Origin of the sequence: Streptomyces hilarionis, from assembly GCF_024539675.1 — a bacterium.
Lineage (GTDB): Bacteria > Actinomycetota > Actinomycetes > Streptomycetales > Streptomycetaceae > Streptomyces > Streptomyces hilarionis.
This window is the reverse complement of record NZ_JAHHIT010000037.1, coordinates 54710-161456: the sequence shown is the minus strand read 5'-3', so window position 1 is coordinate 161456 and position 106747 is coordinate 54710. Positions and strand designations below refer to the sequence as shown.

The following is a 106747-nucleotide window of genomic DNA, read 5'->3' as shown; positions in this document are numbered from 1 at the left end:
ACCTCATGATCGTCGAGGCGCGCGGAGCGAGCGAGCAGCGCTACTTCCGCTCCTTCACGGCCACCAGCCTCAGCGGCGCCTGGACCCCGCAGGCCGCCACCGAGAGCAACCCCTTCGCCGGCAAGGCCAACAGCGGCGCCACCTGGACCAACGACATCAGCCACGGCGACCTCGTGCGCAACAACCCCGACCAGACCATGACCATCGACCCCTGCAACCTCCAGTTCCTCTACCAGGGCAAGTCCCCCAACACGCCGGTGGACACCCCCTACGAGAAGCTGCCCTACCGGCCGGGCGTGCTGACCCTGCAACGCTGACCCGCCTCCTCCCCGGTGGGACGGACCGGTGCGGTCGGCCGACGCCGTGACGATCCGTGCACGGCGTCGGCGACCGCACCGGCCCGCCGGGACGCACCGCCCGCGGGCCGGGCACTCCCGGTCCTCGGGCCGGTGTCAGCGGGCGGTGCGGGCGGGGCCCTCCTGGGGGCGACCGCGCTGGACCGGCGGCGCGGTGCGGCCCTCCGCCGCGTCCGGCTCCGCCGTGCCGTCCGCCGTCGGACGCAGGCACTCGATCAGGTAGTCGCCCGTGTCCGGGTCGACCGTGACGCCGTGCGTCTCGCTGTGGAATCCGGGGAAGCGGCGGTCGAAGGACTCCAGGGCGCCGAGGTAGCGCAGCAGCGGGCCGTCGGGTCCGCCGACGCCCTCTCCGGGCATGAGCACGGGGATGCCGGGCGGGGTCACCGTGACCATGGCGGCGGCCACCTGGCCGGACGCGTCGGCCAGCCGCACCCGGTGGGTGCCGCCCCGCACCAGTCGCTCGTAGCACAGCCGCGGTGGGGCGACCGGCTCGGGCAGGTCGCGGAACGCGGTGTCCAGCAGGTCCACGAGGCGCGCGCCCCGCACCTGGTCGTGCATGTCCTGGCACAGCTCGCGCAGGGTCAGCCCGGCATAGCGGCGCGGGTGCGCGGCGACCAGCGCGGGCAGCACGCGTCCGAGGGGAGCGTCCCCGTCGTGGAGCGCCTTGAAGTCCATCAGCGCGTCGAGGAGCGTGCCCCACTTGCCCTTGGTGATGCCCATGGAGAACAGCACCAGAGTGGTGTAGCTGTCGGTCTTCTCCACCACGATGCCGCGGGTGGCCAGGTACGCGGTGAGCACCCGCGCCGGGATGCCCCACGGCGCGCTCCGGCCGGTCGCGTCGATGCCCGGGCAGGTCACGGTGACCTTGATCGGGTCGAGCATGCAGTAGCCGTCGGTGAGTCCGGGGAAGCCGTGCCAGTCGGCCCCGGGTTCCAGCCGCCAGCACGACGGCTCGGTGCGCAGCAGGTCGGCCGGCGCCTCCTCGAACGGCAGACGCGCGCCGGTGCCCGGATCGGTCACCGCCTCGGGCTGCCACACGCCGAAGAACCACGGCGGGCGGTCGCCGGCCTCCTCGACGCGGCGCCGGATCCGCACCATCTCCTGACGGAAGCGGACCGCCTCGGTCACGGCCTCGTCGAGGAGCCAGCGGCCCTGCGGCCCGTCCATCATCGCGGTGGCCACGTCCAGGGAGGCGATCATCGGGTACAGCGGGGACGTGGTGCCGTGCATCATCAACGCCTCGTTGAACCGGTCGTGTTCGACGGGGGCCCGGGGAGCGGGCCGCACGTGCACCATGGCGCTCTGCGACAGCGCGGCCAGCAGCTTGTGCGTGGACTGCGTCGCGAAGACCGTCGGCCGGTCCGGGCCGGGGAAGACGTCCGCGTCCACCGACATGCCGTACCGGCCCGCGTACAGCGGATGGAAACGGGCGTGGGCGAACCACGCCTCGTCGAAGTGCACCCGGGGCGTGCTCGCGGCCAGCGCCCTCGCCGCGGCCGCTGCGTCGTAACACAGGCCGTCGTAGGTGGAGTTGGTGAACACGGCGTACTGGGCGTGCGGTGAGAGGGCCTGCCCGGTCAGCGGGTTCGCCGCGATCCGGGCGGCGACCGAGCCGGGCGCCAGCTCCGCCGGGGGCAGCGGCCCCGCCAGCCCGTAGCCGTTGCGCGTCGGGACGAGGTAGACCGGCCGCGCGCCCGACACGACCAGCCCGTGCAGCACCGACTTGTGGCAGTTGCGGTCCACCAGCGCGATCTCGTCACGGGTGACGCTGAAGTGGCCGACCACGCGGTTGCACGTGGAGTCCCCGTGCAGCACGAAGTAGGTGAGGTCCGCGCCGAAGACCCGCGCGGCGTTGCGCTCCGCCTCCCCGATCGGGCCGCTGTGCTCGAACAGCGACCCGAGTTCGCCCACCGAGATCGACAGGTCGCTGCGCAGCAGCCGTTCCCCGAAGTAGTCGTGGAAGGCACGTCCCGCGGGCGACTTCAGCAGAGCGACGCCGCCGGAGTGGGCCGGGGTGTGCCACGAGTACTCGTGCGCGTCGTCGAAGCGTCGCAGGGCGCGGAAGAAGGGCGGCAGAACGGCTTCCCGGTAGCCGCGGGCGGCGGTGGTGATGCGGCCCGCGATGAAGCCCGGCGTGTCCTCCAGCGGCCAGACGTACCCCACGATCGACTCCGACACCCACAACGGCAGGTCCCTGACGCCGTCGTCGGCCAGGACCAGGAAGACCGGCAGATCACGAAAGCGCCGGCCCAGCGAGCGCAGCACGCCGGCCCCGCCGGGCTCCTCGCCGTCGGCCGCGCGGCCGGGCAGGTCCCAGGCGACCAGCGCGGCGGTCAGACCGGCCTCGGTCCGCAGCACCGCCTGCGCGTCGGCGGCGTCCACCGCCCACCGGACGTCGAACCCCCTGTCCTCGGCGGCGTCCCGGATGCGGACCAGCTGCTGGGCGACCGCGCCCTCGTCCCGGGGATGCTCCGGCACCGCGATCAGAAGCCTGTTGTCCGACATGCGCCCCCTCGTCCCGGCGGCAGCGCGCCGCCCCGGCCAGTCTCCGAGGGGAGGCGGCCGCATCCGCGGCCGCACGGCCGCAAACCACCCCGGGGACGGAACCGACGGCGATCGCGGCTGACGGGAAGCCGGCGAAAAGCCGATGAAAGGCCGGCGGAGCGCCGACCCGGAGCCGAGGAGAGCTGACGGAGATCAGTCGGCGGCGGGAGTGCGGATCGCCGCGATGTCGAATTGCAGACGCACCTTCTCGCTGACCATCGCACCGCCCTCGGCCAGCCGGGCGTTGTAGGTGAGACCCCATTCGGAACGGTCGATCGTGGTGGTGCCGTCGAAACCGGCGCGTTCATAGCCGAACGGGTCGGTGACATGCCCTATGTAGGTGAGTTCGAGAACCACCGGACGAGTGGCGTTCTTGATGGTGAGATCGCCGGTCATGCGGTAGACGTCCGGGCCGGCGAGTTCCACGGCGGTACTCGTGAAACGCATCTGCGGATAGTTCGCCGCGTCCAGGAAGTCACGGCCCGTCAGGTGGGCGTCGCGCTGCTCCACACCGGTGTCGACGCTCGCCGTCGCCAGAAGGATCTCGGCCCGCGACCGGGACGGGTCGCGCCCGTCGAACCAGAGGCGGCTGCGGTACTCGGTGAACGCCCCGCGCACCGTCGTGACCAGGGCGTGCCGTACGGAGAAGCCGATGCGGCTGTGCGCCGGGTCGATCATCCACTCCCCGGACAGCGCCGCCAGGGCCGGATCCGGTCGCCGTCCGGCCGGGTCGGCGGTGAGGTGCGGGGCGGCAGCGGGCGCCGAACGTCGGACGGACGTGCCGCGGGTGAACAGATTCATGGTTCACCTGGTTACTGCACCGCAGAAACCGCCGCAAGCCGCGCCGGCCGACGGCGGCGGACCGAATCCGTACCGAAAGGCCTATAGGCAGGCACCGCGCGATGCGTGGGTACAACATCCACACACGCCCGTCACCAAAAGGTCAAGGCGAAGCGGGGCGCGGAGAACCTCGCGAAATGACGGCCGGGAAGCTACTCCCGCACGGCGCAGGGGAAATGAATCACTGTCACGAGAGCGGTCCGCTCTTCCCTCGTCTCGTCGGCCGACGCAACGGGCCGGCCCTCCCGTGCGCCCGCCCGCACCTCTCCTACTCCTGCTTCTCGCCGGAAGCGAAGCGGGAGATGACCAGGGCGACGATGATGATCGCGCCGTTGAGGAACTGGTTCCACAGCGGTGGCACGCCGGCCAGCGTCATGACGTTGACGACGAGCTGGAGGGTCAGCACACCGGTGAGCGCGCCGAAGACGGACCCCTTGCCCCCGTTGAGGCTCACCCCGCCGATGACGGTGGCCGCGAACACCTGGAAGATCCAGCCGCTGCCCTGGGTCGCGGAGATGGACCCGTAGTGACCGCTGTAGAGGATGCCGGCGAAGGCGGCCAGCACACTGCCGACGACCAGGACGATGAACACGATCCGGTCCACGCGGATGCCGGCCGTGCGGGCCGCCTCCGCGTTGCCGCCGATCGCGTAGAGCGCCCGCCCGTGCCGCAGCCAGGCCAGCGCCGCGCTGCCGAGGGCGAACAGCACCCCGCAGATCCAGATCGCCGCGGGCGCGCCCCACCAGGAGGCCTTGCCCAGATAGGTGAAGGACGGGGGCAGTTCGACGAGGGACTGGCCCTCGGACAGGGCGACCTGCAACCCCCGCAGCATGGTGAGCATGCCGAGGGTGACGATGAAGCCGTTGAGCCGCAGCTTCAGGACGAGGAACCCGTTGACCGCGCCGATCACCGCCCCCACCAGCAGACAGAGCGGGATCGCCGTCCATGCGGGCAGCAGTCCCAGTCCGGTGAACCGGGCGCCGCTGGTGGGCAGCACGAGCCAGACGGCGATGACCGGGGCCACCCCGATGGTGGACTCCAGGGACAGGTCCATCCGGCCGCTGATCAGGATGAGCGCGGTGGCGAGCACCAGCAGGCTCAGCTCGGTGGACTGCTGTGCCACGCCGATGAGGTTGTCGGAGGTCAGGAAGGCCGGCGAGACGATGAACCCGATCAGCCCGAGGACCACGATGGCCGGGATCAGGGACAGTTCACGGAACAGGCCGGGATCGATCCCGCGCCGGGAGCCCTTCGCGGTCGTGGGCGCCACGCCGGCCGCGGGGTCGGTGACGTCGGTGGTGGCGGACATGACTACCTCTCGTCCTGTTCTGGGGGGCACGCGTCGGCGTCGTGCTCCGGGTCGGGCCCCGCGCCGTCGGCCGCGCCGATGCCCTCCATGGCGGCGACCACCTCGTCGTCGCGCCAGCCGGGAGCGAACTCGGCGACCACGCGGCCGTGGAACATCACGACGACCCGGTCGCACACCCTGAGGTCGTCGAGCTCGTCGGAGACGATCAGCGCGGCCCTGCCGCCGTCCGCGACCTCGCGGACGCGGCGCAGCAGGAACTCCTTGGACCTGACGTCGACCCCGTTGGTCGGGCGGACGGCGACCAGCACGCGCGGGTCGGTGGCCAGAGCGCGGGCGACGACGACCTTCTGCTGGTTGCCGCCGGAGAGCGCGGACACCGGCGTGGCCGGCCCCGGGGTCTTGATGTCGAGGTCGCGGATCATGCGCCGGGCGAAGAGCGCCGTCCGGGCGGGCAGCACGGTGCCGAAGGGGCCCAGCTGGTCGGTGACCGTGAGGGTCGCGTTCTCCGCCACGCTGCGGCTGCCGACCAGGCCCTGGAGGTGACGGTCCTCGGGGACCAGGCCGACGCCCGCGGCCAGTGCCGAGGGCACGCTGCCGGTGCGCACGGCCCGCCCGCCGACCAGGATCCGGCCCGCCTGCGCGCGGTGCAGCCCGGCGACCGCCTCCGCGACCCGCACGTTGCCGCTGGCCGCCGCTCCGGCCAGCCCGACGACCTCGCCCGAGCGCACCGACAGCGAGAGCCCGTCGCAGACGCCGGGGAGTGTGAGCCCGTCGACGGTCAGCAGTCCGGGGCCTTCGTCCGGCTCCGCCGGGCGGCGGGCGGCCGGGCCGGCAGCCGCGTCGGCGCCGGCGGCTGCGGTCGCCGGTGTGTCGCCCGTCATCGCCTCGACCAGGGCCCTGTGGCCGACCTCGGCCACGGGCGCGGTCAGGACGTGGGTGGCGTCCCGGTAGACGGTGACCGTGGTGCAGAGGTCGTACACCTCCCGCAGGTGGTGCGAGATGTAGAGGAAGGCGACGCCCTGGCGCCGCAGGTCGCGCAGCTTGTCGAAGAGACGGCCGATGCCCCGGGCGTCGAGCTTGGCGGTCGGTTCGTCGAGGACGATGAAGCGGGCCCCGAACGACAGGGCGCGCGCGATCTCCACGAACTGCCGTTGTTCCACGCTCAGATCCCTGGCGCGCGCGGTGGCGTCGACGTCCACGCCGTACTCGCCGAGGAGTTCCTCGGCGCGCCGCCGCAACCGCCCCCAGCGGATGGGCCGCAGCGGACCCGCGCTCTGCCGGTTCAGGAACAGGTTCTCCGCGACGGTCAGGTCCGCGATGATCGTGGAACGCTGGTAGACGCAGGCCACCCGGGCGCGCCAGGCCTCGATGTCACCGACAGGTGGGGCGGGTTCGCCGGAGAAGCGCAGAACGCCGGTGTCGGGGCGGCGCAGTCCGGTGAGCAGCGACACGAGCGTCGACTTGCCCGCTCCGTTGCGGCCCACCAGCGCGTGCGACTCGCCGGGCGCGACGGCGATCCGGGCGTCGCGCAGCGCGACCGTCGCGCCGAACCGCTTGCCGACCCCGACGGCCTCGGCGACCGGGGGCGGGCCGGCGGGGTGGGCCGGCGCGGTCGGGGTGTGCGCCATGAGGGTCTCCGTCCTTCCGTGGGTGCGGTCGCCGGCGCCGTTCCGGCGGGTCACCGGCTCACGTTGTTGCCCCACAGGGCCTGGTCCTCGACGTTGTCCTTGGTCACGAGCGGCGCGGGCAGCTGGTCCTCCAGGCCGTTGGGGATCTTGATGATCGTGGAGCCGTGGTCGGTGGGGCCCGCCGTGAACGTCTTGCCGGCGGCCGCGGCCTCGGCGTAGTGGAGCGCGTACTTGGCGTAGAGGTCGGCGGGCTGGGAGACGGTCGCGTCGATCCGGCCCTTGCGGATGGCGTCGAGCTCCTGGGGGATGCCGTCGTTGGAGACGATCACGATGTGCCCCTTCTGCCCCGCCGGCCGGAGCAGCTTCTTCTGCTCGAGCAGCGCCAGGGTCGGCTGGAGGAAGACCCCGCCGGCCTGCATGTAGACGCCGCCCAGATCGGGGTGCTGGGCGAGCAGGCTCTGGAGCTTGGCGGAGGCCACGTCGCCCTTCCAGTCGGTGGGCAGTTCGAACACCGTGATGCCGGGGAACTTCGCCTTCATGCAGGCGGCGAAGGCCTCCGAGCGGTCCCGCCCGTTGATGGAGTCCAGGGCGCCCTGGAGCTCGGCCACCTTGCCCTTGCCGCCGAGCTGCTTGCCGAGGTACTCGCAGGCCTTGGTGCCGTACGCCCGGTTGTCGGCCCGGACCACCATGTAGACGTCGCCCTTGTCGGGGCGGGTGTCCACGCTGACCACCGGGATCTTCTTCGCGGCGAGCGCGTCCAGGGTGGAGGCGACCGCGCCGGTGTCCTGGGGCGCCATGACGACGGCCTTGGCGCCCGTGTTCTGGAACACCTGCACGTTGGCCACGAGTTTGGTGACGTCGTTCTGCGAGTTGCTCAACGGCAGGGCGTTGACGCCGTCGGTCCTGATGTCCTTCTTCAGGTACTGCGCGTAGGAGTTCCAGAAGTCGGAGTCGGAACGCGGCAGGTCGATCCCGACGGCCGGTCCGTCGCCGCCCGCGCTGTCCGACCCGGCGCTGTCGCGGTTGCACGCGGTCAGGAGGGCGAGGGCGACGACGAGGGCGCCGGCTGCTGCGGCGGTGGAACGGGTGCGGGCGAGATTCATGGCCGGGGTTCTCTCCTTGCCAGGGCTGGGAGTCGCGCGAGGTGAGGGTCGGAGGGGGGCGGTTGCGCGTCGGTCCGGGGGGAGAGCACGAGCGCGGTCGAGGTCGAGGGAGAGGAGATGCACAGTCATCCGATGTATCTCGAACGCCGAGGACGTTACGACGGGGCCGCTCGCGCTGACAAGGGGTCGTTCTCCGTCAATTGGCGGATCTGACGGGGTGTTGTCAGCGCTGTCCGCTGCCCCTAAAGTCGCGGTTCTGCAAGTCCTCCGATGTATCAGTGCCGTCGAGCCTGAAAGGCGCCCCCTTGACCGCAACCCCGGCCCGGATCGTGGCGGTGGACACCCACGACATCCGCTTCCCGACCTCGCGGGAGCTGGACGGCTCCGACGCGATGAACCCGGATCCCGACTACTCCGCCGCCTACGTGGTGCTGCGGACCGACGCCGGCGACGGGCTGGAGGGCCATGGCTTCACTTTCACCATCGGGCGCGGCAACGACGTCCAGGTCGCCGCCATCGCGGCCCTGCGTCCGCATGTGCTGGGGCGGTCCGTGGACGAGCTGTGCGCCGATCCGGGCTCCCTCGACCGCGATCTGATCGGCGACAGCCAACTGCGCTGGCTCGGGCCCGAGAAGGGCGTGATGCACATGGCGATCGGCGCGGTCATGAACGCCGTCTGGGACCTCGCCGCCAAGCGCGCCGGGCAGCCCCTGTGGCGCCTGCTGGCCCACGCCGAGCCCGCATGGCTGGTCTCCCAGGTCGACTTCCGCTACATCGCCGACGTGCTCACCCCCGCGGACGCCCTCGCCCTGCTCCAGGGTGCGCGCACCGGGCTGGCCGAGCGCGAGCGCGTGCTGCTGGAGCGCGGATACCCCGCTTACACCACCTCCCCGGGCTGGCTCGGCTACTCCGACGAGAAGCTCACCCGGCTCGCCAAGCAGGCCGTGTCCGACGGCTTCACCCAGATCAAGCTGAAGGTCGGCGCGGACCGGGCCGACGATCTGCGGCGGCTGCGCACGGCGCGCGCCGCGGTCGGCGACGGCGTGCGCATAGCCGTCGACGCCAACCAGCGCTGGAACGTGGGCGAGGCGATCGACTGGACCCGCGCCCTGGCCGGGCTCGACCCCTACTGGATCGAGGAACCCACCAGTCCCGACGACATCCTCGGCCACGCCGCCATCCGCGAGGCCGTCGCCCCGGTGAAGGTCGCCACCGGCGAACACGTGCACAACCGTGTCGTCTTCAAGCAGTTGCTCCAGGCCGGCGCCATCGACGTCCTGCAGATCGACGCGGCCCGGGTCGGCGGCGTCAACGAGAACCTCGCGATCCTGCTGCTCGCCGCCCGGTTCGGGGTGCCGGTGTGTCCGCACGCCGGGGGAGTGGGGCTGTGCGAACTCGTCCAGCACCTCGCCATGTTCGACTACCTGGCCGTGTCCGGGACCACGCAGGACCGGGTCATCGAGTACGTGGACCACCTCCACGAGCACTTCACGGCCCCGGTGGAGATCCGCGACGGCCGCTACCGGGCGCCGCTCGCCCCGGGCTTCTCCGCGGCCATGCACCCGGCCTCGATCGACGGATACCGGTACCCGGACGGCGCGTTCTGGAGCGCCGACCTCACGCGCGGACCGTCGCGGGACAACTGACGCCCGACCCTCGCCCGGGGCCCTCGGTGTCCGCCCCGCCCGCCCGGAGCTTGCGCGACGTCTTGACGTGTACTCGACGCAATGGCTTCATGGGAGCGCTCCCACACGCAGGTACTCCCCCCACTGTCGCCTGAGTTCCCGGGCCTCACTCCTGGAGTCGCAGTGAGAACGACAAGAAGAACGACACGACGCACCTCCCCCCGCACGACCGGCCGCGCCGCGTCGAGCCGCTCACGGACGGGTCGCGCGGGCCGCTCCCCGGGCATGCTGCTGACGAGGCTCGCGGCCCTCCTCGGCCTGATCCTCGTCGGCGCGCTGTGCCCGGCCGTCGCACACGCCCAGGACCAGCCCCGCTCGTCCGGGGCGCTCGCGGCCGGACTCCACATCAGCAACGGCCGCCTCGTGGAGCGCAACGGGAACGACTTCGTGATGCGCGGCGTCAACCACGCGCACACCTGGTACCCGGGCCGGACGCAGCAGTCGCTCGCCGACATCAAGGCCATGGGCGCCAACGCCGTGCGCGTCGTCCTCGCCGACGGCCACCGCTGGAGCGCCAACAGCCCCTCCGACGTCGCGAACGTCATCGCCCAGTGCAAGGCCGACCGGCTCATCTGCGTCCTGGAGGTGCACGACACCACCGGTTACGGCGAGGACAGCGCGGCCGGCACGCTCGACCAGGCCGCCGACTACTGGATCGGCCTGAAGAACGTCCTGGCCGGCCAGGAGGACTACATCGTCGTCAACATCGGCAACGAGCCGTGGGGCAACACCGACCCGGCGGGCTGGACCGCGCCCACGATCGCCGCGATAAAGAAGCTGCGCGCCGCCGGACTCCAGCACACGATCATGGTGGACGCCCCCAACTGGGGCCAGGACTGGCAGGGCGTGATGAAGGCCAACGCCCGGTCCGTGTACGACGCCGACGCCACCGGGAACCTGATCTTCTCGATCCACATGTACAGCGTCTTCGACACGGCGGCGGAGGTCACCGACTACCTGAACACCTTCGTCACCGCGGGACTGCCCCTGCTGATCGGGGAGTTCGGCGGCCCCGCCGACCAGTACGGGGACCCCGACGAGGACACCATGATGGCCGCCGCCCAGCAGCTCAGGCTCGGATACCTGGCCTGGTCGTGGAGCGGCAACACCGACCCGGTCCTCGATCTGGCGCTCGACTTCGACCCCGCCCGGCTCAGTTCCTGGGGCAAGCGCGTCTTCAACGGCGTCAACGGCATCGCCCAGACGGCGAAGGAGGCCACCGTCTTCGGCGGCGGCGCCCCCGGCGACACCCAGGCCCCCACCGCTCCGGGAGCCCCGACCGCCTCGGCGGTGACGGCGACCTCGGCCACCCTGTCCTGGGCCGCGGCCACCGACGACGTCGGCGTCGCCGGATACGACGTCGTGCGGATCGACGGCGGCACCGAGACCGTCGTCGCCGCCCCGACCACCACCGGCGCCACCGTGACCGGACTGACGGCGAAGACGGCGTACACCTTCGCCGTCCGCGCCCGGGACGCCGCCGGCAACCGTTCCGCGCGCTCGGCCACCGTCGACGTCACCACGGCGGGCGCGCCCGCCGTGGCCTGTTCGGTCGGCTACCGGGTGGTCGGCGAGTGGCCGGGCGGCTTCCAGGGGGAGATCACCCTGCGCAACACCGGCTCCACCCCGATCAGCGGCTGGCGGCTCGGCTTCGCCTTCACGGACGGCCAGACCGTGGCCAGCATGTGGGGCGGGACCGCCGCCCAGAGCGGCGGCTCGGTGAACGTGACCCCCGCGGCCTACACCTCCACCGTCCCCGCCGGCGGTTCGGTCGCCGTCGGCTTCATCGGGACCAAGGGCGCGACCAACACCGCACCGGCCGCGTTCACCCTGAACGGCGGTGCGTGCGCCACACTCTGACGGGCCGTCCGGCCGCCACGCCGGGGCGCCGTGCCCACGGGCCGGTGTGAGGCGCTCGCCGCCTCCACCGGCTGCCGCCGCAGGCCGCGCGCCCCGTCCGCCTGCCGCCGCTCCCGAGGACGGCGCCGACGTGGGCCGGTCGGGGCCGGGCCGCCGTCACCGCGTGCGCGGACGCCGGTCCGGCCGCCGGGCACCCCGTAACCTGTGGCCATGTCCACGACGCCCCGCTGGCTCAACGCCGACGAACGACGGGCCTGGCTGGCCTACGTCGAGTTCTCCACGCTGCTCGCGGACCACCTCAACCGCCAGCTGCGCCGGGACGCCGGAATGACGCACGCCGACTACAGCCTGCTGGCCTACCTCTCGATGGCGCCCGACGGCGCCCTCGGGATGTCGGACCTGGCCGAACGTCTGAAGATCACCCGCAGCCGGCTCACGCACGCGGTGAACCGGCTGTGCGAGGCGGATCTCGTCGGCCGCCGGGAGGATCCCGCCGACGGCCGCGGCCAACTCGCCTTCCTCACCGACCGGGGCAGGGCGCTGCTGGAGGAGGTGGCCCCCGGCCACGTCGAGGCCGTGCGCCGGGCGGTGTTCGACGTCCTCACCCCCGAGCAGGTGCGTCAGTTCGCCGACATCGGCGAGGCGATCAGCCAGGCCCTGCACCGGGCCGAGAGCGCCGAGGCCGACCCCGCCGCGCTGCCCTGGCGCCGCCGGTAGCGGACGGCCGGCCCGGCCACGCACTGGTCCGTCCCGGCCCGGCCGGCGAGCTGCCGGCGGACCGCCGTCCAGGCCGCCGCCGGCACCAGGACGGGCACCGCGCCCTGCACCTTCCCCGGTGGCGGGGCCGAGGCGCGGGCCGCCCGCGATGGTGGGTTCCGCCCCTCGCCGCGCCCCTTCGCGGGGCGGTGCGGGGACCGGGGGGCGAGCCGTGAGGCGGAGCAGGTGCGCGGAGCCGGTTCCGGCCCGGAGTCCGGGGGTTCGGCGAAGGCCGGCCAAGGCGGAGGCCGGTGCGGAGATCCGGGCGGCCGAGGCCGGTCCGCGCCCGGCCCGGGCAAGGAATCGGCGGCGGATCGAGAAGAACCGGCCGCCGGTGCGTACCTGGGGGTACCGGGGGCCGCCCGCCCCTCCGACCGCGCCACCGATCCAAGGGACGTACCTCGTGAACGCAACCGCCGCCATCGGCGTCACCGGCCTCGGCGTGATGGGCCGCAACCTCGCGCGCAACTTCGCCCGCAACGGCTACACCGTCGCCGTCCACAACCGCAGCGCCGGTCGCACCCGCGCTCTGGTCGAGGAGTTCGGCCACGAGGGCGCCTTCGTCCCCGCCGAGTCGGCCGCCGACTTCGTGGCGGCGCTGGAGCGCCCCCGACGGCTGATGATCATGGTGCAGGCGGGCGAGGTCACCGACGCGGTCATCGAGGAGTTCGCCCCGCTCCTGGAGCCCGGCGACATGATCATCGACGGCGGCAACGCCCACTACGCCGACACCCGCCGCCGCGAGGAGGCGCTGCGCGAGCGCGGACTGCACTTCGTCGGCGCCGGCGTCTCCGGCGGCGAGGAGGGCGCGCTGAACGGCCCCGCCGTCATGGTCGGCGGCTCTCCCGAGTCGTACGACGTCCTCGGCCCGATGTTCGAGTCCATCAGCGCGAAGGTCGACGGCGAGCCCTGCGCCACCCACATCGGCACCGACGGCGCCGGGCACTTCGTCAAGATGGTGCACAACGGCATCGAGTACGCCGACATGCAGCTCATCGCGGAGGCCTACGACCTGCTGCGCCAGGTCGCCGGCTACACCCCGGCCGAGATCGCCGGCATCTTCCGCACCTGGAACGAGGGCCGGCTCGGCTCCTACCTCATCGAGATCACCGCCGAGGTGCTCGCGCACACCGACGCCGGCACGGGACGGCCCTTCGTGGACGTCGTCGTCGACGCCGCCGGTCAGAAGGGCACCGGCCGCTGGACCGTGCAGACCGCCCTGGACCTCGGCTCCCCGGTCACCGCCATCGCCCAGGCCACCTTCGCGCGCGCCGCCTCCGGCCAGCGCGAACTGCGCGCCGCCTACGCCGGGCTCCCCGGCGGCACCACGCCTGCGCTCAGCCGCACCGAGGCCTCGCGCTTCACCTCGCAGGTCGAGCACGCCCTGTACGCCTCGAAGGTCATCGCCTACGACCAGGGCTGGAAGATGATCCAGGACGCGGCGGCGGAGTTCGGCTGGAAGATCGACCTGGGCGCGGTCGCCCGGATCTGGCGCGGCGGCTGCATCATCCGCGCCTCGTTCCTCGACCGCATCCGCGCCGCGTACGCGGCCGACCCGAAGCTGGTCAGCCTGCTCGGCGAGATGGAGTTCGCCATGGAGATCACCGACGCGCAGGTGCCCTGGCGGGAGACGGTGGCCTCGGCCGCCCGCCGCGGCATCCCGGTGCCGGCCTTCTCCGCCGCGCTCGCCCACTACGACACCCTGCGCGCGGAGCGGCTGCCCGCCGCCCTGTTGCAGGGCCAGCGCGACTACTTCGGCGCCCACACCTACGGCCGCACCGACCGGCCCGGCGCCTTCCACACCCACTGGGCGGAGTCCGGCCGCCCGGAGACGTCCGCCTGACGGCAGCCGCCGACCGGGGGGCCCGGCGCGGGAGTCGCGAACGGGCGGGAGGGGAGCACTCGTGGAGTGCTCCCCTCCCGCCCGTCCGGCGTCGGCGGGGGACGGTCAGACGCTCGTCGCCGGGTACGTCGGGTACTCCACGCCCGAGACGTGCTGGACGACGCGGACGACCTGGCAGGAGTAGCCGAACTCGTTGTCGTACCAGAGGTAGAGGATCGCGTTGTCCCCGTCGACCTTGGTGGCGCCGGCGTCGATGATCGAGGCGTGGCGCGACCCGATGAAGTCCATCGAGACCGCGTCCGGCGCCGTGGTGAAGTCGATCTGACGCCGCAGCGGCGAGGTCAGCGACACGCCGCGCAGGTACTCGAGGACCTCCTCGCGGTCGGTCTCGCGGCCGAGCCGCAGGCTCAGGATCGCGATCGAGACGTCCGGCACCGGCACGCGGATCGAGCTGCCGGTGATCGGCGCCTGGAGCTCGGGCAGCGCCTTGGCGACCGCGGACGCCGCGCCGGTTTCGGTGATGACCATGTTCAGCGGCGCCGAACGGCCCCGCCGGTCCGCCTTGTGGTAGTTGTCCAGCAGGTTCTGGTCGTTGGTGAACGAGTGGACCGTTTCCACGTGGCCGCGCAGCACGCCGTACTCGTCGTTCATCGCCTTCAGCGGCGGGACGATCGCGTTGGTGGTGCAGGAGGCGCAGGACAGGATCTGCTCCTCCGGCTTGATGGTGTCGTGGTTGACGCCGTGGACGATGTTCGGCACGTCGCCCTTGCCGGGCGCGGTCAGCACGACCTTGTCGACGCCGGGCCGCAGGTGCTGCGAGAGTCCCTCGCGGTCGCGCCACTTGCCGGTGTTGTCGATCAGGATGGCGTTGTCGATGCCGTACGCCGTGTAGTCGATCTCGGACGGATCGTCGGCGTAGATGACCGTGATCTCGTTGCCGTTGGCGATGATGCGGTTGTTGGCCTCGTCGACCGTGATCGTGCCCTGGAACTGGCCGTGCACGGAGTCGCGGCGCAGCAGCGAGGCCCGCTTGACGAGGTCGTCGGCGGCCCGGGACCCGCCGCCGCGCACCACGATGGCGCGCAGTCGCAGGCCGTTGCCCGAGCCGGACTTCTCGATCAGCAGCCGGGCGACGAGCCGGCCGATGCGGCCGAAGCCGTACAGGACGACGTCGCGCGGCTCGCGACGGTCGATCTTGTTGGCGCCCGTGGCGCCGGCGACGGCCTCGGCGGTGAAGTCCAGCACCGACAGACCGCGGTCGTCGGCGCGGTGGCTCTCGGCGAGGATGCCGATGTCGATCTGGGCCGGACCGAGGTCCAGGGTGGTGAGGGCCTCCAGGAACGGCAGCGTCTCGGTGACCGAGAGCTCCTCGCCCGCGATCTGCCGGGCGAACCGGTGGGTCTTGAGGATGCTGACCACCGACTTGTTCACCAGGGAGCGGCTGTGCAGCAGGACGGTCACGTCCCGCTCGCGGTGCAGCTTCCCGATCATCGGGATCATCGACTCCGCGATCTCCTCGCGGTTCTTCCAGTCAGTGAACGAATCGTCGTTGAGCGTCACGGGCCTATCTTTCGAGCTAGGTGGCGCTCATATGCTAACCCTACGGATTTTCGATCATTCCAGCGGGCCCGCGCTCAGGTGTGCGACGGGTGTCCGGGGCGCGGGCCCCGGACCGGAGGCCGCCGTGTCAGCCGGCGGCCGAGCCGCCCGCCGAGGGCTGCCCGGGGACCTGTTCCGGGGACTGCTGCCGACGCGGGATGCCGAGAGCGCACAGGGCGCCGGCGAACACCACGGCGACGCCGATCCACACCGCGGGATGCAGTCCGTCCACGAACTGCTGCGGTCCCCGGGTGCTGCCGTGGGCCACGAACACCGTGCTCAGCACGGCGATGCCGAGGGCGCCGCCGATCTCGCGGACCGTGGTGTTCGCGCCCGAGGCCTTGCCCGCGTGACCGCGTGCGACCGAGCCGAGCACGACCGCCGCCGTCGGCGCGAACACGAAGCCCATGCCGACGCCGGCCACGATCATCGGTCCGACGAGCGCGGAGTACTCGGTGTCGACGCCGGCGACCAGGTTGATCCAGCCCAGGCCGACCCCCTGGAGGAACAGGCCGAGGGCCATCAGCCGGCCGCCCCCGACCCGGTCCGTCAGCAGGCCGGCGACGGGAGCGACGAACATCGGCATCAGCGTCCAGGCCAGGGTGCGCACGCCGGCCTCCAGCGGCGTGCGGGCCGGCACGATCTGCAGGTACTGGGCCAGCAGGAACAGGGAGCCGAAGACGCCGAAGTACATGGTGGCCGAGACGATGTTGGTGAGGGTGAACGACCGCACCCGGTAGAACGACAGCGGCAGCATCGGCTCCGGCGTCCGCGCCTCCCAGCCGACGAACGCGGCCAGCAGCGCCGCGCCCGCGGTGAACGCGCCGAGCACCTTCGCCGACGTCCAGCCGTCCGGCTCGCCGTGCACGATCGCCCACACCACCGCGCACAGACCGGCCGCGGCGAGCACCATGCCGACGAGGTCGAGCCGGACGCCGGGCAGCGAGCTCTCCCGCAGGGCGAACAGGACCAGCGGGATCGCGACCACGCACACCGGCACGTTGATCCAGAAGATCCAGCGCCAGTCCAGACCGTCGACGACCGCGCCGCCGACGACCGGGCCCATCGCCACGGCCAGACCGCTGATGCCGGACCACACGCCGAGCGCCATGCCGCGCAGCCGGTCCGGCACGGCCTGGGAGAGCAGGGTCAGCGACAGCGGCATCACGGCCGCCGCGCCGAATCCCTGCACGGTGCGGAAGGCGATCAGTTGGGCGCTGGTGTCGGCGAGGCCGCAGCCGACGGAGGCCAGGGTGAACACGGCGATGCCGGCGACGAAGACCCGCCGCCGTCCGAACCGGTCGCCGAGCGCGGCGCCGGTCATGAGCAGACAGGCGAAGCTCAGCACGTACGCGTTGACGAACCACTGCAGCTCCTGGGTGTCCGCCCGCAGGTCGACGGCCAGGGTGCGCAGGGCCGTGGAGACGACGAGGTTGTCGAGCGCGACCATGAACATCGGCACGCTCGCGGCGACGATCGCGAGCCACAGGGGTATGCGGCGGCGCTCGGGCGGCGGGGCGTCGGCGGCCGGTTCGTCGAGGACCGGGCTCTTCTCGGACAGCGTCATGGCTGATGCCTTCTCTCCGGCGGCATGGGATATTGGATACCTCTACTCTCCATATTGGAGAGTAGAGGTATCCAATATTCGTGGCAAGACGCGACACCGAACCGGAGCCGATCGCATGCGCATCTCCGAACTGAGCCGCCACAGCGGCGTCTCCGTGACGACGATCAAGTACTACCTGCGCGAGGGGCTCCTCCCGCCGGGCCGGCAGACCGCCGCCACCCAGGCCGAGTACGACGACCACCACCTGCACCGGCTGCGGCTGATCCGTGCGCTGACCGGCGTGCGCGGTCTGTCGGTCGGCGCCACCCGGGAGGTGCTCGACGCCCTCGAGGAGCACGCGGACGACACCCACCGTCTGCTGGGCGTGGCCCTGGGGTCCGTCCGCGTGGGCGGGAAACCCGCCGAGGACGCTCCGCAGGCGGCCGACGTCGCGGAACTCGTCGAGGAACTGGACTGGCGCGTGCACGAGGCCGCGCCCGCCCGCGCCGTCCTCGCCGAGACCCTGAGCTCCCTGCGCGCCCTCGGCGTCCCGCTGGACTGGCGCACCCTCCTGCCCTACGCGCGGCTCGCCGAACGCACCGCGGTCCTCGACCTCGACCAACTCGACGGACTGGACGACCCGTTGGAGACCGCCGAGCGCGCCCTGCTGCTGACCGTCCTCCTCGAGCCCGCGCTGATGGCCCTGCGGCGCATGGCTCAGGAGAACGAGTCGGCCCGCCGTCACCTGCCCTGACCGACGGAGGCGCGGGAAGGTCCCGCACACCCCGGTGCCCGGGCCGGGCCCCGGGGACGCCCCACAGGGCCGAGGGGCGGATGCCGGGCCCCCGCCCGGCGGCCGTCGGGCGGGGGGGGATTGAGCCCCGCACGGTCGGGTACGCGAGGCCGGACCGCCGCTACCAGGGAGGTTCCATGGAGACACCCGCGCACGACCGCTCGAACAATCCCGCCGCCCTTGCGCTGGACGCGCTGGCCCGGGACACCGGGAACACCGTCGCACTGGACACGCTCGCGCACTGCGACGTGCTCGTGCCGGTGCCGGAGGACGCCACCGACGAGGACGTCACCGACCCGACCACGGTCGCCCTGCCGGTGCTCGAACAGCCCGGGGGCGCGCCCGTGGTGCCGGTGTTCACCTCCGAGCCGGAGATGGCCGACCTCCTGCCGGAGATCGACCGCTATCGCCTGGTGCCGCTTGCGGCGCTCGCCGCCCAGTGGCCCACCGGAGAGCTGTCCCTCTCGATCGACGGGGGCGGCGACCACCCGTTGACGCTGACCTCCGAAGGGGTGCGCACCCTGCTCGTCCGCTGAGGAACAGCAGGCGGGACCCCTTCCCGCCGCGCTGCGTCACGCCGGTCGCGGGCCCGGCCCCGCGCCCCGGCGAGGCGTGCGCCGTCCCTACGGCCGTCGTCGCCGGGGACGGCGTGACGCGGTGGGCGCCGGGGACGCCGTGACGTGTGGGCCGCGGAGCCGGGCGCCCCGCGTCGAGCCCGCGCGCCGGCGCCATGGGACGAGCCGTGCGGCATCGCCGCGCCGCGCCCTCGGCGGCACGGGCTCCCGGTCCTGCGGCGACCGTCGGCGCGTACGCCGGGTCAGGGCTGGGCGAGCGTCCGCTCCAGCGCCTGCCGCTGGAGCGGCAGCACCTCGGTGTACAGGTCACGGCCCTTGGGGGTCAGGGCGACGTACACCCCGCGGCGGTCCTCCATGCAGACGGACCGCTCCACCAGGCCCTCCTTCTCCAGGCGGCCGATGAGCCGGGACAACGCGCTCTGGCTCAGGTGCACCCGACCGACGAGGTTCTGCACCCGGCACTGGTCGCCGTCCCGGGGCGCCTCGGAGGCGAGGATGTCGAGCACCTCGAAATCGCTCGCGCCGAGGCCGTGCGGATGGAGCGCCCGGTCGATCTCGCACATCGTGCGCGCGTGCACCGACAGGATGTCCCGCCACTGCTCCTCGAGGCCCGCCCCGGCCGTTTTCGCTGCCATACCCGCACGGTACACCGATCGGGCTATTCCTTGACGGTGCAACTAGTGCGGGTGCAAGCAGTCGCTGGTGACCGTGCTCAGGCGGTCGGGTCCTGGAGCAGTCCCACGAGGTTGCCGTCCGCGTCCTTCACGAAGGCGATCAGCCTGCCGCCGCCGACGTCCTGAGCGTCCTGCACCAGCTCCGCGCCCGCCGCCAGCAGCGCCGCGAGCCGCTCGCGCAGGTCCGTGACGTGCCAGTACGGGACCGGTCCGGTCATGCCCTTGGCGTGCCCGCTGGGGTCGAGGCCGACGTCCTGACCGGCGGCCTTGTAGCCGACGTAGTAGGGCTCGTCGGCGTACGGCTCGACCTCCAGCAGCGCGCTGAACAGGGCCTTCGCCCGGTCGAGGTCCTTGACGGGGTACATGATGGTCTGAAGGCCGGCGGTCATGGCGTTCTCCTCGTGTGCGGTGCGCGCGAACACGGTCCGTGTTCTCGCACCTCTCACGCTAGGCGGGGCCGGGGGCCGAGGGCTTCTCCGATCCTGACCGGTCCGCCGTCCGGACGAAGAAATCCACCGTCGTCCGGACGAAGGGCCCCCGCCGTCCGTCTGTCCCCCGTCCGGCGCCCCCCGCCTGTCGCGGCGGCGCCGGCCGCCGTGTCGTCAGGCCGACTCGCGCCTGACCAGTTCCGTCGGCAGGATGACCGCCGCGGGGTCCTCGCCCCCGATCTGGGCGAGCAGCACGCGGACCATCTCACTGCTGATGCGGTCCCAGGGCTGGCGGATGGTGGTCAGGGAGGGGCTGGCCGCGGTCGCCGCGGGGGAGTCGTCGAAACCGCCCACCGCGACGTCCTGCGGCACCCGCCGGCCCGCCCGGTGCAGCGCCGCGAGGACGCCCTGTGCCATCAGGTCGGACGCGACGAACACCGCGTCCAGCTCCGGCGCCCGCGCCAGCAGCAGCTCGGCGCCCGCCTCGCCGCTCGCCCGGCTGTAGTCGCCGGAGACCACCAACCGCTCGTCGTGGGCGACGCCGGCCTCGGCGAGCACCTCCCGGTACCCGGCCAGTCGCTCCACGCCGCCGGGGGTGTCGAGCGGCCCGGTGACCACGCCCACGTGCCGGCGGCCCTGGGCGAGCAGATGGCGCACCATGTCCCGGGCGCCGTCCCGGTCGTCGGCGGCCACGTAGCTCACCTTGGAGCCGATGCCGATCGGCTTGCCGCAGGCGACCAGCGGCACGCCCGCCTCGCGCAGCTCCGTCGCGATCGGGTCGCCGGAGTGGCTGGAGACCAGCAGCACCCCGTCGACGTGCCCGGCGGTGATGTACCGCGTGATGCGCCGCCGCTCGTCCTCGGTCCCCGCCAGCATCAGCAGCAGGGGGACGTCGTGCGCGGCCAGCGCCTGGGTGCAGCCGCGCAGCAGGACGTTGAAGTTGGGGTCCTCGAAGAACCGTTCCTGAGGCTCCGTCAGCAGGAAGCCCACGGAGTCGGAGCGGCCGGTGATCAGCGAGCGTGCGTGCCGGTTGACGACGTAACCCGTCCTGCGGATCGCGGCGTTGACCGCCTCGGCCGCGGTCGGGCTGACGTAGTGCCCGCCGTTGAGCACGCGCGAGACGGTGCCGCGCGAGACGCCCGCCTCCCGCGCCACGTCGTGGATGGTCGGCGGTTTGCGCCGGCCCCCGGCCCCCTTGTTCATAATCATGACTTTACGGCTCCGGAGAGCAGATCCAGACTCCAGAACCGCTGGACCACCAGGAAGAGCGCCACCAGCGGGACCACCGCGAGGAGCGCGCCGGTGATCACCAGCGTGTACAGCGCGGGGGTGTTGGCGCCCTGTTCCAGGAGCGTGAACAGCCCGAGGGTGATCGGGAACTTCTCGTCGTCGCTCAGCATGATGTACGGCAGCAGGAAGTTGTTCCACACGGCGACGAACTGGAACAGGAACACCGTGACCAGGCCCGGGATCATCATCGGCAGCGCGATCCGGGTGAAGATCCGCCACTCGCCCGCCCCGTCCATGCGGCCGGCCTCCACCACGTCCGCCGGAACGGCCGCGGCGGCGTAGATGCGCGCCAGGTACACGCCGTAGGGGGAAAGGATCTGCGGCAGCAGCACCGACAGGTACGAGTCCGTGAGGTCGGCCTTCGCCAGCAGCAGGTACTGCGGCACGGCGAGAATGATCGGCGGCATCAGCACGCCCGCCAGCAAGACGTTGAACATCGTCTCGCGGCCGCGGAAGCGGTAGGTGGCCAGGGCGTAGCCGCTGACCGCCGACACGCACGTCGACAGCAGGGCGCCCAGACCGGCGTAGAGGGCGGAGTTGCCCATCCACCGCCAGTAGACGCCGTCGCGGTAGGCGTCGAGATCCCTGAGGTTGTCGGTGAAGCCCGTGCCCGGCGCGAACGTGAACGTGGTGAACAGCTCGCGCCCGGACTTGGTGGACGCGATCACCACCCACGCCACGGGCAGCAGGCAGTACAGCGCCCCCAGCAGCAGCGTGAGCGTCGGGACGGGGGCGATCCGGCGGCGCAGCGGCGGACGCCCGCGGGTCGCGTCGGCGGTTCCGGCCGCCGAAGGGGCCTCGGGAACGGCGAGAGACGTCATCGCGCTGCCTCCTGCTTGTTGCGACGGTTCGCGCCCCGCAGGAAACCGAAGGACAGCACCAGCGTGGCGAGCGCGATGATCACGGCCTCGGCGGCCGCCTGGTAGACGTCGCCGGTGCCGAACGCGTCCCGGTACACCTTCATCAGCGGACTCCAGGTCGTGGACACGGAGTTGGTGAGCGGCTTCAGCGTGGTGGGTTCGCTGAACACCTGGAGGGTGGCGATGATCGAGAAGAAGAACGTGAGCACCAGCGAGGGCGCCACCATCGGGATCTTGATCCTGAGCGCCGTCTGCAGCGGGGTGGCCCCGTCCAGCTTCGCCGCCTCGTACACCTCGGCGGGGATGGCCTGGAGCGAGGTGTAGATGACGATCATGTTGAAGCCGGTGCCGCCCCAGATCGCGATGTTCGACAGGGCCAGGTAGAGCGGGCCGCCGTCCAGGAGATCCGGCTGCGGCAGGCCCAGCCTGTCGAGGACGAAGTAGAAGGGGCTGACGTCCGGCAGGTAGAGGAAGCCCCACAGCAGGGCCGCGACGACGCCCGGGACGGCGTACGGCAGGAAGATCGCGAGCCGGGTGAACGGGGCGAGCCGCACCCGGTCGGAGTCGAGCATCAGCGCGAACAGCAGCGCCAGGCCGAGCATCACCGGGACGACGATGCAGCCGTAGCCGAGGACGCGCAGGGCGCCGTCGAGCAGTTCGCCGTCGGTGAGGGCGTCGGTGTAGTTCTCGACGCCGGCCCAGACCTCCTTGCGGGCGCCCGAGCCCAGGCCGAGCCCCGAGACGTGCACCTTGTGGAGGCTGAGCCACACCGCGTATCCGATGGGCAGCGCGAAGAAGAGCGCGAAGAGGATCGTCGCCGGGAGGAGGAAGCCGTACGGGGCCCCCTCGACCCCGTACGACCTCCGGCGGTGTGCGGTGGTCACTCGGAGACCTCGAAGCCCTGCTTCTTCATGTCGGCGACGGTGGCCGACTGCATCTTCGCCAGCGCCGCGGAGAAGTCCGACCTGTCCTTGGCGGCGGCGCCGAAGGCGTCCTTGAAGGTCGTGTAGGCCACGTTCACGTTCGGGCCCCAGGCCGAGGGCGCCGTCGTCTTCGCGATCCTGGCGGCCAGGGTGTAGAAGTCCGGCTGGTCGGCGAAGTAGTCCGGCGGGGTGGTGAAGGCGCCGCTGAGCTGGGCGGAGGTGGAGGCGGGATAGATGCCGCCCTCCTTGGCCAGGGCGTTGAGCGCGTCGCCGTCGGTGTTCAGCCAGGCGGCGAACTTCGCGGCGGCCTCCTTGTGCCGGGAGTCCGTCGTGACGGCGGTGGAGGAGCCGCCCCAGCTGCCGGTGACGTTCTCACTGTTCGACCACTGGGGGAGCGGCGCCATGGCCCACTTGCCCTTGGTGTCGGGCGCGGCGGTGGTCAGGGTGCCGGGGGCCCAGACGGCGGAGACCCAGGCGATCTGCTTGCCGGTGTCGAGCGCCTTGTTCCAGGCCGGGGTGTACATGGGCTGGTTGTCGATCGCGCCCTCCTTGACGAGGCCGCCCCAGAAGTCGGCGACCTTCCTGGTGGCCGCGTCGTCGACGGCGACCCGCCACTTGTCCCCGGAGGTGGTCCACCACTTGGCGCCGGCCTGCTGGGCGAGGCCCGCGAAGAGGCCCGAGTCGTTGGCGGAGAACGTGGTCAGGTCCGTGCCGGGGGACTTCTTCTTCAGTGCGCGCGCGGTCTCGGCGAACTGCTCCCACGTGGTGGGGACGGTCAGTCCGTACTTCTTGAAGAGGTCCGCGCGGTAGTAGAACATCATCGGGCCGATGTCCTGCGGCACCGCGTAGACGGCGTCCGTGCCGAGCGTCGTCTGCTGCCAGACCCCGTCGGCGAACTTCGCCTTCGCGTCCCCGACGTTCTTCGCTATGTCGGCCAGCGCGTCGTTGCTGACCAGCGTCGGCAGCGCCTGGTACTCGGCCTGCACCAGGTCCGGGGCCTTGCCGGCCTTGTGCGCGGTGAGGATCTTGGTGATCAGGGTGTCGCCGGACGCCTGCTTCTTCACCGTGACGGTGATCCGGTCCTTGCTGCCCTGGCCCTTGTTCCACAGGTCGACGACCTTGTCCATGCCGGGCGTCCACGTCCAGTACGTGAGCGAGACGGGGCCGGCCGCGTCGGAGCCGTCGTCGGACGAGCCGCAGGCGGTGAGTGCGGTGGCGCCGAGGGTGACGGCGAGAACGGAGGCCGCGCCGTGGACAAGGAGCCGCCGACGCTTCGTGTTGGGCATGGATCTCTCCCCTGACCTGGGTTTCCACCCGATGCGGAAACCTGCCATGCGAATCGCACGACCGGGGGCCCGACCGTCGCCGGGGCCCGTCATGCTGTCTGTGAGCGTTCACAGTAGAGAAACATCCCGGACACTTGTCAATGGTTGTTGCTGTGCGGTTATGTTGGGCTCCGAACGCCGTCGCAGTGTGTGCACGTTCCCAAATGAGCGATTAAACGGGAGACATCCATGCCGGAGACCAGCCCCAAGGGCCTCGCCAGGCTCGCCTTCGGGGGGGACTACAACCCCGAGCAGTGGCCGGAAACCGTCTGGCAGGACGACGTCCGGCTGATGCGGGAGGCCGGCGTCACCATGGTCAGCGTCGGGATCTTCTCCTGGGCGCTGCTGGAGCCCGCGCCGGGCGTCCACGACTTCGGCTGGCTCGACCGCGTCCTCGGCCTGTTGCACGACAACGGCATCCGCGTGGACCTGGGCACGCCCACGGTCGCCCCTCCCGTGTGGTTCTACCGCGACCATCCCGACGCCCTGCCCGTCACCGCCGAGGGCGTGCGCCACGAGTTCGGCTCCCGCGGCGCGATATGCCACAGCAACGCGCACTACCGCGCGGCCGCGGCGGACATCACCACGCGCCTGGCCGAGCGGTACGCCGACCACCCGGCGCTGGCGATGTGGCACGTGCACAACGAGTACGGCGTCCCCGTCTCCGCCTGCTACTGCGACTCCTGCGCCGCCCACTTCCGCCGCTGGCTGGCGACGGTCTACGGCACGGTCGACGCGGTCAACGAGGCCTGGGGGACCGCCTTCTGGGGCCAGCGCTACGCCCGCCTCGAGGACGTCAACCCGCCGCGGGTCACCCCGACCGTCGGCAACCCGGGCCAGGCCCTGGACTACAAGCGGTTCGCCGACGCCACCATGCGCGAGAACTTCCGCGCCGAGCGCGACATCCTGCACCGCCTCGCGCCCGGCGTCCCGGTGACGACCAACTTCATGACCGCCCTCAGCCAGTGCGACTCCGTCGACTACTGGGCCTGGGGCCGCGAGGTCGACATCGTCACCAACGACCACTACCTGATCACCGACGGCCGCCGCACCCACGTGAACCTCGCGATGGCCGCCGACCTCACCCGCTCCGTCGGCGCCGGCGCGCCCTGGATCCTGCTGGAGCACTCCACCTCGGGCGTCAACTGGCAGCCGCGCAACCCCGCCAAGGCGCCCGGTCAGATGGCCCGCAACTCCCTGGCGCACGTGGCCCGCGGCTCCGAGGGCGCCATGTTCTTCCAGTGGCGGCAGTCCCGGCGCGGCGCCGAGAAGTTCCACTCGGCGATGGTCCCGCACGGCGGCGCCGACACGCGCGTGTGGCGCGAGGTCGTCGAACTCGGCGCCTCGCTCGACTCCCTCGCCGCCGTGCGCGGCACCCGCACCGAGGCCGACGTGGCCGTGCTGTGGGACTGGCAGTCCTGGTGGGCGCAGAACCTCGCCTGGCGCCCCAGCGAGGACGCCGACCCGCGCGAGCGCGCCGACGCCTTCTACGAGGCCCTCTACGACCGCCACCTCACGGTCGACTTCGCCCGCCCCGAGACCGACCTGTCCGCGTATCCGCTGGTCGTCGTGCCCGCTCTCTACCTCATGACGCAGAAGGCCGGAGCCGACCTCAAGGCGTACGTGGAGCGCGGCGGCACCCTGGTGGTGTCGTACTTCTCGGGCATCGTCGACGAGCACGACGCCGTCCACGAGGGGGCCTACCCGGGTGCGCTGCGCGACGTCCTCGGCCTGACCGTCGAGGAGTTCTCCCCACTGCTCCAGGGCGAGAGCGTGCGGCTGACCGGCCCCGACGGGCGGGACCTCGACGGCGACGTGTGGACCGAGTTCGTCGTGCCGCGCGGCGCCGAGACCGTCTGGCGCTACGCCGACGGCCTGGCCGCGGGCCGCCCCGCCGTCACCCGGCACCGCCTCGGCGAGGGCGTCGCGTGGTACGTCTCCACCCGCCTCGGCCAGGACGGCCTGGACGTCGTGCTCGGCCGGGCCGCCGAGGACGCGCGGATCGCCCCGCGCGCGGGCCTGCCCCGCGACGTCGAGGTCGTGCGCCGCTCCGGCGAGACCGGCAGCTACCTCTTCGCGATCAACCACACCGCCGTCGACGCCAAGGTGCCGCTGGAGACGTCCGGCGACGAACTGCTGACGGGCGAACGCGCCGCGGGCCGCCTGGCGGTCCCGGCCGGAGCCGTCCGGGTCGTGCGACTCGACGGCTGAGCCGACTCCCCCTTCGCCCGTGGAGCCGCGAGCCGCGGGCGGAGGGGGCCCCTCGCCCCCGAGGGAACCCACCCACCACGTCGAAGGGACGACGGACGACGATGTTCCATCCCAGACGCACCCTCAAGGCCCTGCTGCTGCCGCTCGCCGCCGGGCTCGCGCTCACCGCCCTGCCCGCGCAGAGCGCGCGGGCGGCCGCCACCCTCGCCAACGCGGGCTTCGAGACCGACGCGACCGGCACCGCGACGCCGGCCGGCTGGTCGACCTACTCGGCGGCCGGCCAGAACTCCGCCTCCTTCACCGAGCCCGGCGGCCACGGCGGAGGCTACCGCCTCTCGCACTGGTCGGCCTCCGCCTACAAGGTCGAGACGTACCAGTACCTGTCCGGGCTCGCCAACGGCCCCTACACACTGACCGCCTGGGTGCGCTCGGGCGGCGGTCAGAAGGCCGCGTACCTGGCCCTGAAGAACTGCGGCAGCGCCGAGCAGCGCACCGACCTGCCGGTGTCGTCCAGCAGTTGGGTGCGGATCGTCACGTCGATCAAGGTGACCAACAGTCAGTGCACCATCAGCGTCAACAGTGACGCGAACGCCGGCAACTGGATCAACGTCGACGACCTGACCTTCACCCCGGGCTCGACGGGTCTGTCCGTCAAGGGCGCGGACATCTCCTCCCTCGCCAAGAGCGAGGCCAAGGGCGGTGTCTACAGGACCGCTTCCGGATCCCGTGGCGACGCGGTCGCCATCCTGCGGGACGCCGGGATGAACTACGCGCGCCTGAAGGTGTGGGTCGACCCCGCCGACGGCTACAACGACAAGGCGCACGTGCTGGCCATGGCCAGGCGGATCAAGGCCGCGGGCATGAAGCTGCTGGTCGACTTCCACTACTCCGACACCTGGGCCGACCCGGGCAAGCAGACCAAGCCCGCCGCCTGGACCGGCCACTCCTACGGTCAACTGAAGACCGACGTCTATCACCACACCTACGACGTCCTCAACGCCCTCAAGTCCCAGGGCACCACGGCCGACATGGTCCAGGTCGGCAACGAGATCAACGGCGGCATGCTCTGGTCCGAGGGGTCCACGGACAACTGGCCCCAGCTCGCCGGACTCCTCAACTCCGGCTACGACGCCGTCAAGGCGGTCTCCTCCGGCACCCGGGTCGCCCTGCACCTGGCGAACGCCGGGGACGACGCCACCGTGCGCTGGTGGTTCGACAACGCCAGGACGCACGGCGTCGCCTACGACGTGATCGGCCTGTCGTACTACGGCTACTGGCACGGCTCGCCGGCCGCCGCCCAGACCACCCTCGACGACGTGGCCGCCCGCTACGCCAAGCCGGTCTACATCGCCGAGACGGCCTACCCCTTCCGTCTCGACAGCGACGACTTCCTCGTCGACCAGATCGACACCACGGGCGAGCTGGTCGCCGGCTATCCGGCTTCCGCCGCAGGACAGCTCGCCTGGATGAACACCGTCGCGAACCTCGTGGAGGCCGTCCCCGGCGGCCGCGGCCTCGGCGTCTTCTACTGGGAGGCGACCTGGACGGCCGTCGCGGGCAACGGCTGGGACCCGGCCGACGCCGCCTCCGGCAACGGCTGGGAGAACCAGGCGCTGTTCGGCTACGACGACAGGGCGCTGTCCTCCCTGGCGTGGTTCCGCCACCGCTGAGTCGCCGCACCGACGCGCGCAGGGGCCCGTCCGCACCACGCGGCCGGGCCCCTGTCCGTCCCGCGCGCCCCATGGCGAACAGCCGGGCGCGGCGCGGGTGTTGCATCCCGGCCAAGGCTCCCGGAGTGCGGGACACGGCGGCCCCGACTGCGCGAGAGTGGAAAGGCGCGGTACGACGGAGCCCCGAGCCGGGGCGGAGGGGGGCCGAGGATGCTGAGGACTCCGGTGAGCGAGAGGCGGCTGGACATCCTGGAGTGGCTGAAGGAGCCGGCCCGGCACTTCCCGCCGCAGCGCCACGGCGACCCCGTCGAGGACGGCGTCCCCGCCGACGTCATCGCCACGAAACTCGGCGTGCGCCGGCAGGTGGCGAACACCCACCTCGTCCTGCTCGCCCACCTCGGCCTGCTGCGCGCCAAGCGGATCAGGCGACGCACCTACTACCGACGCGACGAGATGCGCATCGCGGAAGTGGCCCGCATGTTCGACAAAGGCTGGTAGCCGGCCCCGGTCGGGAACGGCGCAGGGCGGCGGGGCCGTCCGGCGGGGAGCGGGAGCGGCGGACGTCCACGACCCCGCTCCGCCGGAGCCCGGCGGCCCTGGGAGGATGGCCGCCTCCTTCAGGAAGGGCGGACCCCATGGACCGTCGCGCGGCTCTCGTCCCTCTCCGGTACGTCTCGCTGCCCGGCCGCGGTCCCGAGGACGTCGTCGCCGATCCCGAGGGCCGGGTGCTGACCGCGGTGGCGGACGGACGGATCCTGCGGGTGGACGGTCTGGACGACCCGCGGACGGCCCGCGTCGAGCACCTCGCGCGGATCGACGGCCGCCCGCTGGGCCTCGAACTCCTCCCGGACGGCGACCTGCTGGTGTGCAGCGCCGACGGCGCCCTCCTGCGCGTCGGCCTCGGCGGCGGCCCGGGCGCGGTGCGGGTCCTGGCCGAGTCGGCGGCGGGGGAGCGGCTGCGCTTCTGCAGCAACGTCGTCGCCCTGCCCGACGGCACGCTCTACTTCACCGTCTCCAGCACGGTCCATCCCCTCGAGGACTGGATGGGCGACATCGTCGAGCACACCGGCACCGGACGCCTGCTGCGCCTCGAACCCGGCGCCCGCGAGGCCGAAGTCGTCCTGGAGGGACTGCAGTTCGCCAACGGCCTGGTACGCGGCGCCGACGACTCGTTCCTGATCGTCGCCGAGACCGGCGCCCGCCGCCTCACCCGCTTCCCTCTCGCCGGCCCCCGCGCCGGGCGGCCCGAGCCGCTGGTCGAGCGGCTGCCGGGGTTCCCGGACAACATGTGGCGCGGCGCGTCCGACGGCCCGGTCTGGGTGGCGATGGCCGGACCCCGCGTGCCCCCGCTCGACCTTCTGCACCGCGCCGGCCCCGCCGTGCGCCGCCGCGCCGCCCGCCTGGCCGTCCACGCCCCCTACCGCCCCTGGGGGGACACCGGGGTGCTCGCCGTCGACGACGACGGCCGCACGGTCGTCCCGTACTCCCCGCTGCGCTCGGGCGCGGGGGCGTCCGTCCCCACCCGTCGGCGCTCGGCGTTCCGCATGGTCACCAGCGTCTGCGAGACCGGCGGACTGCTGGTCCTGGGCAGCCTCGTCGAGCGCGGCCTCGCGGTCTGCGAGGCGCCCGTGCCCCGGTGAGACGGGGTTACGCTGGTGCCCGGCCGTGATCACCCCGAAGCGGTCGAGCGGTCCCGGACCGAGCGGGAGACGTACGACATGACAGCTCCGGAGACCGGAAGTCTCCGTACCGGCGCCCCGCGCGCGCCGCACGCGCCGGGGCAGCTCCCGGTGGTCGCGGTCGTGGCCCTCGGCGGGGGCCTCGGCGCCGCCGCCCGCTACGCGGCCGCGCTGTGGTGGCCCACGCGAAGCGGTGGGTTCCCCTGGGCCACGTTCTGGGTGAACGTCACCGGATGTGCGGTGATCGGCGTGTTCCTGGTGCTGGTCACCGAGGCGGTGAGCGCTCACCGGCTGGTGCGGCCCTTCTTCGGCACCGGCGTGCTCGGCGGCTTCACGACCTTCTCGACGTACGCCGTCGACATCCGGGCCCTGTTCGGCGCGGGCAGCGCCGCGACGGCCCTGGCCTACCTCGCCGCGACCCTGTCCGCGGCCCTCTTCGCGGTGTGGCTCGCCGCCACGGCGACCCGCCGCGCCCTCTCCTGGAGGCGGCGATGACCCGGCTGACCGGCAGTGCCCTGCGGCTGACCGTCCTGATCGGCGAGAACGACACCTGGCACCGCAAGCCCCTGTACACCGAGATCGTGCACCGCGCCCACGCCGCCGGGCTCGCCGGCGCCAGCGTCTTCCGCGGCATCGAGGGCTTCGGCGCGTCCTCGCGCATCCACACCTCCCGGCTGCTCTCGCTCAGCGAGGACCTGCCGGTGGCGGTGGTCGTCGTGGACACCGAGGACCGGGTGCGGGCCTTCCTGCCCCAGCTCGACGAACTGGTCACGGAGGGGATGGTCACCCTCGATCCGTGCGAGGTCATCAGGTACGTGGGACGCGGCGAGAACCCGGACGATTCGGGCACGAAGGGTAAGAACTGGTTGTGAACTGGCTGCTCGTCGTCGTGGGCGGGATGATCGGCGCCCCGCTGCGGTACCTGACCGACCGCGCGGTGCAGTCCCGGCACGACTCGGTCTTCCCCTGGGGCACCTTCGTCGTCAACGTCACCGGCTGCCTGATCCTCGGCACGCTCACCGGGGCCGCCGACATCGCCCCCGACCTGCGGTTGTTCCTGGGAACGGGGCTGTGCGGCGCGCTGACCACGTACTCCACGTTCTCCTACGAGACCCTGCGCCTGACCGAGACCGGGGCGGGGCTGTACGCCGTCGCCAACATCGCGGCGAGCGTGGTCGCGGGGCTGGGGGCCGCGTCCGCGGGGGTGGCGCTGGGTCAGTGGGCGTGGTCGTAGCAGAATCGGGCCTGCTTCCGGCCTGCCGCGGGCCTGGTAGGACTGTGCACGACACCGCACCGTCTACAACGCTGTCGACCGATTCGTCTTCTCAGAACTGGATTCCATGAGCGCCATCTCCGTCGGCCAAGCCGTCGTCCTCGGAGCCGTCGAGGGAGTGACCGAGTTCCTCCCCGTCTCCTCGACCGGCCATCTGAAGATCACCGAAGGCCTGATGCACATCCCGGTCGACGACGACGCCGTCGTCGGCTTCTCCGCCGTCATCCAGGTCGGCGCGATCGCCGCGGTGCTCGTGTACTTCCGCAAGGACATCGTGCGGATCGTCTCGGCCTGGTTCCGAGGGCTGCGCAACCGTGAGGAGCGCCACCACCACGACTACAAGTTCGCCTGGTGGGTGATCTACGCGACCATCCCGATCGTCGTCGTGGGACTCGCGGCCAAGCCGCTCATCGAGGGGCCGCTGGCCTCGCTGTGGGTGGTCGCGGGCTCGCTGCTCGTCGGCAGCGGCGTGATGTGGGCGGCCGACCAGATGGGCCGGCACAAGCGCGGCGAGGACGACACCTCGTTCAAGGACGCGATGCTGGTCGGCAGTTCTCAGATCCTCGCGCTGCTCTTCCCCGGCTTCTCCCGCTCCGGCGCCACGATGTCCACCGCGCTCATCCTCGACCTGGACCGGGTCGCCGCCACCCGGCTGTCGTTCTTCCTCGGCATCCCCGCCCTGACCGGCGCCGGCATCTACGAGCTGAAGGACGCCCTGGGCACCGGCGCGGGGGCGGCGCCCCTGGCCGTCGGCACGGCCGTGTCGTTCGTCGTCGCCTACGCCTCCATCGCCTGGCTGCTGAAGTTCGTGGCCAAGCACTCGTTCAACGCGTTCGTCGTCTACCGCATCGTCGTCGGTCTGGCGCTCTTCGGACTGCTGGCCACCGGGGTCCTCGACAGCTGACCCGTGGCTCCCTCAGGGGGCGGGAAGTCGCCATTCAGGCGCCCCGCCCCCTGAATTTTTGTTTTCGTCCGTCTTGACAGGGCCCTCGCGCCCCCCGGAGTATCACTCCCGTGAACCTGTCAGACAGCCAGACAGGTGGTCGGGCCCCGCGGCGCGTCAGCGCCATGGAAGCGGTCCTCACCCACCTCCGCGGCGCCATCGAGCGCGGCGAGTACGCCATCGGCGACAAGCTCCCCTCCGAGGCGGAGCTCTGCCGCACCCTCGAGGTGTCCCGGCCCGTGCTGCGGGAGGCCCTGCGGGCACTCCAGACCATGGGCCTGACCGTCGCGAGGACGGGCAAGGGCACCTTCGTGATCGCGAACACCGTCGAGGACCCCACCTTCGGCGACTACGCCGCGAGCGACCTGCTCGAGGTGCGCCGTCACGTCGAGATCCCGGTCGCCGGGTACGCGGCCCTGCGCCGCACCCCGGAGAACCTGGACCACCTCGCCCACCTGCTGGAGCGCATGGAGCGCGAGACGGACACCACCGCCTGGGTCGCGATGGACACGCTCTTCCACCTGGCTGTCGCCGAAGCCGCCCAGAACCCGGTCTTCCGCCGGGTCATCGAGGAGATCCGCGACGCACTGGCGCGTCAGTCGGCCTTCCTCAACGAGCTGGGCGGCCGGCGCGAGCAGTCCAACCGCGAGCACCGGGCGATCGTCGAGGCCCTGATCGACGGTTGCGAACCCGACGCGGTGGAGGCCATGAGCCACCACCTCGACCGCGTCGAGACCACCCTCACCGACATCGTGCGCGCCCCGCGCGCGGACACTCCCCTGGAAGGCGGACCCGAGGCGTGAGCGAACAGCACCTCAAAGACGAGACGCGCCCCTCGACCCCGCACGTCGACGCCGGAGACGCGGGCTACAGCAAGTCGCTGAAGTCCCGGCACGTCAACATGATCGCCATCGGCGGCGCCATCGGCACCGGCCTCTTCCTCGGCGCGGGCGGCCGTCTCGCCGACGCCGGACCCTCCCTCTTCATCGCCTACGCCGTGTGCGGCGTCTTCGCCTTCCTGGTGGTGCGCGCCCTCGGCGAACTCGTCCTGTACCGCCCGTCCTCCGGGGCCTTCGTGTCCTACGCCCGCGAGTTCATGGGCGAGAAGGGCGCGTACACGGCCGGCTGGATGTACTTCCTGAACTGGGCCACCACCGGCATCGCCGACATCACGGCGGTCGCCACCTACACCCACTACTGGGGCATGTTCTCCGACATACCCCAGTGGGTGATCGCCCTGATCGCCCTGGCGGTGGTCCTCACCGTGAACCTCATCTCGGTGAGGATCTTCGGCGAACTGGAGTTCTGGTTCGCCATCGTCAAGGTCAGCGCGCTGGTGATCTTCATGTGCATCGGGATCTTCCTGCTCGTCACCCAGCACCCGGTCGACGGCGCCACCCCCGGCCCCTCGCTGATCACCGACAACGGCGGCGTCTTCCCCAACGGCCTGCTGCCCATGCTGCTGATCGTCCAGGGCGTCGTCTTCGCCTACGCCTCCGTCGAGCTGGTGGGCGTCGCCGCCGGCGAGACCGAGAACCCCGAGAAGATCATGCCCAAGGCGATCAACTCGATCATGTGGCGCGTGGGCCTGTTCTACGTCGGCTCGGTGGTCCTGCTGTCGATGCTGCTGCCGTGGAACAAGTACACGTCCGGCGAGAGCCCCTTCGTGACGGTCCTGTCCAACATCGGCGTCCCGGCCGCGGGCGGCGTGATGAACCTCGTCGTCCTCACGGCCGCGATGTCCTCGCTCAACTCCGGCCTGTACTCCACCGGCCGCATCCTGCGCTCCATGGCGATGTCCGGCTCCGCCCCGAAGTTCACCTCGGTGATGAGCCGCAGCCAGGTCCCGTACGGCGGCATCCTGCTCACCAGCGGTATCTGTGTCCTCGGTGTCGGCCTGAACTTCGTGGTCCCGGCGGACGCCTTCGAGATCGTCCTGAACTTCGCGGCGATCGGCATCCTCTCCACCTGGGGCATGATCATGGTCTGTCACCTCCTCTTCTGGCAGAAGACCCAGAGGGGCGAGCTGACCCGCCCGCACTACCGTCTCCCGGGCTCCCCCTGGACCGAGCTCGTGACGCTCTTCTTCCTCGTCTCGGTCCTGGTCCTCATGTACGCCGACGGCGGCGCCGGACGCACCACCGTGCTGTGCCTGCCGCTGATCGTCGCCGCGCTGGTGGCGGGCTGGTACGCCGTCCGCCGCAACCTCGCGCGCACCTCGTCCAAGGCCGACGCGTGACCCCCGCACCGGCCCACGCCCACCCACAAGCGATCAGGCAGTGATGTTCAGCAGTTCCCTCGCCGAGGCCCCCACGATCCGCGAACCCCTCCACGCACCCGTCGCCCACCTCGTCCGCGGCGGGGTGACCGAGGGCATCCACTACGGCTCCGTCGTGGTCCTCGGCGCGAGCGGTGAGGTCGAGCTCCAGCTCGGCGACATCGAGGCCGCCATGTACCCGCGTTCGGCGCTCAAGCCCGTCCAGGCGGTCGCCATGGTCCGGGCCGGGCTGCCGCTCGACGGCGAGCTGCTCTCGCTCGCCGCCGCCAGCCACTCCGGCGAGGAACGCCATCTCGCCGGAACGCGCCGGATCCTCGAGCTGGCCGGCGTGGGCGAGGCCGACCTGCGCAACGTCGAGGACATGCCCTACGGCCGGGCGGTGCGCGACACATGGGTGCACGAGGGCCGCGGGCCCTCCCGCCTCGCCCAGAACTGCTCCGGCAAGCACGCGGCCATGCTGTACACCTGCGCGCTCAACGGCTGGTCCCTCGAGGACTACCTGGATCCGGCGCACCCCTTGCAGCAGGCGATCGCGGAGATCGTCGAGGACCTCACCGGGCAGCGGATCGCCCGGGTCACCGTCGACGGATGCGGCGCCCCGCTGTTCTCGGTCTCCCTGCACGGCCTCGCCCGGTCCGCCGCCCGCATCACCGCGGCGGCCTCCGGCACCCCCGAGGCACGGGTCGCCGACGCCATGCGCGACCACGCCGAGATGGCCTCCGGCTCCGGCCGCGACGTGGCCGACCTGATGCGCGCCGTGCCGGGACTGCTGACCAAGGACGGCTTCGAGGGCGTCCAGGTCGCCGCCCTCCCGGACGGCCGCGCCGTCGCCGTCAAGATCTCCGACGGCGCCGACCGGGCGCGGGTGCCGGTCACCGCCGCGGCCCTCGCCCGGGCCGGCGTGGACCCCGCCCGGCTCACCGGGTTCGCCGGCGAGCCGCTGCTCGGCGGCGGCGTGCCGGTCGGCTGCGTCCGCCCGGTCCGCGCGCTGGACCCGGTCACCGTGCGCGCCTGCGCCTGACGGCTCCGGTGGCCACCGAGTGTGCGCGGTGGCCATCGGCGGACCCCCGGCCCCGCCGGCCGGTCCCGGCCGGGCCGTGTGCCCGGCCCCCGAACCGCCGCCCCGGTCACCACCGGGCCGGCGCCCGACCGGCTCGGGCGGACGCCATCCCGTACCGCCCGAGCCGGCCGCCCATCGGCCGTTCGACCCCGGCCCCCGTAGGGCCGGCCGCCCACCGGCCGTTCGACTCCGGCCCCACCGGGCCGTTCCCACCGGCCGCCCGGCGCTCGCCCCTCCGCTTTCCCCCGCTCCCCTTCCTTCGTCCTCCACCATCGCCCCCGCCCGCCCTCAGAAAGAGGCCGCACCCTCATGACCGCCGCCGTCACCCGCAGCGAACACGACCTGCTCGGAGACCGGGACGTCCCCGCCGACGCGTACTGGGGCGTCCACACCCTGCGCGCCACCGAGAACTTCCCCATCACCGGGACGCCGATCTCCGCCTACCCGCACCTCATCGACGCGCTCGCCGCCGTCAAGGAGGCCGCCGCCCTCGCCAACGAGGAGCTCGGCCTGCTGGCCCCCGAGAAGGCCGCGGCCGTCGTCGCCGCCTGCCGGGAGATCCGCGCCGGGAAGCTGCACGACCAGTTCGTCGTGGACGTCGTCCAGGGCGGCGCCGGCACCTCGACCAACATGAACGCCAACGAGGTGATCGCCAACCGGGCGCTGGAGCTGCTCGGGCACCCCAAGGGGCACTACGCCCACCTGCATCCCAACGAGGACGTCAACCTCGGTCAGTCCACCAACGACGTCTACCCGACCGCCGTCAAGATAGCGACGGTGTTCGCGGTGCGCGGGCTGCTCAAGGCGATGGCCGTGTTGCAGGACTCCTTCGCCCGCAAGGCCGTCGAGTTCCGCGACGTGCTCAAGATGGGCCGTACACAGTTGCAGGACGCGGTCCCCATGACGCTCGGTCAAGAGTTCTCGGCCTATGCCGTCATGATTGACGAGGACCGCAACCGTCTTGACGAGGCGGTCCAGCTGATCCATGAGATCAACCTGGGCGCCACGGCCATCGGCACCGGTCTCAACGCCCCCGCGGGATACGCCGAGGCGGCCCGCCGCCACCTGGCCGCGATCACCGGCCTGCCGCTGGTCACCGCGGCCAACCTGGTCGAGGCCACCCAGGACTGCGGCGCGTTCGTCCAGATGTCCGGCGTGCTGAAGCGGGTCGCCGTCAAGCTCTCCAAGAGCTGCAACGACCTGCGGCTGCTGTCCTCGGGGCCGCGGGCCGGCCTCGGCGAGATCAACCTGCCGCCGGTCCAGGCCGGTTCGTCGATCATGCCCGGCAAGGTCAATCCGGTGATCCCGGAGGTCGTCAACCAGGTCGCGTTCGAGGTCATCGGCAACGACGTCACCATCACCATGGCCGCCGAGGCCGGACAGCTCCAGCTCAACGCCTTCGAGCCGATCATCCTGCACTCCCTGTCGGAGTCGATCACCCATCTGCGCGCCGCCTGCCTCACCCTGGCCGAGCGCTGCGTCGACGGCATCACCGCCAACACCGAGGCGCTGCGCGCGAGCGTCGAGAACTCCATCGGCCTGGTCACCGCCCTCAACCCGCACATCGGGTACACGGCGGCCACCGACATCGCCAAGGAGGCCCTCGCCACCGGACGCGGCGTCGCCGAACTCGTCCTGGAGAAGGGCCTGCTGCCCGCCGACCGGCTGGCCGGCCTGCTGCGCCCGGAGGTCCTCGCCGGCAGCGGCTCCCCCCTCGCGTGATCTGAACCCGGCCCGGGCCGTACCCGGGGAACGCCCACCGGCGGCGAACGCGTCAGGACCGGCACGGAGGCAGAATGGTGATCATGGCAACGACGTCGTCCCCCGTCTTCCAGCCGGTCCTGGAACGCATCGCCGAGGAGATGGAGCGCACCCCGGGGCGCGGCCGGCCCGCCGACTACATCCCCGCGCTCGCCGCCCGCGACCCGCGCAGTTTCGGCATGGCCGTCGCCGAGCTGGACGGCACGGTGTACGGCGTGGGGGACTGGCGGGAGCCCTTCTCCACCCAGTCGATCACCAAGGTCTTCACCCTCGCGCTCGACCTGGCCCGCGAGGGCGACGCACTCTGGGAGCACGTGGGCCGCGAACCCTCGGGCAACCCCTTCAACTCCCTGGTGCAGCTGGAGTACGAGCAGGGCATCCCGCGCAACCCCTTCATCAACGCGGGCGCCCTGGTCGTCACCGACCGGCTCCTCACCCGCACCGGCGACGCGGCCGGGGAACTCCTCGGCTTCCTGCGCGCCGAGAGCGGCAACCCCGCGCTGGACTTCGACGAGGACGTCGCCGCCTCGGAGGCCGCGCACGGCGACCGCAACGCCGCCCTCGCCCATTTCATGGCGTCCTACGGAAACGTCGACAACCACGTGCCGGTCCTGCTCGACCAGTACTTCCGCCAGTGCTCGCTGACCGCCTCCTGCGCCGATCTGGCCCTGGCGACCGGATTCCTCGCCCGCCACGGCATCCGCGCGGACGGCAGCCGCCTGCTCACCCGCAGCCAGGCCAAGCAGGTCAACGCGGTCATGCTGACCTGCGGCACCTACGACGCGGCCGGCGACTTCGCCTACCGGGTCGGCCTGCCCGGCAAGAGCGGCGTCGGCGGCGGCGTCATCGCGGTCGTGCCCGGCCACTGCACCCTGTGCGTGTGGAGCCCGGGCCTGGACGAACGCGGCAACTCGGTGGCGGGGGTGGCCGCCCTGGACCGGTTCACGACCCTCACGGGCCTGTCGGTGTTCTGACCCGGTTCCGGTCACGCCGGTTCCCCGCGCCCGGGAGCCCGGCCGGCGCCCGCACGCACGATCCGGTCACGAAGAGGCCGCCGCCCCGAGGGCGCACGGTCGTTCCCCGGCCACCCGGCGTCGCCACGATGACGGGGTGTCGGCCAAGACCCACCCCCTCGACCTCCGTCGCTGTCAGGCCCTCGGCCTGGCCGGCACGGCGAGTCTCGCCCTCGGCGGCAGGACGGCCGGAGCCCTGCCCGCCCGGGAACTCCTCGCCCCGGCCTCGATGCACGCCGTCCTCGGTCTGGTCGGCGTCTACTTCGGACTGGTGCTGCTGACCGCCGCCTGGGTCCTGCTGGGCCGGCTGGTGCGCGGCGGCCGGCCGCCGACGCCGCGCGCGCTCGTGCTGGTCCTCGTCGTGTGGGCCGCGCCGCTGCTGATCGCGCCGCCGCTGTTCAGCCGTGACGTGTACAGCTACCTGGCCCAGGGCGCCATGGTGGACGCGCACCTCGACGTGTACGCACACGGCCCCGCCCGGCTCGGCGGGCCGCTCGCCGAGGAGGTCGCCCCGCTGTGGCGGCACACCGCGGCGCCGTACGGACCGGTCTTCCTCGCGCTGGCCGCCGCCCTGTCCGCCCTGACCCGCGGCGCGCTCTCCGCCGGACTGCTCGGCATGCGGTGCGTGGCGCTGCTCGGGGTGGCGCTGATGACGGCCGCCCTGCCCCGGCTCGCCCGGCACAGCGGCGCCGACCCCGCCGCCGCGCTCTGGCTGGGCGTCCTCAACCCGCTCGTCCTGCTGCACCTGGTGGCCGGGGCCCACAACGACGCGATCATGCTGGGGCTGCTCGGCGTCGGCCTGGTCGCGGCCCTCGGCGGCCGTCCGGTGCTCGCGGCCGTCCTGGTCACCCTCGCGGCCCTGGTCAAGGCGCCGGCCGCGCTGGGCCTGGTCGCGGTGGTGGTCCTGCACCTGCGCACGGGCGGCCGTCCTGTCCGGGCCCTGGTGACCACCGGGGGCGCGGCGGCTCTCACCACGGTCGTGGCGACCGCCGTCGCGGGCACCGGGTACGGCTGGATCGCGGCCCTGGACACCCCGGTCTCCGCCCACAACTGGGCGCTCACCAGCCTGCTCGGCCGGGCGACCCGCGCGCTGCTGGAGGGCCTCGGCAGCGACCTGGCGCCGCTGGCCGTCCCCGTCTGGCACGGTCTCGGGCTCGCGATCACCGCCGTCGTCCTGGTGGCCCTCTGGTGGCGGCTGCGCCCGCGCCCGGTGTACGCGCTCGGGCTGAGCCTCGCCGCGGTGGCCGCGTTCGGCCCGGCGATCCGCCCCTGGTACGCGCTGTGGGGCCTGTTCCTCATAGCCGCCGCGGCTCCCGACGCCCCGGCACGGCACCGGACGGCCGTCGTGGCCGGGTTCCTCGCCCTCGCCGTGCTCCCCGACGGCGGCCCGGCCGACAAGGACCGTGTGCTGTTGGCCGTCTGCGGAGGCGCGCTCGCCGCGGTCGTCCTGTGGCAGGCCCGGCTCGCGGCACGGGCGCCCATCGCCCTGGGGGGCACGGCATGACGCCGAGGACCGCCTCCCTCCTGCGGCCGCCCGGCACCGACCGCGGCCGCGTGCTGCTCGTGCTCGCGTCGGCCCTCGCCGTCGCGGTCTTCACCGCGACCGTGCCGCTGCTGCGGGACTGGTTCGACCTGCGCGTCTACTACGGCACCGTCAACACCTGGATCCACGACGGCGGCCGGGTCTACGACTACCGGGTGCCGGGCACGCCGTACGGTTTCACCTACCCCCCGTTCGCCGCCGTCGTGATGGCGCCCATGGCCCTGGTCGGGCTGCGTACCGCGATCGTGACCGCCCTGCTGCTCGACCTGGCCGCGCTGGCCGTCGTCGTGCGGGTCCTGTGCGGGCCGGGGTGGCGGCGGCACGGCTGGTACGGCGCCGGCCTCGCCGCCTGCGCGCTGGCCCTGTTCGAACCGCTGCGCGACACCGTCAGCTTTGGTCAGGTCAACCTCTTGCTGCTGGCCCTCGTCCTGACCGACGTCCGGCCGCCGGCGTCGGACCCGCCTCCGTCCCGGTCCCGCTCCCGGTTGCCGTGGCCGGGCCGGTCCGGCCTGCCGTGGTGGGCGGGAGCCGGCATCGGGCTGGCGGCGGCGATCAAGCTCACGCCGGCGCTCTTCATCGGCCTGCTGTTCCTCGTCGGCCGGCGACGGGCGGCCGCGGTCGCCACCGCCGTGGCGTTCGGCGCGACGGCCTTCGCCGCGCTGGTCGCCCCGGACGCCTCGCGCTTCTACTGGACGCGGGCCCTGTGGGACACGAGCCGTGTCGGGCGGCTGGACTACGTCTCCAACCAGTCCCTCCAGGGCGTGCTCGCCCGGCTCGGGGTGGAGAGCCGGGGCGTCTGGGCGGTGCTGGTCGTGCTCGTGCTGTGCGGGTGGGCGTGGCGGACCCGGCGGGCGGCCGCCCGCGGCGACCTGCCGGCGGCCTTCGCCCTCACGGGGCTCACCGCGTGCCTGGTCAGTCCCGTCACCTGGGTCCACCACCTGGTCTGGCTGCTGCCGTCCTTCGCCGTGCTGATCCGGGCGGGACGCCCGAGGGTCGCGGGCGCCCTGTACGCGGTGCTGTGCACCAGCGTGGTGTGGCTGTGGTTCGACGACCCGTCCGGCGTCGGCGGCTTCCTCGGCGCCAACGCCTACACCTGGGTCACGCTGGGCCTGCTCGGGTGGCTGCCCGTCGGTCAGTTCCCGCCGGATCCGCGGCCCGCGAGCCGCGTCAGCAGCGCCATGGCGGCTCCGCCCAGTGCGGCGGCGCCCACGACGAGCGCCACCTCGGACCAGCCGCCGTCGCCGTCTTTGACGTCCGCCCGGAGCGTGGCCGCGGTCGCGGCGGTGGCGGCCGGCGCGGACCGCGTCGTCGACGGCGCGGGCCGGGGCGGCACGGCGGGGGAGGGGCCGGAGCGCGCGGCCGGTCCGCGCTCCGGCTCCGCGGGCGAGGAGGGCGCCGTCCCGGGGCCGGACCGCGGAAGCGGGTGCGGGCCCGCCCGCAGCGCGTCGAGCGAGCCCACCGGATCGACCCGCCCGGCCGCCGCGAATCCCCAGTCCAGCAGCTCGCGCGCCTCCTCGTAGACGGTGAACCCGCCGCCCGCCTGAGGGTTCATCACCGTGACCACGAGGGTGCGTCCGTCCCGGCGGGCCGCGGCGACCAGGGTGTTGCCGGCGTTGCTGGTGTAGCCGTTCTTGATCCCGATCAGCCCCGGGTAGGCCGCGACGCCGTTCGCCCCGGTGAGCAGCCGGTTGGTGTTGGCGATGCCGTAGGAGGCCTCTCCGTCCCCCGGGAACTGCGCCTCGGCGGTCGCGCAGTACCGCGCGAAGTCCGGGTTGCGCAGTCCTTCCCGTCCGAACACCGCCAGGTCGTAGGCGGACGACACCTGGCCGGGGGTGTCGTAGCCGTCGGGCGAGCGCACATGGGTGTCCAGGGCGCCGAGGGAGCGGGCCTTGGCCTGCATCCGGGCGGCGGTGGTGTCCCAGCCGCCGCTGAGGGAGGCGAGGACGTGCACGGCGTCGTTGCCGGAGTTGAGGAACACGCCCCGCCACAGGTCGGCGATCCGGTACGTGTGGCCCTCGGCGACCCCGACGAGGCTGCTGCCGGGCCCGATGCCCATGAGTTCCTCCGGGCTCACCCGGTGCTGGAGCTCACCGGGCAGCACCGGCAGCACCGTCAGGGCGAAGAGGGTCTTCAGCGTGCTGGCGGGCGGCAGGGCGCGGTGCGCGTGCGACGCGGCGAGCACCTCGCCGGTCCCGGCGTCGGACACCAGCCACGACAGGGCGGAGACGTCCGGGACCTCGGGGGCGTCGCGGTGCGGTCTGACCTGGATGCCGGAGCGGTACAGCAGCGACGGCCGAGGGATCGTCACGCCCGGTGCGCCGGCTTCGCCCGGGGCGCCCGGACGCGCCGGGTCCGGGTCGGCCTGGGCGGCGGCCGCGGCGGGGCCGAGGGCGAGGACGCCGGCCACACAGAACGCGCAGGCCGCCGATGCGGCCCGGGAAGAGAATCCGATCGTCATATGATCAACGTAGGAACCCGGTGCGGCTTCCCCGCGCTGCCCGTGCCGGACGGGCCCGCGCGAGCACCCGGATGCCGCACGCGGTGCGGCCCACCGCCCTCCGGTCGCCCCCTCCTGCCGTCGGCCCGGCCCGGTCGGCGTCCGGCGGTCGTCCGGTTCCCGCCCGTGGGCCGTACGACGGCGGTGCGGGGGCCGTCCGGTGGCCGTCCGGCGGCGGCCGGGCGGGTGTCTAGGCGGCGGGCAGCGTGGGCTGGACGCGGCGCAGGAAGGACGCGTTGTCCGGGGTCTCGCGCATCCGCTCCAGCAGGGTCTCCAGGTTCGCCCGGCCGTCCCGCGCCCCCAGCGCCCGGCGCAGTCCGCGCACGGCCGCCAACTCGGCCGGGGTGTGCAGGAGTTCCTCCCGGCGGGTGCCGGAGCCGTCGACGTCGACGGCCGGGAAGAGGCGGCGCGAGGCCGGTTCGCGGTCGAGGCGGAGCTCCATGTTGCCGGTGCTCTTCAGCTCCTCGAAGTAGAAGTCGTCGGCGCGCGAGCCCGTTTCGACCAGGGCGGTGGCGAGAATGGTGAGCGAGCCGCCCTCCTCGGCCGCGCGCGCCGCGCCGAAGAACCGCTTGGGGCCGATCAGCGCGCTCGCGTCGACTCCGCCGCTGAGGGTACGGCCCCCGGCGGCCGCCGCGTTGTTGTGGGCCCGGCACAGCCGGGTCAGGGAGTCGAGCAGGACGACGACGTCCTCGCCCGCCTCGACGAGCCGTTTGGCCCGTTCGACGACGAGTTCGGCCAGGGCGATGTGCTGGGCCGGCGCCCGGTCGAACGTCGAGGCGTACACCTCGCCGCGCACGGAACGCCGCATGTCGGTGACCTCCTCGGGCCGTTCGTCGAGCAGGACGACCATCAGCCGGGCTCCGGGGTGGTTGCCGGCGACGGCGGCCGCGAGCTGCTGGAGCAGCACGGTCTTGCCCGTCTTGGGCGGCGCGACGATCAGCCCGCGCTGACCCTTGCCGACGGGTGCGAGGAGGTCCACGACCCGTCCGGCGAGACCCGACGCGCGGTGTTCGAGCCGGAGCCGCTCGTGGGGGTGCACGGGCGTCAGGTCGCGGAAGTGGCGGCGGCCGTGCGGGGCGTCGGGGGCGCGGCCCTCGACGCGGGTGACCTCGGTCAGGGCGCGCTGGGGGCCGCGCACCCCTTCGACGAGGTCGCCCTTGCGCAGACCGTGACGCCGGATCAGCGCGGCCGGGACCTGGAGGTCGTCGGGCGTGGGCAGGCAGTCGACGGGGCGCAGACGCCCCTTGCCGCTCGTGTCGACGTCGAGGACGCCGAGGACGATCCGGGCCGGCGACTGCTGCACAGGGGGGTGTTCGAGAGTGGTGGTCATGGTGGGTCGGTCCTTTCACGGACGGGAGGCATGAGGCATGCGAAGAAGGGGGGAGCGGCCGCGGAGGGAGGGCGCACAGCGCGCCTCGGGGCGGCGGGAACGGCACCGCGGTACGGCGAACAGAGCCGTGGACGGTGGTGCGGGAAAGCCGCTGCACCGGCCGGAGACGGCGGGTGGCGAGGCGGCGATGCGAGAGAGACCGGCACGGACGCCCGGCGTGGGGCGTACATACGTGCCAGAGGCACTGTAACACATGCGGCGGCCACGACGGCGCGCCTCGCTCCCGAGGGACGCCGAGGTACGCCGAGGTACGCCGAGGTACGCCGAGGTACGCCGAGGATGGTCGGCGGGCGCGTGCGGGCGCACGGGGGACCTCGGGGGGACGCGCGCGGGACGTGTGGAGGGCGTCGCGTGGCGTGCGGAGAGGTTCCGGAGGAAGGGGTGGAGGAATCCGGCCTCTTCGAGGTTTACCGCAGATGTCCGCAGAGAGTAACGATCCGTGACGGCGGCGGACTTGACCGCCAAATCTGCCTTATCTTCACGGCATGTCCACGCCGCCTCAGCCTCCGCAGCAGCCGGAGCAGCCGTCCGGGGCGCCGGCCCAGCCGAGCGCGTATCCCTATCCGAATCCGCAGTCGCCGGCCGCCGGCGGGCCGATGGGTTTCCCGCCGGCGGCCCAGGCCACCCAGACCGGCCCGCAGAGCGTCTACGCGCAGCCCACGCTGGTCGGCCACCCCGTCCAGCCGCAGCCGGGCAATCCGTACGCCCAGCCGGGCCCGTATCCCGCCGTCGGTCCGCCGCCCACCGGGGGAGGCGGCGCCGGACGGGCGGTGCTGTGGGCCGCGGTCGGCGCGCTGGCGGCGTCGGCCGCGTGGGCGGCCGGCGTCTTCCTGACCGGGGCCGGCGCCGACGCGGACCTGCGCGGCTACACGGCGCCGGTGAACCTGTGCACCTCGACCGACTACTCCTCGTTCAAGGCGGAGTACACGGCCGAGGACAGCGCCCCGACCCACAACGGCATCAAGGACGGGGCCCTCGACGAGGGCCTGTGCAACATCAGCCTGAAGAAAACGGGTTCGAGCTACTCGGACGCCTACCTCTACACCCAGCTCGACCTGCACAAGAAGACCGACCCCGGACCCGAGTTCACCGCCGCCTGGAAGAACTACGGCGACAGTCACAAGGGTTACGACGTGGAGAGCGTCACCGGCATCGGCGACGAGGCGTACCTCGTCAGCGAGGACACCACGTCCGGCTCGACGAGCGGATCGCTGTACGCGACGCTCGCCGTCCGGGACGGCTGGGTCACCTACACGATGAGCTACAGCGCCTACTACACCTCGTACGACAAGGACACCGATCCGCCGACGCTCGCCGAGGTCTCGGGCTGGCTGAAGACGGACACCCGGGCGACCCTGCGCGACCTGCGCGGCTGACCTCCCGCGGGGGCGCGGCGCGTCCCCGCGGAACCGGACTGCCCGAGGCCAGGTCCTCCGGGGCCGCCCAACGTCAGGAGGCGGAGGCCGACCGGGCCTTCGCCTCCTCGACGATCTCGTCGAAACGGGCCCCCATCGCCGCCGCGAGCGCCTGCGCACCCGACAGGGGCCGCACCATGACGGTCAGTTCGTCGATGAGCCCGCTGTCGTCGAGGTGGATGAAGTCGCAGCCGGTCAACTGCCGCTCGCCCACCCGCGCGGTGAACACCAGCGCGTGGTCGCGGCCGTCGTTCCCGTCGAGCTCCCGCTCGTAGCGGAAGTCCTCGAACACCTGCGACACCGCGCGCAGGATCGAGGCGGTGATCGCCTTGCCCGGGTAGGGCTTGAACACGACCGGACTGGTGAAGACCACGTCGTCGGCCAGCAGCGCCTCGACGGCGTCGAGATCGCCGGCCTCGACCGCCTCACGGAACGCGCGCATCGGATCACCTCATCGCAGACAGTAAATTTGTTGACTAGGTGCGGATGACAATAATCATCCCCTGTTACCGTGTCCACATGTCCCTCAAGTACGCCGTGCTGGCCGCCCTGCTGGAGGGCGAGGCCTCGGGCTACGAGCTGTCCAAGGTGTTCGACGTCTCCCTCGCGAACTTCTGGGCCGCCACCCCGCAACAGCTCTACCGCGAACTCGAGCGCCTGGCGCGGGACGGTCTGATCGAGGCCCGGGTGGTGCAGCAGGAACGCCGTCCCAACAAACGGATGTTCACCCTCACCGAGGCGGGCCGGGAGGACCTGAGCGCCTTCGCCGTGACCTCGCCCCGCAGGCCCACCGCCGTGCGGGACGAGCTCCTCGTCAAGGTGCAGGCGATGGACGGCGCTGATCCCGGGGCCACGCGCGCGCTGATCGAGGAGCGGATGGACTGGTCGCGCGGCAAGCTCGCGCGCTACGAGCGGCTGCGCGAGCGTCTGCTCGACGGCCGCGGCGAGGACGAGTACCTGGCCGCGGCCGACCGGATCGGCCCCTATCTGACCCTGATGGGCGGCATCGCCTTCGAGGAGGGCAACCTGCGCTGGTGCGAGCAGGCCCTGACGCTCCTGCGGCGGCGCACCGCCGTAGGCTGACACCGATGTTCAGCCCCGAAGGCCCCACCCTGCGCGAACTCGCCGTCCAGGCCCTGTCGTCCGTCGAGCACGGCTACGACCTCCTGGCGCCGAAGTTCGACCACACGCCCTTCCGCACCCCCGACTCCGTCCTGGAGGCGGTCGCCTCGGCCCTGGAGGACTCCGGCCCCTACGACGACGGCCTCGACCTGTGCTGCGGCACGGGCGCCGGGGTGGAGGTGCTGGCCACGCTGTGCCGCGCCGGCGTGACCGGGGTCGACTTCAGCGCGGGCATGCTCGACGTGGCACGCGCGCGGACGCCCCCGCCGGGGCCGCGGGTGTCCTGGGTGCGGGCGGACGCCCGCGCCCTGCCGTTCACCGCGGCCTTCGACCTCGTCGTGAGCTTCGGGGCGTTCGGGCACTTCCTGCCCCGCGAACTGCCGGGCCTGTTCGCCCGGGTGCACGGTGCGCTGCGCCCAGGGGGGCGTTTCGCGTTCCCCGTCCTCGCGCCGCCCCGGCCCTCGTCCCCGGCCTTCTGGATGCTCCTGGGCTTCGATGCGGCCATGCGCGTGCGCAACGCCGTGTGGCGGCCTCCGTTCGTGATGTACTACCGGGCCTTCCGGCTGGGCGAGGTGCGGCGGGCGCTGGAGGCCGCGGGGTTCTCCGTGACCCTTCGCGCCCTGCCCGAGTTCGGCGCGAGGGGTGACGGGAGCCCGCGGGTGCGGCTGGTCGAGGCGGTGCGGGCGGCGGACGGCGAGGGCGCCGCCGGAGTCGGGTCCGGGGCCGGATCCGGGTCCGCGGCCGTCAGGCCGCCGGGAGCGTGAAGGCGTAGACCAGCGCCTCGCGCCGGGCGTCGACCACCAGATCGGTGATCTCCAGGGGGCGCGCGTACTGGTCGTGCACCTGCCGGGTCACCCGCATCGAGGGGGCGTCGTCAAGCGGGGTGATGAGGTCGCGGTGGTGCAGGGTCAGCCCGGCCCGGCGCATCCAGTCGTAGGCCCGTCGCAGCTCCGGGGCGGCGCCGGGGTCGGCGCGGTCGCGGTAGCGGGCCAGTTCCTCGACCTCGCTCAGCGCCACCGCCGAGAAGGACGTGACGGCCGTGCGCCGCCCCCGGCCGTCGGCGCGGGCCGACTCGTAGCGGTGCACCAGCGTCGGCCGGTGCGGGGCGAGCCCCAGCGCCTCGGCGTGCCCGGGCGGAGGCGCCTCCCAGCTGACGGCGGCCCGGGCCACCGCCGACGGGTCGTCCGCGGGCCGAGCGCCCACGGGGAAGGCGAGGAACGACGGGGCGCCGAGCGGCCCGTCCGGCAGGGCCGCGTAGCTGCCCCGCCGGTCGGTCTCGACGAGCCCGTCGCGGCGCAGGACTTCCAGGGCCTGTCGTACGGTCTCCCGGCTGACGCCGAAGTGTTTCGCCAACTGCCTTTCGCTGGGCAGCCGTTCGCCCGGTGCGAGCGTGCCGTCGCGCAGCTCGCCGAGCAGCCGCCGGGCGATCCGCCAGTAGAGCGGCCGGTCCCCGGGGTTCGGGTGGACGTGGTCGGTGGTGGGGATGGTGCTGCGGGCCATGCCGCGCGCCTCCTGTGGGTGACGTGCCGTGTCCGTGCGGACTCGGTGCGCCACCAGATCTAGCATTGGTCTAAACCACCAGGGAAGGGCGGACCGCCGGATCGGCCGAAACCGGTTCGCCCCGCACGCCCGCCCCGCCCTGCCGCGAACGCGCCGCGCCGGTGCTCACAGCGCGTCGTACACGGCCTCGACGAGCGCCGTCTTGCGCGGGTCGTCGGCGATGCGCGACCCCATCCGGTTCATCACGTACCCCAGCGACACCCCGGCCTCCGGGTCGGCGAGGCCGCAGGAGCCGCCGAAGCCGTCATGACCGAAAGCGCGCGGGTTGGGACCGTAGGAGCCGTTGGCCCCGCTCAGCCACAACCCCAGGCCGAGCTCGGTCTCGTGGTCGAACCCGGCGCCCAGGACCAGGTCCCGGCAGGCGCCCTGCCCCTCGCGCACCCGCTCGGCCGCCTCGGGGGACAGGACGCGCCGGCCGCCGTACGCGCCCCGGCCGGCGAAGACGCCGTAGAGCGCGGCCACGGCCCGCGCCGTGCCGTGACCGTTGGCGGCCGGAATCTCCGCGGCCCGCCACCGGGGCGAGTTGGCCTCGGCCGCGCCTGCCAGGGGGTTGGTCAGCGCGGCGAGGGCCGCGGGCGTCAACTGGCTGAAGGCCGCCGCCTGTTCGCTTGCGGGGGCGGCCGGCGGGTGCACCAGCTCCGCCGCCCGCCCGGCCTCCTTCTCCGCGAGCCCGATGGTGAAGTCGACGCCCAGCGGGCCGGTCACCTCCCGCTCCAGGAAGGCCCCCGGCAGCAGTCCCGACACGCGCCGCACGACCTCCCCCACCAGGAAGCCGAAGGTGAGGGCGTGATAGCCGGACCGGGTGCCCGGCTCCCACCAGGGCTCGGTGGCCGCGAGGCGCGCCGTGGTCAGCTCCCAGTCGTAGAGCTGCTCGAGGGAGTGCGGCTCGCGCAGTCCGGCCAGGCCCGAGCGATGGGACAGCAGGTGCCGCACCAGCACTCCTTCCTTGCCCGCCGCGGCGAACTCCGGCCAGTACGCGGCCACCGGGGCGTCCAGGTCCAGCAGCCCGCGGTCGGCGAGGACGTGCGCGCACAGCGCCGTCGGCCCCTTCGACGTGGACCACACGTTGACCAGCGTGTCCCGCTCCCACGCGCGCGTGCGCGCCGGGTCCGCCCAGCCGCCCCACAGGTCGGCCACCGTCACGCCGTCGACCGTCACGCTGACCGCGGCGCCGAGCTCGCCCCGGTCCCGGAAGTCCTCCTCGAAGGCGGCGCGCACCGCGGCGAACCGCGGGTCGCAGTGGCCGTGAACCTGGGGAACGTGCTCGGACATGGGCCCTCCGTGGTCCGCCGGGACGTTCGGACCGCGAGGGTGCGGCCCGGGACCCCGAACGTACCGACTGGTCGGACTGGAGGGAAGGAGGCGGACGCGGATCGCGCGTGGGGCGCCGGGCGGCGGCTCAGGCGTACGAGCGCAGCCAGCGCAGCTTGACGGCCTCCTGGTAGGGGCCGCCGCCCTCGTGGTCGTTGAACTCGTACACCTCGATCCGCTTGTCCTCGTGCCCCCAGGCGTGGAAGGCGGCGAACACGGTCGAGGGCGGGCAGGTCTGGTCCTCCAGCGCCGCCGAGAACAGGGCCGGGGCCGAGCCGCGCGAGGCGAAGTGGACGCCGTCGAAGTAGGACAGGGTGCGCAGCGCGTCCTCGCCGCGTCCCCGGTGCGTCTTGAGGAACAGGCCGATCTCCCGGTAGGGATGACGGTCCGTCAGTGTCGCCGCGCGGGGGAAGTCGCACAGGAACGGCACGTCGGGCGCGACCGCCGCCAGGTCGCCGACCAGTCCTCCCACGGCGATCGAGATGCCGCCGCCCTGGCTCGCGCCGACCGCCACGGTCCGCGAGGCGTCGGTCAGCGGGTGCGACCGGGCCGCCTCGACCGCGCGGACCGCGTCCGTGAACACCCGCCGGTAGTAGTAGTGACCGGGGTCGTCGATGCCCCGCGTCATGAACCCGGGGTAGGAGGGCGCGCCGCCCACCGGGTCCGCGGTGCCGCCCCCGCCGCCCCACGCGCTGCCCTGCCCCCGGGTGTCCATGATGAAGTGCGCGCGGCCCGTGGACGCCCACAGCAGGTGCTCGTGCGGCAGTCCCCGTCCGCCGCCGTATCCGACGAACTCCACGACCAGGGGAAGCGGCCCGTCGGCCCCGGCCGGCAGCGTCAGCCAGGCCTTCACCGGGTGACCGCCGAACCCGGCGAACGTCACGTCGTACACCCGCACCGTGCTCAGGCCCGTGTCGACCGGTTCGAAGCGGGCGTCCAGGTCGTGCTCACGGGCCTCCTGGAGGGTCTTGGACCAGAACGCGTCGAAGTCCTCCGGCGCGACGGAGGCGCTGCGGTACGCGTCCAGTTCGTCGCGGGACAGGTCGAACAGGGCCATCGAGGACCACCTTTTGTCAATTGCCCATACGAATGATCACACCGTACGGGGGGCGCGGGAGGCGTCGCCAGAGTGCGTCGCACGCCTCAGGCGGGCCTGCGCCGGGTCCACTGCGGCTCGGTGCGCGCCCAGGCGCTCTCCCACTCCGCCAGCCGGTGACGCATCGCCACCCGGCGGACGACGGCGTGCCCGAGCAGGACCGAGGCCGCCGTGCCGCCGGCGACGCAGACGCCCAGGGTGAGGGTGTGCTGCCACACCATCGTGTCGTTCGGCGGCGGCGCGACACTGCGGCCGTGACCGTCGAACCACACGTCCACCACGTCCCCGCGGTGCGTGCCCGCCGGCACCCGGGCGGTGGCGGTCCGGGCGTGCCCGCCCGGCGGCGTCCACCGCACGCTCACCGAGACCATCTGCTGTCTGCCGCCCTCCACGGAGGGCATGGTCTCCGGCGGCCGGCCGACGACCTGCGCGCTCACCTCGTGCCGGTCCGCCCGCTGCCGCACCGCGGCCGCCTGGGCGTCGTCATGGGCCCAACGGCCCGCGAGCGCCCCGGCCAGGGGCGCGACCACCAGCAGCAGCGCGGCGACGACCAGTGCCGTCCACGCCTCGACGACGTCCGACCGGCGCCGCAGCGGATTGTCCCGCCGACGCCAGCCACGCACCCCGCTTCGCATGTCGACCTCCTCGCCGTCACGCGTACGAGTGCCCACCGCAGGGGGGTACCCCGTTCGGAGTACATCGTTTCACGCATCGTGCCCGACGGCCCCTCGGTGCGTCCCCGGCGCGGCCCGGCGACCGCCCCCACGGCTGCCCGCCGGGCTCCCGGCCCGGCTCAGCCGAAGCGTTCGATCCTGATGCGGTCCACCGGCTGCCCCGCCGCGACCAGCAGCCGCGACGCGTGCTCGGCGAACCCGTTCGAGCCGCAGACGTACGCCTCCCAGCCGCCCGCCGGTCCGTCGGCGAACAGCGGCGCCAGGTGCCCGGCGTCGAGCCGGCCCACGGGCACGCCGCGGGGCGCGCTCCGGGTGTACACGCGGGTCGTCTCCGCGCCGAGCTCGCGGGCGTAGATCAGTTCCTCGGGGCCGCGGGCGGACACCACCATCCGCAGCGGCACGTCGAGCCCGCGCGCGCGGTGGTGGCGGACCATCGACATCAGCGGGACGATCCCGGACCCGGCGCCGATCAGCAGCGCGGGCCGGTCGCCGGGCCAGGCGAAGAAGCCGCTGAGCGGACCGCGCACCTCGATCTCGTCGCCCGGCGCGGCCGTCGTGTGGAACCAGCCCGAGACCTCGCCGCCGTCCACGTGGTCGAGCGTCAGCTCGATGTGTCCCGTGTCGTCGGGCGCGGAGGCGAGCGAGTAGTGGCGCTGGGCGGTGTAGCCGTCGGCGGCGGTGAGCCGGAGCATCAGGTGCTGGCCGGGCAGATGGCCGGCCCAGGCCGGAGCCCGGAACCGGAAGGTGGACGCCTGCGGCGTCTCCCGGCGGATCTCGGTCAGGGTCACCGTCTGCCATGCGGAGGCGGCCTCGCCGCCGACGGCGATCCGGCCCGGCACGGCGAACCGGGTCGCCGGCGTGAACGTCGCCGGCGGGGGAGCGGCGGCCCGGGGCGGGGCGGCGAAGGCCTCAGTCACCGGAGTACCTCTGTTCCTCCCACGGGTTGCCGCGCGGGTGGTAGCCGTTCTGCTCCCAGAACCCCGGCTCGTCGTGGTCGAGCAGACGCAGGCCCGCGATCCACTTGGCGCTCTTCCAGAAGTACAGGTGCGGCACCAGCAGCCGGGCCGGACCGCCGTGCTCGGCCGCGAGGGGCTCGCCGTCGTGCTCCCAGGCGATCCAGGCCCGCCCGCCGGTCAGGTCGGCCAGCGGCAGGTTCGTGGTGTACCCGGTGTGCGAGTACGCCACCACATGGGTCGCGGACGCCTCGGGCCGCACGGCGTCCAGGAAGACGTCCATGCCGACGCCCCCGAACCGCACCCCGAACCTCGACCAGCTCGTGACGCAGTGGATGTCTCCCTCGTACACGGACTCCGGGAGCGCGTGCGCCTGGTCCCAGGTCCAGGTGCGGGGCGATCGCACCAGGCCGTCGATGCGGAAGGTCCAGTCGGCGGGGGCCAGGTCGGGCGTGACCTCGGCGGACAGCACGGGCCAGTCGTCGCCGGCGTCGTACTGGCCGGGAGGCAGCCCCGGGTCGGCGACACGGGGGCGGCCGGTGAAGCCTCGGGTGACGTTCATGGGGTTCCAGCGGGAGGGCGGCGGTTGCTTACGCAGTCCACCGTACGTGCACATCAGGGGTGTTCCGCACGGGGCCGGCCCGTCGATCGTTAAGGCGCTGTGAACAGGGCCCGGGGCGGGGAATAGCGCCCGATCACGCGTCCTTGCACGTGTCGTCCCCGCACCGGCGGCCGACGGGTCCGTCGGGCCGACGGCTACCGGCGGCGACGGGGACGCAGACGCCGGCGAAGGAGAGTGGGAGCAATGCCGAAGGCGTACGTCTTCACGCGGTACGGCCGCCCGGAGACCGAGGCGCTCGTCGATGCGGAGCGGACCCGTCCCGGGCCGGGCCAGGTCCTGGTCGCGGTGCGCGCGGCGGGCGCGAGCCGCGTCGACCGGAACCCGCGCACGGGTCTCCGGCGCGAGAGCGGGCGTGACGCGCGGGCGTTCCCCGCGGCGCCGGGCGGCGGGGCCTCGGACGCCCTGGGCGGACTCGCCCGGGGCGAGGCCGTCCTGGGGATCGGGGCGGGCGCATGACCGCCGCCGGGTCCGCACCGGGCACGAACGGCCGGGCGCCCGGGGAGGCCGGGGCTCCGCACGTCCTCGACAACCCGGCGCTCGCTGCGCTGACCGGCCCGCACGCGCACTTCGCCGAACGCCGGGGCCGCATCCTGCGCTATCCCGTCGACGTGTCGCCCTGGCTGGCCCTGCCGGACGAGCCGGACGCCGACGACTGGGCGGACCTCGCGGCGCTGGCCGGTCCCGGAGCGGAGGTCCCGCTGCCCGGGTTCCGGGGCGAGATCCCGTCCGGCTGGGAGATCACCTTCCGGGCCGAGGGCGTGCAGCTGGTCGACGACGGGCTGCGGACGGCCCCCGACCCGGAGGCCGTCCGGCTCGGCCCCGCCGACGTGCCGGAGATCCTCGACCTGGTGGCGCGCACCCGGCCCGGTCCGTTCGAGGCGCGCACCATCGAGCTCGGGGACTATCTCGGGATCCGGCGGGACGGCGCCCTGGTCGCGCTCGCCGGCGAACGGCTGCGGCCGCCGGGCTGGACGGAGATCAGCGCGGTCTGCACCGACCCGGCCTTCCGCGGCGAGGGGCTGGCCACCCGGTTGGTCCTGGCCGTCGCCCACGGCATCAGGGAGCGCGGGGACACGCCCTTCCTGCACACCGCGGCCGCCAACGTCAACGCCATTCGCCTCTACGAGTCCCTGGGCTTCCGCCTGCGCCGGAGGACGGCGTTCCTGGCCGCCCGGACGCCCGAGCGGCTGGGGGAGGGGCGGACGGCGGTCCCGGTGGCCTGAGGTCCGGGCCCGCCCCGGGTCAGTCGGCCTCCGGGGCGGGGTCGGGCCAGGCGTTGTACCGCACCAGGTACCGCGCGAACCGCTCCAGGTCACCGGCCGGCCACGCGGCCAGACGTTCGTGGAACGCGGTGCGACGGCTCTCGGTGACCTGCGCGAGGATGCGCCGCCCGGCGTCGGTGAGATGGAGGACCTGGACGCGGTGGTCGCCGGGGTCCTGGCGCCGGGCGATCAATCCGGCGCGCTCCAGCGCGACGACCTGCCGGCTCACCGTGGACTTGTCCAGGGCGTAGTGCGCGGCGAGGTCGGTGGCCCGGCAGCCGTCGCTCTCCTCCAGGTGGCCGAGCAGCGTGTACGACACCAGCGACAGCTCGGGATGCAGGCGGCCCGCCGAGGCGCGCGCCCGCCGCGCGAAGGCCGTCATCTCCCGCTGGATCGTCTCCACGGCGTCGGCTGCTTCCACCGCTCCTCTCCTTCCGGATCCCCTCGAACGCTCGGTTGCATAATACAACTTGGGGGGACGTCGATGTCATGAACAGCCGGCGGGCGCTGGGGTAGGGTGGCCGACGGCCGTGGAGGGTCCCGGCCGTGCGAGGCCCGGGAGGTGAGACCCATTACCGCTGTGTCAGGTCGGGTGCTCTCCTCCCGTGACGGCGTGGACCGCCGTGCCCGGGCGACCGTGTGAGCGCCCTTCGGCTCCTCGAAAGGCTCTCGGCTCCATGCCTCCCCTCACCCCTCCCGTCTCCTCCTCGTCGTCCTCCGCGCAGCCCCCGTCCACCCGTGACGCCCTCGTCCGCGCCCTGCGCGACGCCGGGTGCGTGTTCGCGGAGGAAGAGGCGGAGCTGATCCTCGCCGCGGCCTCGACGCCGGACGAGGCCGACGCCATGGCGCGACGGCGTGCGGCGGGTCTGCCCCTCGAACACGTCGTCGGCTGGGCCGAGTTCCACGGTCTGCGCGTCGGCGTCGGGCCGGGCGTCTTCGTGCCCCGCCGCCGCACCGAGTTCCTCGTCGACCAGGCCCTCGCCGCCGTGCCGCACGCGTCGGTGGTGGTCGACCTGTGCTGTGGCTCCGGCGCGGTCGGCGCCGCCCTGGCCGCCTCGCTCGGCGCGGTCGAGCTGCACGCCTGCGACATCGACCCGGTGGCGGTCGCGTGCGCCCGCCGCAACCTCGCCGAGCACGGCGGACACGCCCACACGGGCGATCTGTTCGCCGCGCTGCCCGGCCGGCTGCGCGGCCGCGTCGACATCCTGGCCGCGAACGTGCCCTACGTCCCCACCGACGAGGTGCCCCTGCTGCCGTCGGAGGCCCGGGAGCACGAGCCGCTCACCGCCCTCGACGGCGGCTGTGACGGACTGGACGTGCTGCGCCGCGTCGCCGCCGAGGCGCCGCTCTGGCTCGCGCCGGGCGGTCGCCTCCTCGTGGAGACCAGCGAACGCCAGGCGCCCGCCGCCGTGGAGGCGTTCACCCGCAGCGGTCTGACGGTGCGGGTGGCGCGGGACGAGGAGCTGTCCGCCCACGTGATCCTGGGGGCCCGCGTCAGGTAGCGGCGCCGCTGCCCGAGGGGCCGGGCGAGCCGTCCCGGCCGCCGCGGTCCCACGGGCCGTGCCCGGGGAAGCCGCCGCCATGGCCGTGACCGTCCCGGTCGTGGCCGCCGCGGCCGCGCTCGCCGAAGGAGCCGGCAAGGACCCGCTCGGCGCTGTTCGTCTTCCCCTCACGGGTTCCGACGACGAACACGGTGTCGCCCTTCTTCGGCGCGGCGGCCGCGGAGCCCGAGGCGCCGTCACCGCGGACGCGCGTGTCCTTGCCCAGCGTCCACGTCCACGAGGCGCCGTCCTCGCTCTTGACGGTGAGGTGGGCGTCGTCCGCCTTCTCGACGGTGCCCCGCTGCCAGACGCGCACCACCCAGTCGCCGCTTCGGGGGTCCTTCACGGTCGCCTCGCCGTGGACCGCGTCGCCGCCCGGCCCGAACCAGGGGCCGCCCCGGCCGTGCCGTGCGCCCGGCCCCTCGGAGGAGGAGGCGGACGGCGCCGCGGACGGCGAGCCGCCGCCCGGGCCGTCGGACGTGGCGGCGTACGCGACCGTGCCGCCCAGCGCCAGGACGGCGACGGCCGTGGCCGCGACGAGCGCCCGCGCGCGGGACGAACGGCGCCGCCAGGACGTGCGCAGCGGGCCGCCCACGCGTTCCCCGGCGCCGTGGGCCGGCCCCCACGACGTCCCGGCCTCCGGGTGCGGCTGCGGACCGTACGGTCCCTGCGGTTCCCTCGGCTCCCGCGGCTCCTGCATGGCGGCTCACTCTCCTCGGCGACGAACGGATCCGCTCCTGACACGCCTGTCTGTGATTGTCCGGGGCGCCGGTTAAGGAAGCGGTAACGAGAACCTGTGAACCGCGACGCCCGGCGGTTCAGCCGCTCTCCCGCTCAGCTGTCGCGTCGTTCAGCTGTTCCGCGGTCAGTGCCCGTGCCACCAGCAGCGCGACGTCGTCCTGGTTGTCCGGATGGTGCAACGCCCGCAGCAGAAGGTCGCACAGCTCCTCCAGCGGCCGGGCGGGATCGTCGAGCAGCGCCAGGAGGGCCTCCAGGCGCTCGTCGAGGGAATGGGTGCGGGTCTCGACCAGCCCGTCGGTGTACAGCACCAGCTGGTCGCCCGGGGCGAAGTCGACGCCGGTCGTGGAGAACGCCACCCCGCCCACGCCCAGCGGCACGCCGGTCGGCAGCTCCAGCAGTTCCGGCGGACGGCCGGGCCGTACCCGCACCGGCGGCAGGTGCCCGGCGTTGGCGATCCGGCACCGCCCGGAAGCGGGGTCGTGGACGGCGTACACGCAGGTGGCGATGGAGTGGTCCAGGCCCTGGGTGATGCGGTCCAGGTGTTCCAGGAGCACCGCCGGGTCGAGGTCGAGCGAGGCCAGCGTGGTCGTCGCCGTGCGCAGCCGGCCCATCGTGGCGGCGGCGTCGATGCCGCTGCCCATGACGTCGCCGACGACGAGCGCCGTCTTGCCGTCGGGCAGCGGGATGACGTCGAACCAGTCGCCGCCGACCTCCGTGGTGGCGCCCGCGGGCTGGTAGCGGGAGGCGACCGCCAGGCCGCCGGTGACGGGCGGATGGCTCGGCAGCAGGCTGCGCTGGAGGGTGAGCGCGGTGGTGCGGGCGTTCTGGTACCAGCGGGCGTTGTCGATCTGCACGGCCGCGCGGGCCGCCAGTTCGCGGGCGAGCAGCAGGTCGTCGTGGCTGAAGGGCGACCGGTTGCGGGTGCGCTTGAGATCGAGGGCGCCCAGCACCTCGCCGCGGGCGATGAGCGGCACCGCGAGGTAGGAGTGCACGCCGGCCCGGGCGAGGAGGGCGGCCGCCTGCGGGGAGCGGGCGATGCGGGCGAGGTCGGGCGCGCGCACCCGCGCCAGCATGACGGGCCGGCCCGCGCGCACGCACTCGGTGACGAGCCGGTCGGGCGCGTAGTGGGCCACCTCTCCGGGCTGGTCGGCCGCCCGCAGCGCGTCCGGCTCGTCGTCGGCGCGCACCGCGAGGGCGCGGATGACGGCGGGTTCGGCGGGCCCCAGGGTGGTGCGCCGGCCGGCGACCACCGCGTCGAGCAGATCCACCGCGGCCACGTCCGCCAGCTCCGGCACGGCCACCTCGGCGAGTTCGCGGGCGGTGCGCTCCAGGTCCAGGGTGGTGCCGATGCGGGTCGAGGCGTCGGCGACCAGCGCGAGCCGGCGGCGCGCCGCCTCGGCCTCGACGGCCGCCCGGTGCCGGTCCGTGACGTCCCTGACCGAGACGGCGACGCCCAGCACCGTGCCGCGCGCGTCCTCCAGGCGGTAGAGGGAGACCGACCAGGCGTGGTCCCTGCGCGGATCGGCCGGGGTGCGGCCGGCCGAGAGGCGGTCGACGAGCGGTTCCCCGGTGCGCAGCACCTGACGCGCCGCGTCCTCCAGGGCCTCGGCGTCCACCAGCGGCAGCACCTCGCGGACCGTGCGTCCGAGATGGTCGGCGGCCGGCACGCCGTTGATGCGCTCCAGCGCCGGGTTGACGGACACGTACCGCAGGTCGGTGTCCAGCACGGCGAGACCGTTGGGGGACTGCGCGACCATCCGGGTGGCCAGGGCCACGTCGCGTTCCAGCCGGCGCACCGTCGTCTGGTCGGCCGCCAGCCCCAGGGCGTAGACCTCGCCGCGTTCGTCCGTGAGCCGGATGTTGCGGAACTCCACCAGCACGGTGGAGCCGTCCTTGCGCCGGATGGGGAACGCTCCGGCCCAGCTCCGGCCCGTGGCCATGACGTCGGCGAACAGCTTCACCACCAGGTCGACGTGGCGTTCGTGGACCATCACCCGCGCCGCGAACCGGCCCAGCGCCTCCTGCGCGGTGTAGCCGAACAGCTCCTCGGCCTGAGGACTCCACAGCGCGATGCGGCCTTCGGTGTCGAGCACCACCGAGGCCACGTTCAGCACGTCCAGCAGCCCGCTCGGCCCGGTGGGGCCGGGGCTGTCGGCTGCGGACGGTCCGCCTGCGCTCATGCCACGCACCGCCTCCGCGCTTCGATGCGGCACGCCTTTCCCCATGCCGTCTCCCCCTGTTCTCTCGCGCTCAACCCATTTCCGCCACGCGGCCGGACGCCCGTCTCCATGCTCCTCCAGTACGGCCCGGCGCGCCGGTCTCCTCAGGGTCCGCCACCGTCCACCTTGTTGGTCTGTACATGACCACCCGTGCGGGCCAGACTGTGCGCCGAGCGCGCCCCAACCCCCCGTCACGAGGAGTCCCATGCCCCTGCGCCCCGTCCGCCGCCGCGCCCGTCCGGCCGGCGTCGCCCGCATCGCCCGCGCCTCCCTCCTCGCGCTGGCCGTCGCGACCGTCACCGCCCTGTCCGCGGCCCCGCAGGCCGCAGCGGCGGACGCCTGGACCGAGATCGGCTCCGACCGTGCCGACCCGCTGACCGAGAGCCAGGGACTGACCTCGGTCGAGGTCCCGGCGGGCAGCGCCAACCGCTACACCGGCATCGGGACCATCCCCCTGTCCCTGTCGCTGCGGAGCTGGAACCACGTCGGCGACCCGGACGCCTCCTACGGCGGGTACTACGTCGAGCCGTACCAGAGCGACTCGGCCGGCTCGAAGATGTACCGGGTGCAGGCGCCCGGCGGCGCCTGGTCGGAGTACGTCCACGCGCTCGGCCCGGGCGAGGCCCTGAACAACTCCTGGGTCGCGATCACGCCGGACAGCCAGTGGATGCTGTCGGGCGAGTGGGGCACCATGACCCGGTTCCTCGTCTTCCCCACCCCCGGCGCGAACGCGAGCACCTCGCCCTCCGCCAACCTGCCGCAGGCCTCGACGGTCCGCCTCGACCACGCCGTGCGCGACGTCCAGGGCTGCGACTTCACCGGACCGACCACCCTGCTGTGCGCCTCGGACGACCCGGACGGCACCCTCTTCGGCATCACCAAGCCGCTGCTCCAGATCGACCTGTCCGCGCAGCCGAACGGCGGCTCGGACGTCACCGGCCATGTCACGGCCCTGCGCCAGTTGCCCCTGCGCAGCTCCTGCTCGGGGTCCTTCGAGGTGGAGGGCGTCGACTACGACCGCCGCAGCGGCACCCTGCGCGTGATCGTCGTCTCGCCCGGCTTCTGCGTGCTGACCGACAGCAAGACGTACCGCTTCACCCGCGGCTGAGCCCGGGTCCGGCGGGCCCGCGTGCCGCCGGCCCGCCGCCCGGGCCGGCCCGCCGCCGGCCCGTCGCTGGTCCGGCCGGCAAAGGGATGCTTTTCTGGGGATGTGGAGCGGTCTGCGGGGAACCCGCACAGCCGCGCCACCCCACGAGAGGAGCGATCACGATGGATCGCCAGCGATCGCACGAGGAGTCCGTCTCCGTCGAGATCAGCGGATGCAGCAAGGAGGACGCCCGGATCGTCTTCGACACGCTGAACGCGTGCTTCGAGTCCGACCGCGGCGTGGGCGAGGAGCCGCAGCAACTCCACGAGTCGCGCCCGATGGTGTGGCTCGGGACCTTCGAGGTCACCGAGGCGCGCGACTGCGCCGAGCCGGCCCGGCTCTCGTCCTCCGTCGAGGCGGACGCCCAGGGCAGCTACTGGGCGATCGAGCGGCTCCGCTCCACGCTCGACTCGGTGTTCTCGGTGCGCGACCTGTCCTCGGCCTCCGGGGACCAGGAGCGCGAGCTGCACGTGCTGCTCGAGAGCCGGTGAGGCCCGAACGGCCGATCCGGTGCGCCGGCCTCGGCCGGTGACCTGCGGCACATGGGCCAGGCCTCATTGTGCAACTAGTTGCACAACCCGTGCGCGGTCCTCTAGAACTGAGGGACTACCGCCGCGCACGGAGGCCTGCCATGAGCCGTTACCCCCATCTGCTGAGCCCGCTCGACCTGGGCTTCACCACGCTGCCCAACCGCGTCCTGATGGGCTCGATGCACGTCGGCCTGGAGGAGGCCGAGCGCGGTTTCGCGCGCATGGCCGCCTTCTACGCCGCCCGCGCGCGCGGAGGAGTGGGCCTCATCGTCACCGGCGGCATCGCCCCCAACGACGAGGGGCGGCCCGGCGAGGGCGGCGCCAAGCTCACCACCGAAGCGGAGGCCGAGCAGCACCGCCTCGTCACCGACGCGGTGCACCGCGAGGGCGGCCGCATCGCGCTCCAGATCCTGCACTTCGGCCGGTACGCCTACCACCCGGAGCTGGTCGCGCCGAGCCCCGTGCAGGCCCCGATCAGCCCCTTCGTGCCCCGTGAGCTCACCGACGCCGACGTCGAGCGCACCATCGACGACTACGTCCGCACCGCCCGTCTCGCCCGGCAGGCAGGCTACGACGGCGTCGAGATCATGGGCTCCGAGGGCTACCTCATCAACGAGTTCATCGCCGCCCGCACCAACCACCGCACGGACCGCTGGGGCGGCTCCTACGAGAACCGGATGCGGTTCCCGGTCGAGATCGTGCGGCGGGTGCGCGAGGCGGTCGGCGAGGACTTCATCGTCGTCTACCGGCTGTCCATGCTGGACCTGGTGCCCGGCGGCTCCACCCTCGACGAGGTCGTCACGCTCGCCAGGGCGGTGGAGGAGGCCGGTGCGACGATCATCAACACCGGCATCGGCTGGCACGAGGCGCGCATCCCCACCATCGCCACCTCGGTGCCGCGCGGCGCCTACACCTGGGTGACGAAGAAGCTCATGGGCGCCGTCTCCGTGCCCCTGGTCACCACCAACCGGATCAACACCCCCGAAGTGGCCGAGGAGTTGCTCGCCGAGGGCTGCGCGGACATGGTGTCCATGGCCCGCCCGATGCTCGCCGACCCCGACTTCGTCAACAAGGCCGCCGCGGGCACGCCCGAGGCCATCAACACCTGCATCGGCTGCAACCAGGCCTGCCTCGACCACACCTTCAGCGGGAAGATCACCTCCTGCCTGGTCAACCCGCGCGCCTGCCACGAGACCGAGCTCGTCCTCGCCCCCACCCGGCTGCGCAAGCGCGTCGCGGTCGTCGGCGCGGGCCCCGCCGGTCTGGCGTGCGCGGTCAGCGCGGCCGAACGGGGCCACCACGTCACCCTCTTCGACGCGGCGAGCGAGATCGGCGGCCAGCTCAACGTCGCCCGCAAGGTGCCGGGCAAGCAGGAGTTCGACGAGACGCTGCGCTACTTCCGCCACCAGCTCGACGCGCACGGCGTGGACGTCCGCCTCGACACGCACGTCGCCGCCGAGGACGTGGCCGACTACGACGAGGTCGTCGTCGCCACCGGCGTCAGCCCCCGCATCCCCGACATCCCGGGCGTCGACCACCCGAGCGTCGTCGGCTACCTCGACGTCCTGCGCGACGGGGCGCCCGTCGGCGACCGCGTCGCGATCCTCGGCGCGGGCGGCATCGGCTTCGACGTCGCCGAGTTCCTCACCGACGGCGGCGACAAGACGAGCGAGGACCCGGCGGCCTACTTCCGCCAGTGGGGCGTCGACATGGACTACCGGGCCCCCGGCGGCCTGGCCGCCCCCGAGCGCCCCGCCGCGCCGCGCACGGTCCACCTCCTCCAGCGCAAGACCGGCAAGGTCGGCGCGGGCCTCGGCAAGACCACCGGCTGGATCCACCGCACCGAACTGCGGCACCGGGGCGTCACCATGGTCCCGGGCGTGCGCTACGACCGCATCGACGACGCCGGGCTCCACGTGACCGTCGGCGAGCAGAGCACCGTCCTGGAGGTCGACACGATCGTGCTGTGCACCGGCCAGGACCCGCGCCGCGACCTGTACGAGGCCCTGGTCGCCGCCGGCGGCTCCGTGCACCTCATCGGCGGCGCGGACGTGGCCGCCGAACTGGACGCCAAGCGCGCCGTCCAGCAGGGCACGGAGCTGGCGGCGGCCCTCTAGGCGCCCGGACCCCGTCCCTAGGATGACTCCATGTCACTCCCGCACGCGATCCTCACCGCCCTGCTCGAGCGGCCCTCGTCGGGGCTGGATCTGACCCGCAGGTTCGACCGGTCGATCGGATACTTCTGGTCGGCCACGCACCAGCAGATCTATCGCGAACTGGGACGACTGGAGGCCGAGGGCCACATCCGCGCCCTGCCGGCCGAGCAGCCGGCCCGCGGGCAGAAGAAGGCCTACGAGGTCCTGCCCGCGGGCCGCGCCGAACTCGCGCGGTGGACGGCGGCCGCCCAGGACCCCAAGCCGCACCGCGACGCCATGCTGCTGCGGCTGCGCGCGGCGGCCGTCGTCGGCACCGCCGGTCTGGAGGCGGACCTGCGCCGCCATCTGGAGCTGCACCGGCGGCAGTTGGCCGAGTACGAGGAGATCGAGAAGCGCGACTTCCCGCCCGGTGAGGGCAGCGCGCAGGCCAGGCTTCAGCACCTGGTCCTGCGCGCCGGCATCGAGCTGGAGACCTTCTGGACGCAGTGGCTCGCCGAGGCCCTGGAGGGGCTGCCCGCCGCGCAGGACCCGCCGCGGGAACCGTGAGGGGCCTCAGGGGTGCGACCGGGCCCCGGCGGCGGTGGCGTGCCTCAGAGCCGGTACGGCTTCGAGCGGCGGCGCAGGAACCAGGCCGCCGCGATGGCGCCCGCCCCCACCAGCGCTCCGCCCACCGCCATGGTGACGGTGCCGTAGTCGCGAGTGGCGCCGCCGAGCCCGCCCATGACCCCCCGTGAGGGCGAGGCCGTCGCGGAGATCGTCGGGGTGGACGGGGCGGAGACGATCACGGACTGGGTGCCCGCGGTGTCGCCCCGCGAGCACATGACGACCACGGTGTAGGTGCCCGGGGAGACGCCCGACCACGCGGCGGACTGCCCGGAAGCCGTTCCCGACAGGGCCACCTGACGGCCCTGGGAGAAGCTCGCCTGACCGCTCGTGAGCAGGGCGGCCGTGCCCCAGCTGCCGTTGATCTGGGTGCAGCTGCCGGTCACCACCGACACGGTGGAGCCGGTCGTGCTGACGGAGATGCCCGAGGCCCGGGCGGCGGCCGGCCCGGAGGCGAGGGTGAGGGGCAGCGCGGCTGCGGCTGCCACGGTCAGCCCTGAGCGGACGAGGAGACGGGAAGTGCGCATGGGATGTCCTCCGGCGGCGGCACGGTTGGCGGTACATCCCTTGCGCCGCCGAGGATCGGGTACGCCCGTGCTGCCTCAGGGTCAGCCAATGCGCCGCCCGTCCGCCCCGCACCCGGGCCGCACCCGGCCAGGTGACGGATTCCCCCGGACGGCCCTGACGGCGGCCCGGCTCACCCGCGCCCGCCCGTCGTCACCGAGCGCGGCGCCGAGAACGCGCCCCAGGTGCCGTCCGGCAGCCGGGCCCGCAGCCGCACCCGGTGGCCGACCCCCGCCTCCCGCCCCACGTAGAAGCTGTACGTCGCCCTTCCCCGCGGCGGGGCGCCGCCCCAGACCAGCGAGGTGGCCACCCGCCCGTCGAGCTCGACCTGGTATTCCGTGACGACGCCGTCCACCTGCGGCGGCGTCCAGGACAGGTCGAGCTGGTAGGCGCCGTCGGCGAGCCGGGCGGCGGCACGGAAGTCGGCCGGCGCGGTGCCGCGCCCCGCGTCCGCGCCGGCCGCGGTCGTCAGACGCACGGGCGGACCGGCGGGCGAGAGGTTGCCGGCCGCGTCGCGGGCCCGGACGGTGAACGCGTAGCGGGTGTGCGGCCGCAGCCCCGTGACGACCGTCGCCGTCTGCCCCCCTCCGACGCTGTGGATCTTCGTGCCGCCCTGGTAGACGTCGTACGACACGACCCGGCGGTCGTCGGTGGCGGCGGACCAGGACAGCTGGACCGCCCGGCTCCCGGCGGCCCGGCCGGTGACCCGGCCCGGCGCGGTCGGGGCGGCGCCGTCCGCGAGGGCGGCGGCCGCGGTGGTGGCCCGCGCCTCCCGGCTGCGCGGGCCGAGCCGCCCCTCGGCGTCGCGGGCCCGCACGGTGAAGACGTACGCGGTGGACGGGGCGAGCCGGACGACGTCCAGCATGTGCGCGGAGCCGGGCGCCTCGCCGGCCTTTCGGCCGTCCCGGTACACCTCGTAGGCGCTGACCTCGCCGTCGGCGGCGACCGCGTTCCACATCACGTGCACGCTCGTCGCGCTCCCGGCCTGCGCGCTGACGCCCGTCGGCGCGCCGGGCGCCCGCCCCTCGTCCACGCCGCCCGTGGCGGCGCAGCCGCACGTCACGGCCGCCACCAGCGTGCTCCCCGCAAGGCCCAGCGCAACACGTCGCACGGCTTCGCCTCCCGGCCCGGCACGGCGGCAATGGTCCGGACCAATATGGCGTGGTCCCCGCGAGCGCGGCAAGAGGGCGGCGGTCTCGCGGGGCCGCCGACGGCGACCGCGTCGGGACGTTACGTATGCTGAAGCCCTTCGCGGCTGAACTCTCCCTGAGGGAACGGAAGTTCACGCCGGTGGCGCGGACCGCTGTCGTCGCTGATCCCGCGCCCGCGGAGTCGCCCGGGGGCCCGGGGCCGCACAGGCCGCCGGGCCCCCGGCCTCCTGCTCGGCCCCGGACGCCGCTCCTTGGCGCACGAGGCGCCCGCCGGGGCGGTCAGTCGACGAAGTAGGCCCCGGCGACGGCGTAGGTGTCCTCGTAGAGGTGGTACCGGGTGATCCGCCCGTCCCGGACCGTGGCGTGCAGGGCGAACGCGGTGTCGATCTCGCGGCCCGTCTTCCTCACCTCGGAGACCATGCGCCCGAGGAGCACCACGTCGTCGCCCTCGGCGACGATCTGCCGCAGGTCGAACTCCTTGGCCCGCACATGGGTCCCCAGCAGCTCGAAGAACGTCCGCATCCCGTCCGCCGAGTCGACCTCCGGCACCCAGGGGATGCCCGGCGGATGCGGGATCGAGAACGACACGGAATCGGCGAACAGGGCCGCCGCCTCCGCGGTCCTGCCCTCGGCGAGCAGGGGGAACAGTCGCTGCACGGTCTGCGTCGGTGACTCGGCTGTCATGTACGCCGACCCTACCGTCCGGCGGCGTGCCGGGCGCCGGCCTCCGCCCCCGTTCCCCCGTTAGCCCTGCCGGAGGCCGCGCACCGCGCGTCGTGCACCGTACGGCCCCGTCGGAGTGGCCGCGTGATCAGGTCGGCACCAGATTGTTCCGAGTGTCCGTCACCGTCCTCACGAGAGGGTCCCGCATCGTGCGCGTCAAGTCGCTGACACTGGCCGCGGCCGGCCTGGCCCTGCTGGCCCCGGCCACCCCGTCCGTGGCGGCGCGTCCGTCCCCGGCCGCCGCCGGATCCTCCTCGTCCCGGCAGGAGGGCTCGGTGCGCGCAGCCGACCTCCTGGCCCGCGTCCGGGACTGCGCCCCCGTCTCCCGCGGCCGGTACCGCACCGACGACGACATGCCCGCCACGGTCCCGGTCTGCGGCACCGACGAGGCGGTGTTCTGGACGGCCGACATGGACATCGACTGCGACGGCCGCCCGGGCCCCCACTGCAACAGCGGCACCGACCCGCTGTTCTCCGAGGCCACCGCCTTCCAGCAGTCCGACGGCCGCTATCTGAGCGCCGAGGAACTGCCCTACATCGTGGTCCCCGGCGTGAGCGCCGTGTGGGACCACCGCGCCCACGGGGTGGGCGGGGGATCGGTCGCGGCCGTCGTCTACGGGGACCGGGTCGAGTACGCCGTCGTCGGCGACGTCGGGCCGCGCGAGATCATCGGCGAGGCGTCCTACGCCACCGCCAGGGCCCTCGGCATCCGCGCCGACCCGCACGGCGGCGGCACGCCCTCGGGGGTCACGTACATCGTCTTCAGGAACGCCCGGGCGACGCCCATCGAGAGCCACGCCTCCGCGGTGGCCGTCGGGGAGCGGCTGGCGCGGGCGTTCGTCCAGGGAGGCGGGGCGGGCGCGACGACCACCCCCGCGCCCTCCGCTCCCGCGCCCTCGGCGCCCCCGGCGACGGACGCCGGCGCGGCGGCCCGCGAGGAGGCCGCCGAGGACGACTGGACGCCGAACACGGAGCCCGAGTCGGAGGAGCCCCTGGAAACCCCGGACGGCACGGACGGCGGCGCCGCAACGACCCCGCACCCGGGCGCCGGGAACGGCGAAGGCCCCGGGCAGGACGACGGGGACGGCTGAGGCCGACCGGGCCGGGCGCCGGGGCGTGTGACGACGGTTGCCGCGACGGGCCCGGACGGCGCGACGGTCGCGGCACACGGTCCCGGCCGGGCCCGCCGCCACGCCCGGAGCGCTGTCGCGCTTGCACCACCGCCCCGCCCGGACCGGCGTCACGCCGGTGCCACCGTCATCTCACCCCTCGTCCGCCGTCGTCCCCGCCCAGAGGTCGGGGCACGACCGCCCGCCGCCGCGGGTCCGGCGGAACACCTCGGACGAAACCCGCGTCCCGCCTGACCGCCTGACCGCCTGACCGCCTGACCGCCTGACCGCTCCGGTCGGCCGGTCACGGTCACCCGGGAGCGGCCGGCCGGGGCCCGGCCGCCGTGTCACACCTTGCGGTAGGTGTACGCCTCCTGGGCCGCCGCCTCCACGGCGTCGAGGTCGGCGCCCGCCGCCGAGGTGACCACCGCGGCCACCGCGCCCTCCACGAACGGGGCGTCCACCAGCCGCGTGGCGCCGGGCAGCTCGTCGCCCTCGGCGAGCAGCGCCTTGACCGTGAGGACCGCGCTGCCCAGATCGACGAGGACCGCGACTCCGGCCCCCCGGTCCACCGAGGCCGCCGCCGCGGTGATCAGTTCGGCACTGGTGCCCAGCCCCCCGCCCTCCGTGCCGCCCGCCGCGGCGACCGGCACGGCCGTGCCGCCGCCGGCCAGTCCCCGTGCCAGCTCGGCCACGGCCTCGGCCACCTGCGCGCTGTGCGACACCAGCACGACCCCTACCGGCTCCCGCGTGCTCATCGGCGCCTCACTTCCCCGCGGTCTCGGCCAGGGCGGCGACGAGCAGCGCCGCCGAGGTCGCGCCCGGGTCCTGGTGGCCGATGCTGCGTTCGCCGAGATAGCTGGCCCGTCCCTTGCGGGCCTGGAGCGGGGTCGTCGCCTCCGCGCCCTGCTCGGCGGCGGAGCGGGCGGCGTCGAAGCCGTCGGCGATGCGCTCGAGGGCCGGCGCCAACGCGTCGATCATGGTCTTGTCGCCGGGCGCGGCCCCGCCGAGCTGCATCACGGCGTCCACGCCGGCCCGCAGCGCCTCGGCGAACTGCTGCTCGTCCACCTCCGCCGCGTCGCCCAGCGCTTTGCCGGTCCTGCGCAGCAGCGTGCCGTACAGCGGCCCCGAGGCCCCGCCGACCGTCGAGATCAGCTGACGGCCCGCGAGGGTCAGGACGGCGCCCGGAGTCGCGGGCGACTCCTTCTCCAGCGCGGCGGTCACCGCGGTGAAGCCGCGCCGGAGGTTGCTGCCGTGGTCGGCGTCCCCGATGGGCGAGTCGAGGGCCGTGAGCCGGTCCGCCTCGCGGTCCACGGCCGCGGCGGTCGCCGTCATCCAACGGCGGAAGAAGTCGGCGTCGAGCACGGGATCTCCTTGCATGGTCGGTACGGTCCGGGCTCGCGTCCTGCCTCAGACGCCCCAGCGCAGGCCGGCGGTCTTCACCGGCGCGTTCCACAGCCGCAGCCGCTCCTCGTCGACCTCGCAGAGGGTCACCGAGGCGCCGGCCATGTCGAGGGACGTGACGTAGTTGCCGACCAGGGTGTGCGCGACGACCACGCCCCGCTGCGCCAGCACCCGCTGCACCTCCGCGTTGAAGCCGTACAGCTCCAGCAGCGGCGTCGCGCCCATGCCGTTGACCAGGACGAGGACGGGGTTGCGGGGCGTGATGTCGTCGAGGATCGCCGAGACGGCGAATTCGGCGATCTCGCCCGACGTCATCATCGGCCGCCGCTCGCGCCCGGGCTCGCCGTGGATGCCGACGCCCAGCTCCAGCTCGCCGGCCGGCAGGTCGAAGGTCGGGCTGCCCTTGGCCGGCGTCGTACAGGCGCTGAGCGCCACGCCGAAGCTGCGGGAGCTCTCGTTGACCTGCCGGGCGAGCGTGGCGACCCGGTCCAGCGGCTGCCCCTCCTCGGCCGCGGCGCCCGCGATCTTCTCGACGAACAGCGTCGCGCCCGTGCCGCGCCGCCCGGCCGTGTAGAGACTGTCGGTGACGGCGACGTCGTCGTCGACGAGCACCTTGGCGATCTGGATGCCCTCGTCCTCGGCGAGCTCGGCCGCCATGTCGAAGTTGAGCACGTCACCGGTGTAGTTCTTCACGACGAACAGGACCCCGGCCCCGCTGTCGACGGCCGCGGCGGCCCGCACCATCTGGTCCGGGACCGGCGAGGTGAACACCTCGCCCGGGCAGGCGGCGGAGAGCATCCCCGGTCCGACGAAACCGCCGTGCAACGGCTCGTGCCCCGACCCGCCGCCGGAGACCAGCGCGACCTTCCCGGCCACCGGCGCGTCCCGCCGTACGATCACCCGGTTCTCGACGTCCACGGTCAGATCGGGATGGGCTGCCGCCATCCCGCGCAGCGCGTCCGCGACGACGGTCTCGGGAACGTTGATCAGCATCCTCATGGATACCTCCCAGGGGACTAGTAGATGCGGCTCCACCTCCATTCTGCGCGTCGGGCCGGGCTGGGTCACTTGCCGGACACGCCGACGCGCCGGGATCGGGGGCAGGGATCTGGCCGGACCGGCCCGCGGGCGGCCCCGGCGCGGGTGACGGCGAGCCAACTGCCGTGCGCGGCGCACGAGTCGGGGCCCGCACGCCCCGCCGACCTCGTCGGCTCCCGCGGGGTGCCGGAGTCGCCCTGCTGTGCGTTACTGGTGTCCGGTGCGACCTTCACCCCGCGGGGTTCCGCCGTTCGCCTGCTCTTCACGCAGAGTGGGCTTCGGCCTCGTAGGGTCACGGCCGCCGCCCCCCACCACGTCGCTTCTGTCCGGAGGACAGTCATGGCCGCCGTCAAGGCTCCCCAGCGCACCAGACACCCCCTCGCCGCGCTCGCCGGCGCCGCCGCCCTCACCGCCGCGTCGATCGGCGTGTGGGCCGCGACGGCCTCCAGCGCCGAGGCCGCCGCTCTCCCCGCCCCCGACCACGTCGTGGTCGTGGTGATGGAGAACCACGCCTACACGCAGGTGATCGGCAGCTCCAGCGCCCCCTACCTCAACAACACCCTCAAGGCCGGCGGAGCCGCCCTCACCCAGTCCTACGGCCTCACCCACCCCAGCGAGCCGAACTACTACATGCTGTTCTCCGGCTCCAACCAGGGCCGCACCGACGACAGTTGCGTGTCCGTCGGCTCCCTGTCCAAGCCCAACCTGGCCTCGGAGCTGATCGCCGAGGGCAAGACGTGGGCGAGCTACAACGAGTCGCTGCCCAGCCAGGGTTCGACGACGTGCAGCAGCGGCAAGTACGCCCAGAAGCACAACCCGTGGTTCGGCTTCTCCAACGTGCCGACGAACACGGCGAAGACGTTCGCGCAGTTCCCGACCGACTACACGACCCTGCCGAAGGTGTCGTTCGTCGTGCCGAACCTGTGCAGCGACATGCACGACTGCTCGGTCTCCACCGGCGACACCTGGATCAAGAACAACCTGGGCGCGTACGCCGCCTGGGCCAGGACCCACAACAGCATCCTCGCCGTCACCTTCGACGAGGACAACAAGCTGTCCGGCAACCGCATCCCCACCCTCTTCTACGGAGAGCACGTCACGCCCGGCAGCTCCAGCTCCACCACCTACAACCACTACAACGTGCTGCGCACGCTGGAGGACCTCGCCGGGCTGAGCGCCCACGCGGGCAACGCCGCCTCGGCGTCGGACATCACCGGCATCTGGAACTGACGCCCGTGTACCTCGCGGACTCCCGCGGCGCCGCGGCCGCCACCGCCCCGGACTCCGGTCCGGGGCGGCGGCCGGCCGCCGTGCCCGCCACCGTGCTGGCCCTGGGAGCGGTCAGCCTGATCACGGACGTCTCCTCGGAGATGGTCACCGCCGTCCTGCCGCTGTACGTGATCACGGGCCTGGGGCTGTCGCCGCTCGGCTTCGGACTCCTCGACGGCATCAACAACGGCGTCGGCGCGCTGGTGCGGCTGGCGGGCGGTCACCTCGCCGACCGCGGCGGGCGCCGGCACAAGGCGGTGGCGGGCCTCGGCTACGGCCTGTCGGCCCTGTGCAAACCCCTGTTGCTGCTCGCCCACACCCTCCCGGCGATCAGCGCCGTGCTCGCGGCCGACCGCACCGGAAAGGGGCTGCGCACCGCCCCCAGGGACGCGATGATCTCGCTGGCCACCGCGCCCGAGCACCGCGGGCGCGCCTTCGGGGTGCACCGCGCCATGGACACCACCGGCGCGCTGCTCGGACCGCTCGCCGCCTTCGCCGTGCTGCGGGCCACCGTCGACGGCTACGACGCGGTCTTCGCGGTGAGCGGCTGCGCCGCCGCGCTCGGCGTGCTCGTCCTGGTGCTCTTCGTGCCCCGGCACGCCACGGGCGCGACGGCGGCGATCCCCGCGCCGTCCGCACGGCGGCCTGAGCCGCGGCCGACGCTGCGGGACGCGCTCGGGCTGCTGCGCCGGCCGCGACTGCGCCGGCTCACCGTGTGCGCCACCCTGCTCGGCCTGACCACCGTCAGCGACTCCTTCCTCTACCTGCTCCTGCAACGCGACGGCGACCTGCCCGCCCACCTCTTCCCGCTGCTGCCGCTGGGCACCGCCGCCGTCTTCCTGACCCTGGCCGTCCCCGTCGGCGTCCTCGCCGACCGGGTCAGCCGCCGCCGGCTCTTCCTCGCCGGGCACGGCCTGCTGCTCGCCGGCTACGGGCTGGTCCTGAGCCCCTGGCACGGCGTCCCGGCCGTGATCGCCGTCCTCGTGCTGCACGGCGCGTTCTACGCGGCGACGGACGGCGTCCTCGCGGCCGCCACCGCCGGCGCCGTCCCACCACAGCACCAGGGCGCCGGGCAGGCGCTCGTCGGCACCGGACAGGCGCTCGCCCGCTTCGCCTGCTCGCTCGCCTTCGGCGCGGCCTGGAACCTGTGGGGCCCGCGCACGGCGCTCGCCCTCACCACGACCGCGCTGGCGGTCGGCGCCGTCGCCGCCGCGTTCGTCCTGCGCGGCGCCGACGAGGTGACCGCATGACCAGAACGAGCCGCCTGACGATCCTGCTGGCCGCCGTCCTGCTCCTGGGGACCGTCGGCGCCGGGGCCGTGCTGCACGCCGCCCACCGGTCCGGGCAGCGCGACCGGCAGCAGGCGGACGGTCCCCGTGTGCGGACCGGCGCCGTCTCGCTCCGGCCCGCGGGCGGACGCCGGCTGCTGGTGCGCAACCTCGCCTGGGGCCCGCACCGCGACGAGATCGCCACCGTGCCCGCCGACCGTCCCCAGGGTCCGCGCACCGCCTCGGGCGTCAAGTGCCTGCGCTTCCACGCGGCGGCCGGCACCGGCATCTGCCTACAGGCCGTGCACGGCGCGCTGAGCGACGGCTACCGGGCCGTGGTGCTCGACGCGCACCTGCGCGAACGACACCGGTTCCCGGTGGCGGGCATCCCCACCCGGGCCCGGGTCTCGCCCTCCGGGCACCTGGCCGCCTGGACGGTCTTCGTCAGCGGGGACTCCTACGCCGGCACGGACTTCTCCACCCGCACCGCCGTCGTCGACACCCGCACCTGGGCGATCGACGACAACCTGGAGACCTTCCGCATCGTCAAGGACGGCCGCCCGTACCAGGCCGCCGACACCAACGTCTGGGGCGTCACCTTCGCCGACGACACCCGCTTCTACGCCACGCTGGCCACGGGCGGCCGCACCTACCTCGTCCGGGGCGACCTCGCCGCCCGCACCCTGACCACCCTGCACGGCAACGTGGAATGCCCCTCCCTCTCCCCGGACGGCACCCGCGTCGCCTACAAGAAACGGGTCGACGGCGCCTCGCCCGACGCCCCCTGGCGCCTGTACGTCCTGGATCTGCGCACGATGCGGGAGACGGCGACCGCCGAGTCGCGCAACATCGACGACCAGGCCCTGTGGTCCGACGACTCCACCCTCGTCTACGCCCTCCCCGGCGACTACGGCTCGGACCTGTGGAGCGTGCCCGCCGACGGCGCCGGCGCGCCCCGCACCCTGATGACCTCCGCCGTCGCCCCGGCCTACCTGGGCTGACCCGGCCTGGCGCCTCAGGCGACCAGCGCCCGGCCGCGTCCGAGGCGTTCCAGGAGTCCGGCGCGGTGCAGGTCGGCCACGGGGGCCAGGAGGTCGGGATGGCGCAGCAGGGCCGCCGCGGCGCGATCGCGGTCGTCGGGCGCGACCAGCCGCCCGAAGCCGGTCGGCGTGTCCGGTTCGTGCTCGCCCTGCGCGAGCGCGGCCACCGCCGCGGCGGCCAGGTCCACGTCGCCGAGCAGACAGGCCGCCCAGCTCGCCACGACCTCGTCCACCCACGTCCGCCAGGCGTGGTCGTCCGGCGACGCGCCGGCGTCGGCGTCCGCGCCGCTGATCCGGTCCAGGCGCCCCGAGCCGCCCGGGCCCGCCAGGCCCAGCAGGGCGGCGTCCGCGGCGGTGGGACAGCACAGCCGCGCCGCGACCGTCGCCGCCTGGCGGGCCTGCGCCTCGCACAGCGCGTCGGCGAGCGCGCCGCCGCTCGCCGGGAAGGCCCGCGTCAGCCAGTGCGCGGTGGCGGCGACGATCGGGGAGAGGTCAGCGAACACGGCGGGCCGTCCGGGGTGTGGGGCAGCGAGGAGCAGCGAGGATCGACGGTCGACGGGGCAGGGCGGCGAGGGGGCCGCGGAGCAGGCGGGGGGACTGTCCAGAACCGTAGCCCGGGACCGCCGCGCGACGACATGTGTCCTCGGCCACAGCGCCGGCAGCCGCCGCGCCCGGTCCTCCGGGGCCGCCTTCCGGGATACTGGAGCGGTGCCGCAGCCACCGCAGCCACCCGCCCCGGTCCCGCCGCAACCCGTCACGCCCGACGCACCGGGCGCGATCGCCCGTCCGCTGCTCACCCAGTCCTGGCTCGACCTGACCTTCCTGCACTGGGCGGCCGATCCGGCGGACGTGGCCCCCCTGCTGCCGCCGGGTACCGTCCCGGACACCCTCGACGGCGTCACCTACGTCGGCCTGGTGGCGTTCCGGATGCACCGCGTGGGCTGGTTCCGCCTGCCGGGCGTGCCCTATCTCGGGTCCTTCCCCGAGACGAACGTCCGGCTGTACTCGGTCGACGCGCAGGGGCGCCGGGGCGTGGTCTTCCGCTCGCTGGACGCCTCCCGCCTGGTGCCGGTGGCCGTGGCGCGGACGGGCTTCCGGCTGCCCTACGCCTGGGCGCGCATGTCGATCGACGTCGACGGCGACACCGTCGTCTACACCAGCCGCCGCCGCTGGCCCGCGCCGCGCGGGGCGTGCAGCCGGATCGCGGTGCGCGTGGGCGAGCCGATCGGCGAACCCACCGCGCTGGAGCACTTCCTGACGGCGCGCTGGGGTCTGCACAGCGCCTTCCTCGGCCGGTCGATGTACCTGCCCAACGCGCATCCGCGCTGGCCGCTGCACCGGGCCGAGCTGGTGGAGTGCGAGGAGGACCTGATCGCGGCGGCGGGTTTGCCGGCGCCCGTGCGGGATCCGGTCAGCGTCCTGTACTCGCCGGGCGTCCCGGTCCGCTTCGCCCGCCCCGCCCGCCGGAGCGGAACGGCGGGCATCCCGACGCCCTGACCCACGGCGGCGGGGACCGCACCGCCTCCGCCACCGCCTCGCCACCGCCATGGACGCTCCCGACCGGACGGCGGCGCAGGGCGTGTCCGCCGGAGGCGGCGGGGGAGCTCGTCCGCCGCCGGGGTTGTTATGACCGCTGTCATGGCGGATGCTGCTGCCGGACGACACCGGCGCACGGGGCACGACGCGGACGCCGCCGAGGACGACCGACGGGGAGGACCGGGGAGTGGGCGACACCGTCGCACGGGCGATGTGGGAGAGGTTCGAGCCGGTCCACCAGCTCGTCTACTTCGCCCCCGAGGTACGCGAGGCGGCCGACGGCCTCGGGATGCGCGGCTACTGGATGGGGTACTTCGCCCTGCGCGCGGCGCCCCTCGGGCCCGCTCCCGCAGCGGTCGTCACCGGCTGTTTCCACGTCTTCCACCCCGACCGGGTGGCGCGAGCACTGCCCGACGCCTGGACGTTCGCCTCCCCCCGGCAGGTGCTGCGGGCGCGCGAGCGAGCCGTCGACGCGGCGATGACCGGCCTGTACGGCGAGGACGTCGTGGCCTCCGCCGACATGGCCGAGGCCGCCGACCTCGCCTGGCGGGCCGCCGGGGCCGCGGACACGGCCGGGCGCGTGCTGAGCGCCGCCAACCAGGCCCTGCCCCGCCCCGCACAGCCCCACGTCCGGCTCTGGCAGGCCCTGACCACGCTGCGCGAGCACCGCGGCGACGGCCATGTCGCGGTGCTGGTGAGCCGTCGGCTGGGTCCGGTCGCGGCGATGGCGCTCAAGAGCGCGGCGGGGGAGACCGACGCGGAGTTCCAGCAGCGCACCCGCCAGTGGGACGCCGACGCGTGGCGGGCGGCCCGGACGGAGCTCGCCGAGCGCGGCTGGCTCGACGGCCGGGGACGCCTCACCGCGGCCGGGTCGGACGCCCGCGCACGGATCGAGGCCGACACGGACGCCGCCGCGGCGGGGCCCTGGGGCGCCCTGGGCGCCGACGCCACCGCCCGCCTCGCCCACCTGCTCGAACCGCTCGCCCGCACCGTCCTGGACTCCGGGCTCCTGCCCGCCGCCAACCCGGTCGGCCTCACGGACGACACGTGGGGTTCTCCCGTCTGAGGGGTCGCTCCGGCCGGGGGCGGCTCCCGGCGCCCTCGGCTCCCCGTTCCGCGGGCGATCGCGGGGAAGCGGTCCGCCGCCCACCCGGTGCGGACGGCGTCCGGGGCGACAGCGCCGGGCCGCCCTCAGTAGGCTCCGACCCATGCGGATCTCGGTCTCCTCGGACATGGACGAGCCGGTCGCCCGGGCCCTGGTGGCCGAACTGCGCGGCCGCGGGCACGACGTCGTCCCGCACGGCGCGCTGCGCAGCGGCGACGACCCGCGGTGGGCGGTGTGCTCGGAGGCGGCGGCCCGGGACGTGGCCGACGGCACCTGCGATCAGGCCGTGGTGTGCTGCTGGACCGGCACCGGCGCGTCCATCGCCGCGAACAAGGTGGCCGGCGTCCGGGCCGCGCTGTGCGTCGACGCCGGCACCGCCGACGGCGCCCGCCGCTGGAACGACGCCAACGTCCTCGCGCTGAGCCTGCGCCTGACGTCGGAGCCGCTGCTGAAGGAGATCCTGGACGCCTGGTTCGCCGCCGAGGCCGGCGGGGACGCCGAGGACCGGTTCAACGTCGCCCACATCGAGGGCCTCGACGCCGGCAGGGCGGGCTCCCCGGGGTAGGGGCCGTCCCGCAGCCCCACACCCGCATGTCGCCCCCGCCTCCTCCCGGGCGCGGCGGATCCTCCGGGAGCCACGCGGTCCGCCCCGGTGACGCGGCAGCCGCCGGCCACCGGATCCGGACGTGGCAGCCGACGGGCAGCGGGACGGCTGGGACGGAGGCGCTCCGGCGGCCCGGACAGGGCGCACGGACCGGGGCTCACGGCGCAGAACGCGGGGCAGGAGGCGGACCGTCGTGCGCCCTGGCACGGGCTCCCGCACGGTGCTTACAGTGGTCGGCCAGCCCCGCGGCCCGACCGGTGGGGCGAGCCCCACCCCCTCGTGGTCACCCGTCCCGTCCGGCGCCGTCCGGGCCGCACGGCTCCGCACACCGGCGCGGCTCCCCGGGCGACGGGCGCGGCGACCACCCACGCGACAGGCACCATCCGTGACACCGCTCGGGCCGCGCGTGGGCCGCCCGCGGCACGAGCGCGCGTCGAGAGCCCCTGGAGGCCGCTGTGTCCCGACCGTGCATCGCCCTGATCGCCGACCCCACCTCGCCCGAAGGCTGCCGTGAATACCTCGCCGACGCCGTGGAACTGCTCACCGGCGCCCCTCCCGTCCGGGTCGACTCCCGGCACTTCGCGACCGGCGGCACCGGCCGCGGCGTCCGGCACGGCAGCCGGTTACGCCTGCAGGTCCCGGAGCAGCGGCTGGACTTCGTGCCCGACGTCGTCGTGCTCTACGAGATCCCGCCGCACCACCGGCGTGCCCTCGCCGGCTTCCAGCGACTCCTCGCGAGCCACGGCGTGGTGACCCTCGCCGCCGGTCCCGACGCCTGGCGGACCGCCACCGAGAAGAACCTCACCGTGGAACGCTTCCGCCGCGACGGCATCGCCCAGATGGAGACCGAGGTGCTGTCGCGGCCCACCCCGAGGCAGGCGGCCGACGCGTTCGAGCGGCTCGGCCGCGACACCTGGGCCAGGCCCGTGATCGGCACCGGCGGCAACGACACCTTCCATGTCGACACCGTCGCCCGGCTGGAGCGCGCCGCCGCGTACTACGCCGACCGCGGCACGGACTGGATGCTGTCCCGGGACGCCGGCAACGTCACCGCCGACGGCCTGCGTCACCAGTTCCGGGTGTTCGTCCTCGGCGAGCGGGTCCTGCACGCCCGCGAGCACCTTCAGCCCGCCACCGACACCCCCTGCAACACCTGCCAGGGCGCCACCGCCGTCCACCTGGCCCCGTCGGACCTCCCGCCCCGGCTCGCCGAACTCGCCGTCGCGGCCACGGCGTCCGTGGGGCTGCCCTTCGCCGGCGTCGACCTCGCCGCGGAGAACGGCGGGGTCGTCTTCGAGGTCAACGTGCAGCCCGCCTTCGTCGACGGCGAACGCGAACTGCACGCCGTGGCCGTGCCCTACGTCCAGGCCCACCTGAACGCCCTGGCGCCGGCCCACGGCGGTCCGCACCGGGGGGTCACAGCTTCAGCGTGAACCAGGTCGTCTTGCCCTCGTCCGTCGGCCGCACCCCCCAGTCGGCGGCGAGGGCCCGCACGAGCATCAGACCGCGGCCCGACTCCGCGTCCTCGACCGCCGTGCGGGGCTGCGGCAACTGCGGGCTGCGGTCGCTGACCTCGACCGTGAGGTCGGTGGCGGTGCGGTGCAGATGCACGCCGACCGGGCCCTCGGCGTGCTGGACGGCGTTGGTCAGCGTCTCCGACAGCAGCAGGAGCGCGTCGTCGGCGCTGTGCGCGCAGTTCCACCCGGTCAGCGCCGTCCGCAGAAAGGCACGCCCCTGCGGCACCGAGGCCGCGGTGGCCGGCAGGTGCGTCGTGACGGCGGCCAGCGGCGCGGCCGGCAACTGCGCGAGCAGCAGTGTGACGTCGTCGTTGTGGCCGTCGGCGTCCGGCAGCAGACCGGCGAGGACATGGTCCGCCGCGGCCTCCAGACACGGCGTGCCCACGAACAACTGCCCCAGCAGTCCCGTCAGTTCCCCGATGCGCACCTCGATGTCGCTGCCCGGCGTCTCGATCAGGCCGTCCGTGTACAGCACGAGCGTGGCCCCCGGCGGTATCTCCGAGCTCGACTGCTCGTAGACCACGTCGCCCACGCCGAGCGGGGCGTTGACCGGACAGGACAACTGGGTGATGCCCTCGCCGAGCCCGGCGACCAGCACCGGCAGGTGCCCCGCCGAACAGACCGTCACCGTGCCCGCGTCCGGCGCGATCACCAGATAGCAGCAGGTGACGAGCTGGTCGGGCACGTCGAGGTCGGCGACGCAGGTGTCCAGCGCCCGCATCAGCTGCCGCGGTTGCATCCCGGTCTTGGCCAGTGCGTGCGCGGCCGACCGCAACTGGCCCATCACGGCGGCCGCTTCCAGCCCGCGGCCCATGACGTCGCCTATCAGCACGCCCACCCGGTCGGCGCCCAGCGGGATCAGGTCGAACCAGTCGCCGCCCACCCCCGCGCCCTGGGTCGCCGGCCGGTAGCGGCTCGCGGTGGCCAGACCGGGCAGCGCGGGCGGCGTGCCCATCAGGCTGCGCTGGAGGGTCAGCGCGATGTGCCGCTGCTGTTCGTACAGGACCGTGAGCTCGGCCTCCGCGCGCTTGCGGTCGCTGATGTCGCGCACGATCGCGCAGGCCCCGACCACCTTGCCGTGGGTGTCCCGGGTGGGCCACAGGGTGACGTCCACGTCCAGCAGCGCCCCGGACTTCGTCAACCGCAGCGTCTCGTAGTGCTCCACCTTCTCCGCGTGCCGCAGCCGCTTGAGCAGCTCGCGGACCTCGCCTCGCAGCTCCGGCGGGGCCAGCAGCGAGACGTGCCGGCCGATGGCCTCCTCGGCGGTGTAGCCGTACAGGCGCTGCGCGGCCGCGTTCCAGTAGGTGATGTACCCGTCGAGGGTCTTGGCGAGGATTGCGTCCTGCGACGACTCCACGAGCGCGGCCAGCTCGTTGATCCGGGCCTCGGCGGCCTTGCGGTCGCTGACGTCGCGCACGGCGGCCGACACGAGCAGCCCCTCCGCCGTCTCCAGCGGACTCAGGCTGATCTCGACGGGGAACTCCGTGCCGTCCTTGCGCAGCCCGTGCAGTTCGAGACCGGCGCCCATCGGCCGCACCTGGCGGTTGGCCGTGTACCCGCGCCGGTGCGCGGTGTGCTGGTCGTGGAAACGGTGCGGGATGAGCAGCTCGACGGGGCAGCCGAGCAACTCCTCGCGACCGTGCCCGAACAGCGCCTCCGTCTGAGCGTTGACGAGCTTGATGATGCCCGTGTCGTCGACGATCACCATCGCGTCCGGCGCCGCCTCCAGCAGGCCCCGGAAGCGTTCCTCGGCCCCGCCGAGCGCGTTGTCCGGCCCTCCCGCCACACAGGCGCACCGTTTCTGCTCCGCTTTCGCCGGTCCGCCCTTCTTCGTGTCCTGCCTGGCGTTCTGCTGCGCGACGCCCGCCCCCGCCCCTGCCCCCGTGCCCGTGCGCCGCGCCGGCTCCGCCCGCATCACCTCGGCCATGTTCCACCTCATCCTGCACGACGAATCAGGCCATCTCAGCGCCTTCACGCCGCCGCCGCGCCGCGTTGTCGTTTACTGTCCGGGGCCTGTCCGAACATGAACGCCGCCGAACTGATCACGATTGGAGAAGCGCCGGCCCCGGCCCCCCGGCTAGCGTGGCGTCGAACGCCACGACCCGGGCGACGCCGGCACGGACCGGGCGGTCCGCGCGACGGAGGAGAGACGATGAGCATGGCCCACAGGACGCAGCCCCAGCCGCCCGCGTCGCACGTCGCCGACAGCCACGACCTGATCCGGGTGCACGGGGCGCGCGAGAACAACCTCAAGGACGTCAGCATCGAGATCCCCAAGCGCCGGCTGACGGTGTTCACCGGGGTCTCCGGTTCCGGCAAGAGCTCACTGGTGTTCGACACGATCGCCGCGGAGTCGCAGCGGCTGATCAACGAGACCTACAGCGCCTTCGTGCAGGGCTTCATGCCGAACCTGGCGCGTCCCGAGGTCGACGTGCTCGACGGGCTGACGACCGCGATCATCGTCGACCAGCAGAGACTGGGCACCGACCCGCGCTCCACCGTGGGCACCGCCACCGACGCCAACGCGATGCTGCGCATCCTCTTCAGCCGGCTCGCGCAGCCGCACATCGGGCCGCCCAGCGCCTACTCCTTCAACACCGCCTCCGTGCGGGCGAGCGGCGCGATCACCGTGGAGCGCGGCAACAAGAAGGCGGTGAAGGCCACCTACACCCGCACCGGTGGCATGTGCCCCCGCTGCGAGGGCCGCGGCACGGTCTCCGACATCGACCTCACCCAGCTCTACGACGACAGCAAGTCCCTCAACGAGGGCGCGCTGACGATCCCCGGCTACAGCATGGAGGGCTGGTACGGCCGCATCTTCTCCGGCTGCGGCTTCTTCGACCCGGACAAGCCGATCAACAGGTTCACCAAGCGGGAACTGCACGACCTGCTCCACAAGGAACCGACCAAGATCAAGGTCGAGGGCATCAACCTGACGTACGAAGGGCTGATCCCGAAGATCCAGAAGTCGATGCTGTCCAAGGACATCGACGCGCTCCAGCCGCACGTGCGCGCCTTCGTCGAACGCGCGACGACGTTCTCCGTCTGTCCCGAGTGCGAGGGCACCCGGCTGAGCGAGGGCGCGCGGTCGTCCAGGATCGACGGGGTCAGCATCGCCGACGCCTGCGCGATGCAGATCAGCGACCTGGCCGAGTGGGTCCGCGGGCTCGACGACCCGTCGGTGGCCCCCCTGCTCACCGCGCTCCAGCACTCCCTCGACTCGTTCGGGGAGATCGGCCTCGGCTACCTCTCGCTCGACCGCCCCTCGGGCACCCTCTCGGGCGGCGAGGCCCAGCGCGTCAAGATGATCCGCCACCTCGGCTCCTCGCTCACCGACGTCACCTACGTCTTCGACGAGCCCACCACCGGTCTGCACCCGCACGACATCAGCCGGATGAACGACCTGCTGCTGCGCCTGCGCGACAAGGGCAACACGGTGCTCGTGGTGGAGCACAAGCCGCAGACGATCGCGATCGCCGACCACGTGGTGGACCTCGGACCCGGCGCTGGCACGGGGGGCGGCAGCGTCTGCTTCGAGGGCACCGTCGACGGGCTGCGGGCCGCCGACACGATCACCGGCCGCCATCTCGACGACCGGGCCGCCGTCAAGGAGACGGTGCGCAAGTCCACCGGCGCGCTGGAGATCCGGGGCGCTTCGGCGCACAACCTGCGGGACGTGGACGTCGACATCCCGCTCGGCGTGCTGGTGGTCGTCACCGGGGTGGCCGGCTCGGGCAAGAGCTCGCTGGTGCACGGCTCGGTGCCGCGCGGCGAGGGCGTCGTCTCGGTCGACCAGGGGGCCATCCGCGGCTCGCGGCGGAGCAATCCGGCCACGTACACCGGTTTGCTCGACCCGATCCGCAAGGCCTTCGCCAAGGCCAACGGGGTCAAGCCGGCGCTGTTCAGCGCCAACTCGGAGGGCGCCTGCCCCACCTGCAACGGCGTCGGCGTCGTCTTCACCGACCTGGCGATGATGGCGGGCGTCGCCACCACCTGCGAGGAGTGCGAGGGCAAGCGGTACCAGGCCTCGGTCCTGGAGTACCGCCTCGGCGGGCGCGACATCAGCGAGGTCCTCGCGATGCCGGTGACCGAGGCCGCGGAGTTCTTCGGCGCGGGCGAGGCGAGCACCCCGGCGGCGCACCGCGTGCTGACCCGGCTGGCCGACGTCGGCCTCGGCTACCTGAGCCTGGGCCAGCCGCTCACCACGCTCTCCGGCGGCGAGCGCCAGCGGCTCAAGCTGGCCACCCACATGGCGGACAAGGGCGGCGTGTACGTCCTGGACGAGCCGACCACCGGCCTGCACCTCGCCGACGTCGAGCAGTTGCTCGGCCTGCTGGACCGCCTGGTCGACGCGGGCAAGTCGGTCATCGTGGTGGAGCACCACCCGGCGGTCATGGCGCACGCCGACTGGATCGTCGACCTCGGCCCCGGCGCCGGGCACGACGGCGGCCGCGTCGTCTTCGAGGGCACGCCCGCCGACCTGATCGCGGCCCGCTCCACGCTCACCGGCGAGCACCTCGCGGCGTACGTCGGGGCCTGACCGTGCGCCCGGCGTCCTTCCGGGCCGGGCCCGCGCGCCGTGCGTAGGCTTGCCGTCATGTCACCGCGTTCCGTCCCGACCGCCCGGCCGGCGAGCGGCCGCGAGGCCGCGGGGATCGTCGGATGAGCCCGCCTCCCTCGGCCCCCGGCGCGGCCGCCGCCCGGCACACCGGGGCGTCACCGCGCCGCCGGCGGCCGCTGTCCGCGACCCTGACGGAGGTCGTCCTCGACGACGGGCGCGTGGTGATGGTCAAGCGGGGCGAGGATCCGGGCGCGACCGCCGCCGAGGCCGCCGGGTTGCGCTGGTTGGCGGCCGCCGGGGCCGTCCGCGTCCCGGCCGTGCACGGACACGACGACCGCTGGCTGGTGACCGACCGTGTGCCGACCGGCGCGCCGGACGCCCGGGCCGCCCACCGGCTGGGCCGCGACCTGGCGGCCCTGCACGCCGCCGGGGCCCCGGCGTTCGGCGCCGCTCCGCCCGGAGGCCCGCTCGACGCGTACGTCGGCCGGGCCCCGATGCGCAACGAGACCGGCGACGACTGGCCGGCCTGGTACGCGGAGCAGCGTGTGCTGCCCTACGTCCGCTCGGCCGTCGCCGCGGGCACGCTCGGCCCGGCCGAGGCGTCCCGGATCGAGCGCCTGTGTCTGCGTCTGCCGGAGCTGGCCGGGCCGCCCGAACGGCCCGCCCGCCTGCACGGCGACCTGTGGAACGGCAACGTGCTGTGGGGCGTGGACGGTGAGGCTCGCCTCATCGACCCGGCGGCCCACGGCGGTCACCGGGAGACCGACCTGGCGATGCTGAGTCTCTTCGGCTGCCCCCACCTGGACCAGGTGCTGGCCGGATACCAGCAGGTCGCCCCGCTCGCCGACGGGTGGCGCGGGCGGGTCGGCCTGCACCGGCTCTTCCCCCTGCTCGTGCACGCCGTGCTGTTCGGCCGTGCGTACGCGCGACAGGCGCTCGCGGTGGCCGAAGCGGCCCGGTGAGGGCCGCTCGAGGGAGGAAGGCGCGGGAGGCGGGGCGCCGTTTCGGGGGAGCGCTCAGTGGGCGCCCAGACCGCCGCCGCCGAACGAGCCGCTGCTGCCCCGGCTCCAGCGCGGCCGTTTCTTGTCCGAACTCGACCGGGTCTGCATGTTGGTCAGCTCGTACGGGGTGAGGGGACGGCCGCCCTCCGCCGTCCGGGGCACCTCGTCGGGTTCCCGGTTCTCACGGATCTCGTGCACGGCGCCGCCCGGCGGGAGATGCGGCTGCTCCTCGGGGCGCGGCCGTGCCGACTCGCGCGACTTGACGCGGGCGCCCAGCCAGAAGCCGCCGCCGAGCACGGCGAGGAGAGCCATGCCGACCACGAACAGCCCGAGACTGAGCAGGCCGCTCGCGGCGGCCAGCTGTTGGCTTGCGGTAGTCATACCGTGTGAATACCCACCGAAAACGGGACGAACCGTCCAGGTGGAGCGCCGGTCGGACGGCCCCCGCGGGCCTCGGCGGGTTTGGCCGCGGGCTCCCCGGCTACCCGCCCCCTGTGACTACGACGACATCCCAACAGGAACTCTTCCGGTTCCTGGAGGACCGCTTCGCGTGCGCCCAGGCGTGCACCGAGTGCGCGCGCGCCAGCGCGCTGCGGGCGAGCCTCGTGGATCCGGACGGAAGAGAGCACCAGGAACTGGTACGGCGCAAGGGCATCATGTGCGCGGAGGTCTGCGACGCCACCTGCCGTGTGCTGTCCGAGGAGAGCGCCACGGACGAGGCCGGCATCCGGGCACAGCTGGAGTGGTGCCGGACGGTCTGCCTGGAGAGCGCGCACGTCTTCGACCGGCAGCCGGGGGCCGAGGAGAGCGCGGCCGCGTGCCGCGCCTGCGCCCAGGCCTGCACCGACTTCATCGCCACGCTGCGCTGAGCCGGCGCGGCGGCTCCGGGGCCGCGCGCCCCGGGTCCCGTCGTCGCTCCCGTGTCGGGTCGAGTGGCCGCTCGCGTGTCCGGTCCTCGCCATTCCCAATTTCTGGAACACGTTCTACGGTGTGCGCCGTCAGGACACCGGCCTTGGGAAGCCAGGAGGCGCCGTGCACCTCGACCACACGCCCGAGCAACTGCGGTTGCGCACCGAACTGCGCGCCTACTTCGCCGAGTTGGTGCCGGACAACGCCTACGCCCGGCACGCCGACCCGGTCGCCGCCAAACGTTTCTACCGCACGACCATCCGGCGTCTCGGCGAGGACGGCTGGCTCGGCGTCGGCTGGCCCAAGGAGTACGGCGGGCGCGGCCTCACACCCATCGAGCAGTTCGTCTTCTTCGACGAGGCCGCGCAGGCCGGCGTGCCCCTGCCCCTCATGGCCCTGAACACCGTCGGGCCGACGATCATGCGGTACGGCACCGACGAGCAGAAGTCGTATTTCCTTCCCAAGATCCTCGCCGGCGAGATCGACTTCGCCATCGGCTACAGCGAGCCCGACGCGGGCACCGACCTCGCCGCGCTCAGGACGCGCGCGGTGCGCGAGGGCGACGAGTACCTCGTCAACGGGCAGAAGATCTGGACGACCAACGGCGACACCGCGGACTGGGTGTGGCTGGCGGTGCGCACCGACCTCGAGGCGCCGCCGCACAAGGGCATCACGATGCTCCTGGTGCCGACCACCGACCCCGGCTACTCCTGCACGGTCATCCGCACGCTCGCCTCGCACGACACCACCGCCAGCTACTACGAGAACATCCGCGTCCCCCTCTCGCGGCGGGTGGGCGAGGAGAACCAGGGCTGGCGGCTGATCACCAACCAGCTCAACCACGAGCGCGTCACGCTCGCCGCACACGGCACGATGGCGATCCGCGCCCTGCACGACGTCCAGCGCTGGGCGGGCGAGACCAAACTCGCCGACGGCCGCCGGGTGGTCGACCTGCCCTGGGTGCGCCGACGGCTGGCCCAGACCCATGTGAAGCTCGACGCGCTCAAGCTCCTGAACTGGCAGATGGTCGGCGCCCTCCAGAACGGCACCCTGACCCCGCAGGACGCCTCGGCCGTGAAGGTCTACGGCTCCGAGGCCCGCCGGGACGCCTACGGCTGGCTGATGGAGGTCGTCGCGGCGCCCGGGGCGCTCCAGGAGGGCTCGGCGGGCGCCGTCCTGCACGGCGAGCTCGAACGCGGCTACCGGTCCGCCGTGATCTTCACCTTCGGCGGCGGCAACAACGAGATCCAGCGGGAGATCATCTCCTGGATCGGCCTGGGGATGCCGCGGGTGCGGCGCTGACCCCGGGCGGGGCCGCGCCGCGGGCGGGGGAGGGGCACTGGTGCCGGCCGAGGAGCTTGGCCACACTTTCGGCATGACGTCCGACCCGGGGCTGTTCGGCCCGACCAGCGTGACCTGGCAGGCGCACGACGATCCGATGATGTGGGTCGCCGGGATCCGGGCGCTCTACCTCCAGGCCCTGCACCCGCGCGCCGTGCGCGGCGTGACGCAGAACTCCGACTTCCGGCGCGACGCCTGGGGCCGGCTGATGCGCACCGCCGACTTCGTCGGCACCACCACCTACGGCACCGCCGAAGACGCCGAGAAGGCGGGTGCCCGCGTCCGCCGGATCCACCGCCTGCTCTCCGCCACCGACCCCGACTCCGGAGAACGCTACGGAGTCGACGAACCCGCCCTGCTGCTGTGGGTCCACTGCGCCGAGATCGACTCCTATCTGCACGTCCTGCGCCGCTCCGGCTACCCGCTCTCCGACGCGGCCGCCGACCGCTACATCGGCGAACACCGCGTCAGCGCGCGCCTGGTGGGGCTCGATCCGGAGACCGTGCCCGGTGACCGGGCCGCCATGGAGGCGTACTTCGAGAATGTCCGCCCCGAACTCGCCGCCGGCGCCGAGGCGCGCGAGGTGGACGACTTCCTGCTCCGGCCGCCGATCCACCCGTTGCTCGTGCCGGCGCGCGCCCTGCTGTGGCGGCACGTGGCGCGGCTGGCGTACGCCTCGCTGCCGCCGTACGCCCACGAGCTGTACGGCAGACGCGCCCCCGATCCCGCCACCGTCACCCGCCGGCTGCGCACCACCGGGGCCGTGCTGCGCCGTGTTCCCGCCCGTCTTCGCCGGCAGCTCCCGCCCAAGCACATCCTGCGGGCCGTGGACCGGCTCGGCCCCGAGGCCCGTCCGGCACCGCAGAAAGCGCGGCCGTAGGCCGCCTGCCGGAAACCGCCCCGCCGCCGGGCGGAGCGGTCCGGGCCCGTGGCGAGAACGTCGAGTGCGTCCAGGTGCGTCCGCCCCCGGCGATCGCGAGGTCGGCCCTGATCCCAGCTCGGCCTGCCGCCCACGTCGGCCGCGAGGCTCGTCCGCTTCGACCATGCCGCCCACCGCCTGATCGCGGGCGAGGCCGCCGCCCGGGCCGCGGCCGAGGCGGGCTACGCCGACCAGTCCCCTCTGCGCCGGGACGTCAGGGCGTTCACCGGGTCGCCCACGCGGCCGTGGCCGGCGAACCGTTCCTCGCCGTGGACGACATGGCGTGGCCCGACCGCGCGTCGCCCCGCGCGCGGCCGCGTCTCCGGGGACCTGCGGACCGGCCCCCCCCCCGCGGAGGGGGGAGCGGCCGCCGCGGTGAACGTCGCGGCGGTCCGGCCGTCCTGCCGGTCCCGGCCCTGCTCCCGGTCCAGCGCCCGCTCCGGATCCCGGTCCGTGGAGCGCGGACGGCCCCTGGCCGACCTTGATCGCCTCGTGTTACCAAGAACCATGCCAGCACACGAGGGACACCCGGGACACCACGGACACCACGGACGCGACGGAAACGACGGAAACGACGGACGCGAGGAGCGCGCGGGACGCGAGGGGCCGGCAGGGCCCGGGAAGGCGCAGGGGCCCGGGGAGAGGCGCTCCTACGACGTCGTCGTCGTGGGCGGCGGCCACAACGGCCTGGTCGCGGCCGCCTACCTGGCCCGGGCCGGACGGTCGGTGCTGGTGCTGGAGCGGCTCGACCACACCGGCGGCGCCGCCGTCTCCACCCGTCCGTTCGCCGGCGTCGACGCCCGGCTGTCCCGGTACTCGTACCTGGTCAGCCTGCTTCCCTCGAAGATCGTGCGGGACCTGGGGCTGCGCTTCCACGTCCGCGGCCGCACGATCTCCTCGTACACGCCCGTGGAGCGCGCCGGACGGCCCACCGGACTCCTGGTGGGCGGGGGCGAGGAGCGCACCCGTGAGGCGTTCGCGCGGCTCACGGGCGGCGAGCGCGAGTATGCGGCCTGGGAGCGCTTCTACGGCATGACCGGACGGCTCGCCCGGCGGGTCTTCCCCACGCTCACCGAACCCCTGCCCACCCGCGACGAACTGCGCCGCACGGTCGACGACGAGGAGGCCTGGCGGGTCCTGTTCGAGGAGCCGATCGGCGCGGCCGTCGAGGAACGCTTCGCCGACGACCTCGTGCGGGGCGTGGTCCTCACCGACGCCCTCATCGGCACCTTCGCCGACGCCCACGACCCGTCCCTGCGGCAGAACCGCTGCTTCCTTTACCACGTGATCGGCGGCGGCACGGGGGCGTGGGACGTGCCCGTCGGCGGGATGGGCGCCCTCACCGACGCCCTGGCCGCCGCCGCCCGGGACGCGGGAGCCGTCCTCGCCACCGGACACGAGGCCGTGCGCATCGACACGGACGGCCGCAGCGCCGAGGTGACTTATCGCAGCGCCGACGGCGAGGGCGTCGTCGCCGCCCGGCACGTCCTGGTGAACGCCTCCCCGCAGGCGCTCGCGGCCCTCGCCGGCGACGAGCCGCCCGCCCCCGCCGAGGGCGCCCAGCTCAAGGTGAACATGCTGCTCAAGCGGCTGCCGAGGCTGCGCGACAGCTCCGTCGACCCGCGGGAGGCGTTCGCCGGGACCTTCCACATCGCGGAGGGCTACGAACAGCTCGCCGCCGCCCACGCCCAGGCCGCCGCCGGCGATCTGCCGGCCGCCCCGCCCTCGGAGATCTACTGCCACTCCCTGACCGACCCCACCATCCTCGGCCCCGACCTCGCCGCGGCGGGATACCAGACGCTGACGCTGTTCGGGCTGCACACGCCGGCCCGGCTCTTCCGCGCCGACAACGACGGCGTGCGCGAGGAACTGCTGAGGTCGACCCTCGCCCAGCTCGACGCGCACCTGGCCGAACCCCTCGCCGACTGCCTGGCCCTGGACGCCGACGGCCGTCCCTGCATCGAGGCGAGGACCCCGCTCGACCTGGAGCGCGACCTCGGACTGCCGGGCGGCAACATCTTCCACCGCGAGCTGTCCTGGCCGTACGCGGACGACGGCGCCGGCCGCTGGGGCGTGGAGACCCGGCACGGCAACGTGCTGCTGTGCGGGGCCGGCGCGGTGCGCGGGGGAGGAGTGAGCGGGGTGCCGGGGCACAACGCGGCGATGGCCGTGCTGGAGGCGCCCCGGGATCCGGACCCAACAATCTGACGGTCTATCAGAAAAGCTCTTCCGTCGTCCGCGCCGCTGCGGCATCCTGCGCCCATGCAGACGGAGCTGAGCACACAACTGGGAGTCGAGCACGCCGTCTTCGGCTTCACGCCGTTCCCCGCCGTCGCCGCGGCCATCAGCCGCGCGGGCGGCTTCGGCGTGCTCGGCGCGGTCCGGTACACCGCCCCGGACGACCTCAAACGCGACCTCGACTGGATCGAGGCCCACGTCGACGGCAAGCCGTACGGGCTCGACGTCGTCATGCCCGCCAAGAAGGTCGAGGGCGTCAGCGAGGCCGACGTCGAGGCGATGATCCCCGAGGGGCACCGGGACTTCGTGCGCGACACCCTCGCCAAGCACGGCGTCCCCGAGCTGGCCGAGGGCGAGGCCGCCGGGTGGCGGATCACCGGGTGGATGGAACAGGTCGCCCGCAGCCAGCTCGACGTCGCCTTCGACTATCCGATCCGGCTGCTGGCCAACGCGCTCGGCTCGCCGCCCGCCGACGTCGTCGCCCGCGCCCACGACCACGACGTCCTCGTCGCCGCGCTGGCCGGGAGCGCCCGGCACGCCCGCAAGCACCGGGACGCCGGCATCGACGTCGTGGTCGCCCAGGGCTACGAGGCGGGCGGTCACACCGGCGAGATCGCCTCCATGGTGCTCGTCCCGGAGGTCGTCGAGGCCGTGGACCCGCTGCCCGTGCTGGCCGCCGGCGGCATCGGCAGCGGACGGCAGGCCGCCGCCGCCCTCGCGCTCGGCGCCCAGGGCGTATGGCTCGGATCCGTCTGGCTGACCACGTCCGAGGCCGACCTGCACTCGCCCGCCCTGACCCGCAAGCTCCTCGCGGCCGGCTCCGGCGACACGGTCCGCTCCCGCGCCCTGACCGGGAAACCCGCCCGCCAGCTGCGCACCGAGTGGACCGACGCCTGGGACGACCCCGAGGGACCGGGCACCCTGCCCATGCCCCTGCAAGGCCTGCTCGTCGCCGAGGCCGTCTCCCGCATCCAGAAGTACGAGGTCGACCCGCTGCTCGGCACCCCCGTCGGCCAGATCGTCGGCCGGATGAACGAAGTCCGCAGCGTCCAGGCGGTCTTCGACGATCTCACCCGCGGCTTCGAACGGGCCGTGGACCGCGTCAACCGCATCGCCGGAAGGAGCGGCCAGTGACCAGCACACCCCCCGCGGGCTTCTGGGCCCAGGCGGCCCAGGACCCCGACCGCACCGTCCTGATCGCGCCCGACGGCCAGGAGTGGACCGCCGGCCGCCTGCACGCCGCCGCCAACCGGCTCGTGCACGGTCTGCGCGCCGCCGGTCTGGAACGCGGCGACGCCTTCGCCGTCGTCCTGCCCAACTCGGCCGAGTTCTTCACCGCCCATCTGGCCGCCACCCAGGCCGGGTTCTACCTCGTGCCCGTCAACCACCACCTCGTCGGCCCCGAGATCGCCTGGATCGTCTCCGACTCGGGGGCCAAGGTGCTCGTCGCCCACGAGCGGTTCGCCGACCAGGCGCGCCGGGCCGCCGACGAGGCCGGCCTGCCCGCCACCCACCGCTACGCCGTCGGCGCGGTCGACGGCTTCCGGCTGTACGCCGAACTCCTCGACGGACAACCGGAGTCGGCCCCCGCCGAACGCACGCTCGGCTGGGTCATGAACTACACCTCGGGCACCACGGGCCGCCCGCGCGGCATCCGTCGCCCGCTGCCCGGGAAGCCGCCCGAGGAGTCCTACCTCGGCGGCTTCCTCGGCATCTTCGGCATCAGGCCCTTCGACGACAACGTGCATCTGGTGTGCTCGCCGCTCTACCACACGGCCGTGCTCCAGTTCGCGGCAGCGTCCCTGCACCTGGGTCACCGGCTGGTCGTGATGGACAAGTGGACGCCCGAGGAGATGCTCCGTCTCATCGACGCCCACCGCTGCACCCACACCCACATGGTCCCCACCCAGTTCCACCGCCTCCTGGCCCTCCCGCAGGACGTACGGGCGCGCTACGACGTGACCTCCATGCGGCACGCCATCCACGGGGCCGCGCCCTGCCCCGACCACGTGAAGCGGGCGATGATCGACTGGTGGGGCGCCTGCGTGGAGGAGTACTACGCGGCCAGCGAGGGCGGCGGCGCGTTCGCCACGGCCGAGGAATGGCTGAAGAAGCCCGGCACGGTCGGAAAGGCCTGGCCCATCAGCGAGCTGGCGATCTTCGACGACGACGGCGAGCGGCTGCCGCCCGGCGAACTCGGCACGGTCTACATGAAGATGACCACCGGAGGCTTCGCCTACCACAAGGACGAGGACAAGACGAGGAAGAACCGCATCGGCGACTTCTTCACCGTCGGCGACCTCGGGGTCCTCGACGAGGACGGCTATCTCTACCTGCGCGACCGCAAGATCGACCTGATCATCTCCGGCGGCGTCAACATCTACCCCGCCGAGATCGAGTCCGTGCTGCTCGCCCACCCCGCGGTCGCCGACGCCGCCGCCTTCGGCATCCCGCACGACGACTGGGGCGAGCAGGTGAAGGCCGTCATCGAGCCCGCCCCCGGCCGGCGGCCCGGCCCGGACCTCGCCGCCGAGCTCCTCGCCCACTGCGCCGAGCGGCTGGCCGGGTACAAGCGGCCCAGATCCGTCGACTTCATCGCCGAGATGCCCCGCGATCCCAACGGCAAGCTCTACAAGCGGCGGTTGCGCGAGCCGTACTGGGAAGGCCGGACCCGCCCGGTGTGAGCGGTCGGCCCCGCCCTCGGCCCGGGGCCCGCGCTCCGCTCCGACTTGACCTGCCCCGGCCGCCGTCCCAGGATCATGAGCCATGACGCCCGGACATGGCAGCACGGTCGACGGGGTGCTGCGGCGCAGCGCCCGCCGCACCCCGGCGCGCGTGGCGGTCGAGTACCGCGACCGCACCTGGACCTACGAGGGACTGGACGAGGCGGTCTCACGCGCGGCGAGCGTCCTGCTCGCCGCGGGCCTCGCCCCCGGCGACCGGGTCGGGGCCTACGGCCACAACTCCGACGCCTACCTCCTCGCGTTCCTGGCCTGCGCCCGCGCGGGGCTGGTCCACGTCCCGCTCAACCAGAACCTGACCGGCGACGAACTGGCGTACCTGGTCTCCCAGTCGGGCAGCTCGCTGGTCCTGGCCGACCCGGACCTGGCCGGCCGGCTGCCCGACGGCGTGCGGACCGTGCCGCTGCGCGACGCCGACGACTCGCTCCTCGCCCGGCTGGCCGCCGCCCCCGTCCACGACGGTCCCGAGCCGCGCACCGACGACCTGGTGCAGCTGCTCTACACCTCCGGCACCACGGCCCTGCCCAAGGGCGCGATGATGACCCACCGCGCCCTGGTGCACGAGTACCTCAGCGCGATCGCCGCCCTCGACCTGAGCGCCGGCGACCGTCCCGCGCACGCCCTCCCGCTGTACCACTCGGCGCAGATGCACGTCTTCCTGCTGCCCTACCTCGCGGTCGGCGCCACGAACATCGTGCTGGACGCCCCCGACGGCGACCGGCTCCTCGACCTGATCGAGACCGGCCGCGTCGACAGCCTCTTCGCGCCGCCCACCGTGTGGATCGCCCTGACGAACCGCCCCGACTTCGCCACCCGTGACCTGAGCGGCCTGCGCAAGGCCTACTACGGGGCGTCGGTCATGCCGGTGCCGGTCCTGGAGCGGCTGCGCGAACGACTGCCCCGCCTCGCGCTGTACAACTGCTTCGGGCAGAGCGAGATCGGCCCGCTCGCCACCGTCCTCGCCCCCGACGAGCACAAGGGGCGCATGGACTCCTGCGGTCGCACCGTCCTGTTCGTGGACGCCCGCGTGGTCGACGAGGACGGCGTCGACGTCCCCGACGGCACCCCCGGCGAGATCGTCTACCGGTCCCCGCAACTGTGCGAGGGCTACTGGGAGAAGCCCGAGGAGACCGCCGAGGCGTTCCGGGACGGGTGGTTCCGTTCGGGCGACCTCGCCGTGCGCGACGCCGACGGCTACTTCACGATCGTCGACCGCGTGAAGGACGTCATCAATTCCGGCGGTGTGCTGGTCGCCTCCCGGCAGGTCGAGGACGTCCTCTACACCCACGAGTGCGTCGCCGAGGTCGCCGTGATCGGTCTGCCGGACGAGAAGTGGATCGAGGCGATCACGGCGGTCGTCGTGCCACGGGGCGAGGTGTCCGAGGACGAACTCGTCGCCCTCGCGCGCGAGAAGCTCGCCCCGTTCAAGGCTCCCAAGCGGGTGCTCTTCGTGGACGAGCTGCCCCGCAACGCCAGCGGCAAGATCCTCAAGCGCGAGCTGAGGGACCGGTTCGGCGCATGACGCCCGCGGCCGTCATGGCGCCGGCCGTCCCGGCGCCACCGGCCGTCATGAGGCGCGCGGGCGCTCGTCCACGATCCGCCTGATCTTGCCCACCGACCGCTCCAGCGACTCCGGTTCGACGATCTCGACGGCGACCGACACACCGATGTCGTCCTTCACGGCCGCGGCGACGGCGCGCGCGGCCGCCTCGCGGTCCGCGGGCGTGGCGTCAGGGCGGGCCTCGGCGCGGACCGTGAGGGCGTCGAGCCGTCCCTCACGCGTCAGACGGAGCTGGAAGTGGGGCGCCACGCCCGGGGTGCGCAGCACGATCTCCTCGATCTGGGTGGGGAACAGGTTCACCCCACGCAGGATGATCATGTCGTCGCTGCGCCCGGTCACCTTCCGCATCCGCCGGAAGACGCGCGCCGTGCCCGGCAGCAGGCGGGTGAGGTCGCGTGTGCGGTAGCGCACGACCGGCATGGCCTCCTTGGTCAGCGAGGTGAACACCAGCTCGCCCTCCTCGCCCTCCGGCAGGACCTCGCCGGTGATCGGGTCGACCACCTCCGGGTAGAAGTGGTCCTCCCAGACGTGCAGACCGTCCTTGGTCTCCACGCACTCCTGCGCCACGCCCGGCCGGATCACCTCCGACAGCCCGTAGACGTCGACGGCGTCGATCGCGCACCGCTCCTCGATCTCGCGCCGCATCCGCTCGGTCCACGGCTCCGCGCCGAAGACCCCCACGCGCAGCGAGGTGGAGCGGGGGTCCACGCCCTGGCGTTCGAACTCGTCGAGCAGCGTGAGCATGTAGGACGGGGTCACCATGATGACGCGGGCTTCGAGGTCCAGGATGAGCCGGACCTGACGGGAGGTCATGCCGCCGGACGCGGGGATCACCGTGCAGCCGAGGCGCTCGGCGCCGTAGTGGGCGCCGAGTCCTCCGGTGAACAGGCCGTAGCCGTAGGCCACGTGGACGGTGTCGCCGGGCCGCACCCCCGCCGCCCGCAGCGAACGGGCCATCACGTCCGACCACATGGACAGGTCGGCGTCCGTGTAGCCCACGACGGTCGGCCGGCCGGTCGTGCCGCTGGAGGCGTGGATGCGGCGCAGGCGGTCCCGGGGGACGGCGAACATCCCGTACGGGTAGTGCGCCCGCAGGTCGGCCTTGGTGGTGAAGGGGAAGCGGGCGAGGTCGGCGAGGTCGCGGCAGTCGTCCGGGTGGACCCCGGCCCGGTCGAACGCCTCGCGGTAGAAGGGGACCGATGCGTAGGCGCGACGCAGCGAGGTCCGCAGCCGCTCCAGCTGCACCGTGCGCAGCGCGGCCTCGTCGAGGCGCTCGCCCTCGTCCAGCAGGTTCCGCTCATCCGTCATGGGACGTCTCCCTCACCGACCTGTCCCGGCGGTGCGGGACGCGCGGCGCGGATCCCTTCCCGCACCGGACGGCCCCGCCGCCGGACGATCCCGACACCGAACTGTCTCATTCCGGGCGACCGATCATTCGGTCGACCTTCTTGCCGATCAGTAATCCAGGCCCGCGGACGTCGGGCAAGAGGCGGGCGGTGACTTTTCCCCGGGAACTCCGGAACGCCCCGGGAGTCCGGGACCGCGGAGTATTCCGTTGCGTGCGGCCGCCGCCGCTGTCCAGAATCGGGCATGCCGATCTTCACCGCACCGGACGGGACCGAGCTCGCCTACCGGGAGGCCGGTGAGGGCGAGCCGCTCGTGGTCCTGCCCGGCGGCCCCCTGCGGGCCTCCGCCTACCTCGGCGACCTCGGCGGCCTGGCCGGCCGGCGCCGTCTGATCCTGCTCGACCTGCGCGGCACGGGCGGCTCCGCGCGGCCCGCGGATCCGGCGACCTACCGCTGCGACCGGCAGGTGGACGACGTCGAGGCGCTGCGCGTGCACCTGGGGCGGGAGCGGCTCGACGTGCTGGCCCATTCGGCGGGCGGCAGCCTCGCGATGCTGTACGCGGCGCGCCACCCGCACCGGGTGTCCGGGCTCGTGCTGGTCACCGTCAATCCGTGGGCGCTCGGCCGGCCGGCCACGGCGGCGGAGCGGCTGGCCGCGGCCCGGCTGCGTCGAGGCGAGCCCTGGTTCGACGACGCGTTTCCCGCGTTCGAGGCGTGGCTCGGGGGTGCGGGCGAGGCCGACCCGGCGGTCGTCGGCCCCTTCTTCCACGGCAGGTGGGACGACGCGGCCCGCGCTCACGAGGCCGCCGCGGACGAGCAGACCTGCGTCGAGGGCGAGGACCGCTTCCTCGACCCGGCCGCCTTCGACCCGCCGGCCCTGCGGGCGGCGCTGACCCGGGTGGCCGCACCCGTGCTCGTGCTGGCCGGTGAGCTGGACGGCGGGCCCCGGCCCGAGCGCGCGCGGCTGGTGGCCGACGCGTTCGCGCACGCCGAGTTCGCCGTGCAGCCCGGCGCCGGCCACTACCCCTGGCTCGACGACCCGGACCGGTTCACCGGGCGGGTCGGCGACTTCCTGGAAGCGGCCGGTCGCGCCGATGCGGCGCCCCGGGACTGAGGACGACGGCGTTCGGGGCCGGCGCGGGCGGCCCGGTCAGCCGCTCTGCGCCACGGCGACCTCACGCGCCCACCGGTAGTCCGCCTTGCCGCTCGGGGAGCGGCGGACGGTCTCGGCGAGCACCAGCTGGCGCGGGATCTTGTACCCGGCGAGCCGCGTGCGGCAGTGCCGCTGGATGTCCTCCAGGGACGGCGGCGGCGCGCCGTGGCGCACCTGGACCACCGCCGCCACGTGGTTGCCCCACGTCGGGTCCGGCACGCCCGCCACCAGGGCGTCGTACACGTCCGGATGCGCCTTGAGCGCCTGCTCGACCTCCTCGGGGTACACCTTCTCGCCCCCGGTGTTGATGCACTGCGAGCCGCGCCCGAGGACGACGACCACGCCGTCCTCGTCGACGGTCGCCATGTCCCCGAGCAGCACCCAGCGCTCGCCGTCCTTCTCGAAGAAGGTCTCGGCCGTCTTCGCCGGGTCGTTGTAGTAGCCGAGCGGGACGTGGCCGCGCTGGGCGACGCGGCCGATCTCGCCCGCCGCCACCGGCTCGCGGGTGGCCGGATCGACCACCCGGGTACGGGGGTTGACCCGGACGCGGAAGCCGCGCTCCGGCCCGGAGTCCTCGGTGGCCGTGCCGTTGAAGCCGGACTCCGAGGAGCCGAAGTTGTTCAGCAGCATCGCGTTGGGCATCAGCGCCCGGAACTGACGGCGGACCGTGTCCGACATGATCGCCCCGGACGAGGAGACGCTGAACACCGACGAGCAGTCGGTGCCCTTCATGGGGCCCTCCAGTGCGTCGATCAGCGGCCGCAGCATCGCGTCGCCCACCAGGGAGATGCTGGTGACCTTCTCCTTCTCGATGGTCCGCAGCACTTCTTCGGGCACGAACTTGCGGTGGATCACCACGCGTTGGCCGAAGTTGAAGCCGATGAAGGCGGTGAGGGTGGAGGTGCCGTGCATCAGCGGGGGAGTCGGGAAGAAGGTGATCCCGGTGCCGCCGGCGGCGACCCGCTCGGCGAGTTCCTCGGGCTTCCTCACCGGCTCGCCCGTGGGCGAACCGCCGCCCAGGCCCGAGAAGAACAGGTCCTCCTGCCGCCACATGACGCCCTTGGGCATGCCGGTCGTGCCCCCGGTGTAGATGATGAACTGGTCGTCGCCGGAGCGGGCCGGGAAGCCGCGTTCGGGCGAGCCGCTCGCCTCGGCCTGCGCGAACGGGATCGCCCCCTCGCCCACCGGGCCGACCCGGATCAGGTGCCGCAGGGCCGGCGTCTGCGGCAGGGCGGCCGCCACCCGGTCGGCGAACTCGGCGTCGAAGGCGAGCGCGACCAGGTCCGCGTCCCGATAGAGATAGACCAACTCCTCTTCCACGTAGCGGTAGTTGACGTTGACCGGCACGATGCGCGCCTTCAGGCAGCCCAGCACCGTCTGTAGGTACTCCACGCCGTTGTACAGATGCAGCCCGAGATGCTCGCCGGGGCGCAGGCCGCTGTCGAGGAGGTGGTGTCCGATGCGGTTGGCCGCCGCGTCGAGCTCCGCGTACGTCAGCCGGCGTTCCGCGCCCGTGCCGGGATGGTCGACGTACACGAGCGCCTCGCGGTCCGCCGCCACGTCGACGACCGACTCGAACAGGTCGGCAAGGTTGTACTCCACCGTTCCTCCTGACCGGGGCCGGGTTCCCAGACGGTTCGCCGGTCATCAGAGCAAAGGGTCCGGCAAGTGGGAAGGGCCCGCGCCAATAAATCTGACTGTCTGTCAGAAAACCCTTGAACTGCCATCACGCCTACTGCAACCTGTTCTCGTTCTTTCCGAGGGGAGATGTGCGATGGGCGGTACCGAACACCTCACCGTGCGGCGCGAAGGCGCCACGCTCGTGCTCACGCTCAACAGGCCGCAGGCCAAGAACGCGCTCTCGCTCGCCATGCTCGTCGGCCTGTACGACGGCTGGCAGGAGGCCGACGAGGACGACTCGGTCCGCTCGGTCGTCCTCACCGGCGCGGGCGGTTCCTTCTGCGCCGGCATGGACCTCAAGGCCCTGGCCGGCGAGGGCATGCAGGGCGAGCAGTACCGCGACCGGCTCAAGGCCGACCCGGACCTGCACTGGAAGGCCATGCTCCGCCACCACCGCCCGCGCAAGCCGGTGATCGCCGCCGTCGAGGGGTACTGCGTCGCGGGCGGCACCGAGATGCTCCAGGGCACCGACATCCGCGTCGCCGGCGATTCCGCGACCTTCGGCCTCTTCGAGGTCAGGCGCGGACTGTTCCCGATCGGCGGCTCCACCGTCCGGCTCCAGCGGCAGATCCCGCGCACCCACGCTCTGGAGATGCTCCTCACCGGGCGTCCCTACAGCGCCCGGGAGGCCGCGGACATCGGCCTGGTCGGACACGTCGTGCCGGACGGCACGGCCCTGCACAAGGCCCTGGAGATCGCCGAACGCGTCAACTCCTGCGCCCCGCTGGCGGTCGAGGCCGTCAAGGCGTCGGTGTACGAGACGGCCGAACTCACCGAGACCGACGGTCTGGCCGCCGAACTCGCCCGGGGCTGGCCGGTCTTCGACACCGCCGACGCCAAGGAGGGCGCCCGCGCCTTCGCGGAGAAGCGACCGCCCCGCTACCGGCGCGCGTGACGGCGGGCGCGCAGGCGGTGCACGCCGGTCACGGTCCGCGAGGCCGACGTGGCCGCCCCGGCCCGCGCGCCGCGGCCGCACAGCTGATCGCCCCGCGCCCGTCACCGGGCGCTCCCCCCGACGTCGGCTCCCCGAGGAGGCAGCCCCGATGCCCGAAGTCCTGAAAGCGCCCCTGGTCGTCGAGTTCCCGTTCACCCGGTCCCTGGGTCCCGTGCAGAGCGCGTTCCTGACCGGCCTGCGCGAGCGCGTCGTCCTCGGCGTGCGGACCGGCGACGGGCGCACCCTCGTCCCGCCCGTGGAGTACGACCCCGTGACCGCCGAGGAGATCCACGACCTCGTCCCGGTCGCGACCACCGGCACCGTCACCACCTGGGCCTGGAACCACGCCCCCCGCCGCGGGCAGCCCCTCGCCACCCCGTTCGCCTGGGTCCTGGTCCGCCTCGACGGCGCCGACACCGCCCTCCTGCACGCCCTCGACGCCCCCGGCCCCGACGCCGTCCGCACCGGGATGCGCGTGCGGATCCGCTGGGCCGCGGAACGCGTCGGCGCCATCACCGACATCGCCTGCTTCGAGCCGGACGACGGCGGACCCGCGCCCGCCGACGGCGATCCCGGCGCGCTCGCGGACGACCCCGTCACCGGCATCGTCGCCCCCGCCCGTCTCGACTACACCTACTCGCCCGGCCGCGCGCAGTCCGCCTACATCGCCGCCCTGTCCACCCGGCGCACGGTCGGCGAACGCTGCCCGTCCTGCCGCAAGGTGTACGTCCCGCCCCGCGGGGCCTGCCCCACCTGCGGCGTCCCCACCGCCGAGCGGGTCGAGGTCGGACCGCGCGGGACGGTCACCACCTTCTGCATCGTCAACATCAAGGCGAAGAACCTCGACATCGAGGTGCCCTACGTCTACGCCCACATCGCCCTCGACGGCGCCGACCTGGCCCTGCACGGACGCATCGGCGGGATCCCCTACGACCAGGTCCGCATGGGCCTGCGCGTCGAGCCGGTGTGGACGGAGGGCGCCCGTTACCCCGACCACTACCGGCCCACCGGCGAACCGGACGCGGACTACGACGTCTACAAGGAGCTGCTGTGACCCGCGAGGAACCCTCGGACCGCCGCGACGTCGCGGTGGTGGCCTACGCCCAGACCGACGTCCTGCGCAGCACCGACGAGCTCTCCGAGGTCGAGATGCTCATGCCGGTCCTGCACAGCGTCCTGGACCGGACCGGCCTGAAGACCGCCGACATCGACTTCACCTGCTCCGGCTCCAGCGACTACCTCGCCGGCCGCGCCTTCTCCTTCACCCTCGCCCTCGACGGCGTCGGCGCCTGGCCGCCCGTCTCCGAGTCCCACGTCGAGATGGACGGCGCCTGGGCCCTGTACGAGGCGTGGACCAAGCTCCTCACCGGCGACGCCGACACCGCGCTCGTCTACTCCTACGGCAAGTCCTCGCCCGGCTCCCTGCGCGACGTCCTCACCCGCCAGCTCGACCCGTACTACGTCGCCCCCCTGTGGCCCGACGCCGTCGCGCTGGCCGCATTGCAGGCGCAGGCCCTGATCGACGCCGGCGACACCGACGAACCCGGCCTCGCCGCGATCGGCGCCCGCAGCCGGCGCACCGCCACCCTCAACTCCCACGCCCAGCTGCGCGGCGCCGTCCCGCAGGGCGACTGGGCGGTACGGCCGCTGCGCACCGGCGACTGCCCGCCCGTCGGCGACGGAGCCGCCGCCGTCGTCCTCGCGGCGGGCGAACGGGCCCGCGAACTGTGCTCCCGCCCCGCCTGGATCCGGGGCGTCGACCACCGCATCGAGGCCCACTCGCTCGGTGTGCGCGACCTGACCGACTCGCCCTCCACCCGCCTCGCCGCCGAGCGGGCCGGCGCGTTCGACCGGCCCGTGGACACCGCCGAGCTGCACGCGCCGTTCAGCTCGCAGGAGGTCGTGCTGCGCAAGGCGCTGCGGCTGGACGACAGCGTCCGGGTGAACCTGTCCGGCGGCGCGCTCGCCGCCAACCCCATGATGGCCGCCGGCCTGATCCGCATCGGCGAGGCCGCCGCCCGCATCCACCGGGGCGACTCCGACCGCGCCCTCGCCCACGCCACCTCCGGCCCGTGTCTCCAGCAGAACCTGGTCGCCGTACTCGAAGGGGAACCGCGATGAGCAAGGAGCCCGTGGCCGTCGTCGGGATCGGCCAGACCAAGCACGTCGCGGCCCGCCGGGACGTCTCGATCGCCGGGCTGGTGCGCGAGGCCGCCCGACGCGCCCTCGACGACGCCGAGCTGACCTGGGCCGACGTCGACGCCGTCGTCATCGGCAAGGCACCCGACTTCTTCGAGGGCGTCATGATGCCCGAGCTGTACCTCGCCGACGCGCTCGGCGCGGTGGGCAAGCCCATGCTCCGGGTGCACACGGCCGGCTCGGTCGGCGGGTCCACCGCGCTGGTCGCCACGGGCCTCGTCGCCGCCCGCGTCCACGGCACGGTCCTCACCCTCGCCTTCGAGAAACAGTCCGAGTCCAACGCCATGTGGGGACTGTCCCTGCCCATCCCCTTCCAGCAGCCCCTGCTGGCCGGGGCCGGCGGCTTCTTCGCCCCGCACGTGCGCGCCTACATGCGGCGCAGCGGCGCCCCCGACACCGTCGGCTCGCTCGTGGCGTACAAGGACCGCCGCAACGCGCTGAAGAACCCCTACGCCCACCTCCACGAGCACGACGTCACGCTGGAGAAGGTCCAGGCCTCGCCCATGCTCTGGGACCCCATCCGCTACTCCGAGACCTGCCCCTCCTCCGACGGGGCCTGCGCGATGGTGCTCACCGACCGGGCCGGAGCCGCCCGCGCGCCCCGGCCGCCCGCCTGGGTGCTCGGAGGCGCGATGCGCAGCGAACCGACCCTGTTCGCCGGCAAGGACGCCGTGTCGCCGCAGGCCGGCAAGGACTGCGCCGCCGACGTCTACCGGCAGGCCGGCGTCGCCGACCCGCGCCGCGACATCGACGCCGCCGAGATCTACGTGCCCTTCTCCTGGTACGAGCCGATGTGGCTGGAGAACCTCGGCTTCGCCGCGGAGGGGGAGGGCTGGAAGCTCACCGAGGCCGGCGTCACCGAGCTCGACGGCGACCTGCCCGTCAACATGTCGGGCGGCGTGCTGTCCACCAACCCGATCGGCGCCTCCGGCATGATCCGCTTCGCGGAGGCCGCCCTCCAGGTGCGCGGCCAGGCCGGGGAACACCAGCTGGAGCGGGCCCGCAGGGTGCTGGGCCACGCCTACGGCGGCGGTTCGCAGTTCTTCTCCATGTGGCTCGTGGGGGACCGGCCGCCGATGTCCTGAAAGGTCCCCCCTCGCGTGCTCTGTCGGCGTCCGGGACCGATCGCTAGGCTGGCCCGCGGACGACGAACCGGGAGGAGCACGGACGTGGCCGAGAGCACCATCCAGCAGCAGCCGCTCACGGGCTGGGACAAGCCGGAGCTGGACCTCAGCACCGCCGAGTGGCAGTCCAGCAGCCGGGGGCGGGGGGATGTCCAGATCGCCTTCGTCGAGGGCTTCATCGCGATGCGCAACAGCGGCAGCCCGCAGAGCCCTTCCCTGATCTTCACACCCGCCGAGTGGGGTGCGTTCGTGTCGGAGGCGCGGGCGGGGGAGTTCGACCTGACCTGACCGCGCCGGCCGCCCACGGGAACAGGGCCGGACTCCGTCGCAGGCACGCGGCGACGCCCCGGCCGCGACGGCGGCCGACGGCCGGCCCCGGCCGGCGAGGGCGCACGCCGCCGGACGCCGGACGGGGGTGCGGCGACGCCTGTGCGGAGCCGCGTCGAGATGCCGGGGAGAGCGCCGCGACATGCCGGGGGGAGTGCCGCGACCGGTGGCGCCCGCACCGGTTCGCGCCCCGCGGGACGCGTCCCGCCCACGCGTCGCCGGAGGGCCCCGGCCACGTACCATGGCCGCATGTCGTTCCTCCGCCGCCGCAGCGCCACGCCCGCCGGGCCCGACTTCGACGTCCTGGCCATGGACCCGGGCGACTGGCCCGGCAACCTCGGCGCAGGTCTCCTGCCCGCGCCCGACGGCAGCTGCCAGGGCGTCTTCCTGCGCTACGACCTCTTCGGCGGCCGCGGCCCCGCGATGATCATCGGCAACCTGCCCGAGGGATCCCCGGCCCGCGAGGTCGAGGAGGGCGAGGTGCCCTTCGAGGTGGCCCAGCTCCTGCTCGCGCTGGAGAACGACGAGGAGGTGACCGTCGTCGGCACCGAGGACATGCCGGTGATGCAGGGCGACAACCTGCTGATCGTGCGCCGCCTCAAGCTCTCCGAGGGGCGGATCTCCTGTGTGCAGTTCGACCGCAGCGACAACGTCCTGGTGACCATCGCCGCCTGGGACCGCCCCATCACCGACGACCTGTACGCCCTGCTGAAGCCGCTCCCGGCGGAGCTGTTCCAGCAGGGCTGAGGCCCGCTCCACGCCGGCCGCGCCGAGGGAACGGCATCGGCCGCGTGGACCGGACGGACCGCGGGGGCGGCGCGGACCGGGCCGTCTACGTCGCCGGGCTCGCCGTCACGTCCGCCGCGCGCACGAACGCCACCCGGTGGCCGTACTGGATCTCGTAGTACCGGTCGGCGCCGGCGACCAGCCGGTGCGCGTCGCCGTCGAAGGTGACCGCGTAGTAGTACTCGCCCGCCACGTCGTCGCCGACGACGTACTTCTGCCCCTTGGGCAGGGTGTACGGCAGCGGCGAGAGCGCCTGCGCCGGGATCCCCGCCGGGTAGGCCCCGGCCTCGGGGTAGGCCCTGCCGTACAACGGCACGCTGTCGCGGCCCTCCTTCGGGGTGACCACCCGGCCCGTCGTGGGCACGGCGGCCGGCTGCGCCGCGGGGTCGCGGAACCAGGCCTTGCGGCCGAGGTACCAGATCGCCGTCCAGTCGCCCCACCGGTCGGCGACCGCGTACTGCTGGCCGGTCGACGCCCGCGAGGACACGTCGTTCACGCCCGTGGTGGGCGCCGCTCCGTCTCCGACGTCCTTGACCAGGGCGGACTTCTCGTCATGGTCGGAGTACAGCCGCACGTCGCCGGAACCGTGCGCCGCGCACGCCAGTCCCTGGCCGCCGCAGTCCGTGTAGGACGGCCGGTTGGCGGCGTAGTCGGGCCGGATCGTCACCACGGATCCGGTGCTGCCGGCCGTCGCCTCGAACGGCCGGCCGAGCAGCTCGAAGTAGTGCCGCCAGTCCCAGAACGGGCCGGGGTCGGTGTGCATCCCGGGGATGCTCGCACCGGTCGGGCCGGGCACGTTGTCGTGGCCCAGGATGTGCTGCCGGTCCAGCGGGACGCCGTACCTGCCGGCCAGGTACGTCACCAGACGCGCCGACGCCCGGTACATGGACTCGGTGAACCAGGCGTCGGGCCGGGCCAGGAAGCCCTCGTGCTCCAGGCCGACCGACTTGGAGTTGACGTACCAGTTGCCCGCGTGCCACGCCACGTCCTTGGCCTTGACGTGCTGGGCGATGTGGCCGTCGGTGGAGCGCAGCGAGTAGTTCCAGGACACGTAGGTCGGGTCCTGGACGGTGGAGAGCACGCCGTCCCAGCCGCCCTCCGTGTCGTGCACGACGATGTACCTGATGGAGGGCGCGGCGGGCCGGTCGGCCACGTCGTGGTTGCCGTAGTCGTCGTCGCCGAACCGCTCGTGCGGCGCCGGGATCCACTCGCAGGACACCGTCGTCGGGCATTCGGCGCCCGTCGCGGAGAGCGTGCGCAGACCGGCTCGGTGCAGTGCGGCCGTGCGCGGGACCAGGTGCGGCTGCGCGCCCAGCGCGACCGTCTGGCCGGCGTCCGTGGTGCGCTCCTCGCCGCTGCGCAGCACCTCGTAGACGTCGTCGGCGTAGGCGGCGGCCGTCGCGGTGTCGTCCGCGCCCGTGAAGCGCGCCACCGCGCCGTACCAGTCCGCCGGGTCGGCGCTCAGGGGCTCGCCCAGGGCGCGCTGGGCGGCCGCGAGGAGCGCCGCGCCGCCCGCGATGTTGGCCGCGGGGTCCGTGCGCAGCGCCGCGGCGCTCCGTCCCGTCAGCCGCGCCGCCCTCGGCAGGGTCTTCAGCCGGGCGGGCAGCTCCGTGTCCGACGGAAGCCGCACGTGCGGGGTCCGCGCCGGCCGCCGGGCCGGCCGGTCCGGGTCGCCCCGCAGGTCCCGGGCGTCCCGGCCGCGCTGCGCGCCGGTCGTGAGCGCCGTGCGGGCGTCGGTGAGGTGCATGGGGCCGTAGCCGCCGGTCACGCTCGGCGCCCCGGCGTGCGCGTCCCAGCGGGACTGGAGGTAGGAGACGCCCAGCAGCACGCTCTGCGGCACGTGGTACTCGGCGGCCGCGGCGGCGAAGGCACGCTGGAGGCCGTTCGCCGAGGCGGGCCGGGGGTCCGCGGCGTCGGCGGGGGAGGCCGCCGCGCACAGCGGGAGCAGCAGAGCCGCCGACGCGACGGCGCCTGCGGCTCTACGGGAACGTCTGCGGGGTGCGGGGGGAATGACGGGTTTTCGCAACTCGGTCTCCTGGGGGCGAGCGGGCGGCGGCGTACGGGTCCCGCGGGGCCCGGTGGTTCCGCCTTGTCGACAACCCGTCAATCATGACCGCAAAAGGGTCATTTCCCCCGTCAAGACACCGCCCGCGCGCGGAGAGGCCCGTGGCGTGCCGCCATTGCGGCGCGCCACGGGCCTCTCGGTCTCCTCAGCGGGTGCCGACCGCCGCGCGCACCGCCCGGCGGGCCAGTTGGCAGTCGTCGTGCAGCCGTCGCAGCAGCAGGCGCTGCTCCTCGCCGGACGGCGCGGCGCCCGGATGGCCCGCGGTCGGGGCCGTGTCGTGCATCGACCGCTGGACGGCGGTCTCGTAGGTGCGGATCTCGCGGGTCAGCACCAGCATCAGGTTCACCAGGAAGGCGTCCCGCGCGGCCGGCCCCGCCGACTGGGCGATCTGGCTGATCTGACGGCGCGCCACCGGCGCGTCGGCCAGCGCCGACCACAGCGTCGCCAGGTCGTAGCCCGGCAGGTACCAGCCCGCGTGCTCCCAGTCCACCAGCACCGGTCCGGCCGGCGACAGGAGGATGTTCGACAGGAGGGCGTCGCCGTGGCAGAACTGGCCCATGCTCTGCCGCCCCGCGCCCGCGGCGATCCCGTGCAGCAGCTTCTGGAGGTCGCCCAGGTCGCGGTCGGTGAGCAGACCGAGCTCGTGGTAGCGGGAGATGCGGGCCGCGTAGTCCAGGGGCGCGTCGAACGTCCCGGCCGGCGGCCGCCAGGCGTTGAGCCGGCAGATCGCGCCGAGCGCCGCGCGGACGTCGGCCCGCGGCGGGGCCTCGGTGGGGTGCCGCTGGAGCGCCGCCACCCGCCCCGGCATCCGCTCGATCACCAGGGTGCAGTTGTCCGGGTCCGCCGCGATCAGTCTCGGCGCCCGCACGGGGGGGCGGTGCCGGACGAACGTGCGGTACGCGGCTATTTCGTGCCGGATGCGCTCCGCCCATGCGGGGGAGTGGTCCAGTAAGCACTTGGCGACGGCCGTGCTGCGTCCCGTCGTGCCGACCAGGAGCACCGAGCGGCCGCTGCGGCGCAGTACCTGGACCGGGGCGAACTCCGGGCAGATCCGGTGCACCGCGGCGATGGCCGTGCGCAGTTGGGCCCCCTGGGGGCCGGACAGGTCGAGTCTGCCGCTGAGCGGCTGCGTGCCGAGCCCCGCGGGGCGCCGGACCGGACCCGCGCCGAGCGCGGGGCCCGCCGACCGTGCGGGGTCCAGGTAGGGGCCGCCGCCGCCCGGGCGGGTGTGCAGCGACCGGGGCGGGGCGGACACGGAGGACGATGCTGCGTACATGGGAGAAACAGATCCCTTCGTGTGCCGGACGTCAGTGCGCTGCCCCGACCGGCCCTCACGGGTACACCCTGGGGAATGCCCCTCGGCGACCGGGTCGGGGTGGCGCATTCCTACCTGACACCCGTCGCCCAGTGGCACACCATCTGGCGAACCCTGGCGAACCCTGGCGAATAGTCGCCCGGCAACTTTCCCGGGGCTACTGTCAACTCAGCCGAGAACCTGGGGGCTTGACGTGAGCGGACAACCCAACACCCGCCTGGCGGACCTGTTCGGCCTGGCCGGCTGGTCCAAGGGCGAACTCGCGAGGCTGGTCAACCGGCAGGCGGCGGCCATGGGCCACCCCCAGCTGTCGACCGACACCTCCCGGGTGCGGCGATGGATCGACACGGGAGAGATCCCGCGCGATCCGGTGCCGCGGGTGCTGGCGGCTCTGTTCACCGAGCGTCTCGGCCGTGTCGTGACCATCGAGGACCTCGGTCTGGTCCGGCACGGGCGTACCGGGAATCGGCCGGGCGGCGGGAGTGAGCAACATCCCGACGGCATGCCGTGGGCGCCCGAACGGACTGCCGCGGTCCTCACCGAATTCACGGGAATGGACCTCATGCTCAACCGACGCGGCTTGGTGGGCGCGGGCGCCGCGCTCGCCACGGGATCAGCACTCAGCGGCGCCATGTACGAGTGGCTGCACACCGACCCCACGCTCTCCGCCGACGCTCCTGTCATCGACCACCCCCTCCTCCACCACGCAGACCAGGCCGGGTTCGACCGCTACGAGGCCGCTCCCATCGGAACCGAGGAGGTCGACGAGCTGGAGCTCTCGGTCGAGGTGTTCCGGGCCTGGGACGCCGCCCGCGGCGGCGGCTTGCAGCGCAAGGCCGTCGTGGGACAGCTCAACGAGGTGGGCGGCATCCTCTCCTACCGCCACCCCGCCCATCTCCAGCGACGTCTGTGGGGCGTCGCGGCCAACCTCGCGGTCCTCGCGGGCTGGATGTCGCACGACGTCGGTCTGGAGCCGACGGCCCAGAAGTACTTCGTCATCGCCGCCCATGCCGCGCGCGAGGGCGGCGACCGGCCGCGCGCCGGCGAGGCGCTGTCCCGGGCGGCCCGTCAGATGGTCCATCTCGGGCGGCCCGACGACGCGCTGGACCTCATGAAGCTGGCGCAGTCCGGCTCCGGCGACGGGGTGCTGCCCCGTACCCGGGCGATGTTCCACACCATCGAGGCCTGGGCGCAGGCGGCGATGGGCAAGGGGCAGGCCATGCGCCGCACGCTCGGCCGGGCGGAGGACCTCTTCGTCTCCGACCGGGACGAGGGCGCCCCGCCGTCCTGGATGCAGACCTTCAAGGACGAGGACCTGTACGGCATGCAGGCGCTGGCGTACCGCACGCTGGCCGAGTTCGAGCCGCAGGCGGCCGCGCACGCCCAGTACTACGCCCAGAAAGCCCTCGCGCTGCGCGTCGACGGCCGCGAGCGGTCGAAGATCTTCGACCATCTGTCCATGGCGTCCGCCTGCTTCATCGCCAACGATCCCGAACAGGCGGACCGGTTCGCGCGGTTGGCCCTGATGTCGATGGGGTCGAACTCCTCCCGGCGCACCTGGGACCGGCTGAGCCAGATGTACCGGCTCACCGCCCAGTACGCCGACTCCCCCCGGATCGGAGAACTGCGCGAGGAGATCCGGCTGGCGCTGCCGAAACAGAAGGGGGCGCGGCCCGGCGACGACGCCCGGGCGTGAGCGCGACGGCGTCGGCCGTCGCGTTCCGGCCGACGGCCGCGACGGTCAGCGGGCGACGCGGCCGACGAGCACGCAGGCGTCGTGGTCGCGTCCCGTCCCGCCGCACTCCTCGACGACCGTGCGCAGGCAGTCCTGTGCGGTGCGCGCCTCGTTCAGGCGGGGGGCGAGGCCGAGCAGGCGGTCGCCGGGCGCCGGCCCCTCGGTGTGCAGCACCAGCACGTCGCCCACTTCGAGGGTCTCCTCGGCCTGCCCGTAGACGGCGTGCGCGGAGGCTCCGAGGAGGACGCCCTGCGGCGCGTGCAGCCGGCGTCCCGTC

General features: G+C 73.7%; 93 protein-coding genes and 3 pseudogenes (1 of these 96 only partly in view). 57 read left to right on the top strand and 39 right to left on the bottom strand.

What is annotated here, in order from left to right:
* Positions 1 to 317, top strand: a 317-nt coding sequence (locus KMS84_RS06870) for a non-reducing end alpha-L-arabinofuranosidase family hydrolase (protein ID WP_256915163.1), incomplete at its 5' end; no start/stop codon positions are given.
* 135 nt (positions 318 to 452) lie between these two features.
* On the opposite strand, the gene KMS84_RS06865 is transcribed toward KMS84_RS06870, so the two are convergent.
* From KMS84_RS06865 to KMS84_RS06845, 5 genes are all read right to left on the bottom strand, one after another.
* Complete coding sequence (locus KMS84_RS06865; protein WP_256915162.1) at positions 453 to 2861, bottom strand: Orn/Lys/Arg family decarboxylase; 2409 nt, start codon at positions 2859 to 2861, stop codon at positions 453 to 455.
* A 192-nt stretch (positions 2862 to 3053) separates the two neighbouring features.
* Positions 3054 to 3701, bottom strand: coding sequence for a YceI family protein (locus KMS84_RS06860; RefSeq protein WP_256915161.1), 648 nt, complete (start codon positions 3699 to 3701; stop codon positions 3054 to 3056).
* A 307-nt stretch (positions 3702 to 4008) separates the two neighbouring features.
* On the bottom strand, positions 4009 to 5049 hold the full coding sequence (locus KMS84_RS06855) for an ABC transporter permease (RefSeq protein ID WP_256915160.1): 1041 nt from the start codon (positions 5047 to 5049) through the stop codon (positions 4009 to 4011).
* Positions 5050 to 5051: 2 nt separating this feature from the next.
* Positions 5052 to 6677 carry a sugar ABC transporter ATP-binding protein gene (locus tag KMS84_RS06850; RefSeq protein WP_256915159.1) on the bottom strand — a complete coding sequence of 542 codons (1626 nt, stop codon included), beginning with the start codon at positions 6675 to 6677 and terminating at the stop codon, positions 5052 to 5054.
* 50 nt (positions 6678 to 6727) lie between these two features.
* Positions 6728 to 7780 (bottom strand): sugar ABC transporter substrate-binding protein, encoded by a 1053-nt coding sequence (locus tag KMS84_RS06845; protein ID WP_256915158.1) that lies wholly within the window; start codon positions 7778 to 7780, stop codon positions 6728 to 6730.
* Between the two features lie 305 nt (positions 7781 to 8085).
* On the opposite strand from KMS84_RS06845, the gene KMS84_RS06840 reads away from it, so the two are divergent.
* From KMS84_RS06840 to gnd, 4 genes are all read left to right on the top strand, one after another.
* Positions 8086 to 9426: an enolase C-terminal domain-like protein gene (locus KMS84_RS06840; protein ID WP_256915157.1), complete on the top strand. Its 1341-nt coding sequence runs from the start codon at positions 8086 to 8088 to the stop codon at positions 9424 to 9426.
* 264 nt (positions 9427 to 9690) lie between these two features.
* Complete coding sequence (locus KMS84_RS06835) at positions 9691 to 11325, top strand: cellulase family glycosylhydrolase (RefSeq protein WP_256915156.1); 1635 nt, start codon at positions 9691 to 9693, stop codon at positions 11323 to 11325.
* Positions 11326 to 11535: 210 nt separating this feature from the next.
* The gene (locus KMS84_RS06830; protein WP_256915155.1) at positions 11536 to 12042 is read left to right on the top strand and encodes a MarR family winged helix-turn-helix transcriptional regulator; all 507 of its coding nucleotides are present in this window, start codon (positions 11536 to 11538) and stop codon (positions 12040 to 12042) included.
* A gap of 442 nt (positions 12043 to 12484) precedes the next feature.
* The gene (gene gnd / locus KMS84_RS06825; RefSeq protein WP_256915154.1) at positions 12485 to 13924 is read left to right on the top strand and encodes an NADP-dependent phosphogluconate dehydrogenase; all 1440 of its coding nucleotides are present in this window, start codon (positions 12485 to 12487) and stop codon (positions 13922 to 13924) included.
* Between the two features lie 105 nt (positions 13925 to 14029).
* Here the strand turns inward: gnd and KMS84_RS06820 are convergent, their stop codons facing one another.
* Both KMS84_RS06820 and KMS84_RS06815 read right to left on the bottom strand, forming a co-directional pair.
* Positions 14030 to 15484, bottom strand: a complete 1455-nt coding sequence (locus KMS84_RS06820) for a glyceraldehyde-3-phosphate dehydrogenase (RefSeq protein WP_256915153.1) — start codon at positions 15482 to 15484, stop codon at positions 14030 to 14032.
* A gap of 127 nt (positions 15485 to 15611) precedes the next feature.
* Positions 15612 to 17090 carry an MFS transporter gene (locus KMS84_RS06815; RefSeq protein WP_256915152.1) on the bottom strand — a complete coding sequence of 493 codons (1479 nt, stop codon included), beginning with the start codon at positions 17088 to 17090 and terminating at the stop codon, positions 15612 to 15614.
* Between the two features lie 115 nt (positions 17091 to 17205).
* Here KMS84_RS06815 and KMS84_RS06810 point away from each other — a divergent pair, with 115 nt between their 5' ends.
* Positions 17206 to 17823 carry a MerR family transcriptional regulator gene (locus KMS84_RS06810; RefSeq protein WP_256915151.1) on the top strand — a complete coding sequence of 206 codons (618 nt, stop codon included), beginning with the start codon at positions 17206 to 17208 and terminating at the stop codon, positions 17821 to 17823.
* A 176-nt stretch (positions 17824 to 17999) separates the two neighbouring features.
* Entirely contained in the window at positions 18000 to 18398 is a 399-nt protein-coding gene (locus tag KMS84_RS06805; RefSeq protein ID WP_256915150.1) for an SseB family protein, read from the top strand.
* A 281-nt stretch (positions 18399 to 18679) separates the two neighbouring features.
* Here the strand turns inward: KMS84_RS06805 and KMS84_RS06800 are convergent, their stop codons facing one another.
* From KMS84_RS06800 to KMS84_RS06775, 6 genes are all read right to left on the bottom strand, one after another.
* The gene (locus KMS84_RS06800) at positions 18680 to 19072 is read right to left on the bottom strand and encodes a MarR family winged helix-turn-helix transcriptional regulator (RefSeq protein WP_256915149.1); all 393 of its coding nucleotides are present in this window, start codon (positions 19070 to 19072) and stop codon (positions 18680 to 18682) included.
* A gap of 77 nt (positions 19073 to 19149) precedes the next feature.
* A complete protein-coding gene (locus KMS84_RS06795) occupies positions 19150 to 19500 on the bottom strand; it encodes a VOC family protein (RefSeq protein WP_256915148.1) in 351 nt (116 codons plus the stop codon).
* Between the two features lie 213 nt (positions 19501 to 19713).
* The gene (locus KMS84_RS06790) at positions 19714 to 20748 is read right to left on the bottom strand and encodes a LacI family DNA-binding transcriptional regulator (protein WP_256915147.1); all 1035 of its coding nucleotides are present in this window, start codon (positions 20746 to 20748) and stop codon (positions 19714 to 19716) included.
* Positions 20745 to 21650 (bottom strand): carbohydrate ABC transporter permease, encoded by a 906-nt coding sequence (locus KMS84_RS06785; protein WP_256915146.1) that lies wholly within the window; start codon positions 21648 to 21650, stop codon positions 20745 to 20747. The genes KMS84_RS06790 and KMS84_RS06785 overlap by 4 nt, the downstream gene beginning before the upstream one ends.
* Positions 21647 to 22573 carry a carbohydrate ABC transporter permease gene (locus KMS84_RS06780; RefSeq protein ID WP_256915145.1) on the bottom strand — a complete coding sequence of 309 codons (927 nt, stop codon included), beginning with the start codon at positions 22571 to 22573 and terminating at the stop codon, positions 21647 to 21649. The genes KMS84_RS06785 and KMS84_RS06780 overlap by 4 nt, the downstream gene beginning before the upstream one ends.
* Positions 22570 to 23898 (bottom strand): extracellular solute-binding protein, encoded by a 1329-nt coding sequence (locus KMS84_RS06775; RefSeq protein ID WP_256915144.1) that lies wholly within the window; start codon positions 23896 to 23898, stop codon positions 22570 to 22572. Before KMS84_RS06775 ends, KMS84_RS06780 begins: the two co-directional genes overlap by 4 nt.
* Positions 23899 to 24126: 228 nt before the next feature.
* Here KMS84_RS06775 and KMS84_RS06770 point away from each other — a divergent pair, with 228 nt between their 5' ends.
* From KMS84_RS06770 to KMS84_RS41095, 15 genes and pseudogenes are all read left to right on the top strand, one after another.
* Positions 24127 to 26148, top strand: a complete 2022-nt coding sequence (locus KMS84_RS06770; protein WP_256915143.1) for a beta-galactosidase — start codon at positions 24127 to 24129, stop codon at positions 26146 to 26148.
* A gap of 101 nt (positions 26149 to 26249) precedes the next feature.
* Positions 26250 to 27818: a glycoside hydrolase family 53 protein gene (locus tag KMS84_RS06765; RefSeq protein WP_256915142.1), complete on the top strand. Its 1569-nt coding sequence runs from the start codon at positions 26250 to 26252 to the stop codon at positions 27816 to 27818.
* A 210-nt stretch (positions 27819 to 28028) separates the two neighbouring features.
* Positions 28029 to 28316 carry an ArsR family transcriptional regulator gene (locus tag KMS84_RS06760; RefSeq protein ID WP_256915141.1) on the top strand — a complete coding sequence of 96 codons (288 nt, stop codon included), beginning with the start codon at positions 28029 to 28031 and terminating at the stop codon, positions 28314 to 28316.
* 137 nt (positions 28317 to 28453) lie between these two features.
* Complete coding sequence (locus tag KMS84_RS06755; protein ID WP_256915140.1) at positions 28454 to 29458, top strand: SMP-30/gluconolactonase/LRE family protein; 1005 nt, start codon at positions 28454 to 28456, stop codon at positions 29456 to 29458.
* Between the two features lie 78 nt (positions 29459 to 29536).
* A complete protein-coding gene (locus KMS84_RS06750) occupies positions 29537 to 29992 on the top strand; it encodes a fluoride efflux transporter FluC (protein ID WP_256915139.1) in 456 nt (151 codons plus the stop codon).
* Positions 29989 to 30369 (top strand): DUF190 domain-containing protein, encoded by a 381-nt coding sequence (locus KMS84_RS06745; protein ID WP_256915138.1) that lies wholly within the window; start codon positions 29989 to 29991, stop codon positions 30367 to 30369. The genes KMS84_RS06750 and KMS84_RS06745 overlap by 4 nt, the downstream gene beginning before the upstream one ends.
* Positions 30366 to 30731 (top strand): fluoride efflux transporter CrcB, encoded by a 366-nt coding sequence (crcB, locus tag KMS84_RS06740; protein ID WP_256915137.1) that lies wholly within the window; start codon positions 30366 to 30368, stop codon positions 30729 to 30731. The genes KMS84_RS06745 and crcB overlap by 4 nt, the downstream gene beginning before the upstream one ends.
* 106 nt (positions 30732 to 30837) lie before the next feature.
* Positions 30838 to 31674 (top strand): undecaprenyl-diphosphate phosphatase, encoded by an 837-nt coding sequence (locus KMS84_RS06735; protein ID WP_256915136.1) that lies wholly within the window; start codon positions 30838 to 30840, stop codon positions 31672 to 31674.
* 164 nt (positions 31675 to 31838) lie between these two features.
* Positions 31839 to 32516, top strand: coding sequence for a FadR/GntR family transcriptional regulator (locus KMS84_RS06730; protein WP_256915170.1), 678 nt, complete (start codon positions 31839 to 31841; stop codon positions 32514 to 32516).
* Complete coding sequence (locus tag KMS84_RS06725; protein WP_256915135.1) at positions 32513 to 33952, top strand: amino acid permease; 1440 nt, start codon at positions 32513 to 32515, stop codon at positions 33950 to 33952. The genes KMS84_RS06730 and KMS84_RS06725 overlap by 4 nt, the downstream gene beginning before the upstream one ends.
* Positions 33953 to 33995: 43 nt before the next feature.
* Complete coding sequence (locus KMS84_RS06720) at positions 33996 to 35012, top strand: asparaginase (protein ID WP_256915134.1); 1017 nt, start codon at positions 33996 to 33998, stop codon at positions 35010 to 35012.
* A gap of 348 nt (positions 35013 to 35360) precedes the next feature.
* Complete coding sequence (gene aspA / locus KMS84_RS06715) at positions 35361 to 36773, top strand: aspartate ammonia-lyase (RefSeq protein ID WP_256915133.1); 1413 nt, start codon at positions 35361 to 35363, stop codon at positions 36771 to 36773.
* 74 nt (positions 36774 to 36847) lie between these two features.
* Complete coding sequence (locus KMS84_RS06710; protein WP_256915132.1) at positions 36848 to 37786, top strand: glutaminase; 939 nt, start codon at positions 36848 to 36850, stop codon at positions 37784 to 37786.
* A gap of 34 nt (positions 37787 to 37820) precedes the next feature.
* Positions 37821 to 39329 (top strand): annotated as a pseudogene (gene mptB / locus KMS84_RS06705) (polyprenol phosphomannose-dependent alpha 1,6 mannosyltransferase MptB); the annotation flags it as partial.
* Positions 39326 to 40888 (top strand): glycosyltransferase 87 family protein, encoded by a 1563-nt coding sequence (locus tag KMS84_RS41095; RefSeq protein WP_306425441.1) that lies wholly within the window; start codon positions 39326 to 39328, stop codon positions 40886 to 40888. The pseudogene mptB and the gene KMS84_RS41095, both read left to right, overlap by 4 nt.
* Before the next feature lie 83 nt (positions 40889 to 40971).
* On the opposite strand, the pseudogene KMS84_RS06695 reads toward KMS84_RS41095, so the two are convergent.
* Both KMS84_RS06695 and rho read right to left on the bottom strand, forming a co-directional pair.
* A pseudogene (locus tag KMS84_RS06695) lies at positions 40972 to 41826 on the bottom strand (D-alanyl-D-alanine carboxypeptidase family protein); the annotation flags it as partial.
* A 229-nt stretch (positions 41827 to 42055) separates the two neighbouring features.
* Positions 42056 to 43195, bottom strand: coding sequence for a transcription termination factor Rho (rho, locus tag KMS84_RS06690; protein ID WP_256915130.1), 1140 nt, complete (start codon positions 43193 to 43195; stop codon positions 42056 to 42058).
* Between the two features lie 545 nt (positions 43196 to 43740).
* Here rho and KMS84_RS06685 point away from each other — a divergent pair.
* Complete coding sequence (locus tag KMS84_RS06685; RefSeq protein WP_256915129.1) at positions 43741 to 44631, top strand: hypothetical protein; 891 nt, start codon at positions 43741 to 43743, stop codon at positions 44629 to 44631.
* A 73-nt stretch (positions 44632 to 44704) separates the two neighbouring features.
* Here KMS84_RS06685 and KMS84_RS06680 read toward each other — a convergent pair whose 3' ends face one another.
* Positions 44705 to 45112, bottom strand: a complete 408-nt coding sequence (locus KMS84_RS06680; RefSeq protein WP_256915128.1) for a nuclear transport factor 2 family protein — start codon at positions 45110 to 45112, stop codon at positions 44705 to 44707.
* A 77-nt stretch (positions 45113 to 45189) separates the two neighbouring features.
* On the opposite strand from KMS84_RS06680, the gene KMS84_RS06675 reads away from it, so the two are divergent.
* Positions 45190 to 45753 (top strand): PadR family transcriptional regulator, encoded by a 564-nt coding sequence (locus KMS84_RS06675; RefSeq protein WP_256915127.1) that lies wholly within the window; start codon positions 45190 to 45192, stop codon positions 45751 to 45753.
* Positions 45754 to 45758: 5 nt separating this feature from the next.
* On the top strand, positions 45759 to 46556 hold the full coding sequence (locus tag KMS84_RS06670) for a class I SAM-dependent methyltransferase (protein WP_256915126.1): 798 nt from the start codon (positions 45759 to 45761) through the stop codon (positions 46554 to 46556).
* Here KMS84_RS06670 and KMS84_RS06665 read toward each other — a convergent pair.
* The 6 genes from KMS84_RS06665 to KMS84_RS06640 form a co-directional block, all read right to left on the bottom strand.
* A complete protein-coding gene (locus tag KMS84_RS06665) occupies positions 46537 to 47292 on the bottom strand; it encodes a GntR family transcriptional regulator (RefSeq protein ID WP_256915125.1) in 756 nt (251 codons plus the stop codon). The two genes, KMS84_RS06670 and KMS84_RS06665, sit on opposite strands and share 20 nt — an antisense overlap.
* A gap of 165 nt (positions 47293 to 47457) precedes the next feature.
* Positions 47458 to 48624, bottom strand: coding sequence for a serine hydrolase domain-containing protein (locus KMS84_RS06660; RefSeq protein WP_256915124.1), 1167 nt, complete (start codon positions 48622 to 48624; stop codon positions 47458 to 47460).
* Between the two features lie 127 nt (positions 48625 to 48751).
* Entirely contained in the window at positions 48752 to 49720 is a 969-nt protein-coding gene (locus KMS84_RS06655; RefSeq protein WP_256915123.1) for an acetylxylan esterase, read from the bottom strand.
* A gap of 86 nt (positions 49721 to 49806) precedes the next feature.
* Positions 49807 to 50394 carry an Rv1733c family protein gene (locus KMS84_RS06650; protein WP_256915122.1) on the bottom strand — a complete coding sequence of 196 codons (588 nt, stop codon included), beginning with the start codon at positions 50392 to 50394 and terminating at the stop codon, positions 49807 to 49809.
* Between the two features lie 158 nt (positions 50395 to 50552).
* Positions 50553 to 51350 (bottom strand): ferredoxin reductase, encoded by a 798-nt coding sequence (locus KMS84_RS06645; RefSeq protein ID WP_256915121.1) that lies wholly within the window; start codon positions 51348 to 51350, stop codon positions 50553 to 50555.
* Entirely contained in the window at positions 51343 to 51948 is a 606-nt protein-coding gene (locus KMS84_RS06640) for a sulfite oxidase-like oxidoreductase (protein ID WP_256915120.1), read from the bottom strand. The genes KMS84_RS06645 and KMS84_RS06640 overlap by 8 nt, the downstream gene beginning before the upstream one ends.
* Positions 51949 to 52191: 243 nt before the next feature.
* Between KMS84_RS06640 and KMS84_RS06635 the strand changes: the two genes are divergently transcribed.
* Positions 52192 to 52464: an MDR/zinc-dependent alcohol dehydrogenase-like family protein gene (locus KMS84_RS06635; RefSeq protein WP_256915119.1), complete on the top strand. Its 273-nt coding sequence runs from the start codon at positions 52192 to 52194 to the stop codon at positions 52462 to 52464.
* Positions 52461 to 53231 (top strand): GNAT family N-acetyltransferase, encoded by a 771-nt coding sequence (locus KMS84_RS06630; RefSeq protein ID WP_256915118.1) that lies wholly within the window; start codon positions 52461 to 52463, stop codon positions 53229 to 53231. The genes KMS84_RS06635 and KMS84_RS06630 overlap by 4 nt, the downstream gene beginning before the upstream one ends.
* A 19-nt stretch (positions 53232 to 53250) precedes the next feature.
* Here KMS84_RS06630 and KMS84_RS06625 read toward each other — a convergent pair whose 3' ends face one another.
* Entirely contained in the window at positions 53251 to 53691 is a 441-nt protein-coding gene (locus tag KMS84_RS06625; RefSeq protein ID WP_256915117.1) for a MarR family winged helix-turn-helix transcriptional regulator, read from the bottom strand.
* A gap of 256 nt (positions 53692 to 53947) precedes the next feature.
* On the opposite strand from KMS84_RS06625, the gene KMS84_RS06620 reads away from it, so the two are divergent.
* Positions 53948 to 54772, top strand: a complete 825-nt coding sequence (locus KMS84_RS06620; RefSeq protein WP_256915116.1) for a putative protein N(5)-glutamine methyltransferase — start codon at positions 53948 to 53950, stop codon at positions 54770 to 54772.
* Here the strand turns inward: KMS84_RS06620 and KMS84_RS06615 are convergent.
* Complete coding sequence (locus tag KMS84_RS06615) at positions 54765 to 55511, bottom strand: hypothetical protein (RefSeq protein ID WP_256915115.1); 747 nt, start codon at positions 55509 to 55511, stop codon at positions 54765 to 54767. The two genes, KMS84_RS06620 and KMS84_RS06615, sit on opposite strands and share 8 nt — an antisense overlap.
* Positions 55512 to 55629: 118 nt before the next feature.
* A complete protein-coding gene (locus tag KMS84_RS06610; protein ID WP_256915114.1) occupies positions 55630 to 57732 on the bottom strand; it encodes a SpoIIE family protein phosphatase in 2103 nt (700 codons plus the stop codon).
* Between the two features lie 244 nt (positions 57733 to 57976).
* Between KMS84_RS06610 and KMS84_RS06605 the strand changes: the two genes are divergently transcribed.
* From KMS84_RS06605 to KMS84_RS06590, 4 genes are all read left to right on the top strand, one after another.
* Positions 57977 to 58879 (top strand): hypothetical protein, encoded by a 903-nt coding sequence (locus KMS84_RS06605; RefSeq protein ID WP_256915113.1) that lies wholly within the window; start codon positions 57977 to 57979, stop codon positions 58877 to 58879.
* A gap of 161 nt (positions 58880 to 59040) precedes the next feature.
* A complete protein-coding gene (locus KMS84_RS06600; protein ID WP_256915112.1) occupies positions 59041 to 59409 on the top strand; it encodes a hypothetical protein in 369 nt (122 codons plus the stop codon).
* Positions 59410 to 59549: 140 nt separating this feature from the next.
* The gene (locus tag KMS84_RS06595) at positions 59550 to 61565 is read left to right on the top strand and encodes an FAD-dependent oxidoreductase (RefSeq protein ID WP_256915111.1); all 2016 of its coding nucleotides are present in this window, start codon (positions 59550 to 59552) and stop codon (positions 61563 to 61565) included.
* Positions 61566 to 61595: 30 nt separating this feature from the next.
* Positions 61596 to 62150 (top strand): PadR family transcriptional regulator, encoded by a 555-nt coding sequence (locus tag KMS84_RS06590; protein WP_256915110.1) that lies wholly within the window; start codon positions 61596 to 61598, stop codon positions 62148 to 62150.
* Between the two features lie 44 nt (positions 62151 to 62194).
* On the opposite strand, the gene KMS84_RS06585 is transcribed toward KMS84_RS06590, so the two are convergent.
* The 3 genes from KMS84_RS06585 to KMS84_RS06575 form a co-directional block, all read right to left on the bottom strand.
* On the bottom strand, positions 62195 to 62734 hold the full coding sequence (locus KMS84_RS06585; RefSeq protein ID WP_256915109.1) for a hypothetical protein: 540 nt from the start codon (positions 62732 to 62734) through the stop codon (positions 62195 to 62197).
* A gap of 170 nt (positions 62735 to 62904) precedes the next feature.
* The gene (locus tag KMS84_RS06580) at positions 62905 to 63882 is read right to left on the bottom strand and encodes a fibronectin type III domain-containing protein (RefSeq protein WP_438818905.1); all 978 of its coding nucleotides are present in this window, start codon (positions 63880 to 63882) and stop codon (positions 62905 to 62907) included.
* A gap of 319 nt (positions 63883 to 64201) precedes the next feature.
* The gene (locus KMS84_RS06575) at positions 64202 to 64606 is read right to left on the bottom strand and encodes a nuclear transport factor 2 family protein (RefSeq protein ID WP_256915108.1); all 405 of its coding nucleotides are present in this window, start codon (positions 64604 to 64606) and stop codon (positions 64202 to 64204) included.
* 188 nt (positions 64607 to 64794) lie between these two features.
* On the opposite strand from KMS84_RS06575, the pseudogene KMS84_RS06570 reads away from it, so the two are divergent.
* Positions 64795 to 65496 (top strand): annotated as a pseudogene (locus KMS84_RS06570) (glycoside hydrolase family 75 protein); the annotation flags it as partial.
* A gap of 605 nt (positions 65497 to 66101) precedes the next feature.
* Here KMS84_RS06570 and KMS84_RS06565 read toward each other — a convergent pair.
* Genes KMS84_RS06565 through dhaK form a run of 3 tightly spaced genes read right to left on the bottom strand, consistent with a single transcriptional unit; the run spans position 66102 to position 68157 of the window.
* Positions 66102 to 66512, bottom strand: coding sequence for a PTS-dependent dihydroxyacetone kinase phosphotransferase subunit DhaM (locus KMS84_RS06565; RefSeq protein ID WP_256915107.1), 411 nt, complete (start codon positions 66510 to 66512; stop codon positions 66102 to 66104).
* 7 nt (positions 66513 to 66519) lie between these two features.
* Positions 66520 to 67119, bottom strand: a complete 600-nt coding sequence (gene dhaL, locus KMS84_RS06560) for a dihydroxyacetone kinase subunit DhaL (protein WP_256915168.1) — start codon at positions 67117 to 67119, stop codon at positions 66520 to 66522.
* 45 nt (positions 67120 to 67164) lie between these two features.
* On the bottom strand, positions 67165 to 68157 hold the full coding sequence (gene dhaK, locus KMS84_RS06555) for a dihydroxyacetone kinase subunit DhaK (protein ID WP_256915106.1): 993 nt from the start codon (positions 68155 to 68157) through the stop codon (positions 67165 to 67167).
* Between the two features lie 378 nt (positions 68158 to 68535).
* On the opposite strand from dhaK, the gene KMS84_RS06550 reads away from it, so the two are divergent.
* The 3 genes from KMS84_RS06550 to KMS84_RS06540 are packed head-to-tail and all read left to right on the top strand — an operon-like array spanning position 68536 to position 71734.
* A complete protein-coding gene (locus KMS84_RS06550; protein ID WP_256915105.1) occupies positions 68536 to 69426 on the top strand; it encodes an alkaline phosphatase family protein in 891 nt (296 codons plus the stop codon).
* A gap of 5 nt (positions 69427 to 69431) precedes the next feature.
* Complete coding sequence (locus tag KMS84_RS06545) at positions 69432 to 70715, top strand: MFS transporter (protein ID WP_256915104.1); 1284 nt, start codon at positions 69432 to 69434, stop codon at positions 70713 to 70715.
* Positions 70712 to 71734: a TolB family protein gene (locus KMS84_RS06540; protein ID WP_256915103.1), complete on the top strand. Its 1023-nt coding sequence runs from the start codon at positions 70712 to 70714 to the stop codon at positions 71732 to 71734. Before KMS84_RS06545 ends, KMS84_RS06540 begins: the two co-directional genes overlap by 4 nt.
* A gap of 14 nt (positions 71735 to 71748) precedes the next feature.
* Here KMS84_RS06540 and KMS84_RS06535 read toward each other — a convergent pair whose 3' ends face one another.
* Positions 71749 to 72276: a hypothetical protein gene (locus KMS84_RS06535; RefSeq protein WP_256915102.1), complete on the bottom strand. Its 528-nt coding sequence runs from the start codon at positions 72274 to 72276 to the stop codon at positions 71749 to 71751.
* A 205-nt stretch (positions 72277 to 72481) separates the two neighbouring features.
* Here KMS84_RS06535 and KMS84_RS06530 point away from each other — a divergent pair, with 205 nt between their 5' ends.
* From KMS84_RS06530 to KMS84_RS06515, 4 genes are all read left to right on the top strand, one after another.
* Positions 72482 to 73270 carry a YqjF family protein gene (locus tag KMS84_RS06530; RefSeq protein WP_256915101.1) on the top strand — a complete coding sequence of 263 codons (789 nt, stop codon included), beginning with the start codon at positions 72482 to 72484 and terminating at the stop codon, positions 73268 to 73270.
* Positions 73271 to 73418: 148 nt separating this feature from the next.
* Positions 73419 to 74375: an SCO6745 family protein gene (locus KMS84_RS06525; RefSeq protein WP_256915100.1), complete on the top strand. Its 957-nt coding sequence runs from the start codon at positions 73419 to 73421 to the stop codon at positions 74373 to 74375.
* Between the two features lie 142 nt (positions 74376 to 74517).
* The gene (locus KMS84_RS06520; RefSeq protein ID WP_256915099.1) at positions 74518 to 74979 is read left to right on the top strand and encodes an RpiB/LacA/LacB family sugar-phosphate isomerase; all 462 of its coding nucleotides are present in this window, start codon (positions 74518 to 74520) and stop codon (positions 74977 to 74979) included.
* 494 nt (positions 74980 to 75473) lie between these two features.
* Positions 75474 to 76451: an ATP-grasp domain-containing protein gene (locus KMS84_RS06515; RefSeq protein ID WP_256915098.1), complete on the top strand. Its 978-nt coding sequence runs from the start codon at positions 75474 to 75476 to the stop codon at positions 76449 to 76451.
* On the opposite strand, the gene KMS84_RS06510 is transcribed toward KMS84_RS06515, so the two are convergent.
* Positions 76435 to 78462 carry a PAS domain S-box protein gene (locus KMS84_RS06510; RefSeq protein WP_256915097.1) on the bottom strand — a complete coding sequence of 676 codons (2028 nt, stop codon included), beginning with the start codon at positions 78460 to 78462 and terminating at the stop codon, positions 76435 to 76437. The genes KMS84_RS06515 and KMS84_RS06510 overlap by 17 nt on opposite strands.
* A gap of 225 nt (positions 78463 to 78687) precedes the next feature.
* On the opposite strand from KMS84_RS06510, the gene KMS84_RS06505 reads away from it, so the two are divergent.
* Positions 78688 to 81075, top strand: coding sequence for an ATP-binding cassette domain-containing protein (locus KMS84_RS06505; protein ID WP_256915096.1), 2388 nt, complete (start codon positions 78688 to 78690; stop codon positions 81073 to 81075).
* Between the two features lie 122 nt (positions 81076 to 81197).
* Positions 81198 to 82058, top strand: a complete 861-nt coding sequence (locus KMS84_RS06500; RefSeq protein ID WP_256915095.1) for a fructosamine kinase family protein — start codon at positions 81198 to 81200, stop codon at positions 82056 to 82058.
* Between the two features lie 54 nt (positions 82059 to 82112).
* Here KMS84_RS06500 and KMS84_RS06495 read toward each other — a convergent pair whose 3' ends face one another.
* Positions 82113 to 82478: a DUF6479 family protein gene (locus KMS84_RS06495; protein WP_256915094.1), complete on the bottom strand. Its 366-nt coding sequence runs from the start codon at positions 82476 to 82478 to the stop codon at positions 82113 to 82115.
* A 113-nt stretch (positions 82479 to 82591) separates the two neighbouring features.
* Between KMS84_RS06495 and KMS84_RS06490 the strand changes: the two genes are divergently transcribed.
* The 7 genes from KMS84_RS06490 to KMS84_RS06460 all read left to right on the top strand — a co-directional run bounded on the left by KMS84_RS06490 (position 82592) and on the right by KMS84_RS06460 (position 91767).
* Positions 82592 to 82966, top strand: a complete 375-nt coding sequence (locus tag KMS84_RS06490; protein ID WP_256915093.1) for a four-helix bundle copper-binding protein — start codon at positions 82592 to 82594, stop codon at positions 82964 to 82966.
* 163 nt (positions 82967 to 83129) lie between these two features.
* Complete coding sequence (locus tag KMS84_RS06485) at positions 83130 to 84308, top strand: acyl-CoA dehydrogenase family protein (protein ID WP_256915092.1); 1179 nt, start codon at positions 83130 to 83132, stop codon at positions 84306 to 84308.
* A 73-nt stretch (positions 84309 to 84381) separates the two neighbouring features.
* Entirely contained in the window at positions 84382 to 85227 is an 846-nt protein-coding gene (locus tag KMS84_RS06480; protein WP_256915091.1) for an oxygenase MpaB family protein, read from the top strand.
* Between the two features lie 546 nt (positions 85228 to 85773).
* Entirely contained in the window at positions 85774 to 87474 is a 1701-nt protein-coding gene (locus KMS84_RS06475) for a phytoene desaturase family protein (RefSeq protein ID WP_256915090.1), read from the top strand.
* Positions 87475 to 87528: 54 nt separating this feature from the next.
* Positions 87529 to 88638: an NAD(P)H-dependent flavin oxidoreductase gene (locus KMS84_RS06470; RefSeq protein WP_256915089.1), complete on the top strand. Its 1110-nt coding sequence runs from the start codon at positions 87529 to 87531 to the stop codon at positions 88636 to 88638.
* Positions 88635 to 90188: an acyl-CoA synthetase gene (locus tag KMS84_RS06465; protein ID WP_256915088.1), complete on the top strand. Its 1554-nt coding sequence runs from the start codon at positions 88635 to 88637 to the stop codon at positions 90186 to 90188. Before KMS84_RS06470 ends, KMS84_RS06465 begins: the two co-directional genes overlap by 4 nt.
* A gap of 82 nt (positions 90189 to 90270) precedes the next feature.
* On the top strand, positions 90271 to 91767 hold the full coding sequence (locus KMS84_RS06460) for an acyl-CoA synthetase (protein WP_256915087.1): 1497 nt from the start codon (positions 90271 to 90273) through the stop codon (positions 91765 to 91767).
* A 45-nt stretch (positions 91768 to 91812) separates the two neighbouring features.
* On the opposite strand, the gene paaK is transcribed toward KMS84_RS06460, so the two are convergent.
* The gene (gene paaK / locus KMS84_RS06455) at positions 91813 to 93114 is read right to left on the bottom strand and encodes a phenylacetate--CoA ligase PaaK (RefSeq protein WP_256915086.1); all 1302 of its coding nucleotides are present in this window, start codon (positions 93112 to 93114) and stop codon (positions 91813 to 91815) included.
* 282 nt (positions 93115 to 93396) lie between these two features.
* Between paaK and KMS84_RS06450 the strand changes: the two genes are divergently transcribed.
* Positions 93397 to 94266, top strand: a complete 870-nt coding sequence (locus KMS84_RS06450) for an alpha/beta fold hydrolase (protein WP_256915085.1) — start codon at positions 93397 to 93399, stop codon at positions 94264 to 94266.
* A 36-nt stretch (positions 94267 to 94302) separates the two neighbouring features.
* Here KMS84_RS06450 and KMS84_RS06445 read toward each other — a convergent pair whose 3' ends face one another.
* Complete coding sequence (locus KMS84_RS06445) at positions 94303 to 95907, bottom strand: acyl-CoA synthetase (RefSeq protein ID WP_256915084.1); 1605 nt, start codon at positions 95905 to 95907, stop codon at positions 94303 to 94305.
* A gap of 172 nt (positions 95908 to 96079) precedes the next feature.
* Here KMS84_RS06445 and KMS84_RS06440 point away from each other — a divergent pair, with 172 nt between their 5' ends.
* The 6 genes from KMS84_RS06440 to KMS84_RS06415 all read left to right on the top strand — a co-directional run bounded on the left by KMS84_RS06440 (position 96080) and on the right by KMS84_RS06415 (position 101316).
* A complete protein-coding gene (locus tag KMS84_RS06440) occupies positions 96080 to 96880 on the top strand; it encodes a crotonase/enoyl-CoA hydratase family protein (protein WP_256915083.1) in 801 nt (266 codons plus the stop codon).
* Between the two features lie 148 nt (positions 96881 to 97028).
* Positions 97029 to 97973, top strand: coding sequence for a Zn-ribbon domain-containing OB-fold protein (locus KMS84_RS06435; RefSeq protein ID WP_256915082.1), 945 nt, complete (start codon positions 97029 to 97031; stop codon positions 97971 to 97973).
* Entirely contained in the window at positions 97970 to 99040 is a 1071-nt protein-coding gene (locus tag KMS84_RS06430; RefSeq protein ID WP_256915081.1) for a thiolase family protein, read from the top strand. The genes KMS84_RS06435 and KMS84_RS06430 overlap by 4 nt, the downstream gene beginning before the upstream one ends.
* Positions 99037 to 100203 carry a thiolase family protein gene (locus KMS84_RS06425; protein ID WP_256915080.1) on the top strand — a complete coding sequence of 389 codons (1167 nt, stop codon included), beginning with the start codon at positions 99037 to 99039 and terminating at the stop codon, positions 100201 to 100203. Before KMS84_RS06430 ends, KMS84_RS06425 begins: the two co-directional genes overlap by 4 nt.
* Before the next feature lie 84 nt (positions 100204 to 100287).
* On the top strand, positions 100288 to 100530 hold the full coding sequence (locus tag KMS84_RS06420; protein WP_256915079.1) for a DUF397 domain-containing protein: 243 nt from the start codon (positions 100288 to 100290) through the stop codon (positions 100528 to 100530).
* A gap of 288 nt (positions 100531 to 100818) precedes the next feature.
* Positions 100819 to 101316 carry a hypothetical protein gene (locus KMS84_RS06415; protein ID WP_062646030.1) on the top strand — a complete coding sequence of 166 codons (498 nt, stop codon included), beginning with the start codon at positions 100819 to 100821 and terminating at the stop codon, positions 101314 to 101316.
* Positions 101317 to 101401: 85 nt separating this feature from the next.
* Here KMS84_RS06415 and KMS84_RS06410 read toward each other — a convergent pair whose 3' ends face one another.
* Positions 101402 to 103381, bottom strand: coding sequence for an N-acetylmuramoyl-L-alanine amidase (locus tag KMS84_RS06410; RefSeq protein ID WP_256915078.1), 1980 nt, complete (start codon positions 103379 to 103381; stop codon positions 101402 to 101404).
* A 184-nt stretch (positions 103382 to 103565) separates the two neighbouring features.
* A complete protein-coding gene (locus KMS84_RS06405; RefSeq protein WP_256915077.1) occupies positions 103566 to 104696 on the bottom strand; it encodes an aminoglycoside phosphotransferase family protein in 1131 nt (376 codons plus the stop codon).
* 232 nt (positions 104697 to 104928) lie between these two features.
* Here KMS84_RS06405 and KMS84_RS06400 point away from each other — a divergent pair, with 232 nt between their 5' ends.
* Entirely contained in the window at positions 104929 to 106431 is a 1503-nt protein-coding gene (locus tag KMS84_RS06400) for a DNA-binding protein NsdB (RefSeq protein WP_256915076.1), read from the top strand.
* A 45-nt stretch (positions 106432 to 106476) separates the two neighbouring features.
* Here KMS84_RS06400 and KMS84_RS06395 read toward each other — a convergent pair whose 3' ends face one another.
* Positions 106477 to 106747: the final stretch of a PP2C family protein-serine/threonine phosphatase gene (locus KMS84_RS06395; protein ID WP_256915075.1), read on the bottom strand. The gene runs 1127 nt beyond the window's last position; the window shows 271 of its 1398 coding nt (coding positions 1128–1398); its start codon lies beyond the right edge, outside the window; its stop codon occupies positions 106477 to 106479.

Excerpts from the sequence above, each read along its gene's own strand:
- KMS84_RS06480 (WP_256915091.1), top strand. The coding sequence starts at position 84,382 with ATGACGTCCGACCCGGGGCTGTTCGGCCCGACCAGCGTGACCTGGCAG.
- KMS84_RS06525 (WP_256915100.1), top strand. The coding sequence starts at position 73,419 with ATGCTGCTGCCGGACGACACCGGCGCACGGGGCACGACGCGGACGCCG.
- KMS84_RS06605 (WP_256915113.1), top strand. The coding sequence starts at position 57,977 with ATGCCCCTGCGCCCCGTCCGCCGCCGCGCCCGTCCGGCCGGCGTCGCC.
- KMS84_RS06600 (WP_256915112.1), top strand. The coding sequence starts at position 59,041 with ATGGATCGCCAGCGATCGCACGAGGAGTCCGTCTCCGTCGAGATCAGC.
- KMS84_RS06670 (WP_256915126.1), top strand. The coding sequence starts at position 45,759 with ATGTTCAGCCCCGAAGGCCCCACCCTGCGCGAACTCGCCGTCCAGGCC.
- KMS84_RS06730 (WP_256915170.1), top strand. The coding sequence starts at position 31,839 with ATGGAAGCGGTCCTCACCCACCTCCGCGGCGCCATCGAGCGCGGCGAG.
- KMS84_RS06665 (WP_256915125.1), bottom strand. The coding sequence starts at position 47,292 with ATGGCCCGCAGCACCATCCCCACCACCGACCACGTCCACCCGAACCCC.
- KMS84_RS06815 (WP_256915152.1), bottom strand. The coding sequence starts at position 17,090 with ATGACGCTGTCCGAGAAGAGCCCGGTCCTCGACGAACCGGCCGCCGAC.
- KMS84_RS06750 (WP_256915139.1), top strand. The coding sequence starts at position 29,537 with ATGACAGCTCCGGAGACCGGAAGTCTCCGTACCGGCGCCCCGCGCGCG.
- KMS84_RS06745 (WP_256915138.1), top strand. The coding sequence starts at position 29,989 with ATGACCCGGCTGACCGGCAGTGCCCTGCGGCTGACCGTCCTGATCGGC.
- KMS84_RS06450 (WP_256915085.1), top strand. The coding sequence starts at position 93,397 with ATGCCGATCTTCACCGCACCGGACGGGACCGAGCTCGCCTACCGGGAG.
- KMS84_RS06735 (WP_256915136.1), top strand. The coding sequence starts at position 30,838 with ATGAGCGCCATCTCCGTCGGCCAAGCCGTCGTCCTCGGAGCCGTCGAG.
- KMS84_RS06440 (WP_256915083.1), top strand. The coding sequence starts at position 96,080 with ATGGGCGGTACCGAACACCTCACCGTGCGGCGCGAAGGCGCCACGCTC.
- KMS84_RS06610 (WP_256915114.1), bottom strand. The coding sequence starts at position 57,732 with ATGAGCGCAGGCGGACCGTCCGCAGCCGACAGCCCCGGCCCCACCGGG.
- KMS84_RS06640 (WP_256915120.1), bottom strand. The coding sequence starts at position 51,948 with ATGAACGTCACCCGAGGCTTCACCGGCCGCCCCCGTGTCGCCGACCCG.
- KMS84_RS06495 (WP_256915094.1), bottom strand. The coding sequence starts at position 82,478 with ATGACTACCGCAAGCCAACAGCTGGCCGCCGCGAGCGGCCTGCTCAGT.
- KMS84_RS06565 (WP_256915107.1), bottom strand. The coding sequence starts at position 66,512 with ATGAGCACGCGGGAGCCGGTAGGGGTCGTGCTGGTGTCGCACAGCGCG.
- KMS84_RS06475 (WP_256915090.1), top strand. The coding sequence starts at position 85,774 with ATGCCAGCACACGAGGGACACCCGGGACACCACGGACACCACGGACGC.
- KMS84_RS06435 (WP_256915082.1), top strand. The coding sequence starts at position 97,029 with ATGCCCGAAGTCCTGAAAGCGCCCCTGGTCGTCGAGTTCCCGTTCACC.
- KMS84_RS06685 (WP_256915129.1), top strand. The coding sequence starts at position 43,741 with ATGTCCACGCCGCCTCAGCCTCCGCAGCAGCCGGAGCAGCCGTCCGGG.
- paaK (WP_256915086.1), bottom strand. The coding sequence starts at position 93,114 with ATGACGGATGAGCGGAACCTGCTGGACGAGGGCGAGCGCCTCGACGAG.
- KMS84_RS06795 (WP_256915148.1), bottom strand. The coding sequence starts at position 19,500 with ATGACCGCCGGCCTTCAGACCATCATGTACCCCGTCAAGGACCTCGAC.
- KMS84_RS06850 (WP_256915159.1), bottom strand. The coding sequence starts at position 6,677 with ATGGCGCACACCCCGACCGCGCCGGCCCACCCCGCCGGCCCGCCCCCG.
- KMS84_RS06805 (WP_256915150.1), top strand. The coding sequence starts at position 18,000 with ATGGAGACACCCGCGCACGACCGCTCGAACAATCCCGCCGCCCTTGCG.
- KMS84_RS06830 (WP_256915155.1), top strand. The coding sequence starts at position 11,536 with ATGTCCACGACGCCCCGCTGGCTCAACGCCGACGAACGACGGGCCTGG.
- KMS84_RS06505 (WP_256915096.1), top strand. The coding sequence starts at position 78,688 with ATGAGCATGGCCCACAGGACGCAGCCCCAGCCGCCCGCGTCGCACGTC.
- KMS84_RS06835 (WP_256915156.1), top strand. The coding sequence starts at position 9,691 with ATGCTGCTGACGAGGCTCGCGGCCCTCCTCGGCCTGATCCTCGTCGGC.
- KMS84_RS06595 (WP_256915111.1), top strand. The coding sequence starts at position 59,550 with ATGAGCCGTTACCCCCATCTGCTGAGCCCGCTCGACCTGGGCTTCACC.
- dhaK (WP_256915106.1), bottom strand. The coding sequence starts at position 68,157 with ATGAGGATGCTGATCAACGTTCCCGAGACCGTCGTCGCGGACGCGCTG.
- KMS84_RS06575 (WP_256915108.1), bottom strand. The coding sequence starts at position 64,606 with ATGACAGCCGAGTCACCGACGCAGACCGTGCAGCGACTGTTCCCCCTG.
- KMS84_RS06775 (WP_256915144.1), bottom strand. The coding sequence starts at position 23,898 with ATGCCCAACACGAAGCGTCGGCGGCTCCTTGTCCACGGCGCGGCCTCC.
- KMS84_RS06470 (WP_256915089.1), top strand. The coding sequence starts at position 87,529 with ATGCAGACGGAGCTGAGCACACAACTGGGAGTCGAGCACGCCGTCTTC.
- KMS84_RS06635 (WP_256915119.1), top strand. The coding sequence starts at position 52,192 with ATGCCGAAGGCGTACGTCTTCACGCGGTACGGCCGCCCGGAGACCGAG.
- KMS84_RS06405 (WP_256915077.1), bottom strand. The coding sequence starts at position 104,696 with ATGTACGCAGCATCGTCCTCCGTGTCCGCCCCGCCCCGGTCGCTGCAC.
- KMS84_RS06500 (WP_256915095.1), top strand. The coding sequence starts at position 81,198 with ATGAGCCCGCCTCCCTCGGCCCCCGGCGCGGCCGCCGCCCGGCACACC.
- KMS84_RS06765 (WP_256915142.1), top strand. The coding sequence starts at position 26,250 with ATGTTCCATCCCAGACGCACCCTCAAGGCCCTGCTGCTGCCGCTCGCC.
- KMS84_RS06620 (WP_256915116.1), top strand. The coding sequence starts at position 53,948 with ATGCCTCCCCTCACCCCTCCCGTCTCCTCCTCGTCGTCCTCCGCGCAG.
- KMS84_RS41095 (WP_306425441.1), top strand. The coding sequence starts at position 39,326 with ATGACGCCGAGGACCGCCTCCCTCCTGCGGCCGCCCGGCACCGACCGC.
- KMS84_RS06540 (WP_256915103.1), top strand. The coding sequence starts at position 70,712 with ATGACCAGAACGAGCCGCCTGACGATCCTGCTGGCCGCCGTCCTGCTC.
- KMS84_RS06845 (WP_256915158.1), bottom strand. The coding sequence starts at position 7,780 with ATGAATCTCGCCCGCACCCGTTCCACCGCCGCAGCAGCCGGCGCCCTC.
- KMS84_RS06510 (WP_256915097.1), bottom strand. The coding sequence starts at position 78,462 with ATGGCCGAGGTGATGCGGGCGGAGCCGGCGCGGCGCACGGGCACGGGG.
- KMS84_RS06630 (WP_256915118.1), top strand. The coding sequence starts at position 52,461 with ATGACCGCCGCCGGGTCCGCACCGGGCACGAACGGCCGGGCGCCCGGG.
- KMS84_RS06855 (WP_256915160.1), bottom strand. The coding sequence starts at position 5,049 with ATGTCCGCCACCACCGACGTCACCGACCCCGCGGCCGGCGTGGCGCCC.
- KMS84_RS06425 (WP_256915080.1), top strand. The coding sequence starts at position 99,037 with ATGAGCAAGGAGCCCGTGGCCGTCGTCGGGATCGGCCAGACCAAGCAC.
- KMS84_RS06790 (WP_256915147.1), bottom strand. The coding sequence starts at position 20,748 with ATGATTATGAACAAGGGGGCCGGGGGCCGGCGCAAACCGCCGACCATC.
- KMS84_RS06585 (WP_256915109.1), bottom strand. The coding sequence starts at position 62,734 with ATGCGCACTTCCCGTCTCCTCGTCCGCTCAGGGCTGACCGTGGCAGCC.
- KMS84_RS06865 (WP_256915162.1), bottom strand. The coding sequence starts at position 2,861 with ATGTCGGACAACAGGCTTCTGATCGCGGTGCCGGAGCATCCCCGGGAC.
- KMS84_RS06710 (WP_256915132.1), top strand. The coding sequence starts at position 36,848 with ATGGTGATCATGGCAACGACGTCGTCCCCCGTCTTCCAGCCGGTCCTG.
- KMS84_RS06800 (WP_256915149.1), bottom strand. The coding sequence starts at position 19,072 with ATGGCAGCGAAAACGGCCGGGGCGGGCCTCGAGGAGCAGTGGCGGGAC.
- KMS84_RS06550 (WP_256915105.1), top strand. The coding sequence starts at position 68,536 with ATGGCCGCCGTCAAGGCTCCCCAGCGCACCAGACACCCCCTCGCCGCG.
- KMS84_RS06810 (WP_256915151.1), top strand. The coding sequence starts at position 17,206 with ATGCGCATCTCCGAACTGAGCCGCCACAGCGGCGTCTCCGTGACGACG.
- KMS84_RS06770 (WP_256915143.1), top strand. The coding sequence starts at position 24,127 with ATGCCGGAGACCAGCCCCAAGGGCCTCGCCAGGCTCGCCTTCGGGGGG.
- KMS84_RS06660 (WP_256915124.1), bottom strand. The coding sequence starts at position 48,624 with ATGTCCGAGCACGTTCCCCAGGTTCACGGCCACTGCGACCCGCGGTTC.
- KMS84_RS06720 (WP_256915134.1), top strand. The coding sequence starts at position 33,996 with ATGTTCAGCAGTTCCCTCGCCGAGGCCCCCACGATCCGCGAACCCCTC.
- KMS84_RS06655 (WP_256915123.1), bottom strand. The coding sequence starts at position 49,720 with ATGGCCCTGTTCGACCTGTCCCGCGACGAACTGGACGCGTACCGCAGC.
- aspA (WP_256915133.1), top strand. The coding sequence starts at position 35,361 with ATGACCGCCGCCGTCACCCGCAGCGAACACGACCTGCTCGGAGACCGG.
- KMS84_RS06785 (WP_256915146.1), bottom strand. The coding sequence starts at position 21,650 with ATGACGTCTCTCGCCGTTCCCGAGGCCCCTTCGGCGGCCGGAACCGCC.
- KMS84_RS06860 (WP_256915161.1), bottom strand. The coding sequence starts at position 3,701 with ATGAATCTGTTCACCCGCGGCACGTCCGTCCGACGTTCGGCGCCCGCT.
- KMS84_RS06615 (WP_256915115.1), bottom strand. The coding sequence starts at position 55,511 with ATGCAGGAGCCGCGGGAGCCGAGGGAACCGCAGGGACCGTACGGTCCG.
- KMS84_RS06460 (WP_256915087.1), top strand. The coding sequence starts at position 90,271 with ATGACGCCCGGACATGGCAGCACGGTCGACGGGGTGCTGCGGCGCAGC.
- KMS84_RS06755 (WP_256915140.1), top strand. The coding sequence starts at position 28,454 with ATGGACCGTCGCGCGGCTCTCGTCCCTCTCCGGTACGTCTCGCTGCCC.
- KMS84_RS06760 (WP_256915141.1), top strand. The coding sequence starts at position 28,029 with ATGCTGAGGACTCCGGTGAGCGAGAGGCGGCTGGACATCCTGGAGTGG.
- KMS84_RS06415 (WP_062646030.1), top strand. The coding sequence starts at position 100,819 with ATGTCGTTCCTCCGCCGCCGCAGCGCCACGCCCGCCGGGCCCGACTTC.
- KMS84_RS06680 (WP_256915128.1), bottom strand. The coding sequence starts at position 45,112 with ATGCGCGCGTTCCGTGAGGCGGTCGAGGCCGGCGATCTCGACGCCGTC.
- KMS84_RS06590 (WP_256915110.1), top strand. The coding sequence starts at position 61,596 with ATGTCACTCCCGCACGCGATCCTCACCGCCCTGCTCGAGCGGCCCTCG.
- rho (WP_256915130.1), bottom strand. The coding sequence starts at position 43,195 with ATGACCACCACTCTCGAACACCCCCCTGTGCAGCAGTCGCCGGCCCGG.
- KMS84_RS06520 (WP_256915099.1), top strand. The coding sequence starts at position 74,518 with ATGCGGATCTCGGTCTCCTCGGACATGGACGAGCCGGTCGCCCGGGCC.
- KMS84_RS06650 (WP_256915122.1), bottom strand. The coding sequence starts at position 50,394 with ATGCGAAGCGGGGTGCGTGGCTGGCGTCGGCGGGACAATCCGCTGCGG.
- KMS84_RS06675 (WP_256915127.1), top strand. The coding sequence starts at position 45,190 with ATGTCCCTCAAGTACGCCGTGCTGGCCGCCCTGCTGGAGGGCGAGGCC.